The sequence below is a fragment of the Pseudomonas sp. FSL W5-0203 genome (genome assembly GCF_001896155.1).
Lineage (GTDB): Bacteria > Pseudomonadota > Gammaproteobacteria > Pseudomonadales > Pseudomonadaceae > Aquipseudomonas > Aquipseudomonas paracarnis.
In genome coordinates this window covers 1-115343 of record NZ_MPOR01000013.1, presented here as the reverse complement: position 1 = coordinate 115343, position 115343 = coordinate 1, and the positions used below count along the sequence as shown (strand labels likewise).

The window sequence follows — 115343 nt, the reverse complement described above, 5'->3', positions numbered from 1 at the left end:
CCACCGAATTTACGCGCCTTCTTGTTGCCCAGCAGCAAGCCCATGGCTCCCGCCGCCAGGGCCCCGCCGCCTGCACCGCCGAGCATGCTGCCGAGCCCGCCACCGCTGAGCAAGCCGCCGAGGGCGCCCTTGTCATTCGACTTAGGCTGCCCACCCGCCTTGTTTTGCAACATATCCTGGCCAGACTTAAGCAGTTGATCGAGCAATCCACGGGTATTCATTCGTAGCCTCCAGACACTTGGGTTCGTAGGACCAATAGGCCTTCAGCGTAAAACTAAGTGCCAAAAAGCCGCGATCTAGAGTGCTTCCAGATGTAACGTTCTACTGCGATGCTGGAAATGTCTTGTTGCATATGCAACGCCATCATCCCGCCATCAATCAATTTGCCTTGTTCATCGAACCGCTTAAGCTATCCGGCGTCTGTTTATTGTCCGTTGCGTTTGGCCGAAGGCATGTCCGAACCGTTATTTCTGATCCGCTACGTGCCAGGAACGGCGCGGGATTTGCTCACGACAGGTTGTCTCTATGCACCGCAGGAATTTGCTCAAAGCATCCATGGCCATTGCGGCTTACACCGGTTTGTCGGCCAGTGGCCTGCTGGCCGCGCAGGCCTGGGCCGGGAATCGGGCTGCCGATGGCAAGGCCGTGGCGTTCGATTTCGAATCGCTCAAGGCCCAGGCCAAGCAATTGGCCACCCGTGGCTACCAGGACACTAAGCAGGTGCTGCCGCCGACCCTGGCTACCATGACCCCGCAGAATTTCAACGCCATCGGCTATGACCGTAACCATTCGCTGTGGAAGGAGTTGAACGGCCAACTGGACGTGCAGTTCTTCCACGTCGGCATGGGCTTCAAGACGCCGGTGCGCATGCACAGCGTCGACCCCAAGACCCGTGAAGCCCGCGAAGTGCATTTTCGCCCGTCGTTGTTCAACTATGAAAAAACCACGGTGGACACCCAGCAATTGACCGGCGACCTGGGTTTCTCCGGGTTCAAGCTGTTCAAGGCGCCGGAGCTGGACCGCCATGACGTGCTGTCGTTTCTGGGCGCCAGCTACTTCCGCGCGGTGGACTCCACCGGCCAGTACGGCCTCTCGGCGCGTGGCCTGGCGATTGATACCTACGCGAAAAAACGCGAGGAGTTCCCCGATTTCACGCAGTTCTGGTTCGAAACTCCGGACAAGGACGCCACGCGCTTTGTGGTCTACGCCCTGCTCGACTCGCCAAGCGCCACCGGTGCCTACCGCTTCGACATCGACTGCCAGGCCAACCAAGTGGTGATGGCGATCGACGCGCACATCAATGCGCGCACCGCCATCGAGCAACTGGGCATCGCGCCCATGACCAGTATGTTCAGCTGCGGCACCCATGAGCGCCGCATGTGCGACACCATCCACCCGCAAATCCACGACTCGGACCGCCTGGCCATGTGGCGCGGCAACGGCGAGTGGATCTGCCGCCCCCTGAACAACCCGGCCAAGTTGCAATTCAACGCGTTCGCCGACACCAACCCCAAAGGCTTCGGCCTGGTGCAGACCGACCATGAGTTCGCCAGCTACCAGGACACCGTCGACTGGTACAGCAAACGCCCAAGCCTGTGGGTTGAACCGACCACGGCCTGGGGCGAAGGCTCCATCGACTTGCTGGAAATCCCCACCACTGGCGAAACCCTGGACAATATCGTGGCCTTCTGGACCCCGAAAAAGCCTGTGGCCGCCGGTGATTCGCTCAACTACGGCTACAAGCTGTACTGGAGCGCACTGCCGCCAGTGAGCACGCCGCTGGCACAGGTCGATGCGACCCGTTCCGGCATGGGCGGCTTTACCGAAGGCTGGGCACCCGGCGAGCATTATCCGAAGGTATGGGCGCGGCGTTTCGCCGTGGACTTCAAGGGCGGCGGCCTGGATCGCCTGCCAGCGGGCACCGGCATCGAGCCCGTGGTGACCTGTTCCCATGGTGAGGTGAAGGACTTCAGTGTGCTGGTGCTGGACAACATCAAGGGCTACCGCATCCTGTTCGACTGGTACCCCACCAGCGACAGCGTGGAACCCGTCGAATTGCGCCTGTTTATACGAACCCAGGACCGCACCCTCAGTGAAACCTGGCTGTATCAGTACTTCCCACCTGCCCCAGAGCAACGCAAATACACCTGATGCCACACTGCACGATCATTCCCACGCAATAACGTGGGAATGATCGGATTTGGCTCAGAATCGCGACACGCTTTTCATCGCGCCAATCAGATAGCGCATCGCCACCTGATCGCTCTCGGTCAGCGCCCGGTATTGCACCAGCAACTCCATCTCATCTGAACTCAACCTTCGACCCCGCAAGGACATCCGGCGACTCAGAAAAGACGCCACCGCACCCGCTACGCCATAGGACTTGGCCATGGACCGCTACTCCTGATATCAGTCAAACACTCCTGGTGCCCATTTCCCAACTCCCGGGAAGCGCAACGGCTTCGCGGACCAACCGCCTGTCTCCCTGGGCCAGGAGGCGGGCTTACCCTTAGCGTAGAAACTATCTCACCATTCGTGGGATTTTTTTAGAGTATTAACTTAAAAAAATAACGTCGGTAATAAAAGCCTACAGCCATTACTCACGCAGGGGTCGATACAGGTGGATGTCTAGCGGTTCTTGCGCATAAAGCTCAGCGTGGGGTTGCTGCAACAAATGGCAACCATGGCGCAGGTAAAAGTCCACGGTGTTACGCGACTCCGTCGCCGAGATATAGAGCGCTTGGACCTCCACTTGCCGGCCGTGCTCGCAAGCCAGCGCCAACAACCGACCGCCCAGGCCAGTACCGCGGGCACTATGGCTGACATGCAGGAATTTCAACTGCCGCATCAGCAAGCCCTGGTGATGGAAGGACCGATTGTCCACCACCACTGCGGCGACCAGCACCGGGCCGTCGAATACGCCCCACAACCACCCGCCGCGCTGGAGGCAGGCATGCAGCGCCACCGCATCCTGTTCAGCCTCGCCTTCAGGCCAGCCGCGCATATCATGATGTGTGGAATACAACACCAGTTCGCCGCAGTCCATGCGATAGCACGCCGGGATCAGCTCCGTACGATCGATGGTTGCCAGCAAAGGGATATCGTCTTCGGTTAACGCGCGTTCCACCAGCATAAGCTTCTCCTGCTTAACAACCGCCAAGGATCAGCCTTCCTATAAACGCGAGCAAGAAAAAACCCACCGTGTCAGGGTGGGTCAGGTAGGGCCGTGTGCAGGATCAATCGCGCAGATCCGACTCATGAATCGGCTGGTCGCGGTGGGTGGCGCGCTGGTATTGCGCGGGCCAGATGGCCTTGCGCCCACCCAGATCATCGTCGGCATGCAAAGGCCAGTACGGGTCGCGGAGCAGTTCCCGGGCCAGGAAAATGATGTCGGCCTGGCAAGTGCGCAGGATATGCTCGGCCTGGGCCGGTTCGGTAATCATGCCAACCGTGCCGGTGGCGATGTCCGACTCCTTGCGCACTCGCTCGGCGAAGCGCGTCTGATAGCCGGGGCCGGTGGGAATCTCGGCATTGGCAGCGGTGCCGCCAGAGGACACGTCGATCAAGTCAACGCCCAAGTCTTTCAGGCGGCGCGCCAACTCCACGGTTTCATCCGGGTTCCAACCATCTTCCACCCAGTCGGTGGCCGACACGCGCACAAACAGCGGCAGCTCCTCTGGCCACACGGCACGCACGGCCCTGGTCACTTCCAGCACCAGGCGAATGCGGTTTTCGAAGGAGCCGCCATAGTGGTCCTGACGCTGGTTGCTGATCGGCGAGAGGAACTGGTGCAGCAGATACCCGTGGGCGGCGTGGATTTCCACCACTTCAAAGCCTGCGGTCAAGGCGCGCTTGGCGGCGGCGACAAAGTCGGCGATCACTTGCTGGATCTGCCCTTCGTCCAGTGGCTTGGGCTGGGTGTGATTGGGGTCGAAGGCAATCGGCGAGGGCCCCACCGGCACCCAGCCGCCCTCCTCCGGCTTGACGCTACCGTGTTTGCCGATCCATGGCCGATGGGTGCTGGCCTTGCGCCCGGCGTGGGCCAGCTGGATCCCAGCCACCGCGCCCTGGGCCGCGATAAAACGGGTGATGCGCCGCAACGGTTCGATCTGGGCGTCGTTCCACAGGCCCAGGTCCTGGGCGGTGATACGGCCATCGGCGGTCACCGCCGTGGCCTCGGTAAAAATCAGCCCGGCGCCACCCACGGCCCGGCTGCCGAGATGCACCAGGTGCCAGTCATTGGCCAGGCCATCGTCGCTGGAGTATTGGCACATGGGTGAAACCGCGATGCGGTTGAGCAGGGTCAATTGGCGCAGGGTGTAAGGTTCGAGCAGCTGACTCATGGCGCACCTCTTCTGGGCTTCATAGGCATTTTTGTAGGAGCGAGCTCGCTCCTACCAGCCTAGTCGACAACCATCGTTTGCACAGGGTTCAGAAGGAAAGCGGGAGCCGATTGCCGGCTCCCGGTAGGCAGCGCCTTACATCTCGACCTGGGTACCCAGCTCGATCACACGGTTGACCGGCAGTTTGAAGAACCGCAGGTTGCCGTTGGCGTTTTTCAACATGAAGGCAAACAACACTTCGCGCCAACGGGCCATGCCTTTGATGCGCGAGGCAATCACCGTTTCACGGCTGAGGAAGTAAGTGGTGCGCATCGGGCTGAAGTCCAGGTCATCCAGATGGCACAGTTTCAGCGCTTCAGGCACATCCGGCTCATCGGTGAAACCGAAGTGCAGGATCACGCGGAAGAAGCCTTCGCCGTAGGCATCCACCTCGAAGCGTCGCGCCGCTGGCACCCGTGGAATGTCTTCGTAAACCACGGTCAACAGTACCACCTGCTCATGCAGCACCTGGTTATGCAACAGGTTATGCAATAGAGCATGGGGCACGGCGTCGGGCCGCGCGGTGAGGAACACTGCCGTACCCTGAACGCGATGGGGCGGCTGTACGCGGATGCTGCTGATGAAGATCGGCAACGGCAGGCCACCCTCGTCGAGACGGCCGACGAGCAATTGCTTGCCGCGCTTCCAGGTGGTCATCAGCACAAACAGCACGATCCCCGCCAGTACCGGGAAGGCGCCGCCCTGGAGGATCTTCGGCGCGTTGGCTGCGAAGAACAGGCCATCCACCAACAGGCAGCAGAGCAACAGCGGCACGGCCAGCACCGGTGGCCATTTCCACAGCAGCAGCATCACCGCCGACACCAGGATGGTGGTCATCAGCATGGTGCCCGTCACAGCTACGCCGTAGGCCGAAGCCAGGGCACCGGAGGATTCGAAGCCTAGGACCAGCAGGATCACACCGACCATCAACGACCAGTTCACCGCACCGATGTAGATCTGGCCCTGTTCGGCACTGGAGGTGTGCTGGATATGCATGCGCGGGATGTAACCCAACTGGATCGCCTGGCGGGTCAACGAAAACGCGCCGGAAATCACCGCCTGGGAAGCAATCACCGTGGCCATGGTGGACAAGCCCACCAACGGGACCAGGGCCCAGCTCGGCGCCAGCAGGTAGAACGGGTTGCGCGCCGCCTCCGGATCGCCCAGCAGCATCGCGCCCTGGCCAAAATAGTTGAGCACCAGCGCCGGCAGCACCAGCAGGAACCAGGCGCGGGCGATGGGTTTGCGGCCAAAGTGGCCCATGTCGGCGTACAACGCTTCAGCGCCGGTCAATGCCAGCACCACCGCGCCGAGGATCGCCACGCCAATACCGGGGTGAACCATGAAGAAGCGCACACCCCATGCCGGGTTCAGTGCATTGAGCACTTCGGGTTGCTGCAGGATGCCGTACACCCCCAGGCCGCCCAACACCAGGAACCAGGTCACCATCACCGGGCCAAACAGCTTGCCGATGCGGTCGGTGCCGTGTTTCTGGATCAGGAACAGCGCCACCAGCACCACCAGGGCAATGGGCACCACCCATTTTTCCAGGCCGTCGAACGCCAGTTCCAAGCCTTCGATGGCCGACAACACCGAAATTGCCGGGGTGATCATGCTGTCGCCGTAGAACAACGCCGCGCCACACAGGCCACACACCACCAGGAAACTGCGCAATTTCGTGTGCTTCCCGGCAGCTCGCCGGGCCAACGCGGTGAGGGCCATGATGCCGCCCTCGCCCTGGTTGTCGGCACGCAGCACGAACAGCACGTACTTGATCGACACCACCCAGATCAGCGACCAGAAGATCAGCGCAAGGATCCCCAAGACACCGTCATGGTTGACCTGCACCCCATAACCGCCGTTGAACACCTCTTTAAGGGTGTAGAGCGGGCTGGTCCCGATATCGCCATAAACCACCCCGACCGCCGCCACTAGCATGCCAATCGGCTTGGCTTTTGAATGCTCGGCACCTGCTGCCTGACTACTTGCCTGACCCATCAACCACTCCTGCCCTTTGACCTGAGGTCTTTTATAAACAGCGCTTCTAAGCTGACCCTAGCATGCGCTGTTTTACTTCTCGTAACAGACGTTTTATTGACCCAAGGGCTTTACCCGTGCGCAACGGCGCGAAGCATAGCGCAGCACTCGTCGCATTTCCCCGTTCAAGTGAACGGGATGTCGTTTTAGGCAATCAGTCATAGAGGCCACAGCAGCACTTTGGCGCCTTTTTGGCTGCATTGATCACATGCACCGCCAACCGTATATTCCTGGCCCGGCTCAGTCGTGATGCCTGGGTGGTGTGAGCAGGAGCGCCTTGGCCGGGTTACCTGATCAGTCAATCGTGCATTCGCATGGCACGCAGTCGATATAAAAACTCAATTATCGGGCTGTCTCTTTTAAGGTACATTCCTCATGTACGAAGTGAAACACGTACTGTCAATCAATGGCGTGGATATCTACCAGGCTTGGCTGGATACAGTGCTGGACACGCGTTCGAAAGCAAGAATCACCACCAGAGTGGATCGGGCGTCCCTTGGTCACTTTGGCGTTACCGAGCCAGTGGGTGATGGGGTCTTTGAGATGAAGCTCGATTTCGGCTCGGGGTTTCGCGTGTATTACGCCGTCCAGGATCGAAAAATCATTTTCCTATTGGGCGGTGGTTCGAAGGCCAGACAGCAGAACGATATCGATCAGGCCAAGGCTCTCTGGAAATCTTACAAGGTGCAGCAAAAATGACCATTCGTACCCGCCCGCACGAAGATAGCGTTCTGGAAATGCTTCGCAACGACGAAGCATTCGCCCTCGAATATTTATCTGTCGCGCTTGAGGAAATAGATGAAGCCGGTGGCGAGGACGCTTTCCTTGTCGCTATCCGTCGAGTGGCGGAAGCCCGTGGTGGGATGCTCAGCTTGTCGCAGAACACAGGACTCAATCGAGCAAACCTCTACAGGTCCATCGGCGTCGGCGGTGATCCTAAGCTCTCCACTTTGCTTAAAGTCCTCCAGGCGTTAGGTGTGGGTATGTCTAAAGTGGTATCGCACCGAACAGAACAAGACGTCCAGGCTTAAGCGCGCGCCAGTGGCTATGGGGATGACCCGGCGCAGCACTCGTCGTATTTCCCTGCATAAAGCTGGTCAAGTGCGTTGCCCACCGATAGAATTGCGCACTTTTTGATCAGAGGCGCACCAAGCGCCCATCCGTTGCCTTGTCGTGCACGACCGGCAGCGTCATTCAATACCGAGGTTAGACATGTCCACCACCATCGCAAAAGCCAACCCCAAGGTTGGCTTTGTTTCCCTGGGTTGCCCGAAGGCGCTTGTCGACTCCGAGCGCATCCTCACGCAATTGCGTATGGAAGGCTACGACGTCGTGTCCACTTACCAGGACGCCGATGTGGTGGTGGTCAACACCTGCGGCTTCATCGACTCGGCCAAGGCCGAATCCCTGGAAGTGATCGGCGAAGCCATCAAGGAAAACGGCAAGGTCATCGTGACCGGCTGCATGGGGGTGGAAGAAGGCAATATCCGCAACGTGCACCCGAGTGTGCTGGCGGTGACCGGTCCGCAGCAGTACGAGCAAGTGGTCAACGCTGTGCACGAGGTGGTGCCGCCACGCCAGGATCACAACCCGCTGATCGACCTGGTGCCGCCTCAAGGCATCAAGCTGACCCCACGCCACTACGCGTATCTGAAGATTTCCGAAGGCTGCAACCACAGCTGCAGCTTCTGCATCATCCCGTCGATGCGCGGCAAACTGGTAAGCCGCCCGGTGGGTGATGTGCTCGACGAGGCCCAGCGCCTGGTCAAGTCTGGCGTCAAGGAGCTGCTGGTGATCTCCCAGGACACCAGCGCCTACGGCGTCGATGTGAAATACCGCACCGGTTTCTGGAACGGCGCGCCGGTGAAAACCCGCATGACCGAGCTGTGCGAAGCCCTCAGCAGCCTGGGCGTGTGGGTGCGCCTGCACTATGTTTACCCTTACCCGCACGTGGACGAGTTGATCCCGTTGATGGCCGCCGGCAAGATCCTGCCGTACCTGGACATCCCGTTCCAGCACGCCAGCCCGAAAGTGCTCAAGGCGATGAAACGTCCGGCGTTTGAAGACAAGACCCTGGCACGCATCAAGAACTGGCGCGAGATCTGCCCGGAGCTGATCATCCGCTCCACCTTCATCGTCGGTTTCCCCGGCGAGACCGAGGAAGACTTCCAGTACCTGCTGGACTGGCTGACCGAAGCGCAGCTGGACCGCGTCGGTTGCTTCCAGTACTCGCCGGTGGAAGGTGCTCCGGCCAACCTGCTGGACCTGGCCGTGGTGCCGGACGACGTCAAGCAAGACCGTTGGGAGCGCTTCATGGCGCACCAGCAGGCGATCAGCTCGGCACGCCTGCAACTGCGCATCGGCAAGGAAATCGAAGTGCTGATCGATGAAGTCGACGAGCAAGGCGCGGTGGGTCGTTGCTTCTTCGACGCCCCTGAAATTGACGGTAACGTGTTTATCGACGATGCCAGCGGCCTGAAGCCGGGTGACAAAGTCTGGTGCACCGTGACCGACGCCGACGAGTACGACTTGTGGGCTGAAAAGCGCGACTGATTGCACGGTGATAAAAAAGCCTCGCCTCTGAGAAGATGCGGGGCTTTTTTAGGTCTATCGTATTGTCCATCAACCCCGAATACAGCAAGGGACAGCGGGTATGCGTCAGCATTCGGTGATTCACACACCTAAAACCAGCGACTACACGCGCCTGGTGCAGATCTGGGAGGACTCGGTACGCGCCACCCACGACTTCCTCCCGGACAGCTATATCGACATGTTGAAAAACCTGGTGCTGAGCCGCTATCTCGATGCGGTCATGCTGATCTGCACCAAGGACGTGCGCCAGCACATTACCGGCTTCGCCGGGGTGTCGGCGGGCAAGGTGGAAATGCTGTTTATCGACCCGCGCTACCGTGGCCAGGGGCTGGGCCGGCAATTGCTGGGCTACGCGATCGAACACATGAACGCCGATGAACTGGACGTCAACGAACAGAACCCCCAGGCCCTGGGTTTTTACCTCAAGCAAGGCTTCGAGGTGATCGGGCGAACGGACCATGATGGGCTTGGGCAGCCTTATCCGTTGCTGCACCTGCGTCTACAGCAGCAGCAACAGGCCCGTAATGCCTGAAAGCACACCGTACAACCTGTGGGAGCTGGCTTGCCTGCGAAGGCGTCGGGTCAGTCTACCCATCCGGTGCTGGTATACCGCCTTCGCAGGCAAGCCAACTCCCACATTTGGCCCGTGTTGCGTCAGTTAAGTAATTGTTATGGCACATGGGCTGAAATGGGGCCGGGATTAACCGGCGCCAGGCAGGTACAATAGTGGCCCCCTTTTGTTACGGCCCTTGTCATGACTGACCCCATACGCCTCTCCAAACGCCTTATCGAACTGGTCGGTTGCTCCCGTCGGGAGGCTGAGCTGTTTATCGAAGGCGGCTGGGTCTCGGTGGACGGCGAAGTGATCGACGAGCCGCAGTTCAAGGTCACTGACGAGAAGGTCGAGCTGGACCCGGAAGCTAAAGCCACCGCGCCAGAGCCGGTGACCATCCTGATGCACGCCCCCGCAGGCATGGATGCTGAAACCGCCATGGCCTCGATCAGCGCCGAAACCCTCTCTGAAGAACACCGCTTCGGCAAGCGTCCGCTCAAGGGGCATTTCCTGCGCCTGAGCGCCAGCGCCGACCTGCAAGCCAAGGCCAGTGGCCTGCTAGTGTTCACCCAAGACTGGAAGATTCTGCGCAAGTTGACCGCCGATGCCGCCAAGATCGAGCAGGAATACGTGGTGGAAGTCGAAGGCGACATGGTTGCCCACGGCCTTAACCGCCTGAACCACGGCCTGACCTACAAAGGCAAAGAGCTGCCTGCCGTCAAAGCCAGCTGGCAGAACGAGAACCGCCTGCGCTTTGCGCTGAAAAACCCGCAACCCGGCGTGATCGCGCTGTTCTGCGAAGCCGTTGGCCTGAAAGTCATCGCCATCCGCCGCATCCGCATCGGCGGCGTGTCCATTGGCAAGGTGCCAGTGGGCCAATGGCGTTACCTGTCCGGCAAAGAAAAGTTTTAAGCCGTTCCCTTTTCCCGACACCGCCTGATTCCGGCGGTGTCATCAGTTGAATACCAGGATTGCCCACCATGATTCACAACGACGTACTGCGCAGCGTGCGCTACATGCTCGACATCAGCGACAACAAGATGGTCGAGATCATCAAGCTCGGCGGCATGGACGTGACCAAGGAAGACCTGCTGACCTACCTCAAGAAAGATGAGGAAGAAGGCTTTGTGTTCTGCCCGGATGAAGTCATGGCCCACTTCCTCGATGGTCTGGTGATCTTCAAGCGCGGCAAGGACGAAAGCCGCCCGCCGCAACCAATCGAAACCCCGGTGACCAACAACATCATCCTGAAAAAGCTGCGCGTGGCCTTCGAACTGAAGGAAGACGACATGCATGCAATCCTCAAGGCGGCGGAGTTCCCGGTGTCCAAGCCAGAGCTGAGCGCGCTGTTCCGTAAGTTTGGTCATACCAACTACCGCACCTGTGGCGATCAGTTGCTGCGTAACTTCCTCAAGGGCCTGACCTTGCGGGTCCGTGCCTAAGCCCATGAGTTACCAGGTCTCGCCCGTCGGCTTCGTACGCTCCTGTTTCAAGGAGAAGTTCGCCATCCCGCGCCAACCGCAACTGGCACCGGCTGCCCGTGGCGTGCTGGAGCTGGTGGCGCCGTTCGACCAGGGTGAGGCGGTGCAGGGGCTGGAGCAGGTCAGCCATGTGTGGCTGCTGTTTCTGTTTCATCAGGCACTGGAAGACAAGCCACGCCTGAAAGTGCGCCCGCCACGCCTGGGCGGCAATACGTCCATGGGTGTGTTTGCCACCCGCGCAACCCATCGTCCCAATGGCATCGGCCAGTCGGTGGTGAAGCTGGACAAGGTGGAACCGGGGCGGTTGTGGATATCGGGCATAGATTTGCTCGATGGCACGCCGGTGCTGGATATCAAGCCGTATGTGCCGTATGCCGATATCGTGGATGCGGCCACCAACGACATCGCCAGCAATGCGCCCGCGCTGATCGGCGTGCAATGGCTCAAGGCTGCACTGCAACAGGCGCAAGGCCATGCACAGCGCCTTGGTGAACCGTTGGTGGAGTTGATTGAACAGTGTCTGGCACAGGATCCGCGGCCGGCGTATCAGGTTCCTACCTCAGAACGGGAATACGGTGTGCGGTTCTGGGATGTGGATGTGCGCTGGCACTACCCGGAGCCGGGGATGATTTGTGTGCTGGAAGTGGTTTCGGCTAAATAGGGCGAAAACCAAATGTGGGAGCTGGCTTGCCTGCGATGCAGACACCTCAGTGGTTCAGTTGAACCGAGGTGATGCTATCGCAGGCAAGCCAGCTCCCACATTTTTTGGGATCGCTGGTGTTACTGACTCTCGTATTACTTCTCGACGAACGCACGCTCGATCAGGTAGTCACCCGGCTCACGCATCCGTGGCGAAACCTTTAGGCCAAAGCTGTTCAACACTTCGCTGGTCTCGTCCAACATGCTTGGGCTGCCGCACAGCATGGCGCGGTCGTCCTCGGGATTGATTGGCGGCAGGCCGATGTCGCTGAACAGCTTGCCGCTGCGCATCAGGTCGGTCAGGCGGCCTTCGTTTTCGAACGGCTCGCGGGTCACGGTCGGGTAGTAGATCAACTTGTCACGCAGGGCCTCACCGAAGAACTCGTTCTGCGGCAGGTGCTCGGTGATGAATTCGCGGTAGGCAACTTCGTTGACGTAGCGCACGCCGTGGCACAGGATGACTTTTTCGAAACGCTCGTAGGTCTCCGGGTCCTGGATCACGCTCATGAATGGAGCGAGGCCAGTACCGGTGCTGAGCAGGTACAGATGCTTGCCCGGCTTCAAATCGTCAAGCACCAGGGTGCCTGTCGGTTTTTTGCTGATGATGATCTCGTCGCCTTCCTTCAGATGCTGCAACTGGGAAGTGAGTGGGCCATCGGGCACCTTGATGCTGAAGAACTCCAGATGCTCTTCCCAGTTCGGGCTGGCAATGGAGTAAGCGCGCATGAGCGGGCGGCCGTTGGGCTGTTGCAGGCCGATCATCACGAACTGACCGTTCTCGAAGCGCAGGCCCGGATCGCGGGTGCACTTGAAGCTGAACAGAGTGTCGTTCCAGTGATGAACACTGAGGACACGCTCGTGGTTCATGTTGCTCATGTACGGGGGACTCCTGGAAATGGGTCTGCGCCAAAGGTAAGGATGCGCAATTGCACAGCATTCTAATGGCGGCGACAATATCTGTTAACTGGATTATTAAGATAAGGGTTATCGGTTATATCGATATGCGATTTACTCTCCGTCAACTGCAAGTTTTCGTCGCCGTCGCCCAGCAGGAAAGCGTCTCGCGCGCTGCTGGCCTTCTGGCCTTATCTCAATCCGCCGCCAGCACCTCAATCACCGAGCTGGAGCGTCAATCCAGCTGTCAATTATTCGACCGCGCCGGTAAACGCCTGAGCCTCAACGCCCTCGGTCACCAGCTGTTGCCCCAGGCGGTGGCATTGCTGGACCAGGCCAAGGAGATCGAAGACCTGCTCAACGGCAAGTCAGGCTTCGGTTCCCTGGCGGTCGGCGCCACGCTGACCATAGGCAATTACCTGGCGACACTGCTGATTGGCAGCTTTATGCAGCAACACCCCGAGAGCCAGGTAAAGCTGCATGTGCAGAACACTGCCCATATCGTGCATCAGGTTGCCCACTACGAAATTGACCTGGGTCTAATTGAAGGCGACTGCAGCCACCCGGATATCGAGGTGCAGACGTGGGTAGAAGATGAGCTGGTGGTGTTCTGTGCGCCCCAGCATCATTTGGCCAAGCGTGGCGTGGCCACCATGGACGAGTTGACCCACGAAGCGTGGATCCTGCGGGAACAGGGCTCGGGCACGCGACTGACCTTTGATCAGGCAATGCGTCATCACCGCAGCGCGCTGAATATCCGCCTGGAGCTGGAACACACCGAGGCGATCAAACGGGCAGTGGAGTCGGGCTTGGGGATTGGCTGCATTTCGCGGCTGGCGCTGCGCGATGCCTTCCGCCGTGGCAGCCTGGTGCCGGTAGAAACCCCGGACCTGGACCTGGCCCGGCAGTTCTACTTCATCTGGCACAAGCAGAAGTACCAGACCTCGGCGATGCGCGAGTTTCTCGAACTGTGCCGCGCCTTCACCGCTGGGGTGCAGCGCAGCGACGAGATCGTGCTGCCGAGTATCGCGTGATCGTCAGATCAGGATCACCGCCCATACCAGTGTGATCATGGTCAGGGCCACGAATTGCGCGGCGCTGCCCATGTCCTTGGCGTTTTTCGACAGCGGGTGGCGGTCCAGGGAAATACGGTCAATGGCCGCTTCTACCGCTGAGTTGAGCAATTCGACGATCAGCGCCAACAAACACACTGCAATCAGCAGCGCCCGTTCAACCCGGCTGATCTGCAGGAAAAAGCTCACGGGAATCAGGATGACATTCAGCAATACCAGTTGGCGGAATGCCGCCTCGCCAGTGAAAGCCGCACGCAGGCCATCCAGAGAATAGCCCCCTGCATTGAAGATACGTTTGATACCGGTTTGACCCTTGAAAGGCGACATAGATGTAGGCAACTGAACCAAAGAAGTGGGGAAGCTAGATCACGCAAAGTCAAAAAAGCGTGAAGCGGCTGTAACTTAATGTTGCGAGATGGACTCGAGTTGCTGCAAAAGCAACGCCGCCTGAGTGCGCGTACGCACGCCCAACTTACGGAAAATCGCCGTAACGTGGGCCTTGATGGTCGCTTCCGACACACTCAATTCGTAAGCAATCTGCTTGTTCAACAACCCTTCGCAGACCATGGTCAATACTCGGAACTGCTGGGGCGTCAAGCTGGCCAGGCCATCGCGGGCGGCCTTGGCTTCATCGGACACATTGATTTCTTCAAACGCCTGGGGTGGCCAGGACACATCGCCGTCCAACACCGTGCGCACGGCTTTCTGGATATCTTCCATCGCGCTGGACTTGGGAATGAAGCCGCTGGCGCCAAACTCTTTGGAGCGCACCACCACGTCGGCTTCTTCCTGGGCCGACACCATCACCACGGGGATCTGCGGGTATTGGCCGCGCAGCAGCACCAGCCCGGAGAAACCGTACGCGCCCGGCATGTTCAGGTCGAGCAACACCAGATCCCAGTCGGATTTTTCAGTCAGGCGGGCTTCCAGTTCGGCAATGCTGGCCACTTCGACCAGACGTACATCGGGGCCAAGGCCCAGGGTTACGGCCTGATGCAGTGCGCTGCGAAACAGCGGGTGGTCATCGGCAATCAGGATTTCGTATGTGGCCATTGGTTAAATGATCCTGTTTTTTATGGGAGCCCTGATGGGTTCAGGGTTCACCAATACACGAGGCGACGGCCAGGCAGCGATCGCCACAGGGCCCGCTCAACGTCAAAAACACATGAAACGACGTCGATAATTCACGGTTGCGCCCAATCGGCGCACAGCATGCCCAGCGTAGCCTGGAGGGTCAAGCACTACGCCCGTGGGGATTTTAGCGGGTTGCGGGCTTACAGTGCCATCATGCAAACGTCGTCTGGTTATCCCGCCGGGATGTAGGGTGCAAGGCGGGTATGCACGGTGTCCTCCGCATCCAATGACAGTTGGAATTTGGCAGCCAGGTAATGGGTGCTGAACACATCAAGGTAGGCATCCAGCACTTCGCTGGCGGCCAGGTCATCGGCCAGCTCCAGGCACAGCGCCGCCACCTCGGCGGTGCAGAAATGGTCATCGCGCTTGGAGCGCCGTAGTTTGTAGCGTGACAACTGTTCGGGCGCCAGGCTCAGCACCGGTAAATGTTCCAGATAGGGACTTTTGCGAAACATCTTGCGCGCTTCGCTCCAGGTGCCGTCCAACAGGATGAACAGTGGGCGCTTGCCCTCCTCCACGCGCACTTCACTGACCACCCGTTGCGGCGCCACGAATTCACCGGGAAATACGATGTAGGGTTGCCACTGCGGGTCGGCCAGCAACCTGAGCAACTCGGGGTCGACTTCGGTACGCGACCAGGCAAACGCGGTGGTGTCGTGTATGACATCGGCGATCAGCCAGCCCGTGTTACTGGGCTTCATCGGTTCAACGTCATGCATCAACAGGCACATGGCGGACTTGGCTTCTACCTGAGGCCGCCAGGCACACAGGCAGTACTCAGGAATGACCCGACAGCCGGGACAGCGCTCAGCACGGGAACCCCGATTGAGAAACGGCCTGACGGCACGCGCCAGACGCTGGGTACGCAAACGGGAGACGGCGTGACTCATCGGGCACGCGGCGAAGTAGAAGAAATCGACACGGAACAAACTCGTGAAAAACAGAAGTCCCGCAGTTTACCAGCGATACGCCTGGCTGTAGTGGCAAGGGCTCACCTATAATTGCGCGCCACTGAACGCACAGCCCAGTGGCTGGTCTATGCACCAGTAACCGAATCAGGAGAGTTTCATGCTGCGTTCCATGCTGCGCCTTGTTGCCCCATCCGTCGCCCTTGCGCTGGTCTTGCCTATGGGCGCCCACGCGGCCTCGCTGCTGGAGGCTCAAATGAACAAGAAGCTGCAAAGCGTCGCGGCCGAAAGCAACAAGGACCTGCCCCGGGAAATCGACGAAAAAACCCTGGAAGTCGCCTACACCGTTGAAGGGATGCAACTGATCGATCACCTCAGCGTGTTGCCTGACCGTGCCGAACAGATGCGCGCCAACCCCAAGGCTGTGTATTTCCAGCTGGGCCGCAGTGTATGCACCAACCCGGGCTACCGCGAGCTGATGGCCAAGGGCGCAGTGATGCGCTATGAAATCACCGAGAACAAGACCAATCGCCCGGTGGCCTCGGTCAAGTTCGCAGAAGCCGATTGCCCGGCTCCGACGAAGAAGAAAAAGTAACCTTTGCTTGCCCCTCCCGCGCCGCTGCCCAGCGGCGCGCACGCCCCCGCTGCGTTTGCTGTCAACGACTAAACTGCCTAATGAGCCATCAATAAGCGGTTGCCAGCCAAGGGTTTTTCGGCCCATGATCAGCTCATCCCAGATGCCCGCCCACCACAGTTTTTAACGCTGTTCTGTCACATTTTCAGGGCAAAAAAGGCCTGCCCTCCTGCGGCATGCCGCGACACAAGCAGTGTCGTGGCCCAGGCGACGTTCTCGTCGACTACCCAGGCCCTGTAGAGAAGGAGAAATTGAATGCCTTATGAATCGAATGATTTGTTGCTTCGTCATTTTGAAGAAAACGGGACCGACCTCACCCAGCAGGTCGACGCACAAATTCAGTTGATCGCCCCCAACAGCCCGAATATCTCCCTTTATCGAGACATGATCCTCACCGTCCTGCGCATGGCCCAGGACGACCGTGATCGCTGGAACGCCAAGATCACCCTGCGGGCCATCCGTGAACTGGACCATGCTTTTCGGGTGCTCGAACAATTCAAGGGCCGGCGCAAAGTCACGGTATTCGGCTCGGCGCGTACGCCAGTGGAAAGCCCCCTGTATGCGCTAGCCCGAGAGGTAGGTGCGGCGTTGGCACGGTCCGACCTGATGGTCATCACCGGTGGCGGTGGCGGCATCATGGCCGCGGCCCACGAAGGTGCGGGCCTGGAGCACAGCCTAGGGTTCAATATCACCCTGCCCTTTGAACAGCATGCCAACCCAACCATTGATGGCACCGACAACCTGCTGTCATTCCACTTCTTCTTTACCCGCAAGCTGTTCTTCGTCAAGGAAGCCGACGCGCTGGTGTTGTGCCCTGGCGGTTTCGGCACCCTCGACGAGGCATTGGAAGTGCTGACCCTGATCCAGACCGGCAAGAGCCCACTGGTGCCGGTAGTGCTACTGGATGCGCCGGGCGGTGGGTTCTGGCAAGGCGCCCTGGATTTCATCCGCAGTCAGTTGGAAGCCAATCGCTATATCCTGCCCACCGACCTCAAACTGGTCCGCCTGGTCTACAGCGCCGAAGAGGCCGTAGACGAAATCAACCAGTTCTACGCCAACTTCCACTCGACCCGCTGGCTTAAGCGTGAGTTTGTGGTGCGCATGAATCATCCCCTGAGTGAGCGCGCCCTCGCCCATATGCAGCAAGCGTTTGCCAGCCTGCGGCTCAGTGGCGAATTCCAGCAACTCGCCTATACGGGCGAAGACCATGACGAACCGAGATTCAGCCATTTGACGCGCCTGGTGTTCAATTTCAACGGTCGCGATCAGGGGCGATTGCGGGAGTTGGTGGATTACATCAACCTGCCGGAGAACTGGGCACAGGCTCAGGGCAAGGCCCAGCAACGGATGACGCCAGAGACAGCGTGATTTTTTGCAGGCAAAAAAAAAGGCCCACTATTTTCATAGTGGGCCTTTTGTTTTTTGGCGTTCAGTCGTCCATATCCCGGCCGCTCAACAAGCGGCTGATCATGTCCATCGAAAACCCGCGATAACTCAAGAAGCGACCTTGCTTCGCACGTTCTTTGGCATCAATCGGAAGATGCCCCGCAAATTTGCGACGCCAGGTGTCTTCCAACTGCGACTGCCAATTGATACCGCACTCACGTAGCGCAAGGTCAATATCGGCACGTTGCAGTCCACGTTGGCTTAACTCCTCGCGAATCCGCGCAGGGCCGTAACCGGAACGTGCGCGGTAAGACACAAAGCTTTCAAGGTAACGGGCTTCCGACAACAGCCCTTCTTCCGTTAACCGGTCGAGGGCTGTTTCGATCATCTCTGGCTCTGCGCCGCGCTGACGCAACTTACGTGTCAGCTCGACTCGACCATGCTCGCGGCGAGCGAGCAGGTCCATCGCAGTGCGCCGAACGGCGACGAGTGTATCCAGTACAACAGTCATCGTTTGCTTCAGACGTCAGTATCGGCTTCTTCCATTTCATCTACCGGCTCGCGGTTGGCAGCCGCTTTCACGTCCGGCGCTGCGGTCAGCAGCTTGTCGCGGATCTGCTTCTCAAGCGTGGCAGCGATATCCGGATTGTCTGCCAGGAACTTGGCCGAGTTGGCCTTGCCCTGACCGATCTTGCTGCCGTTGTAGGCATACCAGGCACCGGACTTCTCGACAAAACCGTGCAGTACGCCCAGGTCGATCATCTCGCCGTTCAGGTAGATACCCTTGCCGTAGAGAATCTGGAACTCAGCCTGACGGAATGGCGGGGCCACTTTGTTCTTCACGACCTTGACGCGGGTTTCGCTACCGACAACCTCGTCACCTTCCTTCACCGCGCCAGTACGACGGATATCCAGACGGACCGAAGCGTAGAACTTCAGCGCGTTACCACCGGTGGTGGTTTCCGGGCTGCCGAACATCACGCCGATCTTCATACGGATCTGGTTGATGAAGATCACCAGGCAGTTGGCGTTCTTGATGTTACCGGTAATTTTACGCAGCGCCTGGGACATCAGGCGGGCTTGCAGGCCCACGTGCATGTCGCCCATTTCGCCTTCGATTTCAGCCTTGGGCACCAGGGCCGCCACGGAGTCGACCACGATCACGTCGATGGCGTTGGAGCGCACCAGCATGTCGGTGATTTCCAGGGCTTGCTCGCCGGTGTCCGGCTGGGAAACCAGCAGGTCATCGACGTTGACGCCCAGCTTGCCGGCGTATTCAGGATCCAGGGCGTGCTCGGCGTCGACGAACGCGCAGGTAGCGCCCATCTTTTGCGCCTGGGCAATCACCGACAGGGTCAGGGTGGTTTTACCGGAAGATTCAGGACCGTAGATTTCAACGATACGGCCTTTTGGCAGGCCACCAATGCCGAGTGCGATGTCCAGACCCAGAGAGCCAGTGGAAATAGCCGGGATCGCCTGACGGTCGTGATCGCCCATACGCATTACGGCACCCTTGCCGAATTGACGTTCGATCTGACCCAGGGCCGCAGCCAAGGCTTTCTTCTTGTTGTCGTCCATTAAAGTCCTCACGTAATCAATAAGGCCTGACGGCCAACACCTGTATAAGTAGACAGTATTGTTCCACAAAGATCCGAGATCGCCTACCCCTGATTGTCTATTTCTGCTGCAGCTCGTCGCAACAAGCCCTCCAACGCGGCTTTTACCGTTTGTCGGCGGACCTCGTCTCGGTTGCCGGGGAAGTGCGCAAGCTCGGCGGTCACCTCGTCGCCCACCGCAAAGGCCAGCCAAACGGTGCCCACCGGTTTGTCCGGCGAGCCGCCATCGGGGCCGGCCACACCGCTGACCGCCACGGCAAATCGCGCCAGGCTTTTTTCCTGCGCACCGCGGGCCATCGCCTCCACCACTTCCTGGCTGACAGCCCCGACCTTGACGAACAGTTTTTCCGGCACATTCAACTGTCGGGTCTTCTGCCGGTTGGAATAGGTGACATAGCCCGCCTCGAACCAGGCCGAGCTGCCCGGAATTCGCGTGATGGCTTCGGCAATGCCGCCGCCGGTACAGGACTCGGCAGTGGTCACGTGAGCACTGAGCACCTGCAAACGGCGACCCAGTTCGGCAGCCAGTTGAGTGATTTCCTTCACAGTCGTCTCCAGGAGTGGGCGGGGGTTCGCCTACCCTACAGGAGCCTATCGGCCATGCAAGGTACAGAGTGCATCAAGAGGCTAATGCGCGACGGCCTGCACCTGCCACACATGCGCCATGAGCAGGCGCGCACCGATCAGGCGAAACGCACCTAAGAAACGCAGAGCACCGCCTTCGCCCGCGCCCACAACTGCAAACGGTCGTCCAGGCCATTGAGGCCGCCGTTGATCCGACGGGTGATGGTGGTGAACTGATCGTTGTCGGCAAGTTCGTTAAGGCCGTTGCTTTGCCAGAACCAGGCGGCGGACTCGCAGGCCCATTGCGGTTGTTCCAGCAGTTGCGGCTGGAGCAGCAGGCGATCATCGCCGAACAGTGCTTGGCTGCACGCAAGGTAATTACGGCGGCCGGTTATCTGGATCAACCCTCTGCCGCGATACTTTTGTCCATCTCCGTCCGCTTCCGGGGTGTTGCCCAGGCGCGCGCCCAAGACGCCGGTGTCATATTTGCTCAAGTATTGATCACTGCCCAATTCGCGCACGTACTGCAACTGGGCAGACTCGTGGCCGATTTGGGCGAGGAAGGCGGCGACGCGACGGGCCGTATTGATCTGATGCCCCGCAAAGGCCGCATTTAGAAAGGTTAAAAAAATGCCCGCGCGAAGGCGGGCTCCAGGCATGACACCCAGAAGCTGAGCATGTGTGATTACCATGGGTTTTACTCTAAGGAAGGATCTACACCGACAAACCGCTGGCCTGGACCGTACTCCGATAGCCACCTTTTCGCTCGCCCCTGGATTTCACCGTTTTAATCGACCAGCGCCCTTGCATGAACCCCGGCCACGACTCATCCAGCAGCAACAGGCCTTCAGCAGCCAACGAAGGATTACCAGGGCAGACCACATCAATCTGCAACCCTTCGCGCCCCACCCGCCGCATCTCTCCCTGCGCCGCCGAGCGTGCTTCGTCCTCGCTCTGGTAGCGCTGTGTCACCACTTTGAAGGGTGCGATGCCCACCTTGACGACACGCTGTTTTCCGGCTGCCGCGTCCCACCATGACGTTTGCGCGCCGTTGTATTTGGCACGGCTGGTTTCGGTGAAACTGGCGCTGATGAACGCGCGGTCACCTGCGCGATTATCATGGGTGATCGACAACCGTACATCCGGCAATGCCTTGCCCGACAGCGTCTTGATCTGGCCTTTGCGCCCCAGTACATACAGCTCATCGACAGGCTTGGCCACCGCATCGAAGCGCTTGGCCAGGCGCGTCAGAAAAGCCATGTCGCTTTCATTGGTCTGATCGATGTGCGCGATCGGCTCACCGTCGAGTTCAGGCGCCACACGCGGTGAAAAACCGTATCGGGTGGTCAGTTGGCGAAACAGCGCACCCAGGGTTATCGGACCATGGCTGGCGGTGCGGCGCTGTTTGAATTCGTGCTCGTCGAACGGTGCCGCCGTGGCCACCAGCACCAGTCGCAATGGGAACATCGAGGGCGTGCGCTGGGTGATCTTGAACACGCCCTTATCCACCAGGCCCGATTCCAGGTACCCAATACGCAGGCCAATTTTGCCGCCCAGATCGGGCAGCCCTTCAAGCCCCTCGATATCGAGGGTCAGCTTCAGTTGATCAGATACAAACCCCGCTGCGTCGGTATGTTCCCACTCCAAGAGCCGCTCGTTGAATAACGCGGCATTGGCTCCGTATAGCTCCACTACAGGTGTAAATCCGAGTGCCATGATGGCTCCTTAATCCCAGGCGGAAACCGGCCGGCTCGCAACTGGTTGCGCGTCCAATTCGGGCACCAGCACGCTGACGCCCGCCGGCAGTACCGCGCCCTGTTCGGCCAACTCCGGGTTCAAGCGCCACAACGCTTCTTCTGCGGCGTCGTCACTGCGCCCCAGTTCGCGGTAGAGCAACAGGTTCACCGAGTCGCCGGCAATACTTCGAACCCTACGCATTGACGAACTCCTCCAGTAACAATGTCCAATTGATCACCATGGCCGTCCCGTCGTCGATCACGCTGGCTTGTTTTTCACTGATCGACTGGATGGTCCATAGCCCCCAGTTACGCCCTAACCCGTCCACCAAAGGCAACGGCGCACGCAGGGCCTGCAGGGTGCGCAACTCATCCAGGCGCGCCATGCCATTGGCACGCGCAGCCTTGCCGCCCAATGCCAGCGTTTCGAGCCCCTGGCCGACCTGGCTGGATTTAGGTTTGCCGGCAATGATGTCGAGACTGACCCAGCCCCCGCTGCTACCACGATCAAGCGTGTCGTAGGCGAACCCACGGGACAGCCCGAAAATAAAAGTACCCAAGACCATCTGTTGTCGCATCACACAGCTCCATCGGTGAGTGCTGCGCCGCGTCGGGTCGCCAGCAGGTTGTCCATCGACAGCGGGGTAAATTGCGCTTCGATCTGTTGCACCACGAGCGCCGCCAGTTGTTGATGGCTGGCTTGCTCAGGCGCGGTGATGGTGATTTGCGGGGCGAAGTTGATTTGGCGGTTGTCGGCTTGAGGGGCGTTGAGGTTTTTGCTGACCTCTGTGGGGGATGGCAGGCGATCGCCCGCCCCCATCACTTTTTCAGCCAGCCACGCACCGACGTCACTGCCCACGAAAGTGCCCACGGCACCACCGACTACCTTACCGATTGCGCCCCCGGCGACGCCGCCCATCACACCGCCCAACACTGTGCCGGCACCCGGAACGACCGAACCGATAACAGCTCCCGCCAGCGTGCCGACCGCTCGGCCTATCGCCATCCCAGCCACATCACCGACGACACCGCCGGCAACACCGCCGCCGATAGAGCCCACGCTAGTGCCAACCGCTTGACCCAGGTTTCCGGTCATAGCGCCTTGCGTCATCTCGACACCGGCCTGGGCCACCACCAAACCCAGGGGGACCCCTTTGGCCAGCTTGCTCACCTTCGCCGCTTTGCCAGAGATGCCAGGGCCGGAAGCAGGCGGGCGATTACCGCTGTGCTCGTCATTGCTCGGGGCTTTGCGCTGGCTGTCCGGCGGTGTGGTTTTATTCCCTGCTGCCGGCCCCTCTCCGAGCACTTTCCCTGCGACCTTTTCGAAAATCTTGTCCTTCACGGCACCGAAAACACCAGAAACCACCGGGATCAGCACTGCCCCCGCCAGGGCGACGGCAGCGGCAGCCTTGGGCAGGCCTTCCGCGAGCCAAGCCACGCCACTGACCAGGCCGTTCATTGCGGTCAGCGAGGCATCTACAACGGGGGCAAGCGCTGCATCAGAGGCGGTGCTCAAGCGTGTGGTACTGGCCTCGTAGGCTTGCCGACGCGCGTAAGTAGAGTCCGCACGAACCGCGGCCGAACGCAGCACCGAACCTTGGTCGCCCAGCGTCGAAGTGGCGTAGGTGGATTTTTCTGCGACCAGCGAAAAGGCCTGTTTCACGCTGTCGATCACCGGTACCAGGCTCAGAATCGTCTGGTTGCCGTCGAACAACTGCGTCGCCAGCACCGCCTGCCTTTCGGCAGGTTGCGACTTGAGCGCCTCCAGCACCGTAAGCACGGCCTGTGGGGCGTCCTGTTTCATGCCCGCCGCGAGTACTTTTGGATCAAGCTTGAGCTCTGCCCAGGCACTGCGTTGCCCTGCAGAGGCGTTGTCGCCTTTAGCCAGGACGGTGCTGATTTTTTCCAGCCCGGCACCAGCAACAGCCTTGCTGTTACCTGCGCTCAACAACGCCGCCGAAAGCGCTGCAGCCTGTTCGGGACTCATGCCCGCAGCCTTCGCGGCAGCGCCCTGGAGTTGCACAACAGCGCCGATATCCGCCGATTCGGCCTTGAGCGATACCTGGGTGCCCAGCACATTTGTTGCGTCGGCAAGGTCCAAGGCTTGTGCGCGATCAAGGTGCATTGACTCGCGCCAGCCGCCCATGATTTCGCCGGCATTTTTGACGTCGATCTTGAACGCCGTCGCCATGATCGCAGCGTCGCGAGCGAACTGCTGCAGGTCTGCCCGGCGCCCAACGGGGTCGATATTGCCCGAAGCGTCCTTACGATCACTGCCGATACCGGAACGGGCGGCGGCATACTCGACCTTCGCGAGGTCGACGGCACTGGCACCACTGGCAGCCACCACCGGCTCGGACGCCATGGCAAGGTTGGCTTCACGCAATGCCTTGCGCTCATGCCGGGCAAACATCAACAGTTGATCAATATCGGTCATCGCGGCGTCCAGCGCCTGCGAGGGTGTGCGCTTGTCTGTAGCCGCGACGGTCTTCGTGCCCTCTGCGTTCCCGGCAGTTTGAGCTTGCCGGGCGTCCATCACCTTGAGCAACGAGACGTTGAACAGCTCCAGCGTATCGACCAACCGTACCTGCCCGTCCGCCAGATGCTTGATCTGCAAGCTGGCATCGGCCAATGCCAGGGCCAAACTCGCCGCACTCCCCGGGGCCACCTCAAGCGGGCTCGGCAGCGCTTGGGTGATAGGTTTGAGACTGGCCTGCATTCCTGTCATCTGAAGGGCGCCCTGAGTCATCACGCCGTCCTTGGCAATGGCTGACCCTGCTCCATGATTACTATCTGCCATTGCGCTCTACTCCTGTTTGACGCCAAGACGACTGATTGCGATGTCGTAGCGGCGCAATGCTTTGCCGGCTTCCCAATCGAGGATTTCCGCTTCGTTCACCGAGTAAACCAGCGGCACTACATCGAGAATCACTTCGATGTCGCGCTCCGAAAGAAGTCCGCCGGTTTGTTTAAAAAATCGTCGATGCGCTCCTGCAGCTCGGTCCAGTCGGGCACGGTCAGGCCGGCAAGATCGGGAATCATCAGGCCCGTGCAATGGGCGGTGATGAACTCGGCGCGCTCTTTGTTAGTGGCGAGTTTTTTCATCACCTTGGTAGCGCGCAGGGCGGGCATTTCCAGGGGCAGTTCCGACAGGTTTCGGCCGGCGGCTTCCAGGGGTAATAGCAGGTGGACAGGCTGGTCGTGGGTCGTCACGTCCTGTTCTTTCAGGAAGAACGAGGCCGGGCGTGTCGACATTTCGTGTACGTACTGCGCAATGCTCACGTAGTCCGGGCGCTTGAGTTGGTCGAGCTCTTTTTCCGACAGGCCGGTGGCGAGTTTCGCCAGTTCGAAGAACTGGTCGTCCTCGTCATCACCGGCCCGGGCCAGCGCGTCTTTTTGCGCGGCGTAGAACAACGGTTTGAGTTGAACTTGCTCGATCATTGCACCGGTGTCGGCGGTGATCGGGGACAGCAGGATGTGCAACGGTGGCATCCAGGCCATGGGGAATTCCTTGTTGAGCGGTGTTGAAAAGTGCGAAAAATCTAAACCTGAGCATGGCCCCTGTGGGAGCTGGCTTGCCTGCGATGGCATCCACTCGATACACCAGGGATACCGAGTCGCCTGCATCGCAGGCAAGCCAGCTCCCACCTTGACCGTGCTCGCTTCAGATTGCGCCGGCCCTTAAGGCATCAGCACGGCGCGGCGGGCATCGCCAAGGATGTCGACGCCGTTGAGCACGAACTTCTGGGTGCGCACATCGATATCGATCACCGAAATGCCATTTTCCAGACGGTTGTAGGTACGGCAGGACAGCTCCAGCGTGGTGGTGGCCTTGTCGCCCATTTTCAGCTTCGCCTCCTCCAGGGATTTGAGCTTGCCGCCCACGGTGTGGTAGGTGAAATAGGTCTTGCCGTCTTGATCCTGGCCGGCTTCACGCACGTTCAGCAAAATGTCGTCGCCCATGCGCACGCCCAGGGCCAGCATGATTTGCGGGCCGGCACCTTGCAGCACCAGCTTGGCATTGAGCACCTTGCCGCTCTTGGCCATTTCCTCGGCGATAAAGCGCCCGCCGGACATGGCCTCCATGTCGAACTCGATCTTCGGCGGGGTGAATTCTTCCACGGTTGCGGACAACGGCAGGCCTTGAAGGGTGGCCGCAATGGCCTGTCTGACTCGGTTGGTAAACATTAGAGAACGTCCTCCAGGAACTGCTCGATGATTTCATCGCGGGCGTTGAGTTGATAAACCATGTGTTCGTTCGGCGCGTAGCGGCCGTAGTCGATGACGATGAACCAGGTGCCGTTCTTGTACTTCTCGACGCTGTTCAGTTCCGGGTGCAGGTACACGCTGCCGCCGGGGATGGTTTCGTCGGCCACCAGGGTTTGCAGCCAGTCGTTGATGCGCTTGACCTCCTGGTCCATGAAGGACTTGGTGAGGTTCTTGGCCATGGCTTTCTGGCCGGCCTTGACCAGCTTGCGGCTGATGGCATCTTCCAGGCCGACGTAGCTGATGAACTTGCCGGTGATGGAGCGGTTGCCCAACAGCGAGAAGCCGCCGAGGATGGTGCGGGCGTAGTAGCTCACGCCATAGCGGTTGAGCAGGTCGCCTTCGGTGGAGGTGTCGAGGATGTTGTACTCGACCACGCGGGAAACGTCCTCGGCGAAGGTCACCTGGTTACCTGGACTCTCCCACTGCTTGACCTTGGCCAATGCGGCGATGGCCAGCGAGGATGGCGACAGGAACACGTTCTTCTTCGCGGCTTTGGAGTACACCGACGGCATGTTGTGCACCAGCAGGCAACGGTCGAAGCCGAGGTCGGCCCCGCCCAGTTCGCCGCTGTAGGTCACTTGGTCGGCAACGGACGCGTCCTTGCCATCCAGCACCACACGGGCCTTGATGCGCTTGCCGAAGGAGGCGAACTCACCGGCCACGGCCTTGGTGCTGGTAAAGCCTGGAGCGCCGATGATGGTCAGGTCTTCAGGGACGCTGCTCAAGGCAGCCAGGCCCAGTTTGCGACCGGTGACCGGGTCGTTGCCGCCGATCACATTGTTGATCGTATCGGCCGGGGTGGCGCCCTCTTCGACGATCACGACATAGACCGGCACCTTGACCACTTTGAGGATCTGGTACACCGCCTGGAACAAGGTGCCCGACTCAGTGCCGGTAGGGTCCAGGAGCGCCTGGGCGGTGAAGCTGTTGATGCGAAACGGCGCGTTTTTCGGGATCGACGCATGGGCATTCGGCGCAGTGCCGACTAGGCCAATGACGTTATCGCCAAGGCCACCCATGGCCTCGGGGGATTCAGTGGCATTCACAGTGATGCCGTTGTGCTCGAAGTTCAGGACTTCTGCCATGGTTATTCAGCCTTCTGGGGGGTGGAGTTGAGGACGCTGGTCAGTTCCAGGCGGCCGGCGGTGCGCAGGGCGGATGCTTCGACGTCGAGCAGTTCCAGCTCCTCGCCGGCGGTGGACCAATGGCCGTTGCCGATGGGGAATGGGATGAGGACGGTGTAGGTTTGGCGGGTGGGCATGGGTGGAAATCTCCGAGTGGGAAATGCAAAAGCCCCTGCGGGGAGGGGCTTTGGGGAGGCGAAAAAAAACCGCTTTCGCGGTGGTTTATTACTTATCTTCAGGTAATGGGAAACGCGCCTTGATTTCGGCTACTTTGGCTCGCCATTCTTTTTCCTTTTCAGCCGTACCGTCGAATTGCCATTCGAGGTACATCGGGTCAGCTTCGCTGACGTAGGCAGAGCGGCGGGCAGCAATAGTGCTAGCGAGCGCGGCTGCGGCAGCGGCGTTCTCGATCAGCTCCTGCGCGGCCTTATCACTAAAACCCAGGCCCTTGAGGGTCTGCGCGCTAGCAGGTACGTTGATCAACGAGTCACCAGCAGGCGTTACCAACTTTTCGATAAACAAAGTCATTTGATCAGTCCTTAAACCTTGGCGGTATAGCGAGCGTCGTTATCGTGGGAATAGGCCAGGCGTTTCTCTTCAAAGGCTTTGCCGAGCACAGCATCAGCCTGCGTCAAGCTATAAGGTTTCACCGCCCAACGAACTTCCCAATCGGCGTTAACGTCATCTTTCATAATCACTTCAGTATCTAACTTGCTGTAATTAACAGGATAATCAAACGATTTAGTGATGGTATAGCTCAGCCCACCCCTCAGGTACATCCCGGAAAACTGTGGAGCGTTCGTTTGTTGTCCAGCGACCAAACCTAAGTACATGGGTTTGAGCCCAGTAATGGCACGTGCTGTACAAATCATTCCAAACGAAACACCTCTCACCGTTTCACGGTAAGTTTGGGATATCCGCTTAATCGCTAGAAAGTTAGCATCACCATTCCATATATATCCGACACCCTCAAGTTGCAAGTTCAAGCCAGCAATGTGATAAATCCCTTGACCAAAGGGAGCTTTCTCCTGGTCTCGATAATATACCCGCGAAACGGTAATTTCTGTTTCGCCCGCCTCGTTACCAGGCATGGTCCACCAAACAGGATAGAAGACCTCCGTAGACAAGCCAGTGAGGTCAATGTCCTGTTTGTAAAGCGCACGACCATTAATATCTTTAGCCTGCACACTATTACGCCAAGCAGTAAACTGACTTGAAGCGGCCTCTACCCGCGCATCAATCTTCCCAATTTGGTTGGTAACCGTCTCCGTAAGTTTATTACATGCATCCACAACTTTCGTGATAGTCGTTTCAAGTCCCATCATCAACTCCCTGTCAGTTAATCTTTCCAGCACTTTTGTCAGTGCTACTACTTCGCTTCGAGCTGCATAACCCGAAACATCAAATCAACGTGGCGGGACATATTGCCAACCGAAGCCGCGGCCATAATCGCGATCTCCTCCGCCAACAACAGATTCAAGTTCTCACTCCCCACCACAATCGTCACGCTATCCGCCGGCAACGGCGAAACATCCAGCGTAAACTTCTGCAGCACCCGCGCCGCCGCCGCTTTATACGTCAGCAACTTCCCCGCCACGGAATACACCGCCAGCAAGGTGCCGCTGGCGAGGTAAAACCCGAACTCGCCAATCTCATACTCACCGTCGCCATCAAACAGCGCGGCCATCCTGAGTTGGCGCTCGCCCAGGTCTTCGTAATCGACGATGGCCACCCGTTGGCGCTCGTCACGCAAGGCCACTTCCGTGCCGTCGGGGTTGTAGCGGCCGGTGCCGGCGCCGATGTGGGTGATTTCGCCTTTGAGGCCCTGGTTCTTTGCCTGCAGCACTTCATCCAAACCTTTGGAGGTGAAGCGCACCAGGCGCGTGATTTCATCTGTCATGGCTGCGCCCTGAGGTCGTAATCGTTAATGGTGTAGTGCTGGGCAACCCCGGCACTGTTTAGGCGAGCCACCAGCGCCAGGTCCGGCAATGCGCCGTTCAGGTAGAACTCGCCGTCGCTTAAAGGCGCGTCGAGCACTTGCGTGAGCGCGAGCTGGCCTTCGGTTTCATGCACGATGGTAATCGTCGCCTGATCGCGCTCGCTTTTCGCCGCGTTGATGCGACGGATCAGCCGGTTGTGGTCGCCGCTGGACCAACTGCGCCCGATGATCGCCTGCACGTCGAAGGTGTAAGGCACGCCGAGCGGACGTTGCTGGTACCAGGCGCTGATATTGGGCGTGAAGCCAAGTGACTCCACCGCATAACTGAGTGCCTTGGGCGTGCCGGCCTGGCGTTGAATCTGCCAGGACAAGGCCACGGTCAGGCGTTTTTCCGCTTCGCTGGCCTCGGCATCCCATTCGCTGACGCCACGGTCGGCGGCCAGGTAAGGCAGGAACTCGCTAGGGGTATACAGCGGGTTCATCAGCGCCGGAAACGGCGGGGCGACACGCTCAAGCAATGTGCCGAAGCCCAGGTCCAACGCCTTTTCCAGCGGTGAGCTGTTGGCGGGCAGCAAACTCGCTTTGGGTTCACTCATAGTGTGCGCACCTCCACCTCGACGCCCGTGCAATACGGGGCCTGGAACGCCGTGCTGACAATCGGCGCCAGCGGTTCGAGGATGTGCAGTTGCGCGGCCCCGGCACTGTGGATGGCGTAGTCGATCCAGCTGGGGTCCACCCGCCCTTCCAGACGGTGGCAGGACTCGGCGTAGTCTTGCAGCAGTTTCTGCGCGGCCACTTGGGTCAGCCCCGAGTCCGGGCCGGCGTTGATCTTGGCCACCACGCGAATTTTATAGGGTTGAATCTGCGCGCCTTGGACGCTGACAAGATCGGTTTCTGGCCGTACATCCGGCCGTGCGAAATGTCGACGTACACCGTCAAGCAAGTCGACAGATGGCGTGCCGTCGCCCTCCCTGGAAAGCACGGTGACCATGACTTCCCCCGGTGCGGTGCGGCGAGCGTTGCCGTCCTTGACCTGGGCCGCGTAGCCGTCGGGGTCGAAGGTGTAGGTGACCGTGACCACACCGGGCGTCGCGCTTTGTACTTTCACTGCTGGGCGCTCGCCCAAAGTGAACACTTCGCGGCGATACTGCATGCGCGAGCCCGCCGCTGGGGCGTGGGGTGCCAGGTAGTAGCGCAGGCGGGCGTCGTCGTCGCTTTCCAAGGTGGGCGGCACCGGCGGGAAAGCGGCCGGGTCGCCTGGGTCGAGCACTTGGCGTTCCAGGCCCATATCGGCCAGGCGCGCATCCAGGTTGCTACCGGTGGCCCACCACGCCAGCATCTGCTTGATGCGGGCGTTGTATTTGCGCTCATGGGTTTGCAGGCGCACGCAAAAAGCTTCCAGGGCCAGGGTCAGCAGTTCGCTTTCGTTGTCGAGGCTGACCTGGAGTTTGGCTGCGCTTTGCGGCGCGCGAGTGGCGACGTAGTCGATGACAAACGCTTTGAATTCGGCCAGCAACGGCTCGAACTCATCGACCTTAATGATGGCCGGTTCCGCCAGTTGGTTCTGGCCGGGGATCAGCATACTCATGTCACGACCTCGAAGGATTGTTGGCGGTTTTTCCAGGTGCCGGCAAACCGCAGCAGCAGGCCGGCGCCCTGGCGGGTAGCGACAATGACCTGAGGGTCAAAATCGCCAATGCCGTTATGAATGTTGTAGAACGCTTGGGCGGCGTGGCTTTGGGCGAGGATCAGCAAGTCATCGCCCAGGTTCTGGCCGAGCAATTGCGGGATCAGTGAGCCGTACAGCGGGCGCTTTTGCCGCGTTCCGATGGGGGTGGTCAGCGCTCGGGTGGCGCGCTGCACAAATTGCAGCCAGTCGTCGACGGCCGCCCCGGTGTTCCTATCGATTCCGAGCATGGGGTGTCCTTATCGGGGGCTGATGACGCGTCCTTGATGGTCCACCACCGGGCCGCTGAAGTGCGCGCCGCCGGCATCCAGCAACAGGCTGGTACCGCCGATTTGCAGGGTGATGCTCTGGGCATTCATGGTCAGGCTGGCAGCGCCGACTTTAATATCGACCTGTTCACGGGAGCCGCTGACGGTGGTTGGGCCGTTGACCCAGTTGAAGGTATGGCTGGCATCGTCGTAGTCGCTTTGGGTGCCGTCTTGATGGCGCCGCCGGGTCAGCGTCGCCACGCTGGAGACCGGCGGGAAGCGATCACTGTTGAGACCAAACAGCGCCACAGACTGCACCCCGCCCTCCCCCCCGCCGTAGTTGAGCAGCAGGCATTGTTCACCCACCGTGGGGATACGGGTTTCGGTTTGCGCACCGGCGCTGGGGTTGAAAAAGCGGATCGCCGGGGTGAGCAGGTCACCGTGGCTGACCTTGCAGGTGTTGCTGGCCGCGTCGACCTGCTGGCAAATGCCAATCCGGCAGAAGCTTTCGGCGCGGCGGTAGAGGTCTTCGAGCTGGGTTTCCATCTCTGCCAGGCGTTCGACGATCGGTCCCAATTGCATGCGTAACAGCGCGTCGAACATGGGCTACTCCGCCAGTGGCTGGTATTGGGTTGGGTCGTCGATGTTGGAGACGTCCCAAGTGCAGGCAAATAGCGGTTGGCCTGTGGGATCGTCGAGTAACACCGGCCCCAGATAGAGGGTTTGTGTGAAGGAAACCGTCCAGGTGTCGTAGTCCGTTTCCACGGAAGTGCGCGCAGCGGGAGCGGCGACGATATTCGCCGGCAAATCGCACTGCGTCTGGGGCAGGTTCCAACGGTTATCCAACACCAGGTCCATGAGTTGGCTGGCCAGGTCGCAGGCATCGAACGGCAATGCACCGGGGGCGACCATGGCCCTCAGTGAAATGCTCAGCACGTGAGCCTTGCGCCCTTCGCGAGAGCGAATGCCCGGGCCATTGCCTTCGACCGTGACCTGCACACCGGTTTTTTCGGCGTCGCCCTTAAAGTCCTGGTGGCTACCGACCTTGATGTCCGGGAAGGCCGCGTGCAGCACCGCGCCGATGGCCTGGGGCAGTTGGGATGGCTTTTCGATAAGCGTCATTTTAAGTAGCGTCCTTGCAACAATTACTGCGGGTCCTGGCGGGAGCCTTGGTTGATCCCGATGCGCTTGGCTGCCCACCGTTCATAAAGACCGATGGCCACGTCGGCACCGGCCATGGCGGTCAGGCAACCAATGGCGCCGGCGGTCCAGATCGACATTCCGGCGGCGTAGCACAGCATCAGGGCGGAAACCCCGCAAACCATGCACGCCCCGGAACGCAGGGCCAGACGGCGGATCAGTGACCAACCGCGGGCGCCCTCCTTGTCGGCCCGCCACATCTCGCCGGATACGCCGCCGATCACTGCCAATACGATCACCAGCCAGATAGGCATTTCCGCTAACGCTTGCTGTTCATTTGTCATGTCACGCCTCCTGGCTGAGCAATAGATAGTCCGTATTTCATTTACAAATGCTTGAGTAGGTAGGCATTCCAAAAAGCCCGGTCGCCCGGGCTTTTCAGTAATGATGTCCTCGGACTTTCGGCGCTACTGGCGCGGTACGGTCCTTTCCTCGATGTTTTTCCGACCACGATCCCTGTCTGCCGGATAACTGCTTCTGGTGCTTTACGCTGCACACCCGGGTCAGTTGCCAACCCTCTGAACCGTTAAGGCCGGTTCATCGCTGCCTGTTGTTGAAGCGGTGAAACTAAAGAGCGTCGGCATCCTTGCCGGTGTTGCCTGGCATCCCTGCCATCGCTTCGATGGCGTCCTTGCCGATGTTGCGTGCCTTCCTTGTCTTCCTTGGCAGCATCCTTGCCGCCTCCACCAGGCCTTGTTGGCTGGCTTGAGATGAAGAATATGCATGTATGCATATACAGTCAATGCACAAATGCATTTATTTTTGCTGCGGAAATGCGCATATGCATTAGAAGGCCTACTGGCTTGGGGTTTGCCGGTTTTCTGCGGGTGAAAAAAAACCCGCACATGGGCGGGTTTCTTCTTACGAGTGGGAGTTAGCGGGCGTACATACCCCACCAGAAAACATGACCGAGGATGCTGATCTGCTCGTCCTGGATATCCTGGAAGCTGTAGTCCTCATCGGGGTGTTCATCACGATTGAAGCTGCGCAGGCGGATACCGGACGGCAGGCGGTAGAGCTGTTTAACCCGCAACTGGCCGTTGTGATTGATGGCATACAGGTCACCATCGACGATATCGCCAATGCCGCTCTTGCCGGCATTGACCCCCACCGTGGCGCCGTCGCGCAACACCGGCAACATACTGTTGCCGCGCACCGTCACGCACTTGGCCTGGTCGAACTGCACACCGTTATGCCGCAGGCTGCGCTTGCCGAACCGCAGGCTGGCCTTTTCGCTTTCCTCGATGACGAATCTTCCTGATCCAGCAGCCAATTCAACCTCGCGCAGAAAGGGGATCGACACCTCGTCATCATTGACGGGGGTGTCGTCGTCCCACAGGCTTATGTCCTTGAGTTCCGAATGCATCGGGTCGCGCCCGTCATCGCGCAAAGCGCCCACTGCTGCGCGCCCGCGCAGGTAATCAGTGCTCACGCGAAAATACTCGGCGATACGGGAGATGTGTTTATCCGACGGATCAACGATCTTGCCGCTGAGGATCCGGGACAGTGTGGATTGAGGCACGCCAGTGCGTCGGTGAAGCTCCGTGGGGGAGATCCGGTCGCGGTCCAGCAGCTCTCTTAAGACGATAGAAACGTTGCGTTTTTGCATAGCGCGGATAGTGACGGGAGTTTGGGGGGTTGGCAAATGCTAATTTGCATATTTATGCATTAAACATCCGGACCTTACTTAATTCGAATCAGAATACTGTATATGCAACCAGTTATCGACACTCTATTATTCCGACAGCTTGGTATTGCTGCCGATCAACACCTTGCATGTCGACAACTCAAGGCCTATGTATAAAACTCTTTGACAACGTAGCCAGCAACGACGGAGGTGCTCATGGCTTATTCAGCGCTAGCTGTCGCTAACGCCTTCATTGAACGTGCGAAGGAAGGCAAGCTTTCGGGCCTGACGCCCATGAAGCTGCAAAAACTGCTGTTTTATACGCAGTCCTGGCATTTGCGCGAACGGGATCAGCCCCTCATGGATGATCACTTCGCCCGCTGGCAATATGGCCCGGTCATTCCGTCGCTTTACCATGAGTTAAAATCCTACGGTAATCGCCCGGTGACCGCGTTGCTCAGCAACCTGAAGCCCGACGCCGAAGACATTGTCTTCGTGACACCGAGAGTGCCTGAGAGCGATACCTACACCCATCGTTTGATTGACCGGATCATCAACAAATACGGCAAGTGGTCTGGCACCCAACTGTCCAACCTCTCCCACGAGGACGGCACAGCCTGGGCCCTCAAGGGCGCCGACGGTTCGGCCATCGACTGGGAAGACATGGCCACACTCATTCACCCAAAGAGCCGCATCCGTGAGTGAAGAACTCGACAACCTGGAACTCACCTTGCCCCCCGTGGCAGGGCCTGACCAGGACACCCAAGCCGGTGGCGAGCAAGCCATAGGCACCGACGATGAAAGAAGCCAGAACCTCAAAGACCAGAAGGCTGAAAGGCAACTGCGCAAGAAATATGCGGGGCGTGCGTTTTGGTTCGCTGCGTGCGGGGTGATCTTCTGGGGGGTCCTGCTGGTGTGGAATGGCTGGTCGACGTATTACTCGGGTAAAGCGCCGTTCTCGGACAATGTGTTGATAGCCATCACTACGGCGACTTCAATCAACTTGTTTGCGGCGTTTCTTGGGGTGATCAGAGGGTTGTTTCCGGCTAGTGGGCGTAAATCCAAATAGTCTGGTCGTACTCATACCCTGACTTCTCTCTATTCGGCATTGAGGTGTGAGCACGCAAAAGTCAGTTAATCATCTTCAAGGCACTGATCGGTTTTTTAGTTTTTGCCGAGCTTATCCAGCAGCGACCGGCTGCAAAAATCGCACCGAGGTGGAGTTTCATCTTGCGGCCAACACCTCGGATTTCCGCCACGTCTGTATTGCGCAAGACCCGGTCCCGCTTAACCGGGTCGGTGCTATTGACCACCCCGACCAGCATCAACTGAAGCCGCAGCCGCGGCGGCTTCTGTCGTCGGCCAGTCAGCGGCGCGGAGTCTGCAAGGCGTGGTAGCCGTAATCGGCGCGAGCTTTGCGTAAAGGAACGCCCGCCTCGATAGCCGCACGAATATGTTCTTCGGCCTGGTGGATTTCTTCGGCCACCTCCAGCACTTCGCTCAGTGAGCCGGCCGGAATCACCACCAGGCCGTCACCGTCGCCGCGCAACCAATCATCGGGTTGTACCCGCACGCCACCCAGCGTAACGGGCGCCTGGATCGCTTCGACACGCACGCGATCCTTGCCGGTGCGCATCCAGTTCCCCCGGGAAAAGATCGGGTAGTTAAGCTCCAACGCACGGTCGACATCGCGGCAGATACCGTCAATCACCGTCCCGGCCAACTGCTTACGGGCGGCGGTAGAGGTCAGTAAATCGCCCCACACGGTGGTGTCGAGCCGCGCCTGGTTGTCGATCACTACCACCTGGCCAGCCTCAAGGTCGTCGATGTAGTCACCCACCGAGCCGCCGTCCAGGCCAGTAGGGCCGTAGCGCAGGGTCCAGGCTTTGCCTGTGAGGTTGAACGACCGGTCCAGAGGCATGATGTCGGTGCACTGGCAAACGATTTTCAGGCGGTCCATCGCATCGCTGAGGTCGGTGCAACTCAGGGCGTCGAGGCGGGTAACAATAGAGGTTTGCATGATGTGGCCTTCCTTGTGTCCTGTGGGTTAACGCGCGGTGGCGTCGGCACTGAATGCGTGGATCTTGTCGACGATCTGGCGTGACGCCGTCCGGATTGCCGTGGTGGTATTGCCAGCGATGTGCGGCGTCAATTGCGCATTGGCAATAGTGGTCAATGGCGAGTCGAAGCGGTCTTTTTCAAGGGCAAAGGTATCGATGGCGACGGCTTTGATATGCCTGGGAAACTGGCGCATGAAAGCGGCCAACCGGTGTTCGTCGACGATCCCGCCGCGCGCGGTATTGATGAGGATTGATCCCTGGCGCATCTGCTGGAACTCGGCGGTGCCGAACAAGCCTCGGGTCTGCGGGGTGAGCGGTACGTGGATCGAGACGATGTTCGCCTCGGCCAGTAACTGTCCAAGACCTGCCCGCCGTTCAAGCCCAAGGCTGTGCGCCACCGGTTCGGTAAAACGTTCGGACCCGGTGGCGATCACCCTGATGCCCAGCGCCGCAGCCTTGCGCGCCACCTGCCGGGCAATGCTGCCGGTGCCCACCAGCCCAAGCGTCAGTTCGGCGTATTCGCAGGCAGGTGCCAAGGAGCCTTTTGCCCAATGGCCGTTGTGCGTTTCAGCGTTGTAGTCATCCAGGTCGCGCGACAGAAACAGCGCCTGGGCCACGACGTATTCGGCAACAGCGGTCGCGTTGGAGCCCGGTGTGTTGAGGATCGCCACGCCACACTGCTCGCACGCCAGCCGATCAATATGATTGATCCCTGTGCCAGCCTGGGCAATGGCGCGCAGTGGCGTGGCCAACGCCGGCGAGGTGGCAGCGCGGATCAGGCCAGCGCCCAACGGGATGTTCAGGCGCGTCTTGAACACGCTGTAACCCCCGGCCTGACTCACGGCGGCAATAAAGCCAGGCTCGTCATGGCAGTTGATCTCGGCATAGTGAATGCGCGTGCCGTAGTGCTGCCGGATGCGCTCTTTGTCCGCGAAATAATGCAGGTTGAGGGTGACGCCCAGGCCCAGTTCAAGAAAGCGATCGACTTCCTCAAACAGTAACGGCGGCCCGGGGGCATCCAGTATCAAGGTGGTAAATGCCATACAGTTGATCCTCTTGGAGGGTAGCGCCTGCCGATACCCAGGTTGCCCTGGGCATCGGGGTTAATCACCAGGTGAAATGGTGGGCGCTTGCGGGATCGACCAAACCTGCATCGGTACTCACGGCCGCGAGGAACCCGCTGTAGAAATCATTCAGCGATGACGACTGGATGAACGCGGGATTGCTTTTGGCGTAGAGCAGAAACAAGCGATAGATTCGCAAGTTCTTTTCCTTGAGATAGACCTCGGCCCTGAGGCTGGGCCATAGGTTGAGCAAGCTGCCTTCCTTGATTTTCCATGGATCCGCCGGCTCGGTGCCGTTGGTGGCTTTGTACACGAAGCGCTTACCTTCAATCACTTCCAGGTGCAGGCTGGCCAGCAGCTGTTCGGCGGTACCGACGGCTTCGGCCTTCAAGGCTTGCGCCAGCCTCTGGATGTGGGCCTTTTCCGGGATGCTGCCGGTCAGGGTCAGCCAGGCGCATTTGAGGTCGGTTCGCGCAATGGCGTAGGCCATGCCTTTGACGTAGGTGTGAAAGCTCTCATCCTCGTTGAAGGCCTTGGACAAGCAAGTTGCCGGCTCTTGCGCAAACTGCCCGACGCCGATCAGTTCGCTGTGCAATCCACCGGCCAGCAAGGCGCGGGTCCAGGGAATCGCACGAATGGCATCGGGACGCGACTCGAACACCTTGATGTTGAAGATACGAGAAGGCGGCCGGGTGCCTTTGGCGGTGGCCCTGACCACATCGAATCGTGCCAGGTCCCGCAGCAGGGAAGGCAGCGCCGGATGCTCGAAGAACGTCGCCTGGTAGCGGCGCACCACGCCCCCCCAACGTTGAACCCTGCCGGCAATGACCTCCTCGGACGGCTGCGGCTTGGGCTCGGCGTGCATACGGTACAACTGGCTGAGAAAGTTGACGGACTGGTTGCGGGTCAGCAGATGAGCGCGCATCTCCGCGCAGCCGGCCAGCATGAAGCGGGTTTCCGGGCCCTCCAGCGCGCCGAACTCCTGCAAGGTCTCGGCGATCACCCCATTACACCGTGCGTGTTCCCCGCCCATGATGACGTGGACGACCACCTCGATGCCATAACGGGCCGCGATCAACTTGTGCTGGTTGGCAATCGCCATGTTCAGCTTGTGCATGGCCTTGCCGCCTTGCTTGCCCGTGTCGCTGGGGCCAAACGTGATGTATTGGCGGTTGCCGCGCGTTGCCAGGTGCTGGCGGTACACCGGGTTTTCGTACACCTCATGCACCGTGGCCACCGTGCGCTCGGCACCTGCCAGGTCTTCAGGTTGCAGAGCGATGTCAATCCCGTCCCGTACCTGGGCCGCTTTCATCAGGAACAGCACCTCCAGCGCGCTGAGGGCCGAGGTGTACTCGGCGATCCCGTGGATTTTCATCCGGTCGCGATAACGGTCAATCATTTCAAACCGTTCCACCGCGTTGCGCGCATCGTGCATGCGGATATAGCTCGGATCCTGCTCCATCAGCGCAATGTAATCCTGGCCGGCATATTGCTCGACTTTCCGCGTGTAAATCGGCGTGGTGCGTTGCAAATACTCCTGCCACAGGGCAGCGGGCGTCCGGGCCGCCCCGCCCTCCAGCGCGACCTCAAGGGCGGCCTGACGCGCACGCTCATCCAGCTCGTGATAGTGCCGGCCCTGGCCCAGGCCGATGGTTTCCAGCCACTGACTGGAAAGGATCTCATCGACCACGCAGCTGAACATCTCGGCGTTTTCACGAAACTCGATATCCAGATAGTGAAAGCCAAACGCATGCACCCGCAGCAGCAGACGGTCGATGGCGGCGGGCTGGGTAAAACGGATGCTGCTCAGTGCGTCGATCAGTTCGGCGGGACGCTTGAAATGCTCGGGATGATCCTTGCCCACGCGAGCACGAATCTCTTCAAGGCGATGCCGTGCGCCGCCGTCCTTGATCAGACTGTCGATATCAGCGATGTAGCGATTGCGCAGCGCCGTTTCCAGCGCCACCACCAGGGTTTCGGTGTGCTGGTTGGTGTCATAGGGGCGGCCATCCTTGTCGCCGTATAACCAGGTGAACAAAGTCAGCCATTTTTCCTGCGGCGCCAGGCCCAGGGCGTGATGCACGTCGGGCAACGCGTCATACACACTGTCGGCGTAAAAAATCTGTGACTCGATATCGGTGCCATTACTGCCCGACCACACGGCGTTGTACAACTCCAGCAGAAGCTGCGCAGTGACTTGAGGCTTTTTCAGGCCACGATCCTCGACGTGCTGTGCCAGTTTCTGCAAGACCAGCACAACGGAATGCTTGAGCTGATCGGTTTCTTTGCACAGCACTCCCAGGCTGATATTCACGCCCGCAGGCGCTGCAATCAACTGCGGATCGAGCGTGAGCAACTGACGAGGCAGACTGGCTTGCGAAGCAATCTGGGTCGCCACACCCCTGACCGACAATTCGAACAGCAGTTGCTTGATCAGTAACAACTTCCAGAATGCCTCGACGTCTTTGCTGGAGCGCGATTCGAAGAACGCCTTGCCCAGAGCTGCGGCCAATTTCGAATCACCCTTGTCCAGATACGACAGCGTATCGATTTCAGCATAGATCCTGAGACAGGCACGGGCATGCGGGGTATGGGAAGCATCATCCGTGTTGGCCTTGAGTGCGTGCTCCAGGGCTCGCCATAGGACGTCATGCAGTAGCGCGGGGTTGGTATGGCCGATTGAGGGGCGAGTTGATGCATTTTCCAGTATGGAGTTGATCACATGATTCATGGGTTCAAGCCTCGATAATTGTCAAATCCCTTGTTTGCAGTGCGCCGAACAGACACACGCAAAATCATCAATGTCCCAGGCTTAACCCACTGCGTCGCAACGAACGGAACTCACCTGTTCGCCGACAGAAAGCCCCCTTGTCGATACCGAAAAACGGCAAAAAATGAAACAATTTGTTACATCTGTGAGCAATAAAACATGCTCCGAATTTTTCGACAAAAGACCTTTTTGGAATAGACAGCCAGGAAAAAATGATAGGAAGCTAATAAAAATCACATCAACGATTCTTTTTAGTGCGGATGTTTTTTCTAAAACCCTGATTATTCGAAATTATATTCACCCGCTCAAAAACGCTTGCCCCAGGAAGGATCTCGCGAAGGCACGACCTGCGAGCGCAACTTAAACAATTCTTCATAAACACGGCTTTATGAAAAACCAGAGCAGGTTCACGCATTAACAGCGGTGTCTCCTTGCAAAACGCCTTGCACCCCACCTCCAATCTTCTCCACGTCGCCAAGCTGCTCGTAGAAGATGCGGCGATGACCAAGGAGACGGACCGTTACGCCTGGGCTTCGCATGACTTGCAGGAAATGGTCAAGGCGGTGGTTGATGATGGGGTGAAGGTGTTGGATTCGCCGGTTAATACCCAGTAAGCCGCGAAAATAGAAAAGGCGGGCAACCGCTAACCTGTGGCGGCGCCGCTCCTTTAGTGGTGGATATCGGGGCGGCACCGCTTTTGCTTTTTACCTATCCGTTTGCGACCTGCGAACCCCCGACCTCGCGTGTTAACCTTGCCGCCATCGCAAAAAATGCTGGGCCAAGCGCCCCCTTTGCCCCATCACTTTCAACGAATTTGCCTACTACCCAATGAGTAAAAACACTTCAGACCTGTCCTCCCACACCCCAATGATGCAGCAGTACTGGCGCCTGAAAAACCAGCACCCTGATCAGTTGATGTTCTATCGCATGGGCGACTTCTACGAGATCTTCTACGAAGACGCGAAGAAGGCCGCCAAGCTGCTGGACATTACCCTGACCGCGCGCGGGCAGTCGGCGGGGCAGTCGATTCCGATGTGTGGGATTCCTTATCACTCGTTGGAAGGCTACTTGGTCAAGCTGGTCAAGCTGGGCGAGTCGGTGGTGATCTGTGAGCAGATCGGTGACCCGGCCACCAGCAAAGGGCCGGTGGAGCGCCAGGTGGTGCGCATCATCACCCCAGGCACGGTGAGTGATGAGGCGTTGCTGGATGAGCGTCGCGATAACCTGATTGCGGCGGTGTTGGGCGATGAGCGTCTGTTCGGCCTGTCGGTGCTGGATATCACCAGCGGCAACTTCAGCGTGCTGGAGATCAAGGGTTGGGAAAACCTGCTGGCGGAGCTGGAGCGTATCAATCCGGTGGAGTTGTTGATCCCGGATGATTGGCCCAAGGACTTGCCCGCCGAGAAGCGTCGGGGAACCAAACGTCGTGCACCGTGGGATTTTGAACGTGATTCGGCACTGAAAAGTCTGTGCCAGCAGTTCTCGGTGCAGGACCTTAAAGGCTTTGGTTGCGAAACCCTGACCCTGGCTATCGGCGCTGCCGGCTGCCTGCTCAGCTACGCCAAGGAAACCCAGCGCACGGCCCTGCCGCACTTGCGCAGCCTGCGCCATGAGCGTCTGGACGATACCGTGGTGCTTGATGGCGCCAGCCGTCGCAACCTGGAACTGGACACCAACCTGGCCGGTGGCCGCGATAACACCCTGCAATCGGTGGTAGACCGTTGCCAGACCGCCATGGGCAGCCGTTTGCTGACCCGTTGGCTGAACCGTCCGCTGCGGGACTTGACCGTGCTGCAAGCGCGTCAGACGTCTATTACCTGCCTGCTGGACGGCTACCGCTTTGAAAAATTGCAGCCGCAACTGAAAGAAATCGGCGATATCGAACGTATCCTGGCACGGATCGGTTTGCGCAATGCACGGCCCCGTGACCTGGCGCGCCTGCGTGATGCCTTGAGTGCCCTGCCTCAGTTGCAAGTGGCGATGACCGAACTGGACACGCCGCACCTGCAACAGCTGGCCGTGACGGCCGGCACGTACCCGGACCTCGCCGCGTTGCTGGAAAAGGCCATCATCGACAACCCGCCGGCGATCATTCGTGACGGCGGTGTGTTGAAAACCGGCTACGACAGTGAGCTGGATGAGCTGCAATCCCTGAGCGAAAACGCCGGGCAGTTCCTGATCGACCTGGAAGCCCGCGAAAAAGCCCGTACCGGCCTGGCTAACCTGAAAGTCGGCTACAACCGCGTGCATGGCTACTTTATCGAGTTGCCGAGCAAGCAGGCGGAGTCTGCGCCTATCGACTATCAACGTCGCCAGACCCTCAAAGGCGCCGAGCGTTTTATCACCCCAGAGCTCAAAGAGTTCGAAGACAAGGCGCTATCGGCCAAAAGCCGCGCCCTGGCGCGGGAAAAGATGCTGTACGAAGCCTTGCTCGAGGACCTGATCAGCCGCCTGGCGCCGTTGCAAGACACCGCCGCCGCCCTGGCGGAGCTGGATGTGTTGAGCAACCTCGCCGAACGGGCGCTGAACCTGGACCTCAACTGCCCACGGTTTGTCAGCGAACCGTGCATGCGCATCGTGCAAGGCCGTCACCCGGTGGTAGAGCAGGTGCTGACCACGCCGTTCGTCGCCAATGACCTGTCGCTGGACGACGATACCCGCATGTTGGTGATCACCGGTCCGAACATGGGTGGTAAATCCACCTACATGCGCCAGACCGCGTTGATCGTGCTGTTGGCGCATATCGGCAGCTTTGTACCCGCAGCCAGTTGCGAGTTGTCGCTGGTGGACCGCATTTTCACGCGGATCGGCTCCAGCGATGACCTGGCCGGTGGCCGTTCGACCTTTATGGTGGAAATGAGCGAAACCGCCAACATTCTGCACAACGCCACCGAACGCAGCCTGGTGCTGATGGACGAAGTAGGTCGTGGTACCAGCACCTTCGACGGCCTGTCCCTGGCTTGGGCCGCGGCCGAACGCTTGGCGCATTTGCGTGCGTACACGCTGTTCGCCACGCACTACTTCGAGCTGACGGTGTTGCCGGAAAGCGAGCCGCTGGTGGCCAACGTGCATCTCAATGCCACCGAGCACAACGAGCGCATCGTGTTCCTGCACCATGTGCTGCCAGGGCCTGCGAGCCAGAGCTACGGCCTGGCCGTGGCGCAGTTGGCCGGTGTGCCGAACGAGGTGATCACCCGTGCCCGCGAACATCTCAGCCGCCTGGAAACCACGGCCCTGCCCCATGAAACCGTGGTCGCCAGCCCGGCCAAGGCCAGCAAGAAACCTGCCGCGCCGCATCAGAGCGATATGTTCGCCAGCCTGCCCCATCCGGTGCTGGATGAGTTGGCAAAGCTTGACCTGGATGACTTGACGCCGCGTAAAGCGCTCGAAATGTTATATGCACTGAAGACTCGGATATAACGCAGACGCTTGCAAGCTGATAGAATCTCGCGCGGTTTGGGATGCTGCGGGCTTTTAGCCTGGTCCGCAGACTATCGCTCTCAAACCTCGCGAACCCCACCACAAGGGGTTTCGCTGCCGCCGCCTGAGGAGAAAATTAGAAATGACCTTCGTCGTCACCGACAACTGCATCAAGTGCAAGTACACCGACTGCGTAGAAGTCTGTCCGGTGGACTGCTTCTACGAAGGCCCGAATTTCCTGGTTATCCACCCGGACGAGTGCATCGACTGCGCCCTGTGTGAACCAGAATGCCCGGCCGTCGCGATTTTCTCCGAGGACGAAGTGCCTGCGGGCATGGAGCAATTCATTCAGTTGAACGTCGAGTTGGCAGACATCTGGCCAAACATCACTGAGCGCAAAGATCCGATGCCGGACGCCGCCGAATGGGATGGCAAGCCCAACAAGATTGAGCAACTAGAGCGCTAAAGCGCCACTGCCCAACAAAAAAAGGCCCTTGAGGGCCTTTTTTGCGTTCGGGTGCCTGGGTTCACTTTTCTACAGGCAAAAAAAGGGGCGGTATGACCCGCCCACATTTTTTCCCTAGTCCCTGTATTCCTTTTCATCATCCTGATGAATCGCATCCTGCGACGTTCCTTCAAACCATCGTTCCTTGATGGCTGTGCCAATCCGTGGACACAGGGCTGATGTTAGAGCGTTCCAAGGGAAGTTCAACGCGATCCCCACGGCGGGCTGACAAAAGTTGCCGCTCGCCAGCATGAAAATAATCGTTATTTTTCAAATAGATAGATAATAGCTTCGTCGATTCAAGACGTACGCAACCGCTAAAAAAACCAAACACTTACGAAAAAGTAAGCGAATGCTTACACGTGCATTGCGCAAAGTAGCAACAAGCCCTTTTGGCGCCCCACCTGTAGGAGCGAGCTCGCTCGCGAAAAACCTGAGAGCACCACGGATCGTCAGGCTTTTCGCGTAACCGTTAAAGCCTAATCAATCGTCGCTCACGGTAATGGTCGGCATTGCCGGCGCCGTCGCTTCCTGCAAAACAATCCGCGCACCGACGTGACGGGCCAATTCCTGATAGATCATCGCGATCTGCCCATCGGCCTCTGCCGCGACGGTAGGTTTGCCACCATCGGCCTGCTCGCGAATCTCCATCGCCAATGGCAGCGATGCCAGCAGTTCAACGCCATACTGGGTAGCGAGCTTCGCCCCCCCGCCCTCACCGAACAGATGCTCGGCATGCCCGCAGTTGGAACAGATGTGCACCGCCATGTTTTCCACGACGCCCAGCACCGGGATGTTGACCTTGCGGAACATCTCCACACCTTTCCTGGCGTCCAGCAGCGCCAGGTCCTGAGGCGTGGTGACAATCACCGCACCGGCCACCGGCACTTTCTGCGCCAGGGTCAGTTGAATGTCGCCGGTGCCTGGCGGCATGTCGATCACCAGGTAGTCGAGGTCGCCCCAAGCTGTTTGTGTGACCAATTGCAGCAACGCACCGGAGACCATTGGCCCGCGCCAGACCATCGGCGTGTTGTCATCGGTGAGAAACGCCATGGACATCACTTCCACACCCAGCGACTCGATCGGTACAAACCATTTCTGATCCTTGACCTTCGGCCGTGTGCCTTCGGCGATGCCGAACATCACGCCCTGGCTCGGCCCGTAGATATCGGCATCGAGAATGCCCACGCGCGCCCCTTCCCGGGCCAAGGCCAGGGCCAGGTTGGCCGCGGTGGTGGATTTACCCACGCCACCCTTGCCGGAAGCCACCGCCACCACATTCTTGACGTTGGCCAGACCCGGGATCTGCGCCTGGGCCTTGTGCGGCGTGATCACGCATTGGATGTCGACCTTGGCCGAACCCACACCGTCGAGGCCCTCGATAGCCATTTGCAGCATCTGCGCCCAACCGCTTTTGAACAGGCCCGCGGCATAACCCAGTTGCAACTGCACCGACACCTGGTCGCCCTGGACCTCGATGGCACGTACACAGCCGGCACTGACCGGGTCCTGGTTCAAATAGGGGTCGGTGTACTGGCGAAGAACGGCTTCCACCGCTGCGCGATTGACGGCGCTCATGGGCTACTCCCGAAAAAAAGACTGACTGAAACAGGCGGCTATCCTAACCGTTCCAGCCGCCGAACGGCATGCTTTCGAAAGTACGGAAGATTCTGAAACAGCGTCACGGGGTGAAATAAATTTCCCGGCGCTTTATAGTGGCCGACCTCCGTTTCATCAAGTAGCCGAGCCCCATGTCCGAGCCACGCAAGATCCTCGTCACCAGCGCCCTGCCCTATGCCAATGGTTCGATCCATCTTGGCCATATGCTTGAGTACATCCAGACCGATATGTGGGTGCGCTTCCAGAAGCATCGCGGCAATCAATGCATTTATGTCTGCGCGGACGACGCCCACGGTTCGGCCATCATGTTGCGCGCCGAAAAGGAAGGCATCACCCCGGAACAGCTGATCGCCAATGTGCAGGCTGAACACAGCGCCGACTTTGCCGAGTTCCTGGTGGACTTCGACAATTTTCACTCGACCCACTCCGACGAAAACCGCGAGCTGTCGAGCCAGATCTACCTGCGGTTGAAGGAAGCCGGGCACATCGACCAACGTTCGGTGACCCAGTATTTCGACCCGGAAAAGAAAATGTTCCTGGCCGACCGTTTCATCAAGGGCACCTGCCCGAAATGCGGCACCGAAGACCAGTACGGCGACAACTGCGAAAAATGTGGTGCGACCTACGCACCGACCGACTTGAAGGATCCCAAGTCAGCGATCTCCGGCGCCACGCCGGTGCTCAAGGACTCGCAGCACTTCTTCTTCAAGCTCCCGGATTTCCAGCAAATGCTGCAAACCTGGACGCGCAGCGGCACCTTGCAGGACGCCGTGGCCAACAAACTCTCCGAATGGCTCGACAGTGGCCTGCAGCAGTGGGACATCTCCCGCGACGCGCCGTACTTCGGCTTCGAGATTCCGGGCGAGCCAGGCAAGTATTTCTATGTATGGCTGGACGCGCCGATCGGCTACATGGCCAGCTTCAAGAATCTGTGCGACCGCACCCCGCAGTTGGACTTCGACGCGTTCTGGGGCAAGGACTCCACCGCCGAGCTGTACCACTTCATCGGCAAGGACATCGTCAACTTCCACGCGCTGTTCTGGCCGGCAATGCTTGAAGGCTCGGGCTACCGCAAGCCGACCGGCATCGCCGTGCACGGCTACCTGACGGTCAACGGCCAGAAAATGTCCAAGTCCCGTGGCACCTTTATCAAGGCGCGCACCTACCTGGACCATCTGTCGCCGGAATACCTGCGCTATTACTACGCATCCAAGCTGGGCCGTGGTGTGGACGACTTGGACCTGAACCTGGAAGACTTCGTACAGAAGGTCAACTCGGACCTTGTAGGTAAAGTCGTCAACATCGCCAGCCGTTGCGCCGGGTTCATCCACAAGGGCAACGCCGGTGTACTGGTAGCCGAGAACGCCGCACCGGAACTGACCGACGCCTTCCTGGCCGCCGCGCCGAGCATCGCCGACGCTTATGAAGCCCGCGACTTTGCCCGCGCCATGCGCGAGATCATGGGCCTGGCCGACCGCGCCAACGCCTGGATCGCCGACAAGGCGCCATGGTCGCTGAACAAGCAGGAAGGCAAGGAAGCTGAGGTTCAGGCGATCTGCGCCACCGGGGTCAACCTGTTCCGTCAGTTGGTGATCTTCCTCAAGCCGGTGCTGCCATTGCTGGCCGCTGATGCCGAGGCGTTCCTCAACGTGGCGCCGTTGAGCTGGAACGATCACACCACATTGCTCGGTAATCATCAGTTGAACGCGTTCAAGCCCTTGATGACCCGGATTGACCCGGTGAAAGTCCAGGCAATGACCGACGCTTCGAAAGAAGACCTGGTGGCCAGCCAGACCGATACCGGCCAATCCGCGCCGGCGGGCAATGGCGAGCTGGCCAAGGACCCGATTTCCCCGGAAATCGATTTCGACGCCTTTGCCGCCGTGGACCTGCGCGTGGCGCTGATCATCAAGGCCGAAGCCGTGGAAGGCGCCGACAAGCTGCTGCGCCTGACCTTGGATATCGGTGACGAACAGCGCAACGTGTTCTCCGGCATCAAGAGCGCGTACCCGGACCCGTCCAAGCTCGATGGTCGCCTGACCATGATGATCGCCAACCTCAAGCCACGGAAAATGAAGTTTGGCATTTCCGAAGGCATGGTGATGGCGGCTGGCCCTGGCGGCGAAGAAATCTACCTGCTGAGCCCGGACAGCGGTGCCAAGCCGGGTCAACGCATCAAGTAACCTCTGCAAAATGCCCCGCTGTTGCTACAGCGGGGCTTCTCAGCTTGCCCTCCTCCCTGGACCGGGCATCAACGCTATGATCACAGCATGAACCTCATTCAACGTATCGACGCGCTGCTGCCGCAGACTCAATGCGGCAAGTGCGGGCACCCGGGCTGCAAGCCCTACGCAGAAGGCATCGCTAAAGGCGAAGCCATCAACAAGTGCCCGCCCGGTGGGCAGGAAACCATTGCCGGGCTCGCGCAACTGCTGCGCCTGCCGGTACTGGAGCTGGACACCAGCCGTGGAGATGCGCCTGCGCAAGTCGCCTATATCCGCGAGGCCGAATGCATCGGCTGTACCAAATGCATCCAGGCCTGCCCGGTGGACGCCATTGTGGGTGCCGCCAAGTTGATGCACACCGTGATTGTCGACGAGTGCACCGGTTGCGACCTGTGCGTTGCGCCTTGCCCTGTCGACTGTATCGAGATGCGCCCACTTGCTGACGTTCTGCCTATCGTCGGTGACTTGGCCAGCAACGATGATGAACGGCGTGTACGCGACCGCAAACGCAACCGGGCGCGGCGGCGCTTCGAGCAACGTAACGCCCGCCTGCAACGTGAAGAAGCCTACAAGCTCGCCGAACGCCTGGCACGAGCCAAGCGCACAGCGCCGATGGAGGTGGCACCGGTTGATAACACTCAGGCCGCTCAGGACGCTGCGATCAAGCAGGCCAAAAGCAGCGTCGCCATGAGTCGCGCTCAGTTGCACAAATCCTTGAAAGCGTTTGGGCATCCGCCGACCTTTGAGCAACAGTCGCAATTGATTATGCTGCAGCGGCAGTTCGAGGCATCCGAGCAGGCGCTTGCCGCACTGGAGGCCAACAGCTCACCGCAGCCACCAAAGACGACCACTAAAAGCGCCGAGTTCAAGCGCGCAAAAATCCAGCTGGCCATGCGCCGTGCAGCGTTGAAAAAGGCTCAGGATCACCATGCCGACGAGCATCAATTGGCAACCTTGAAAGCCGCATTGAATGCCGCCGAGCAAACGCTGCAAGATGCCGAGGCCAACGGCTGACCCAGTGCGCTGTGTATTGCTAACATCACGCCGACCGCCTGCAAGGAAACGCCTGTCCCTATGAATGCCGCAAAACGCCTGGAAATCTTCCGCAGGTTTCACGAAGACAATCCGGAACCGAAAACCGAACTGGCCTACTCCTCACCGTTCGAATTACTGATTGCGGTGATCCTATCGGCTCAATCCACAGACGTAGGCGTTAACAAGGCCACGGCGAAGTTGTACCCCGTGGCCAATACACCCGCCGCGATTTGCGCCCTGGGTGTGGAAGGCTTGTCCGAATACATCAAAACCATCGGCCTGTATAACAGCAAGGCCAAGAATGTGATCGAAACGTGCCGCCTGTTGTTGGAGCTGCATGGGGGTGAGGTGCCACAAACCCGCGAAGCCCTCGAAGCCTTGCCAGGCGTGGGCCGCAAAACGGCGAACGTGGTGCTCAATACGGCGTTTCGGCAGTTGACCATGGCGGTGGACACGCACATTTTCCGCGTCAGCAACCGAACCGGCATTGCACGGGGCAAGAATGTGGTTGAGGTGGAAAAGCAATTGATGAAGTTCGTGCCCAAGCCCTATTTGCTCGACTCCCACCATTGGCTGATCCTGCACGGACGCTACGTTTGCCAGGCCCGCAAGCCGCGCTGCGGCAGCTGCCGTATCGAAGACTTGTGCGAATACAAGGACAAGACCTCCGACGATTGAGCGATCATTGCTTTTTGTGATCAGGCGATTGAAAAAATCTTTTTTACCCGTTCGCGGATTATCGCTATAAGGAGCCCCAACGGCAGTCTTAGCCTGGAGTTGACCTTATGAGCGCTGGCAACGAACAACTGGAAGTGGAAGACGACCTCGTTGAGTCGGATGACGATGTGGTAGAGGCACCTGTGGCAGAGGTGGCCAAGACCAATTTAAGCAAACGCCGCACTATCGACAATCTTCTGGAAGAGCGACGCTTGCAAAAACAGCTGGCCGATTACGACTTCGATCTCTGATCGAGCCGTTGGCGGCCGGAAGCCTCCCTGACGGAGGCTTTTTTCTGCCGGTTACACGGGTATTCAAGAGATGCAATATCCTCCTAGACCAGGCCGTTGCGCTGGGCCAGTTCGATCAAGTCCACGAGGGACCTGGCATTGAGCTTGAGCAGCAAGCGCGTCTTGTAGGTACTGACGGTTTTGTTGCTGAGGAACATGCCATCGGCAATCTCCTTGTTGGTTTTGCCACGGGCCAGTTGCTGCAGCACCATCATCTCCCGCCCCGATAAGCGTTCGACCATGTCGGCTTCACTGGCATTGCCCATGGTTGACCGCACTGAGTTGAGCGCCTGGTTCGGGAAATAGCTATAGCCGGAAAGCACCGCCTTGATGGCACTGAGCAACTCTGTCAGATCCTGCTGCTTGCACACATAGCCGGCGGCACCCGCCTGCATGCAGCGCATGGAAAAATGGCCAGGCGCCTGGGACGTCAGCACCAGCACCTTGAACGAGACGGCTTGCTTGGTCGAAGCCAGCCGACAAATAACTTCCAAGCCGTCGAGCTTGGGGATTCCGATATCCAGTATCACAATATCCGGCATATGTTCCCGTGCAAGTTGCAACGCATCGACACCGTTATCAGTCTCGGCAACGACCTCATAACCATGACGCTCCATTAGCATGCGCACAGCAAGACGAATGACGGGATGATCATCCACGATCAGCACTTTATTCATGAGAAAGTCCAATTTCGCTGTTCGAATTATTTAGAGCAAACACAATAGCCTAGTCGATTACTAGTTGGCATAGCATTCCACCCCGAGCAAGAGCAGGCAGAGACCCAACCCACAAGAAGATAGGAATTAACCTACAAAAATTCGCCAACTTAGATGCATGTAGCTTTATGGTTGCTTTCAGACCTTTCCCGGCGCGCACATATTTTGAGTGAAATGTCTGGGGCATGAGCCCCTGAAGGTAAACGTGCCGCACAAGACTTTCAGGAAATGCCCCTTGCTTGTCGCAATGACGCCCGCAAACCGACCCGGAAAAACCGTCCGCATTAGTTCCATTTAACATATTTCAACACTTCCGCAATTCCTACAGAAAATTCAACAACTCACATCTCCATTGCAACTACATGAGTGAATTTTCTGTCAGACATAGTTCCTCCCCAGATGTAAAAAATGATTCAGCCTTAAAAAAAGATAAACCGGTAAATAATTGCGCAAGTTACGAAAAAACCTTAAACACACGCTAAACGCTAATAAACAGTGCGACATCTAAAATCCAGGCAAAAAAAATGGCCCCTTGCATAAGGGGCCATTTTTCACGACAGGCGCACGGTTCAGAACAACGAGCGGCCCTTGTTGGCAGCAATGCGCATGCGCAGTGCGTTCAACTTGATGAAGCCTGCCGCGTCCGCCTGATTGTAGGCCCCGCCGTCTTCTTCGAAGGTGGCGATGTTGGAGTCGAACAGCGACTCATCGGACTTGCGGCCGGTGACGATCACGTTGCCCTTGTACAGCTTCAGGCGCACAACACCGTTCACATGAGCCTGGGAGGCGTCGATCATCTGTTGCAGCATCAGACGCTCAGGGCTCCACCAGTAACCGGTGTAGATCAGGCTGGCGTACTTGGGCATCAGCTCGTCTTTGAGGTGAGCGACTTCGCGGTCCAGGGTGATGGATTCGATGGCGCGGTGGGCGCGCAGCATGATGGTGCCACCTGGGGTTTCGTAGCAGCCACGGGACTTCATGCCCACGTAACGGTTCTCGACGATGTCGAGACGGCCGATACCATGCTGGCCACCGATCCGGTTCAGGGTCGCCAGTACGGTGGCCGGGGTCATTTCAACGCCGTCCAGCGCAACGATATCGCCGTTACGGTAAGTCAGTTCCAGGTACTGCGCCTTGTCTGGAGCGTTCTCCGGGGAGACGGTCCATTTCCACATGTCTTCTTCGTGCTCGGTCCAGGTGTCTTCCAGCACGCCGCCTTCATAGGAGATGTGCAACAGGTTGGCGTCCATTGAGTACGGCGACTTCTTCTTGCCGTGGCGCTCGATCGGGATGGCGTGCTTTTCAGCGTAATCCATCAGCTTTTCACGGGACAGCAGGTCCCATTCCCGCCACGGCGCAATGACTTTAACGCCTGGCTTGAGTGCGTAGGCACCCAGTTCGAAACGGACCTGGTCGTTGCCCTTGCCGGTGGCGCCGTGAGAAATGGCGTCGGCGCCCGTTTCGTTGGCGATCTCGATCAGGCGCTTGGCGATCAGTGGACGTGCGATGGAGGTACCCAGCAGGTACTCACCTTCGTAGACAGTGTTGGCGCGAAACATCGGGAAGACGAAATCGCGGACGAACTCTTCGCGCAGGTCGTCAATGTAGATCTCTTTCACGCCCATGGCTTGCGCCTTGGCACGTGCAGGCTCGACCTCTTCACCCTGACCCAGGTCAGCGGTGAAGGTCACCACTTCACAGTTATAAGTATCCTGCAGCCACTTGAGGATCACCGAAGTGTCCAGGCCGCCGGAATACGCGAGAACGACCTTGTTTACGTCGGCCATGCCATCACTCCACGGGGTTGTACGGAAAGGCGACGATTCTACCGATCAAAACCGTGAAATTACAGGGGCGCGACAGCAAATGAAGATAAAGCGACAGATTATGTCGAGTGGGCGACCGATGGTCGCCCTTATGAGGTAGCCGCCGGGTTGCTTGGCGCAATGGTCTGGGGCGCCGGTTTCTCGGGGGCAGCCACGCGCTCCAGCTGAATATTCACACGGCGGTTACGCGCGCGGTTGGCGGCATTGGTGTTGGGCGCCAAGGGGTAGCTTTCGCCATGAAAGCGCATCGTGATCTGCGATTCCTGGATGCCGTTGGCCTTGAAGTAGTCCATCACCGCCAGGGCGCGGCGACGTGAAACGTCACGGTTGGTCAGGCGGTTGCCACTGTTGTCCGAATGGCCGTTCAACTCGACATGGTTGACCGTAGGATCGGCCTTCATGAAGGCAAGGATCACGGACAACTTCTTCTTGGCCGCCGCGTCCAGCTCAATGCCGCCGCCGGGAAAGCCCACTTCGGTCTGTCTGACCTGGTCGTAATTCATGGGCAGCAGCTTGGTGGTGCACAGCTGATAATCGCTGTAAGCCTTGTTGAACTTCACAGGCAGCAGGCGAATTTCCGAGTAGCCGCCTTGACGCCCGTAATGCCGCACGGTCGGGCTGCGCCCTTCAAGCAAACCCGTGAACAGGCGGCCGGCCTGGGCCTGGGAGCTATTGAACAGGACGTCGCCGCTGCCGACACGCACGGCTCCAAGGTTGATATCACCTCGGCCCGGCTGCCACGGCGCGGCCGCGGCCAATAAGGTTGCCGAGCCGGCGCCAAGGGTGCCGCCATAGGTTTTCAGACGAAACGTCGCCTGTTCGCCGGCCCGGCGTACGAATTCACCGGAACCGAAATCGCTGATCGGCTGGGTCAGGCGGCACTCGAACTGATCGCCCTCTACCTTCCACTCAATATTCTCCAGACGTGTCTGGAACGTGAGGGCCGCCGCAGGCAGGCTGGCGAACACACTGAGCAGGGCTAGATAATACTGGCGCACGGGAGGCTCCACTGGTTTCTACAACACTTCAAAGCGTCATACATCGTTAAGGCATACCCGGAGATATCGGTAGCATCCGGCAAAACTTGATAGCGAGTGCCTGCAAGAGTCTTTTCCGGTAGCATTCCCACCAGATTGACCCGCCTGGAATCCCCAATGTCCGACCGCCTGACCCTGCTGCGTCCCGACGACTGGCATATTCATCTTCGCGATGGTGCTGCGTTACCTCAAACCGTGGCCGATGTCGCGCGCACGTTTGGCCGCGCCATCATCATGCCTAACCTCGTACCTCCGGTGCGCAATGCCGCAGAAGCCGACGCCTATCGCCAGCGCATCCTCGCTGCGCGACCGGCCGGCAGCCGCTTCGAACCGTTGATGGTGCTCTACCTCACCGACCGCACCCAGCCTGAAGAAATCCGTGAAGCCAAGGCCAGCGGTTACGTGCACGCCGCCAAGCTGTACCCGGCAGGCGCGACCACCAACTCCGATTCCGGCGTGACCAGCATCGATAAGATCCTGCCGGCAATCGAAGCCATGGCGGAGGTCGGCATGCCATTGCTGATCCACGGGGAAGTCACCCGTGGCGATGTGGACGTGTTCGATCGCGAAAAAATCTTCATCGATGAACACATGCGTCGTGTGGTCGAGCTGTTCCCCACGCTCAAGGTGGTGTTTGAACACATCACCACCGCCGATGCGGTGCAGTTCGTCAGCGAGGCGTCGGCCAACGTTGGCGCGACCATCACGGCCCATCACCTGCTCTACAACCGCAACCACATGCTGGTGGGCGGGATTCGGCCGCACTTCTACTGCCTGCCGATCCTCAAACGCAACACCCATCAGGTAGCCCTGCTGGATGCCGCCACCAGCGGCAACCCGAAGTTCTTCCTCGGCACCGACTCGGCGCCCCACGCCCAGCACGCCAAGGAAGCCGCATGCGGCTGCGCCGGCTGCTACACCGCGTTTGCCGCCATCGAGTTGTACGCCGAAGCGTTTGAACAACGTAATGCTCTGGACAAGCTCGAAGGTTTCGCCAGCCTCAACGGCCCGCGTTTCTACGGCCTGCCGGCGAATACCGACCGCATTACCCTGGTTCGTGAAGACTGGACCGCCCCTGCCAGCCTGCCGTTTGGCGAGCTGACCGTTATCCCGCTGCGCGCCGGTGAAACACTGCGCTGGCGCCTGCTGGAGGAAAGCAAGTGAGTGAAGACCATTACGACGACGAACAAGAGCACGGCGGTGGTGGCTCGCGCCATCCGATGGCCGAGCGTTTTCGCGGCTATCTGCCGGTCGTCATCGACGTAGAAACCGGTGGTTTCAACTGCGCCACCGATGCCTTGCTGGAAATTGCCGCAACCACCATCGGCATGGACGAACAGGGCTTTGTGTACCCGGAGCACACCCATTTCTTTCGCGTCGAGCCGTTTGAAGGCGCCAATATCGAAGCCGCTGCCCTGGAATTCACCGGGATCAAGCTCGACCACCCACTGCGCATGGCGGTAAGTGAAGAAGCGGCGCTGACCGACATCTTCCGTGGCGTGCGCAAGGCATTGAAGGCCAATGGCTGCAAACGTGCGATCCTCGTCGGTCACAACAGCAGTTTCGACCTGGGCTTCCTGAACGCCGCCGTGGCGCGGTTGGACATGAAGCGCAACCCGTTTCATCCGTTCTCCAGTTTCGACACCGCAACGCTTGCAGGCCTGGCCTACGGTCAGACCGTTCTGGCCAAAGCCTGCCAGGCGGCCGGTATCGACTTTGACGGGCGTGAAGCCCACTCGGCCCGCTACGACACCGAGAAGACCGCCGAGCTGTTCTGCGGCATCGTCAACCGCTGGAAGCAGATGGGCGGCTGGGAAGACTTCAACGACTGAAGTCAAATCCCGCGCATAAAAAAACCGGCCTTTTCAGGCCGGTTTTTTTTACCGTGACGTTGGCTTACAGCTTGCCAGCGTTCTCGGTCAGGTAAGCCGCAACGCCTTCTGGCGAAGCGTTCATGCCTTTGTCGCCTTTTTTCCAGTTGGCAGGGCAGACTTCGCCGTGCTCTTCGTGGAATTGCAGCGCGTCGACCAGGCGGATCAGCTCTTCCATGTTACGGCCCAGCGGCAGGTCGTTGATGATCTGCGAGCGCACAACGCCCTTGTCGTCGATCAGGAACGCGCCACGGAACGCCACGCCGCCTTCGGACTCAACGTCGTAGGCCTTGGCGATGTCGTGCTTCATGTCGGCAGCCATGGTGTATTTGACTTTGCCAATGCCGCCGTCGTTGATGGCGGTGTTGCGCCAGGCGTTGTGGGTGAAATGGGAGTCGATGGAAACCGCGACCACTTCAACGTTGCGCGCCTTGAAATCGTCCATGCGGTGGTCCAGGGCGATCAGCTCCGAAGGGCAGACGAAGGTGAAGTCCAGCGGGTAGAAGAACACCAGGCCGTATTTGCCTTTGATGGCTTCAGACAGCTTGAAGCTGTCTACGATTTCGCCATTGCCGAGGACGGCTGGTACGTCGAAATCCGGGGCTTGTTTACCGACGAGTACGCTCATTGGATATCTCCTGATATAGGGGTGACGATTGAAGTAAAAGGACCGGTCGAATCTGCCTGTGGAAACAGACAAAAATATGACGCAATCACGCTTCGTGAAGACCGACCATCATACACCGAAAAAACCGTTCGTCAGCGCACGGGCAATTCCCCCCGGATTGCTACTGAAACTATTTTGACAATCATTCTCGTTAACATTAAGATCCATCGCACTTAAGCCATAAACCCGCGACGGTTCTCACTTATGTATGTCTGCCTCTGCACTGGCGTCACCGACGGACAAATCCGCGAAGCAATCTACGAAGGTTGCTGCAGCTATAAGGAAGTACGTGAAACCACCGGCGTTGCCAGCCAGTGTGGCAAATGTGCTTGCCTGGCCAAGCAAGTGGTACGGGAAACCCTGACGCAGCTGCAAACAGCCCAGGCCGCGCTCCCCTACCCAGCAGAATTTAAACACGCCTGAATAGGCATGTTTTGAAGAACCGGACCTAGTGTCCGGTTTTTTTATGCCATCAATTCAAATAGTTAGCGCCAAGACGCGGAACACAAACATTCTTATTCCGATTAATTTTCATTTATTATTCAATAACTTAGGTTTGACACTAGGATTTTCACCGCTCAGACTCCGCCCTATACACAGCTATTACAGGGCAGGACCCCAGTCATGAAAGGCGACATCTCAGTCATCCAGCAACTCAACAAAATCCTTGCCAATGAACTGGTCGCGATCAATCAGTACTTTCTGCATGCGCGCATGTACGACGATTGGGGCCTGGAAAAGCTCGGCAAGCGTGAATACAAAGAGTCGATCAAGGCCATGAAGGACGCCGACGCGCTGATCAAGCGCATCCTGTTCCTGGAAGGCCTGCCGAACGTACAGGACTTGGGCAAGCTGAACATCGGCGAGCACACCCAGGAAATGATCAGCAGCGACCTGGGCTTTGAGCGCAAGAGCCACAGCGATCTGAAAGCCGCTATCGCTCACTGCGAAACCAAGGGCGATTTCGGCAGCCGTGAACTGCTGGAAGATATCCTGGAAGATCAGGAAGAGCATATCGACTGGCTTGAAACCCAGTTGGGCCTGATCGACAAGGTCAGCCTGGAGAATTACCTGCAATCGCAGATGGGTGAATAACCCGTAGCGTTCAGGCACAAAAAAGCCCCGCTCTCACCAGAGAAGCGGGGCTTTTTATTGCTCGCCAATTAGGCGTCAGTCTTGACTGCTGCTTTTTGCGCTGCGTCTTTGATCAGCGCTTGCAGCGAACCATCAGCTGCCATTTCAGTGATGATGTCGCTACCGCCAACCAGCTCACCGGCTACCCACAACTGCGGGAAAGTCGGCCAGTTGGCGTACTTTGGCAGGTTGGCGCGGATCTCGGGGTTTTGCAGGATATCCACGTAAGCGAACTTCTCGCCACATGCCATGACTGCCTGGGACGCTTTCGCGGAGAAACCGCACTGAGGCGCGTTTGGAGCGCCTTTCATGTAAAGCAGAATGGTGTTGTTGGCAATCTGCTCTTTGATCGTTTCGATGATATCCATGGAACACCTCTGCAGGAACTTTGCGACTCACGGGTCGGCACGGTGGCGCATTGTAACGCAAAAATCCAGCAGGATGCTCAGGCCGCCGCCACCTTCACCGGTACGCCATTGAGCGCCGCATTACCCGACAACTCATCCAATTGCCGCTCGTCGGTCAAGTCATTGGCACTCGCCCCCGGCTGGCTGCTCGCGATGCTCATCTGCACGCCAGGACGACCGTGGCCCCAGCCGTGAGGCAGGCTGACCACACCCGGCATCATGTCCGTGCTGGCCGCTACTTCCACCTCGACCATACCGATACGCGAACTCACCCGCACCCGCTGGCCATCGCTCAACTGACGGCTAGCCAGATCATCGGGGTGCATCAGCAGTTGATGGCGTGGCTTACCCTTCACCAGCCGGTGATAGTTATGCATCCAGGAATTATTGCTGCGCACATGCCGCCTGCCAATCAATAGCAGTTCGTCGGCCACCGGCACCGGCTGCGCGGTGAAACGCGCCAGGTCTGCCAGGATCACGGCCGGTGCCGCTTGCACCTTGCCATCCGCGGTTTTCAAACGTGCCCCGAGGTTGGGCTTGAGCGGCCCCAGGTCCACGCCATGGGGATGATCCGCCAGCATGGCCACCGACAGTTTATGACTGGATGCGTCACCATAGGCACCCGCACGCAGGCCGAAGTCGATCATCTGTGCCGGTGGCAGGGTGGGCTTGAGCACCGCGCCAGTGTGCGCCGCAAACGCCTTGGCCAAGCCGACAAAAATCTCCCAGTCATGCAACGCCCCCTCAGGCTTGGGCAGGATGGCACGATTGAAACGCGTGACATTGCGCACCGCAAACAGATTGAAGGTGGTGTCGTAGTGATCGTTTTCCAGCGCCGAGGTGGAGGGCAAGATCAGGTCGGCATAACGCGTGGTCTCGTTGATATACAGGTCGATGCTGACCATGAATTCCAACCCGTCCAGTGCTTGCTCCAATTGGCGACCGTTAGGTGTGGACAGCACCGGGTTGCCGGCCACCGTCACGAGGGCGCGGATCTGCCCTTCACCCTCGGTCAGCATTTCTTCGGCCAGCGCCGACACCGGCAGTTCTCCACCGTACTCCGGGCGTCCGGACACGCGGCTCTGCCAGCGGTTGAAATGGCCGCCGCTGGTGGAGGCCACCAGGTCCACCGCGGGGCTGGTGCAGAGCGCGCCGCCGACGCGGTCCAGATTGCCGGTCACCAGGTTGATCAGTTGCACCAGCCAATGGCACAGCGTGCCAAACGCCTGGGTCGAGACCCCCATGCGGCCATAACAAACGGCCTTGTCAGCGCCGGCGAAGTCCCTGGCCAACTGGCGGATCTGCTCGGCAGGCACCGCACACTGGCGGCTCATGGCCTCGGCATCGAAGCCGGCAATCGCCTTGCGTACATCATCCAGGCCTTCCACCGGCAAATGGCTGTCGCGTGTCAGCCCTTCTGTGAACAACGTGTTGAGCACCCCAAACAACAACGCCGCATCGCCGCCGGGGCGTACGAACACGTGCTGGTCGGCGATGGCTGCCGTCTCGCTGCGCCGCGGGTCGACCACCACCACTTTTCCACCCCGCGCCTGGATGGCCTTGAGGCGTTTTTCCACATCGGGCACGGTCATGATGCTGCCATTGGAGGCCAGCGGGTTGCCGCCGAGGATCAACATGAAGTCGGTCTGGTCGATGTCGGGGATGGGCAACAACAGGCCGTGGCCGTACATCAGGTGGCTGGTGAGGTGATGAGGCAACTGGTCTACCGAGGTCGCGGAAAAGCGATTGCGCGTCTTCAACAGCCCTAGAAAGTAGTTGCTGTGGGTCATCAACCCATAGTTATGCACGCTTGGGTTGCCCTGATACACCGCCACCGCGTTCTGCCCATGCCGCGCCTGGATACCCGCAAGCCGCTCGGCCACCAGGGCAAAGGCTTCATCCCAGCCAATCGGCTGCCATTCGCTGCCCACCCGCCGCATGGGTTGGTGCAGGCGGTCCGGGTCATTCTGGATGTCCTGCAGGGCCACGGCTTTGGGGCAGATGTGGCCGCGACTGAAACTGTCCAGAGGGTCGCCCTTGATCGAGGTGATCGCCAGGCGACCGTCTTCGCCTTGGGTGGTTTCCAGGGTGAGGCCGCAGATGGCTTCGCACAGGTGGCAGGCACGGTGGTGGAGAGTCTTGGTCATGGCCAGTCTCTTTTATAGGGGCTTTGGCTCAACTATGGGCCGCGACCACTTGGGGCGCCAGCAACCTTCGCGTTGTGAATCGACAGGCATAGGCCAGGGCATGGCTAAGCATGAGCAAATGTTTCAGAAACCTTGCCAGCAGGCGCTGAAACCGACGCGGCCTGGCCCAAGCCCGCCCCCGCGCATTGCAAAAGGCCTGGACGCCAGTGTACAAATGGCTCGCTGCTGTCAGGAAATCGTCTTCAAACGCGCGCCAGCGCCCTGCTTGAACATCCCTAAAGCCGTAGCCCTATTGGTAAAACGCGACATTTAATGTCAATATCGCGTCTTCCCCTATTTCGTCGCCCCGTGCGGCTTTCGCCGCAGGTCTCGCCCGTTGTCGCAATAAACAAGGCTTTGAGTATCTGCGGTCTGTTGCAAAAGGTAGTTAATGATGAGCGCAAGGCACTTTCTCTCCCTGATGGATTGCACGCCCGAAGAGCTGGTCAGCGTGATCCGTCGCGGCATTGAGCTTAAAGACCTGCGTAACCGCGGTGTACTGTTTGAGCCGTTGAAAAACCGGGTGCTCGGGATGATTTTCGAAAAGTCCTCGACGCGCACACGCCTGTCGTTCGAAGCCGGCATGATCCAGCTGGGTGGCCAGGCCATCTTCCTGTCACCGCGCGACACCCAGTTGGGCCGTGGTGAGCCGATCAGCGATTGCGCCATCGTGATGTCGCGCATGCTCGATGCCGTGATGATCCGTACCTTCGCCCACAGCACCTTGACCGAATTTGCCGCCAACTCCCGTGTGCCCGTGATCAACGGCCTGTCCGATGACCTGCATCCCTGCCAGTTGCTGGCCGACATGCAAACCTTCCTCGAACACCGTGGCTCGATCCAAGGCAAGACCGTGGCCTGGATCGGCGACGGCAACAATATGTGCAACAGCTATATAGAAGCGGCGATCCAGTTCGACTTCCACCTGCGTATCGCCTGCCCTGAAGGCTACGAGCCCAGCGCCGAGTTCATGGCCAAGGCCGATGGCCGTGTGCAACTGCTGCGCGATCCAAAAGACGCAGTGGTCGGCGCGCACCTGGTCAGCACAGACGTCTGGACCTCCATGGGCCAGGAAGACGAAACCGCCAAGCGCCTGGCCCGGTTCGCGCCGTTCCAGGTGACTCGCGCGTTGCTCGACCTGGCCGCGCCGGACGTGCTGTTCATGCACTGCCTACCCGCCCACCGGGGCGAAGAAATCAGCCAGGACCTGCTCGACGATCCGCGCTCAGTCGCGTGGGATCAGGCCGAGAACCGCCTGCATGCGCAAAAAGCCTTGCTCGAATTCCTCGTCCCGCCGTCGTACCACCACGCATGAGCCAGCCATTACTGCTGAACCTGCGCAATCTGGCATGCGGCTATCAAGACCAGCGGGTGGTGCAGAACCTCAACCTGCACCTCAACGCCGGTGATATCGGTTGCCTGCTCGGCTCTTCGGGCTGCGGCAAGACCACTACCCTGCGCGCGATCGCAGGCTTTGAGCCGGTGCATGAAGGCGAAATCAGCCTGGCGGGCGACGTCATCTCCCGCGCCGGTTTCACCCTCGCGCCGGAGAAGCGTCGCATCGGCATGGTGTTCCAGGACTACGCATTGTTCCCGCACCTGAGCGTGGCTGACAACATCGCCTTTGGCATTCGCAAACACCCGCAAAAAGAGCGCGTGGTCGCCGAGTTGCTGGAACTGGTCAACTTGAAGAACCTGGGCAAGCGCTTCCCCCATGAGCTTTCCGGTGGCCAGCAACAACGCGTCGCCCTCGCCCGCGCCCTGGCGCCGGAGCCGCAACTGCTGTTGCTGGATGAACCCTTTTCCAACCTCGATGGGGAACTGCGCCGCAAGCTCAGCCATGAAGTGCGCGACATCCTCAAGGCTCGCGGCACCAGCGCGATCCTGGTAACCCATGATCAGGAAGAGGCCTTCGCCGTCAGCGACCACGTCGGAGTCTTCAAGGAAGGCCGCCTAGAGCAGTGGGACACGCCCTACAACCTCTATCACGAACCGCAGACGCCTTACGTCGCCAGTTTCATCGGCCAGGGGTATTTCATCCGTGGTCGGCTGAACTCGCCCGAATCGGTCAGCACTGAACTGGGCGACCTGCGCGGCAACCGTGCCTACACTTTGCCGACCGGCGCTGCGGTGGACGTGCTGCTGCGCCCGGACGACATCGTGTATGCGCCGGACAGCGCGTTGAAAGCCCGGATCGTCGGCAAGACCTTCCTCGGTGCCTCAACGCTGTACCGGTTACAGCTGCCGACCGGCGCGCAATTAGAGTCGATTTTCCCCAGCCATGCCGATCACCAAGTGGGCGCAGAGGTGGGGATCCGTGTGGCGGCTGAACATTTGGTGGTGTTCCAGGCATCCGGCAGCACAGCGGCGCAGATTCCCGCTGTTGAGTCAGGCGTGCGTCGCCACAGCGTCGCTCACTGACGAAACCGGATCAAACTGTGGGAGCTGGCTTGCCTGCGATACAGACAACTCGGGTTATCTGTTACACCGCGTTGATGCTATCGCAGGCAAGCCAGCTTCCACATTTGATCCTCATAGACTTCAAAGATGATTATCAGGCCCGCCCGATCGGTGCGAATTTGGCCTGGGTGTGTTCTGCCAGCACCGCCGCTGGCAATTCAACTTCCAGGCCTCTTCTGCCCGCGCTGACAAAAATCGTTGCAAAGGGTTGCGCCGTTTCATCGATAAACGTGCGCAGGCGCTTTTTCTGCCCCAACGGACTGATGCCGCCCAACAGATAACCCGTGGAGCGCTGCGCCGCTGCCGGGTCAGCCATTTCGACTTTCTTCACACCCGCAGCGTGAGCCAGGGCTTTCAAGTCCAGACTTCCGACGACCGGCACCACCGCCACCAACAATTCACCCTTCTCACTGCTCGCCAGCAGCGTCTTGAACACCTGGGCCGGGTCCAGGCTCAATTTCTCCGCGGCCTCCAGCCCATACGAGGCTGCCTTGGGATCATGTTCATAACTATGCACACGATGTTCGGCGCGAACTTTTTTCAACAGGTCCAATGCAGGGGTCATAGCGGCTCCGGGCGGGCAAACTGATGGCCAATTCTAGGCCAAGCCTACCTAAAACGCTCTAGCACAGACCTATTACCGCTTAAGCAACGCGCCTTGGCCATGATCATTCATCACACCAATAGTTCGGAAATGACCAATGGTTCACTTTCGACCTTTGACAGCGGTCATTCTTGTCTATATTTTTTCGTTTCCGAATACCGTAGGAATAATCCTCTGGTACTCCGCAGTAAGCCGCGATCCAGGATGGGGATCCTTCTCGTGGTGAATATCGCGCAACTGCCCGTTGAGGCCGTGCGCAAGACAAGAACAACAATTGAGGTTTTCCATGACAACTGCTCTTCAACAGCCTTCACTTTCGAGCCAATGCATGGCCGAATTCCTGGGCACCGCGCTGCTGATCTTCTTCGGTACAGGATGCGTCGCCGCGCTCAAGGTCGCGGGTGCGAGCTTTGGCTTGTGGGAAATCAGTATCATCTGGGGGGTCGGTGTGAGCATGGCGATCTACCTGAGTGCCGGTATTTCCGGGGCTCACCTCAACCCAGCGGTCAGTATCGCCCTGTGCATCTTTGCCGATTTTGAAAAGCGCAAGCTGCCCTTCTATATTCTTGCCCAGGTGGCCGGCGCCTTTTGCTCCGCCGCCCTGGTGTACACGCTCTACAGCAATCTGTTTTTCGATTACGAACAAACCCACCACATGGTCCGCGGCTCCCAAGCCAGCCTGGAATTGGCCTCGGTGTTCTCCACCTATCCTCATGCGCTGCTGAGCACGGCCCAGGCATTCCTGGTGGAAATGGTCATCACCGCCATCCTGATGGGCGTGATCATGGCCCTCACCGACGATAACAACGGCCTGCCACGCGGCCCCCTGGCCCCCCTGCTGATCGGTTTGCTGATCGCGGTGATTGGTAGCGCCATGGGCCCCCTGACCGGCTTTGCGATGAACCCGGCACGGGATTTCGGCCCCAAGCTGATGACCTTTTTCGCCGGTTGGGGTGAAATGGCCTTTACTGGCGGTCGAGATATTCCTTACTTCCTGGTGCCGATTTTCGCCCCGATTGTCGGCGCATGCCTGGGTGCTGCGGCCTATCGCGGGCTGATTGCCCGCCATCTGCCGAGCGCAGCACCGGCTATCGCTGAAGAAACACCTGACACGGCTGTCAACGGCAAGACTCGTATTTCCTGAAAGCGCCAGCCTGGTCCCCTGCCCTTCGCGGCCCAGGCTGATTTCTGACTTCCTTATTTCGTCCAAGGCAATTGACATGACCGACCTTCAGAATAAGAACTACATCATTGCCCTTGATCAGGGCACCACCAGTTCCCGGGCGATCATCTTCGATCGTGACGCCAACGTGGTGTGTACCGCCCAGCGTGAATTCGTCCAGCACTACCCGCAGGCGGGCTGGGTTGAACATGACCCGATGGAAATCTTCGCCACCCAGAGCGCGGTGATGGTTGAGGCGCTGGCCCAGGCCGGCCTGCACCATGACCAGGTGGCCGCCATCGGTATCACCAACCAGCGTGAAACCACGGTGGTCTGGGACAAGATCACCGGCCGCCCGATCTACAACGCTATTGTCTGGCAGTGCCGCCGCAGTACCGAGATCTGCCAGCAGCTCAAGCGCGACGGCCATGAGCAATACATCAGCGACACCACGGGCCTTGTGACCGACCCGTACTTCTCCGGCACCAAGCTCAAATGGATCCTCGACAACGTCGAAGGCAGCCGCGAACGTGCGCGCAATGGCGAACTGCTGTTCGGCACTGTCGACAGCTGGCTGATCTGGAAATTTACCGGCGGCAAGACCCACGTCACCGACTACACCAATGCGTCGCGCACCATGCTCTTCAACATCCACACACTGGAGTGGGATGCGAAGATGCTGGAGATTCTCGACATCCCGCGAGAAATGCTCCCTGAAGTGAAGTCATCGTCGCAAATCTATGGCCGTACCAAGAGCGGCATCGCTATCGGTGGCATTGCCGGCGACCAGCAAGCGGCCCTGTTTGGCCAGATGTGCGTGGAAGCGGGCCAGGCCAAGAACACCTACGGCACCGGCTGCTTCCTGCTGATGAACACCGGCGACAAGGCGGTGAAATCCAAACACGGCATGCTCACCACCATTGCCTGCGGCCCGCGCGGTGAGGTTGCCTATGCCCTGGAAGGCGCGGTCTTCAACGGCGGCTCCACCGTGCAATGGCTGCGTGACGAGCTGAAGATCATCAACGATGCCCACGACACCGAATACTTTGCCGGCAAGGTCAAAGACAGCAACGGCGTGTACCTGGTACCCGCCTTCACCGGCCTCGGCGCGCCCTACTGGGACCCGTATGCCCGTGGCGCACTGTTCGGCCTGACCCGTGGCGTACGCGTAGACCACATTATTCGCGCAGCCCTGGAGTCGATTGCCTATCAGACCCGCGACGTCCTCGACGCCATGCAACAGGACTCGGGCGAACGCCTCAAGGCCCTGCGCGTGGACGGCGGCGCGGTTGCCAACAACTTCCTGATGCAATTCCAGGCCGACATCCTCGGCACCCAGGTAGAACGCCCGCAAATGCGTGAGACCACTGCCTTGGGCGCAGCCTACCTGGCCGGCCTGGCGTGTGGCTTCTGGGGCAGCCTGGACGAGTTGCGCGGCAAAGCAGTGATCGAGCGCGAGTTCGAACCACAGCTGGATGAAGCGGCCAAAGAAAAGCTCTATGCCGGCTGGCAAAAAGCCGTGAGCCGCACCCGTGACTGGGAACCGCACGAAGGCGCCGAATAAGCCAAGCGCTGGCTTACGGTAGGTTGTAACTGGCAGGGAGCGGATTCCTGCGTCATCATGGGCCACTTTTGTATGGCAGCCCAAAGGACGCCCCATGAATCTGCCTCCCCGCCAACAACAAATCCTCGAACTGGTCCGCGAACGCGGCTACGTCAGTATCGAGGAAATGGCGCAGCTATTCGTTGTCACCCCGCAAACCATCCGCCGCGATATCAACCAGCTGGCGGACGCCAACCTGTTGCGCCGCTACCACGGCGGCGCAGCCTATGACTCCAGTGTCGAGAATACCGCGTACGCCATGCGTGCCGACCAGATGCGCGACGAGAAGCAACGCATCGGTGAAGCCATCGCCGCGCAGATTCCCGATCATGCCTCGCTGTTCATCAACATTGGCACCACCACCGAATCCATCGCCCGTGCGCTGCTCAATCACAACCACCTGAAAATCATCACCAACAACCTCAACGTTGCCACCATGCTCAGCGCCAAGGACGACTTCGATGTGTTGCTCACCGGCGGCAATGTACGCCGTGACGGTGGCGTGGTGGGCCAGGCCAGTGTCGACTTCATCAACCAGTTCAAGGTCGACTTTGCCCTGGTGGGCATCAGCGGGATCGACGAGGACGGCAGCCTGCTGGACTTCGATTACCAAGAAGTGCGGGTTTCCCAGGCCATCATCGCCAATGCGCGGCAAGTGATTCTGGCGGCAGACTCCAGCAAATTCGGGCGCAATGCCATGATTCGCCTGGGGCCGATCAGCCTGGTGGACTGCCTGGTGACTGACCAGCAGCCGGTGCCGGCCTTGGTGCAAGTGCTGAATGAGCACAAGGTGCGGCTGGAAGTCGTTTAGCGCCTGTTCAGGCGTCATCGCGGGCAAGCCCGACTCCCACAGTTTGAAATGCGATTAAATGTGGGAGCCGGGCTTGCCCGCGATGACGGCCTCACTCACACCCATACATTCACCTTTGTTCATAATTCTTCCTTTCTCCGCCCTTCGATGAGTTTTTTCAATCGAAGTCGGGTGGCTGTGCCCGCAATTATCAGCTACCATTTTCGCAAATGAACATTAATGTTCGAATTCCAAGACGAAAAGATCGCGAGGCCAGCCGATGAACCCTTCCACCTTGCCTGCTCCACCGCTTGCCGAAGTCTATGACGTTGCCGTAATTGGTGGCGGGATCAATGGCGTCGGGATTGCAGCAGACGCAGCCGGTCGCGGTTTGTCGGTATTCCTTTGCGAAAAGGATGACTTGGCCAGCCACACCTCATCGGCCAGCAGTAAGCTGATCCACGGCGGCCTGCGTTACCTGGAACACTACGAATTCCGCTTGGTGCGCGAAGCCCTGGCCGAACGTGAGGTGCTGCTAGGCAAAGCTCCACACATCGTCAAGCAAATGCGCTTCGTGCTGCCGCACCGCCCGCACCTGCGCCCGGCGTGGATGATTCGCGCTGGCTTGTTCCTGTATGACCACTTGGGCAAGCGCGAAAAACTGGCAGGCTCCAAAAGCCTCAAATTCGGTGCCGACAGCCCGCTGAAAAGTGAAATTACCCGAGGCTTCGAATACTCCGACTGCTGGGTCGATGACGCTCGCCTGGTCGTGCTCAACGCCATGGCGGCCCGCGAGAAAGGCGCGCACATCCACACGCAGACCCGTTGCGTCAGCGCCCATCGCAGTAACGGCCTGTGGGAAATGAACATGGAGCGTGCCGACGGCAGCCTGTTCTCGATCCGCGCCCGCGCCCTGGTGAATGCTGCCGGCCCTTGGGTGGCCAAATTCATCAAGGACGACCTGAAGCTGGATTCGCCCTACGGCATCCGCCTGATTCAAGGCAGCCACCTGATCGTGCCGCGCCTGTACGAAGGCGCCCACGCGCACATCCTGCAGAACGAAGACCAGCGCATCGTCTTCACCATTCCGTACCTGAACCACTTGACGATCATCGGCACCACCGACCGCGAATACACCGGCGACCCGGCTGCAGTGGCGATCACCGAAGGCGAAACCGACTACATGCTCAAAGTGGTCAACGCGCACTTCAAGAAACAACTGAGCCGTGACGATATCGTCCACACTTACTCCGGCGTGCGCCCGCTGTGCAACGACGAGTCCGACAACCCATCGGCCATCACGCGCGATTACACCCTGGCCTTGTCCGGCGGCACCGGCGAAGCGCCGATCCTGTCGGTATTCGGCGGCAAGCTGACCACCTATCGCAAACTGGCCGAGTCGGCCATGGCCCAACTGGCGCCGTACTTCACCCAGATGCGCCCTAGCTGGACCGCCACGGCCAGCCTGCCCGGCGGTGAAGACATGACCACCCCTGAAGCCCTGGCCGACGCCATCCGCGCCAAGTTCGACTGGGTACCGAGCGAGATCGCCCGCCGCTGGTCCACCACTTACGGCAGCCGCACCTGGCGCTTGCTGGAGGGCGTGCAAACGCTCGCCGATCTGGGTGACCACCTGGGTGGCGGTCTGTATAGCCGCGAAGTCGACTATCTGTGCGCCGAAGAGTGGGTGACGCAACCGCAGGACGTGCTGTGGCGCCGTACCAAGCTTGGCCTGTTCACCACCGAGCAGGAGCAGGAAAACCTGCAACGCTATTTGTCCAAGGTCGAGCAGAACCGCAGCAAGATCGAAGCGGCCTGACCGCCTGACTGTAGGAGCGAGCTTGCTCGCGAAAAACTAGAGAGCGCCGCGTTTATTCAGCATAAACGCGGCGTTTTTGCGTTTTTCGCGAGCAAGCTCGCTCCTACAGACTATTCGGTTTTCCGAACGTGCCCCTCAACTCTATTCGGTTTGCCGGATCAAAGACCGAAAATATCACCGAAACAAAAAGTTAATTTCCATATAAATCATGCAGTTATCCTTTTATTTTCGGTATGGCACGACTCATGCTCTACACTCTTCAACGATTGCCTGAGGCGCCTTAGGAGCCGTCACGGGCAGTTGCTGTACAAGAGAGCCGTTCAGCTGGCTTCATAAAAAAAACAAATGTCGAGGAAGTATTGATGCGCATCGTTCCCCATATCCTGGGCGCAGCTATCGCTGCTGCTCTGATCAGCACTCCAGTTTTTGCCGCCGAACTCACCGGCACACTGAAGAAAATCAACGACTCCGGCACCATCACTCTCGCTCACCGCGACAGCTCCATTCCGTTTTCCTACATCGCGGATGGTTCGGGCAAACCCGTGGGCTACTCCCACGACATCCAGTTGGCCGTTGTCGAGCAACTGAAAAAAGACCTGAACAAACCCGACCTCAAAGCCAAGTACAACCTGGTGACCTCGCAAACCCGTATCCCGTTGATCCAGAACGGCACCGCGGATCTGGAGTGCGGCTCCACCACCAATAACGCCGAACGCGCCCAGCAAGTTGACTTCACCGTCAACATCTTCGAAATCGGCACCCGCCTGCTGGTCAAGAAAGACAAGGAAGGCAAGCCGTCCTACGCTGACTTTGCCGACCTGAAAGGCAAAAACGTCGTGACCACCGCCGGCACCACGTCCGAGCGCATCATCAAGGCGATGAACGCCGACAAGCAAATGGGCATGAACGTTATCTCCGCCAAAGACCACGGCGAATCCTTCCAGATGCTCGAAAGCGGCCGTGCCGTTGCATTCATGATGGACGACGCCCTGCTGGCCGGTGAAGAAGCCAAGGCCAAGAAGCCCGATGACTGGGTTATCACCGGCACTCCGCAGTCATTCGAAGCCTATGCATGCATGGTTCGCAAAGGCGACCCGGACTTCAAGAAAGCCGTGGATGACGCCATTGTCGCCCTGTACAAGTCCGGCGAGATCAACAAGATCTACGCCAAATGGTTCGAAAGCCCGATCCCACCGAAAGGCCTGAACCTGAACTTCCCGATGAGCGACAAGGTCAAGGAGCTGATCGCTAACCCTAGCGACAAACCAGCGCCAGAAGTAAAAATCTGATACCTGACTAAGCTTATGTCCTGAGGGAGCCAACCCTCCCTCAGGCGTCTGTAATTACCTGCTGGTTTTAACTTGGAACACTCGACCTGGCGGTTTTCGAGCCGATCGTGTGTGCCTGGCGTTCAACGTCAGGCGGGAACGGATCTTCCCCAAGCGGGTGCTTGTACATCGATCGATCTCGAGGGGAGACCCTAATGAATTACAACTGGGACTGGGGCGTGTTCTTCAAGTCCACCGGCGTGGGCAGCGAGACTTATCTCGACTGGTACCTCTCCGGGCTGGGCTGGACCATCGCCATCGCTGTCGTGGCATGGATTATCGCCTTGCTGCTGGGCTCCATTCTGGGGGTCATGCGCACGGTGCCAAACCGCCTCGTATCGGGCATCGCGACCTGCTACGTAGAACTGTTTCGTAACGTGCCGCTGCTGGTTCAGCTGTTCATCTGGTACTTCCTGGTACCGGACATGCTGCCGCAGAACCTGCAGGACTGGTACAAACAAGACCTGAACCCGACCACCTCGGCCTACCTGAGTGTCGTAGTGTGCCTGGGCCTGTTCACCGCCGCCCGTGTGTGCGAGCAAGTGCGTACCGGTATCCAGGCGCTGCCACGCGGCCAGGAATCCGCGGCGCGCGCCATGGGCTTCAAGCTGCCGCAGATCTACTGGAACGTGCTGCTGCCCCAGGCTTACCGCATCATCATTCCGCCGCTTACCTCGGAATTCCTCAACGTGTTCAAGAACTCCTCCGTGGCGTCCTTGATCGGCTTGATGGAACTGCTGGCGCAAACCAAACAGACCGCCGAGTTCTCGGCCAACCTGTTTGAAGCCTTCACCCTGGCCACGCTTATCTACTTCACCCTGAACATGAGCCTGATGCTGCTGATGCGCGTGGTCGAGAAGAAAGTCGCAGTGCCCGGCCTGATCTCCGTGGGGGGCAAATAATGGACTTCGATTTCAGCGGCATCATCCCCGCCATCCCGGGCCTGTGGAACGGCATGGTCATGACCTTGAAGCTGATGGTCATGGGTGTGGTCGGCGGCATCATCATCGGGACCATTCTGGCCCTGATGCGCTTGTCGTCCAATAAACTGCTGTCCCGCGTGGCCGGCGCCTATGTGAACTACTTCCGCTCGATCCCGCTGCTGCTGGTGATCACCTGGTTTTACCTGGCGGTGCCGTTCGTGCTGCGCTGGATCACCGGCGAAGACACCCCGATCGGCGCGTTCACCTCCTGCGTCGTGGCGTTCATGATGTTCGAGGCTGCGTACTTCTGCGAAATCGTACGAGCCGGCGTGCAGTCGATTCCCAAGGGCCAGATGGCGGCGGCACAAGCCATGGGCATGACCTACGGCCAGACCATGCGCCTGATCATCCTGCCCCAGGCGTTCCGCAAGATGACGCCGTTGCTGCTGCAACAGTCGATCATCCTGTTCCAGGACACCTCCCTGGTCTACACCGTGGGCCTGGTGGACTTCCTCAACTCCGCCCGCTCCAACGGCGACATCATCGGCCGCTCCAACGAGTTCCTGATTTTTGCCGGTGTCGTCTACTTCATCATCAGCTTTTCCGCCTCGCTGCTGGTCAAGCGTCTGCAAAAAAGGTTTGCCGTATGATCTCTATCAAGAACATCAACAAGTGGTATGGCGACTTCCAGGTGCTGACCGATTGCAGCACTGAGGTTAAAAAAGGCGAAGTGATCGTGGTGTGCGGGCCGTCCGGCTCGGGCAAATCCACCCTGATCAAATGCGTGAACGCGCTGGAACCGTTCCAGAAAGGCGACATTGTCGTCGACGGCACCTCCATCGCCGACCCGAAGACCAACCTGCCAAAACTGCGTTCGCGCGTGGGCATGGTGTTTCAGCACTTCGAGCTGTTCCCGCACCTGACCATCACCGAAAACCTGACCATCGCGCAGATCAAGGTTTTGGGCCGCAGCAAGGAAGAAGCCACCAAGAAGGGCCTGCAACTGCTCGACCGCGTGGGCTTGTCGGCTCACGCCCACAAGCATCCTGGCCAGCTCTCCGGCGGCCAGCAACAACGTGTGGCGATTGCCCGCGCCCTGGCCATGGACCCGATCGTCATGCTGTTCGACGAACCGACCTCGGCGCTGGACCCGGAAATGGTCAACGAAGTGCTCGACGTGATGGTGCAACTGGCCCACGAAGGCATGACCATGATGTGTGTGACCCACGAAATGGGCTTTGCGCGCAAAGTGGCCGACCGCGTGATCTTCATGGACGCCGGCAAGATCATCGAAGACTGCCCGAAGGAAGAGTTCTTCGGCGACATCAGCGCACGCTCCGAGCGTGCGCAGCACTTCCTCGAGAAAATCCTGCAGCACTAAAAGCAACACCGTTCGTCCTGTAGGAGCCGGGCTTGTGTGGGAGCTGGCTTGCCTGCGATGGCATCGCCTCGGTGCAACTGTTACACCGAGGCGCCTGCATCGCGGGCAAGCCGACTCCCACACAAGCCCGCTCTTACACTGGCGAGAAGTAGCTGACCCAAGGCATCTGTGATGAAATGCGACCCCAATCAATATCGCGCCGCGCCGCCATCACTTGCCGTGAAGCCTCGTCTGATACGCCAACTGTTCCTGCCGCCGTTGATCATCGCCCTGATGGTCGGCCTGGGTTATATCGGCTTCTGGGTCAGTGACTACTACGGCATCCGCACCCTCAGCGACAACGGCGAACGCCAGTTGGAGCTGCACGCCCGCACCGTCGAAAGCGAACTGAGCAAGTACACCTACCTGCCCAGCCTGCTGGAACTGGAGTCCAGTGTTTCCCAACTGCTCGCCGACCCGAACCAGGAAACCCGCAAGACGGTCAACGACTACCTCGAAGGCCTGAACCGCCGCAGTCGCAGCCGCGCCATCTACGTGATGGACACCACCGGCCGCGTGCTGGCCACCAGTAACTGGCGCGATGCCGACAGTTACCAAGGTGAGGACCTGTCCTTTCGCGCCTATTTCCAGAACGCCGTACGCGGCCAGCCCGGTCGTTTCTACGGCATCGGCAGCACCAACGGCGAACCCGGCTATTACCTGGCCCATGGCCTGGAAGAGCACGGCAAGATCATCGGCGTCGCTGTGGTCAAGGTACGCCTCGAAGCGCTAGAAGAGCGCTGGCAACGTGCGCGCCTCGAAGCTTTCGTGAGCGATGAGAACGGCATCATTATTCTTTCCAGCGACCCGGCGCGTCGCCTCAAGGCCGTACGCCCGCTGAGCGATGACACCAAGGACCGCCTGGCCCACAGCCTGCAATATTACTGGGCGACGCTCAATGAACTGCAACCCCTGGCCCGTGAGCGCCTGAACGAAGGCACCGAGAAACTGACCTTCCCGGCCAACACCGAAGTGGTCAACGACCAGCACGCGGTCAGCTACCTGGCGCAGACCCGCCCGCTGAACGACACGCCGTGGAACTTCACCCTGCTCACCCCGCTCAACGACCTGCGCCGCGCCGCGATCAACCAGGGCATCCTGGTGGCCGTCGCCTTCGGCCTGGTCGCCTTCCTGCTGATTGCCTGGAACGAGCGACGCAAGGTCATCGCTACCCGCCTCGCCGCACGGGAAGCCTTGCAGGAAGCCAACAGCCAGCTTGAGCGTCGGATTGCCGAACGCACCGCCGACCTGCGCGCCAGCAACGAACGGCTCAAGGGCCAGATTCGCGAACGACGCCAGGCCGAAGAAACCTTGCGCCGCGCCCAAGACGAACTGGTACAGGCCGGCAAACTCGCGGCCATCGGCCAGATGTCCACCAGCATCGCCCACGAACTGAACCAGCCGCTGGCGGCCTTGCGCACGCTGTCGGGCAACACCGTACGCTTCCTTGAGCGCGGCGCCCTGGACACCGCCAGCACCAACCTCAAGACCATCAACGAACTGATCGACCGCATGGGCCGGATCACCGCCAGTCTGCGCTCCTTTGCTCGGCGCGGCGACGACCAGGGCGAAGCCAGCCTCGGCAAGGCCGTGGACGCCGCGTTCCAGGTGCTCGGCGCGCGCCTGGACAGCCTGCCGTTGACCGTGCACCGTGACTTTGCCAACGCCCAATTGCAGATCGACCAGACCCGCCTGGAGCAGATCCTGGTCAACCTGATCGGTAACGCGCTCGATGCCATGCAAGCCCAAGCGGTGCCGCAACTGTGGCTGGAAGGCCAGAGCGGCGATGGCAAATACCGCCTGTTGGTGCGTGATAATGGCCACGGCATCGACCCCGAGGCGCGCAAGCATTTGTTCGAACCCTTTTTTACCACCAAGCCCGGCGAACAAGGCCTGGGCCTGGGCCTGACCCTTTCCGCAAGCCTCGCGGCCGCTACCGGCGGTAGCCTTGCCGTGGAACATCCGGCCAATGGTGGTACCGCCTTTGTCCTTAACCTGCCATTGGTGGGCGCTCAACGAGCTGAGTCGACATGAATACACAAGCCCAAGACCTTACCGTCCTGATCGTCGAAGACGACCCCCACGTACTGCTCGGTTGCCAGCAAGCACTGGCGCTCGAAGACATCACCAGCGTCGGCGTGGGCAGCGCCGAAGAAGCGCTCAAGCGCATCGGCGAGAACTTCGCTGGCATCGTCATCAGCGATATCCGCCTGCCGGGCATCGATGGCCTGGAACTGCTGACCCGCCTCAAGGCCATGGATAAAAGCCTGCCGGTGGTGTTGATCACTGGGCATGGCGATATCTCCATGGCGGTGGGCGCCATGCGTAACGGCGCCTACGACTTCATGGAGAAACCCTTCTCGCCCGAACGCCTGGTGGACGTGGCACGCCGCGCCCTGGAACAGCGCGGCCTGGCGCGGGAAGTCTGGTCGTTACGCCGGCAACTGGCCGAGCGCGACTCGCTGGAAGGCCGCATCATCGGCCGCTCGCCGGCGATGCAAAACCTGCGTGAACTGATCGCCAACGTCGCCGACACCTCGGCCAACGTGTTGATCGAAGGCGAAACCGGCACCGGCAAGGAACTGGTCGCGCGCTGCCTGCATGATTTCAGCCGACGCCATACCCACCAGTTCGTTGCGCTCAACTGCGGTGGCCTGCCGGAGAACCTCTTCGAAAGCGAGATTTTCGGCCACGAGGCCAACGCCTTCACCGGCGCCGGTAAACGTCGCATCGGCAAGATCGAGCATGCCCATCAAGGCACGCTGTTCCTCGATGAAGTAGAGAGCATGCCGATCAACCTGCAGATCAAATTGCTGCGGGTGCTGCAAGAACGTACGTTGGAACGCCTGGGTTCGAACCAGAGCGTGGCAGTGGATTGTCGGGTAATCGCTGCCACCAAGTCCGACCTCGACGAGTTGAGCCGCGCCAGCCAGTTCCGCAGCGACCTGTACTACCGCCTCAATGTCGTCACCCTGGAACTGCCGCCTTTGCGCGAGCGGCGCGAAGACATCCTGCAACTGTTCGAACACTTCCTGCAGCAATCGTCGCTACGCTTCGACCGCGCCGTTCCGGAGCTGGACAACCAGACCCTGTCCAGCCTGATGAGCCACGACTGGCCGGGCAATGTGCGTGAGTTGCGCAACGTCGCCGAACGCTTCGCCCTGGGCTTGCCCGCCTTCAAGAAAAGCGGCGCCGGCAGCGGCAACCAAGGGGTTGCCTTTACCGAGGCGGTGGAAGCCTTTGAGCGCAACCTGCTCAACGATGCCCTGCAACGCAGCGGCGGGAACCTGACCCAGGCCAGCCAGGAACTGGGGATGGCCAAGACCACCCTGTTCGACAAGGTCAAGAAATACGGGTTGAGTCACTGATGGATCTGTTCTTGAAGGCTGCACTTGGCGCCGCAGTGGTGCTGATCCTGGCGGCGCTGGCCAAGACCAGAAACTATTACATCGCAGGCTTGGTGCCGCTGTTTCCCACTTTTGCGCTGATCGCCCATTACATCGTCGGCAAAGGCCGAACAGTTGCGGATTTGAAGACCACCATCTTGTTCGGGATGTGGTCGATCATTCCGTACTTTGTGTATTTGGCGACGCTGTATGTAATGGTCGATCGGCTGCGGTTGGAGGCATCGCTGGCAGTCGCCGCCGTGGCCTGGTTGATGGCCGCGACGGTGTTGGTCAGCGTGTGGGTACGCCTGCACACCTGACACAACGCGGCAGATCGTTCCCACGCTCCCGCGTGGGAATGCAGCCAACGACGCTCCGCGTCCACGCGCGTGACGCAGAGCGTCACCAGAGGCACTCCCACGCGAAGCGTGGGAGCGATCATCGCAGGCAAGCCAGCTCCCACACTCAGATCAGCGCACGATCTTGTCTACCTGAATCCCCAGCTTCTTCAGGCGATACCAGAAGCTGCGCTCGGAAATGCCGATCCGCTGCGCCGCCGCGGCCTGCACCCCATTGCTCTCCTGCAACGCCGCAAGAATGTAGGCTTTCTCCACTTCGGCCAGCGCCGCATCCAGGTCCCGCGGCACGCCTGGGCCGTCGCTGAGGAGCGCGGTTACATCGCCCTCGCTCGGTTTGGAAGCAAACAGATACCCCGGCAAATCAATATCCTCAATCACCGATGAAGCCGCGACGATGGTTGCGCGCTCCACGCAGTTTTGCAGCTCGCGGATATTGCCCGGCCAGTGATACGCCGCCATGGCCTGCAACGCCTCGGGGCTGAAACCGGTGATGCGTTTGCCGGTTGTCGCGCTCAGGGTGTGGGCGAAGTGGCGCGCCAGGGGCGCGATGTCTTCCACGCGTTCACGCAAGGACGGCAACGGAATCGGGAAGACATTCAGGCGGTAATACAGGTCTTCGCGAAACTCCTTGGCCGCCACCGCATCCAGCAGGTTCTTGTTGGTAGCGGCAATTACCCGTACATCCACCTTGCGCTCGCGGGGGTCGCCCACCGGTTCGATAACCCGCTCCTGCAAGGCGCGCAGAATCTTGGCCTGCAACGCCAAGGGCATATCACCCACCTCATCCAGAAACAGCGTGCCCTTGTCGGCCTGCATGAAGCGCCCTACCCGGTCAGCCACGGCGCCGGTGAACGCGCCTTTGCGATGGCCAAACATCTCGCTTTCCAGCAAGCCTTCAGGGATGGCCGCGCAATTGACCGCCACGAAGGGTTGGTCGGCACGGCTGCCATGCTTGTGGATGGCGCGGGCGACCATTTCCTTGCCAGTGCCGCTTTCGCCGGTCAGCAGGATAGTAGCGTTGCTGTCGCGCACCGAATCGACCGCCTGGAGCACTTGGCGAAACGCCGGGCTATCGCCCACCAGGCTGTCGAACTGCGCATGCTCGTCCAGCTCGGCGCGCATGCGCGCGTTGTCGCGCATGATGTCGCGAAACTGCAGGGCCTTGGCCACGGTGATGTCCAGCTCGTCGATGTCGAACGGCTTGGCAATGTAGTCATAGGCACCGTTACGCATCGACTGCACGGCGTTTTTCACCGTGCTGTAGGCCGTCATCACGATCACCGGCAAGGTCGGATAACGCACCTTGATTTCGGCCAGCAACGCCGGCCCGTCCATGCCCGGCATGCGCCAGTCGCTGATGACCAGGTCGATGTCCTCCTCCCCCAGCACCTTGAGCGCATGCAGGCCATTGCCCGCGCTGAACACCTGGATGCCGTTCTGGCTCAAGGCCTGGGTCAGCAGATCACAGAGCTTGGGCTCGTCGTCGACCACCAATACGTTATGCGTCATGCCCTTCCTCATCTTCACCGTCGTCTTCACCGTCAGCCGGAATGTACAGGCTGAAGGTCGCGCCGGCATCTTTCTCACTGACGCATTCGATGCTGCCGTCGTGACTTTCCATGATCGAATAAACTTTGGCCAGGCCCAGGCCTGTGCCCGAGGCCTTGGTGGTGACGAATGGCGTGAAGATGCGCTCCACCATGTCCGCAGGGATGCCTTCGCCGGTATCGGCGATGCTGATCACGGTGTTGTCGCCCACGCTGCGAATGCCCAGGGTCAGGCGCCCGCCGCCGGGCATCGCGTCGATGGCGTTGAGAATCAGGTTGAGACAGGCCTGCTTGAGCTGCTTGGCATCGGCGTAGATCGTCGCGCCAGGCGCCTGGTCGTCGATCTGCGCGTCAATGCGATGGCTACTCAGCTCCGGGCCGCAGAAACCGAGGATTTCTTCCACCAGGGCGCGTGCCGGTTGCTGCACGCGTATCGGCGGGTTGGGCTTGGCGAAATCGAGGAACTCGGTAATCAGCTCGTTGATGCGGCTGACTTCGCTGATGACATATTCCAGGTGACGCTTGTCGGTTTCCGCCAGGTCAGCGCGCCGATGCAACAGTTGGGTGGCGGTCTTGATGATGCCCAGTGGGTTGCGAATTTCGTGAGCCAGGCCCATGGCGACTTCACCTAGGGCATGCAAGCGGTCACGCCGGCGCAGTTGGGCTTCCAGATGATGCAACTCGCCCAGGCGTTCGGTCATGTGGTTGAAGGTGCTGCTCAATTGCGCCAGTTCGTCACCGCCACTGACCACCACACGGTGCGCATAACTGCCCGAGATCACCGCATCCACGCCTTGGGACAAATCGCGCAGAGGCTTGGTCAGGCGCCGCGACACCAACAACCCGGCCGCCAGTGACAGCGCCGAGCTGACCAGGAAGATCAGCACGAACAGGTTGCTCTGGTTCACCAGCCCCACCAGGCTGGTATGGCGTAGCAGGCCGCTGAAGATCACGCCTTGCAACTCGCCGGCATCATTGAAAATCGGCCAATACAAACCGCTGTACTGGTTAGTGAACTGCTCGCTGGGCTGCTTGGTGCTGCGCAGGTAGGCCTCGACATTCTTGGGGATGCGCGAGGGATGATTGGCGAAGCGCTGGGTGGAAAATATTTCGGAAAACCCGGCAGGGTTGGCCAAATACAGACGCAGGTCGAGGGAATGCACATCGGCCACGCTGGTGAGGAAACTGCTGTCCAGGTAAGTGGCGACCAGCAACAGGTAATCAACGCCGTCACGGCTGGTTTCGAAGGTGGACACCACCAGGCCCGTGCTCACGCCGGCGACTTGCACGGTTTGCAGCACCGCGTTGCTGGTGAGGTTGATCTGCCTGACGATGTCATCGGCGGCCGTGCTGAACATCACTTTGCGGTCGCTGGTGCGAATCAGTGCGACCACGTCGATATCGGTGGCATCGGCAATGTCGGCGGTGAGCCGGTCATGCTTTTCGGCATTTTTGGACGACGGCGGGCTGGTATAGCGCAGGAACAGCTTGGCCATGCGCGCGTTGTCGTGAAGGATGTCGCCGATTTCGTCCTTGACGATCTTGGTCGACTCTTGCAGCCAGATACGCACGTTGCTGTCGAAAATCTGCGACAGCGTGGTGGCAGCCAGCTCAGCCGCGATCATCGTAGGAATCACGCTGACCAGCCAGAACGCCAGCACCAGCTTGCGCTGGACGCTCCAACGCGAAATGGCAAAGGGGCGGGCTTTCTGGCGGGTCTTGGTAATCATCAGGTTTCGCTTATCGCAGCAGCCATGGCAGGGTCGGAACGATCCGGTCGAATAAACAGTTTTACAAGCTTGAGCAGGCCGTTGACCAGCCAGTTACGGTGGCGGAAGAACAGGCTGTTGCCCTCGAACTCGCACCCCAGGCGCAGTTTACTGGCATACCCGGCCTGGCCGCACTCGTACAGCGCAATACGGTGTTCAATACAGTAGTCGACATTGGTCAACCAGCTACGGAAGTACAGGTTGTACTCGCGGCTGAACGCAAGGTCATGGCCAAAGAACTTGTCCACCAGCCGATGCTCATCCAGCAGGATCAGGTTGAACGCCACCAGGCGCTCGTCCACCCAGTACAGAACACAGACCGCCCGCTCGTGCAGGTGTTCGAGCACCCCCGTGAAGTAACCAGCGGGCAGGCGCTCGAACTGCAAGTCTGCGCGCGAGAGCGTGGCCTCGTACAGGCGCATGACCTCGGGCAGCACGTCATCGATATTGCGCCGCCACTCGACCCGTGGCCCTGGTGCGCGCAGTTTGCGGCGCAGGTCCTTGCGCGTGGATTTGCCCAGCGACCCCAGGTAGGCATCCACCGAGCCATAAGGCAGCGGCAACACCCCCGTGGGCAAGCTGGGCATGCTTTGAAAACCTGCGGCAATGCAGCTCTGGGCCCAATGCGGGTCATTGGTGGGCGCATCCTTGACCGCCAGCAAGCCGATACCGAGCGCGTCGGCATCGCTGCGCGCAGCCGCCAGTAATTGCTGCAACAGCAACGGGCGCTGGGATTCGGGCACATGGCTGGCGACACCGGCATCACAGCGTTCAGCCACCGGCGAACCGATGGCGTACAACGCCAGTTGCAAAACCCCCGGCCACAGCCGCTCCAGGCGCTCGGTCAAGCGCTTGCCGGCCCCCGACACGGTGGTGTCGAGGCGATAATGGGTGACGAACGCGGCCGCCACCGCCACCAGCGTTTGATCCTCAAAGACCGCCAGGTAACGCCACTGGAAGTCATCGATCGCGGCGTTTTCCACGGCCAGGTAATAGTCCCAATCCTCCAGGGCACCGGAAAAACAATCGTTCCAGGCATCGCGCTGGATAGCCCGGATGGTCGGGTAGGCTTGGGTGGTTATCACAGATTGCCCTTATTTCTCGATCCAATGTGGGAGCTGGCTTGCCTGCGATGCAGGCGCCTCGGTACGTCAGGCAGACCTCAGTGATGCCATCGCAGGCAAGCCAGCTCCCACAGGGGCCTGCGTTGATTTTAGAACTGCGTGCTGCTCGACAAACCTGGCACTCAACTCGATCACCCGGCGGTACTGCAAATCGACCGTGATCATGTGGTAGCAGTTGTCCAGCAGGATCTTGGTCACCGGCCCGCCGAGGTGGCGCTCCACGTAATCGGCGTTCCAGCGGCTGGTGATGTCGTCCTCGATGGAATGCAGCACCAGCGCAGGCACCTTGATCTGGGGCATGCGTTTCTTGACCACCGCGTTCATGCGGTGCAGCTCGCGCACGGTGATGCCTTCCATGGTCAGCAACCCCGCCTCACTGCTCTCGCCTTCCTTCATCTGCCGCTCGACGATGGCCCGCAGGCGCTCGTTCTTAATGCCATAGGGCGGCTTCTCTTCGAAGCTGCAAATGTGCACGCCGAACGGAATCTTCATCAGCAAGGGCGTGAGAAACGCCAGTTTGTTGATGCTCCAGCCGTCGTACTTCAAGGTGGTGGAATACATCAGCAACCCGGCGACTTGCCCTGGGTGTTCGGACGCCACATACATCGACATCACCGCGCCCATGGACAAGCCACCGACAAACACCTGCCCGTGGCGTTGCTTGACCTGTACGAAGGTCTTGCGCACGCCTTCGTACCAGTCCTGCCAGCCGGTGGCCTGCAAGTCGCTGTTGTCGCCGCAGTGCCCGGCCAGCGTGGGCACATACACCGTGCAGTTGCCCGCCTTGGCCAGGCCCTTGGCGACCTGGCGCAACTCGGTCGGTGTGCCGGTCAGGCCGTGGATCAACAGGATCCCGACCGGACCATCACCGAGAACGAAACCGGCAGTGCCTTCACCGAGGTCGATCCCTTGAGCATTCACCGCGTGGTTGCTCGCACCAGCAGTTGCTCGAGCAACTTCAGGCCCAGGTCGATTTCCGGGTAGCTGATTTCCAGGGACGGCGCCAGGGTGATCACGTTCTTGTAGTAACCGCCCACATCGAGGATCAACCCGAGCTTCTGGCCGTCTACCAGCATGTCGCCTTTCATGCCTTCTTCGACCATGTAGTCCAGGGTCGCCTTGTCCGGGGTGAAGCCATCCGGGCCGCAGATTTCGCAGCGCAGCGCCAGGCCCAGGCCGTCCACATCGCCGATGATGGGGAAGCGTTTTTGCAAGTCTTGCAGGCCTTCCAGGAAGTATTTGCCCTTGGCCATGACCATGGCGCCGTAGTCGACTTCGCTGGTCATCTTGAACATTTCCAGGCCCACCGCGGTGCCCAACGGGTTGGAGGCGAAGGTGGAGTGAGTCGAACCTGGCGGGAACACCTTCGGGTTGATCAACTCTTCACGGGCCCAGATACCGCCCAATGGGTTGAGACCATTGGTCAACGCCTTGCCGAACACGATCACGTCCGGCTGTACATCGAAGTGCTCGATCGACCAGAGTTTGCCGGTGCGATAGAAGCCCATCTGGATTTCGTCGGACACCATCAGGATGCCGTGCTGGTCCAGGACGTGCTTGAGCTCGCGGTAGAAATTCATCGGCGGGATCACGTAGCCGCCGGTGCCCTGGATCGGCTCGACATAGAAAGCTGCGTATTCGCACTGGTTGGTCTTAGGGTCCCACACGCCGTTGTATTCGGTCTCGAACAAGCGGGCGAACTGCTGCACGCAATGGCTGCCGTACTCTTCCTTGGTCATGCCCTTCGGGCCACGGAAGTGGTAAGGGAATGGGATGAAATTGGCGCGTTCGCCAAAGTGGCCGTAGCGACGACGATAGCGGAAGCTAGAGGTGATCGACGAGGCGCCGAGGGTGCGCCCGTGGTAGCCGCCTTCGAAGGCGAACATCAAGCTTTTGCCGTTGCTGGCGTTGCGCACCACCTTCAGGGAATCTTCGATGGACTGCGAACCGCCGACGTTGAAGTGCACACGGCCGTCGAGGCCGAACTTGTTCTTGGCATCGACCGCGATCATTTCCGACAGCTCGATCTTGCCTTTGTGCAGGTACTGGCTGGCGATTTGCGGCAGGGTGTCGATCTGCTTTTTCAGCGCGTTGTTCAGGCGCGGGTTGGCATAGCCGAAGTTGACGGCCGAGTACCACATCTGCAGATCGAGGTAGGCCTGGTCTTCGGTGTCCCACACATAGGAGCCTTCGCAGCGGCTGAAAATACGCGGCGGCTCGATGTAGTGAACGGTGTCGCCGTAGGAGCAATACTTGGCTTCTTTATCCAGAAGCACCTGGTCTTCAGCGGTAGCGATACGGATATCAGACATGATGGAAGAGTTCCTGATTGTCAGAAGAGGTGTTGAAGGTGGTGGCGTTGGCGGCGAGGCCTTGTGGCAGCTTGGCCAGCAACGCCGGCACTTGCGCAAAGCTGTCGAAGCGCGCATGAGGAATCTGGTGGGCGACGCAGTAGTCGGCGAGGCTGCCCTTGGCGAACACGAAGTCGGCGGTGGAGGCCACGCACATGTCGGACTTGCCGTCGCCGATCACCAGCACGCGCTTGTTGCGCGGCGTGGATTTGCACTTGCAGTTGCCGGCAGCGGCGCGACAGGCATCGCTGGAATACGGGAAGTCGATGCGCCAGCTGTCCTGGTCGACCTGGCGCAGGCGGTTGGCGAGGATCGGCAACAAGGTCACGTAGTTGCGCGAAAGGATGCGGGCAATGCCCTGCTCGATGCCATCGCTGACCACCTCGATGGAAGCACCCAGGCCCATGACGTGATCGACAAAATCCGGGAAGTCCGGGTCGATCTGGACGCTGTCAAAGTACGCCAGCAGTTCAGCCGGGGTGGCCTTGATCAGCGCCAGTTGGCGGCTCAGGCATTCGCGTGAACCGATATGCCCATCCAGCCATTCCTGCTCAATGGTTTCCCACTCGGGGCCGGCGAAGCGTTGGAGGACGTTGTCGATGACATCGGTGGGGGTAATGGTCCCGTCGAAGTCACACACGATATGCCAGTTGATCATCTGCCTTTCCTTTAGGTAAAGGGCCTTGGAGGAGCGCGCTGTCTGCGCTTGCCAAGGGATAGAGCAGGGACTGTGCCAACTGGCCAAAACCCCGCAGGGCTGGGGGTGAGCGCGAAATGCGCAGCGATATATGTCGCAGGAGCTACAATTTTTGTAGCTTGCTACAAACAACATGAGTGCTTGCGCAGGCGCGTCGGTTTGCGCGTTCATGCGCGCCTGCCCACCTTCAGGAAACGTCTCCATGTCCAAGCTCGCTGCTGCTGTATTCACCGGTTTACTTGGAGGGTGGGGCCTTTGCAGTGCCGCGTGGGCAGAAGGCATCACGGGCGACGTGGGCGCGGGCCTCAGCTATCAGCCCCACGACCCCAGCGCCAGCCGCTACGAAACCCGGCCTGTGCCTTACCTGGACCTGGATTGGGGCGACGTCAGCCTGAGTACCGATGACGGCCTCACCTGGAGCGCCCTGGATACCCACGGCCTGACCGCTGGCCCCTATATCAACTACCTTCCGGGGCGTACTTCCAACGGCGAATTGCAGGGCCTGCGCAACGTGTCGGACATGGCCGAGGTGGGCGGCTTCGTCCAATACGCCCCGGCCAATTTCTGGCGGGTCTATGCGCAATTGGGCCAGGCCGTGGGCGGCGGGCATTCCCAGAGCGGCGCCCTGGGCAAAATCGGCGGCGAGCTGGGTTACCCCGTGGGTGGCGGGATTATCGGCAGCAATAGCCTGGTTGCGCATTTTGCCGATGCGCGCCAGACCAATACCTTCTTCGGCGTGGACAACAACGAAGCCGTCGCTTCAGGCTTGCGGCCCTATAACGCGAGCGGGGGCTTCCAGAATGTGACGCTGAGCCAAAGCTTCGCCTTCCCCATGGCGCCCCATTGGTCGCTGCTGACCAGCGCCAGCTGGGTACACCTGGTGGGGTCGGCGGCCAAGAGCAGCATCGTCAAGGAGGCTGGCCATGTGAATCAGGGCCAGGTGCAGACGGCGATCAGCTACACCTTCGACTGAATTACACGGGAGCAAAATTGTGGGAGCGGGCTTGCTCGTGAAAGCAGTGTGTCCGTCACCCGATACTTAACTGACCCACCGCATTCGCGAGCAAGCCCGCTCCCACATTGAGCCTGTGTTTCATAGCACTAACTTCAGTGTTCTTCGCCTTCAGCCAACAGCGCGATACCACCGATAATCACCACCACGCCCACCCAATGCAGCACGCTGATGTGCTCGCCCAGCCCCAGCCAAGACCCCAGCAATACGGCCACAAACACCAGCGAACTCAGCGGAAACGCCAGGGACAAACTGCTACGCCGCAGGATCAGCATCCACACAAAAAACGCACCCAGATAGCTGGCAATCGCCGCCAGAATCCCCGGGTTACGCGCCACGTCCGCCAGCCATTGCCAACTGAAGTCCATCGGCCCCAATTGATCGCCGGCCACCTTGGTGAACAACTGCCCGGCGCTTTCGGTGGCGATCAGCAGTGCCCACAGCACCAGGGTGCCAAGCCGCCCATGCAGCCAGCCGGTATTGATTGTTTGCGTTGTCATGCCTGGTTCCCCGCGATTGCTACCAACATCACACCCAAAGTGATCACCAATGTGCCCAGCCAGCGACGTCCGCTGACGGTTTCCTTGAGCACCACCCTGCCCGCCAACACCACCAGGCAATAGGCCAACGCCGCCAGCGGAAACAGCAGACTCAAGGGCGCACGGGACAGCGCTTCGAGCCACACAAAAAACTCAATCACATAGGCGCCGACGCCGGCCCACAGCAGCGGCGCATTGAACACCTGGCCCCAGAACGCACGCAGGCGAAAACCGCCATCGAGTTGGGGCAAACGGTCCACGCCCAATTTGAAACACAGCTGGCCAATCACATCGAGGACGATGGAAAACGCCAGTAACAACACCACGGTCAGGGTCACGGGAACAGCTCCTCAAACAGGTCGATCAAGGCTTCATTGGCTGCAGCATTGCGCTGCAAGTCTTGCGGGCTCCAGCGCTCCGGTGGCGGCTGGTCGGACTTGGCTTCCCAGCGCTTGAACGCGTTGCTGAACGCCGGTGTGGCGAACTCACCGCAGATGTCGATGCCAATGATGCGTTTACCCGCCGCCAACGCCCGCAGGGCCTGGAGCAAATGGGTCAGGCGCATGCCGCCCTGGTCCCAGTTGGTGGCGGCGTCTTCACTGGCCAGCACATCTTTGTCGATGGTGATCCAGATCGCCTCGGTGGGCAGGCTGGCAATCATCTGGTCGAGGAAGGCTGCCCAATCCAGGTCCGCCAGGTTGCGCCAATGCAGGTGGTTTTCCTGTTGCTGGTGGCCGGCGCCGTCCCCCACCCGGCCCCAGACCTTGGACGGCGGATGCTGCCAGGGAAACAACTGCAAACGCCCGCGCTTGAGGGCGCCAAGGTTGCCGCCGCGCAGTTGCGGGTTATGCAGGTCATCGCTGCACGGGCCGAGGGTGACGATGCGTTGGATCGCCGGCATCTTCAGCGCCCGGTTGACCCACGAACCGCAGTGCCGCTTGGGCGCAAAGCGCACCCAGTCGGGGTGGTTGTCAAAGTGAATCAGGCTGACGGGCTCTTTGAGATCGGCCAAAAACGCCGGCGTAAGGTGGTGATAATCGCCGGAACCGACAAACAGGATTTCCGGGCGCGCGTCACGGGGCCGTGGCCGTTGGGCCAGGCGCTCGACGAAACGCTTCCAGGTTTTTTCGGTGGACCACAAACGCAATTTCGGGCCCAGGTCCAGCAGGTCCAGGCGCGTGGCCCGACCGCTGGCCAACCGCCGGGCAATCGGTGCCTGGCCGGTGAGGCTGTGGTCAAGGTCTAGAATGTTCAAGGTAAGTTTCACCCCTAATGGCAGCGCCCAACCGCAGGCCGGTTGGGCTTTAGGGGTGTAATGCAAGGGATGGGCCAGCGCTCGGATGAGCGCCATGTTTGCAAACAATGAGTATCACGTGTGGGAGCTGGCTTGCCGGCGATAACGGTGTGTCAGCCAGCCCATTTGCAACTGACAGTCCGCTATCGCAGGCAAGCCAGCTCCCACATTTTGCTCCGTGCTCGGCCTCAGGATTTCGATTCGTTGATAATCTGGCGAATCGCGCCGACGAAGGCTTCCGCCGGTTGCCCACCGCTCACCGCATATTGGTCATTGAAGACAATGGTCGGCACCGAACTCACCCCACGAGAAACCCACAGCTGTTCCTGCTCGCGGACTTCGGCGGCGTATTCATCGCTGGCAAGAATCTCGGCGGCGCGCGCAATGTCCAGCCCTACGCTCTCGGCGATGATCGCCAGGGTCGCGTGGTCGGAAGGGTCCTGGCCATCGCTGAAATACGCCTTGAACAGCGCTTCCTTGAGGTTGTATTGCAAACCTTCCAACCCGGCCCAATGCAACAGGCGGTGCGCGTCGAAGGTGTTGTAGATACGGCTCTGGCCGTCGGTGCGGAACGCAAAGCCCAATGCGGCGCCCATGTCGCGGATACGCGCACGATTAGCCTGGGACTCTTGCGCCGTGGAGCCGTACTTTTCGGTGATGTGCTCGACGATGTTCTGCCCGATGGCGGGCATGTTCGGGTTCAGTTCGAACGGCTGGAAATGAATCTCGGCCTGCACTTCGCTGCCGAGCTGGTCGAGGGCTTCGGTCAGGCCGCGCAGGCCGATGATGCACCAGGGGCAGGATACGTCGCTGACGAAATCGATTTTCAGGGGGGTACTCATGGTGGGCAACCTCGCGGGCAGTCATGCGCATACATAAAGGTTGCACGATACACCACCTTCACAGCACCTTCGAAGGCTCGCTCAAATCGATCTGCGCCCAGTGCGCGGCATCCTGGCGATGGGCTTGCAGGTAGGGCAACACCGCCGCCAGCAAGGGCGCCTTGAACGCTTCCTGAAAACGGTGGGCCAGGCCGGGAATCAATTTCAACTGGCTGCCCTGGATATGCGCGGCCAGATGCACGCCGTGCATTACCGGCAACAACGGGTCGGCGGTGCCGTGTACGACCAGGGTCGGCACCCGCAGTTGGTTGAGCAAGGGCACACGGCTCGGCTCGGCCAGGATCGCCATGATCTGGCGCTTCACGCCTTCGGGGTTGAAGGCGCGGTCATAGGACAGCGCCGCCTGGTGCAGCAACGCCTGGCGATCGTCCTTGATATCCGGGCTGCCCAACGCCGCGAGCAAGTCTGCCTGTTGCTCCAGCGCCACCTCACGATTGGGCGCGCTGCGCCGCGACAGCAATTGCACCAGGGCTGCGTTCGGTGCGGGCAGGCCCTCGGCGCCGGAGCTGGTCATGATCAGGGTCAGGCTTTCCACACGCTGTGGCGCCATGGCCGCCAGGTGTTGAGCGATCATGCCGCCCATGCTTGCGCCAAGGACATGAAATTGCTGCACCTGCAATGCATCCATCAAGCCCAGCGCGTCGTCGGCCATGTCGGTCAACGTATAGGGTGCCGCCACCGGCAAACCGAGCTTGTAGCGCAGCACTTCGAAGGTCAGGTTGGCGCTCGCCGGCGCCTGCCGCCAGGTGGACAGGCCGACGTCGCGGTTGTCGTAGCGAATCACCCGAAAGCCTTGTTCGCACAGGGCCACCACCACTTCATCCGGCCAGTGAATCAACTGCCCGCCCAGCCCCATCACCAGCAGCAACGCAGGGTCGGACGCACGGCCGATACTTTGATAGGCGATGCTCACCTGAGCCAGGTCGACCGTTTGGGTCGGGACATTGACATCACACCGAGAAGCCGCAAAAGACGGCAGGCCGAACAGGAGAGCGGCCACTAAAAACAACGCACGCATGAAAAACACCAAAACGCAGAACCCCAGTAGAGCGCGAGTCTGATGAAGTTTGTTCAAGCGCGCTGCCACAGTTCGATGACAGTTTGATGAAGAGTGCCCAGCGGTCATGTCGATAGCTATGTGCCGCAGCCCACTTGGCATGTCGATCTCTAATAGGGCTTTGGCCTTTTAGATAGAGCGAATCCGCCCCATGCCTTCTTCCATTGCCCTACCTCCTGCGACACACCCACTGATGCAACCGGCCATCGACGAACACCTGCTCGCCGATGCCACGCCACGCTTGCAGAACTGCCGCGCCGAGCTGCTCGTGCTAATGGAGGGTATCCCGACGGTGCGCGACACCATCAATCGGATGCTCCAAGCGCAGCTTCAATTGGACGGCGAGCGCGTGGCACTGGAGTTTCCCGCCACCGAGCGACGTGGGCGCAGCCGCATTGTCCTGACAGATGCCTGCCTCTATATGCAACAGCATCCGGCCCTTGATACAGCGCAGGTGCCAGACGCACGTGTGCTCAACCTGCCGCAGGCCCACGCGTTGTCGCGCTACACCGCGGCGATGCTGCTCGACGAGCTCAAGGGCCTGGACCTGGAACAAAGCCTGGATGACCACTGGCTGCGCTACTGGCGTACAGAGCGAGCGCCCCGCTCGCCGGTAACTTGCTACAAGCGGGTGCTGGAGCTGTACCGGATTCACATTGAAGCCAGCGCTGAGCGGTCACTCGCCTCGGGGAAGGTGCATGCCGAAGTCCTCGATCCCGTGTTTTCACTGCTCCATTCGCAGTCGGCTACAGCGCAGACACCTCGCCGCTACACCGAACACCTATTTCTCAAGCCCCACGACGCCCCAGCCATCGCCCTGCCTGGTGCCTGGGTATTGAGCCTCGATACGGAAACGCCGGCCAGTCAACTGCTGTACCTGCCCACTCAGGTTCCGACATGGAAGGTATTGAGCAGACGCGAAGACCTGGAACGCTGGCTGCTCGACCGACAGCAAACGCTGTTCGGCATCACCGAGGTCGATCCTTTGGCAAGGATCGACTACAAGGCCAGCCACAACCCGCTGGAAACGGGCATCACCCTTTGGCTGAAACAATTGACCGAGGCGCAATATCAGGACGCTCTGAGCCCGCTTGCGAACGTACAGATCCACGACGCTTACTTGGCCCTCCAGCACGTCGACCGGCTTGATGACATGCGTAAAACCCGCTGTCTGTTTGCCTCGGAGCCTGAACACCCGGAATCGGCCGTCGGCACCACTAGCACCCCACCCGTTCCCCAATTCGGCCGGCTGCATAACGGTGTCGATACCCGCCAACGCAAAGCTTTGATCGAGCACCAACGGCGCGCCCTGGAAAACCTGTTGGGCAACGACACACCAACGAGTGAGCGCTGGCAGTCATTCAAGCAACAACTGGACGCACTCAAGGCGCTACAACACGCTGCCGAAGCGGCGGCGCGGGCCATGCTCAACCGAGTGCCCCTGGATTTCGCCACGCTCAACACCCACTACACCGCGCTGTACCAGGCACGTTTGCAGGGGGTCAAGACCGAAGCGCGTATCCAGAGAACCCTCGATCAACTAAGTGAGGACGAACTGCAACTGATCGAAAACGCCCTGGCCGCACCCTCGCCGGATGTCGTCGCGTTGACCTTGTCGGTCACTCAAGCCGGGAATCCAACGCCTACCCGCACCGAACTCAACGGGCCACTGGTTTTCCTTCCACCCCAGGACGAATCCACGGCCGGGACACGTGAAGGCGTGCATATCATTTACTGGCCCGGCAGGGACGGTGGTTTGCAGCGTTTCTCGTCGCGCCAGGCACTGGAGGATGGGATATTTGGCATTCAGCCCGAGGATCAACAACTGGCGCTGCAATTCACGACACTGACCCAGGACCCATTCGACTACAGCTTGAGCAGTCAACAGGCCGCCTTTGAAGAACAGGCCGCCCGCGTGCGCCAGACGTGGTCAGCCGATGAACACGCGTCACAGCGCGTCGGTGAACTGGAGCAACGGGTGGAGCAAACGCTGCCTGGCTTGTTGGTGCCCGAAAACTCGGCGCGTGAGGCGGCGTTTCTGCTACTTGTCGAACAACATAATGCGCGGCTGCTGGCCGAACGACTGCCGTCATGGCTGATCACTCAACCCGTTGAAAAACGCGAGGCATTCAAGGCCCTGCTACGCGCCTATATACCGGCGCTGAACAATGCCCAGACGCTGCTGGAGCGCTCCCTGCCACCGCGTGACGCGTTCGTCAGGCACAAGCTCGATGCGCGTATACGCAAGGATTTTTCCATCCGCAAAGGCTTTACTCTTCAACTGGAACTGCCTGACTCGGTGGAGCAAAAACGCGACATCATTGCCGGCGCCGCACCGGGTACTCCGGTCAAAATCATTGATATACCCAGTGCCAGGCGCAGCCAGATGACGTTGGACGACCTGGCGCTACGCAACATCGACGCCGAACTGAGCCAGCGCCTGGGGTTCGTGACTGTCCAGGTGACAGCCGACGATGTCGAAGAGCGTGACACCCTCAAGGCTGGCATCACAAAAAGCTACCTGAAGGATCTAGTTACCGGCCTTGACCTGGCTAAACAGTACGAAGTCCGCATCCTCGACGCGTTCAAGGGCGCCCAGGGCGAATCCATCCATCAAAAACTCTACCGCCGCGAATGCCTGGTGGAGCCTTTGCGCCTGATGCTCAAAACGCAGGGCATATTGGCGCACATGCAGAACCACATCAGCGCCGACGAAGTACGGGTGTTGAACACCGCCATCGACGCCGATACCCAGGCCGCCTGGCACGCCAGCGCGAAGCGCATCCGTCTGCTGCCGGCTCATCTGAGTGTTGGTGGTGCGGACACCCGGCAGGAGAGCCAGATTACCCTGTCGGGCATCACATTCATCGAGGAACAAAACTCGGGCAGCACCTTGCTTTACCTTCCGGACGCGCCTGACGAACGCTACCTGCGCCGTTATGCCAATCTTGAGCAGGCGCGCATTGCCCTGTTCGAACTCTGCCGTCTCGACAGCATGGCGCTATACGTGGCGGGTCGCGCAATCAAGGGTGATGTGCGAGCACACCTGGGTCGTATCGACCATGCCACCGGTAAAGGCTACGACGCGATGATACAGGCCGGACTCCCCTGGCCAGTCACCACTTCATTGGCCGCCCATCAGTTGAATGCTCAGATGGGCCGTTTGCTGGAAGCGCATCGTAATGATGCGCGATCCAATGATGACCTGGCCCACGAAAAATATTCTCTCAAAAGCGGCAAGGTGTTCAACGGCATCAAAATCGCTCTGTCGTTCGTACCCTTTATCGGCACTGCAGTGTCCCTGGCAGACGCCACCACCAGCCTGTACCAAGCCGTAGCTGCCTTCAGGCGCGGTGACAGCGGGCATGGCATCGAACAATTAGCCTCGGTGTTCGAGTGCCTGGTATACGCGGCGATGGATACCCTGGCGCTGGCGGCCGTGCCCGGCTCACGCGGCAGTTCGGCCCGGCGATTGAGCGCCGCCCACCAGCTCAAGCATCCGCGACGCCCAAACTTTTGGCGCTCTGTCAAAACACACCAGCGCACAACCGCACGCCAGCGTTTTGCCGGTTACGAACACCCGCATATCTTCAGTATCGACAGCCTGCAACCGGTACATACCGGGCCTTATCGCCATACCCTGCGCCACACCTCTGGCGAGCATTTCATCCTCAGTGAGGGGCGCTATTACAACGTCAAGTTTGACCCAACGGCTCACGAGATGCGTCTGGTCGCCAAGGGCAAGTATTACTCACCGGCCGTTGCCCTGGACCACGCGTTGCAGTGGGACACTTACTCGGCACTGCATGGCGGCCACCTCACGGGTTATGGCGGCGGCAGCAGGCGCACAGGACGTGACGCATCGCGGGCGCGGGCCAACGTGCCAGCAACCGTCGCTCGGCAACTGCCTGCAGACGCGCTTGAGGTCAATATGCAGCGCCTCGAACTCGGCCAATCCCTGCAAAACCAGGCCCGTGCCTGTTACGGTCAGGTCAGCGAGACCACCAGCAAGCTAAAGAAATTTGCCAGTGACTATCCGGCCCCGTCAGACGTATCACCACAAAAATTAACGGACAGCAAAATCCTGGATATCGCGCTGACCAAAGACGTCGACGATGCCAAGCACCTGTATGCATCGTTCGAAACGGCTAAACAGCGTCAAGTGCATATTCGCGACCTCGACTATTCCGAGGAACTGAACCGGACAGCCCACATCGTAGCGGACCGCCTGAACCACCTGATCCAGAATGCAAAAGACCGGGCCGGTGTGCTTATCGATCGAATCATCGAGATCAACCACCAACTGAACCGCTCATCTCACACACCAGGGGCTCTTCAAGCACTGACCCAGGAAATCAGACAGTGTCGCCTTGACTTGCTCGATGAGCTGAACCGGATAGAGGCCTCGATGAAAGACATGAGCACGTGGGTCAAACGCATCACCGTCAGGCACACGCGCACGGAGGTCTCCACCTACTTGGATGCCTGGAAAAACAGGTTTACCGACCTGCGCATGGCGAGCACGAGAAGCAGCAATCTCATGCAAGCGCTCAGCCTGCGGCCAGACACCTTGAGCATTGACTGGCTGTTTCTGGAGGCCGCAGTGCATCGAGCCAGAAGCAAGTTCGATCGTGCCGTCACCAGCCACATGACGTTGCCCGATGCCAACATCAGCCGTGTCGAACGCAACCGGGTCCTGCAAAACTGCATCAAGGTCTATGAAGACTTGTCGCTTGACTTGATAACCTGGAACGAAAAATCGCCCAGCCATTTCGACCAAAGCTTTCTGGCGCTGCTGCAGAAGGATCTTGCCCGCCTGATACGAAAAGCCCAGCGCACGATAAAAAAGCCCGCTTCCCAGTCAACATCGAACACCACCCAAACGGTGTTTGAAACTGACGAGGGTCAGTTATTGATTGGTATCGAGAAGCCGGCCGGCCAGCAGTCGCCGAGGCAATTGATCATCAACGATGCGGATGGGGCGACTGTTGAAGTGTGGGACAAGATTGGCGACAGCAACACCTTTCGCTTGAACACCAACCAAAGCCGAACGGTTGCCGCCCCACCGAAGCTCCCCACCGACGTAAACGCCTTGCTCGCGAACGCCCGTGCACGCTTGGCGGCGGCGGATGCCTTTGAAAATAAGGTGCGAAGCTACAAAACCATGGAACCGATCAATCTTGAACATATGCTGGTGACCGAGGCCAACGATCTGCGTGCCCGCGCCAGCAAAGTGCAGAGCCTGGATGCAAACAACCCGATCATCGAACAACTGAACACTCGAGCCAGTGCGCTTGAAAAGTCCGGTGAAGCGTTGCGTATCACGCGCAGCCTGCAAAGCAGTACGCCTACCGAGGGCTACCTGGATTACCTGATGGGCAAAGGTCGCGTGGTAATCCGCAAGAAAGGCACACGGCAAAAAATGCGCGAAAAGCGTCCCGATGGACAAGACGACTACCTGCAAGAATATGAAATATACGAGGCGAGCAAGCAGGCGAAAACCGACAAACCGATCTGGTACGCCCATTTTCATTACGATGCGCCGAACTCGGCATTCGACAGTTTTCGCAAAGCACATTTAAAGCTGCAACATCAGCAATATCTCGGGATGAAATGGCAAGCCGCCAAAGAGGGTGCTGGCGCTGCCTTTGCCGACACCAGGATCTGGCGCGGCAACATCGACAAGTCGATCGCCGAAACCCACTTCCTGCCATTGGGTTGACGCCGTTACGCTGCGGCCAACATGAACAAAGCTCAATGCATTATCATTGAACGCAAATTGCACTCATGAAGGCCGCCATGCTCGAAATTCGCCACCTCAAGACGCTTCACGCCTTGCGCGAAGCTGACAGCCTGGTCGAGGCCGCCGAACGCCTGCACCTGACCCAGTCCGCCCTGTCCCATCAGTTCAAGGAGCTGGAAGAGCGCCTGGGCATGCAGTTGTTCGCGCGCAAGACCAAGCCTGTGCGCTTCACCAGTGCCGGCCTGCGCCTGCTGCAATTGGCCGACGCCACCCTGCCCTTGCTGCGCGGCGCCGAGCGCGATATTGCGCGGCTGGCCGGGGGCACCGCCGGGCGTTTGCACATGGCGATCGAATGCCACAGTTGTTTCCAGTGGCTGATGCCGACCATCGACCAGTTCCGCGATGCCTGGCCGGAAGTCGAGCTGGACCTGGCCTCGGGCTTTGCCTTCGCGCCGCTGCCGGCCCTGGCCCGTGGCGACCTGGACCTGGTGGTGACCTCCGACCCGCTGGAACTGCCGGGCATCACCTACGTGCCGCTGTTCACTTACGAAGCCATGCTGGCGGTGGCCAACCAGCACGCGTTGGCGAACAAGTCCTACATCGTGCCGGAAGACCTGCTGACAGAAACCCTGATCACCTACCCGGTGGAACGTGACCGCCTGGACATCTTCACCCGCTTCCTGGAACCGGCCGACGTTGAACCGGCCCAGGTACGGACTTCGGAGCTGACGGTGATGATGATGCAACTGGTGGCCAGCGGCCGTGGGGTGTGCGGCATGCCCCACTGGGCGCTGCATGAATACAGCTCGCGCGGGTATGTGAAGGCCAAGCGTTTGGGTGAGAAGGGTTTGTTCGCCACCTTGTATGCGGGCATTCGTGCCGACATGCTCGATGCGCCTTACATGCGCGACTTTTTGCTGACGGCCAAGGACACCTCATTTTCCACCTTGGATGGCGTCAGCGCGGCGCGTTGAACGGGCTTCAAGTGTGTGGCCTTGTGTGAGTAATGCCGGTCAGTTAAACGCAGCCCCCCCCTGTGGGAGCGGGCTTGCTCGCGAATGCGGTGGGTCAGTCAACGTATCCAGTGACTGGTGTCGCGCTTTCGCGAGCAAGCTCGCTCCCACATTTTGATCTTCGTTGCTTTGAGTATTGCGTTCGCTTAACTGACCGGGATCAGGGCTTGCCAGCGATGCAGGCAAGCCAGCTCCCACAGTGAATTTCAGTCAACGTGCAATTCACGCCACATGTGGATCTTGTCGAAGTATTCGACGCCTACCCGCACCGCCAGTGGCTCCAGGCCGTACTGAATGAAACCGCAGCGCTGGTAGAGCGCAAAGGCGGCGTCATTGCCGGCGGTGACCGTCAGTTGGATCAGCTTCAGGCGCGGGTGGCGGCGGGCCTCTTCCAGTGCCGCTTGCACCAGTTGCCGCCCCAGCCCCTGCTGTTGATAAGCCTCGGTCACGTACATGCCGAACAAGGTCACTTTGTGCCGGGCCTTTTCCCGTGGCTCGAACGCAAGGCCGACAATACCCGCCAACTGATCGCCGTCGAAGGCGCCAAACAGACGGTCCAGCGGGCTGTCGAGGCGTTTTTCCCACCAGCTCAGGGGCATCAGAGCACGCTCGGCCACGCTGGAGGTGAACGCGTGGGGATAAGCGCCATACGCCTGTAGCATCAACGCCCGGTAAGCAGGCGCGTCTTTAGCCTCCAGCGCGCGAATGATCATGCGTCGATCAGCGACGCGCGGTAGAGCGGCAGGATCGTATCGCGGGTCAGCGGCGCCAATTGCAGGCCGCCATCGCCCGAGGGGTCGATCCAGCGGATTTCTTCAATTTCCGCCGCTGGCATCACCGCAACGTCGATCTGCACCTGGAACAGCTCGGCCTGCACGGTGAAGCCCGGTTCGTTGGCGGCAGGCGCCGAGAATTGGCCCAGGTACGTGGCGTTCTCTACCTTGATGTGCAGGTTCAACTCTTCATAAAGCTCACGGGCCAGCGCCTGGACGGGTTGTTCGCCCGCGTCGATCTTGCCGCCAGGTTGCATGAACGCCTGGGTGCCGCGCTTGCGCACCAGCAGGGTCTGGCCGGCTTGATCAATGAGGATGGCGGCGGCGATGCGGATGGTTGAATCATTCATGAAAGAATCGAGGTCTCTTCGGGCTGTTTGATAAATACGCTGTACTTGGCGCCTTCCATCGCTTCGAACGCGATCAATTTGTCCACCAGCGGCAAGTTCAGCACTTTGCCGGCATTGAGCAACAGCATGCCGTTATCGGCGTTGAGGTTACGGGCCAACACCATACCGGCCTCAAGCTCACGGGTGGTGAGGACTTTGACCGTAGGGTCGCCCAGGGTCACGTCGCTGAGGAAGGTGGCGCAGGCTTGCACAAAATCTTCCACCAACGCCGGGTCATACAGGCGCCCGGCGTACTTGCGGATATACAACAGCGCTTCGTCGCTGTTGAGGTGTCGCTCCAGGATCAGGCCTTTCTGCAATTCGATAAAGTCCACCGCCAGCTTCAGCAGCCGTGAACCGGGCGGGATGGTATCGCCCTTGAGGTGGTCGGGAAACCCCGTGCCGTCCCAACGTTCCTGGTGATGACGAATGATCCGCGCCGCGTCCTTCATCGGCTCCAGGGTCATCAGCAACGACTCGCTCTGCCCCGGATACTCACGGTACAAACCGCGGTCGGTGCTATGCAGTTTGTCCGACGGTGCAACCATCATGCTGTCGGTCCAGCTCAACTTGCCGATGTTGTACAACGCGGCGGCCATGGTCAGGTCACGGGTGCTGGATTCGTCCATGGACTGGGCGGCGCAATACACGCGGATCAACTCGATCAACGCACGGTTGGTCTGTTTGTCCTTGGGCAAGCGCAGGTTGGCCAGCAGCGAGAAGACTTCGGTGCCGGTCACGTAGCTGCGCTTGAGCTCGTCGTAGGCCAGGTCGAGCATGTCGGCGGTTTGTTGCAACTCGGCGGTACGCGCCGCCACACGTTTTTCCAGGGTGGCGTTGAGCAGCTTGAGCTGTTCGGTCTGGTCTCGGGCCAGGCGTTCAAGCCGTTGGTGCTCGAGGGTTTGCTGCAACACCAGTTGCAACTCCTCGTCGTTCCAGGGTTTGCTGATGTAGCGGTGGATCTGCCCGTCGTTGATCGCCTTGATGATGGTGGTCAGGTCGGCGTAGCCGGTGAGCAGGATGCGGCTGGTGGCGGGATACAGGCGGTGGACCTCGGCCAGCAGCGTGGCGCCGTCCATGCCGGGCATGCGCGCATCGCTCATCACCAGATCGATAGGCCGGGTCGCCATGATCTCCAGCGCCTGGGCGCCGCTGGTGGCCAATACCACGTCATAGGGCTGGCCGCGCAGCAGGCGGCGCAGGCTGTTAAGGATCGACTCTTCATCGTCGACCAGCAAAACAACGGACTTCGTAGCGAGTTGTTCATCCATGGCGACTCTGCCTTCAAATTAAACGAAGTTAGGCTAAATTGAATCCGCGCAATACAAAGCGCGATTGATTTGACGCCAACTGGCCGTCGATATCAAGGGAACTCAACTATGCTGCACTGCATGCTCGCGCCCCGTTCAGTTGTAGAACCAGGGAAGGAATTGTCATGCCATCAAGCCTTTTGCACGTGCCGAGTGCGCCATGAGGACGGAATCGGGCCGGGCCAACCGGCGCATCCTGATCGTGGATGACACGGCTTCGATCCACCAGGATTTCCGCAAGATCCTTTGTGCCGACGAGTACGGCGAGCCCTCCCTCGACACTCTGGAGTCCGCCCTGTTCGGCACCACGGTGCCGGTGCGCCAGGCGTTTGACCTGGACTCGGCCTATCAGGGCCAGGAAGCCTTGGCGCTGGTCAAGAAAGCCCTGGACGCCCACTCGCCCTACGCCATGGTGTTTATCGACATGCGCATGCCCCCTGGCTGGGACGGCCTGCACACCATCGAACAGTTGTGGGAGGTGGACCCCAACCTGCAAATCGCGCTCTGCACGGCCTATTCCGACTATTCCTTCGAGGCCATCGAAGCGCGCCTGAAGTACAACGACCAACTGCTGATCCTGAAAAAGCCCTTCGACCACCTGGAAATCCGCCAGATGGCCAGCGCCCTGACCTGGAAATGGCAACTGGCCCAGGACGCGGCCCTCAAGGTGATCAGCCTGGAGCGCACCATCGAGGAACGCGTGCAGGAGCTGCTCAAGGTCTCGCACTTATTGCAATACGACGCCCTGACGGAGTTGCCCAACAGCACGTTGCTGGGCGACCGCCTGACCCAGGCGATCGCCTTGGCCCGCAGGCACGACACGCAACTGGCGGTGATGTTTCTGGGGCTCGACCGCTTCAAGCGCATCAACAACGCCCTGGGCTATCCGGCAGGCGACGAGGTGCTGGCGCAGGTGAGCCTGAGCCTGGTGGCGGCGGTGCGGGCGTCGGATTCGGTGTTTCGTTATGGCTCCGATGAGTTCGTGGTGCTGCTTAACGATATCCAGCACCCCCAGCAAACCCAGCACATTGCGCAAAAGGTACTCAATGCCGTCAGCGCGACTCGCCATGTCGCGGGGCATGACCTGAGTGTGAGCGCCAGCCTGGGCATCAGTATTTACCCCGATGACAGCGACAATGCCGTGGGTTTGCTCAAGCACGCTGAAACCGCGATGCGCACCAGCAAAGAACGCGGCCCGGGGGATCTCAGCTTTTACACCGAAGACATGAACCTGCGCGCCCAGCACCAGCAAAACCTGGAAAGCGCGATCCGCCAGGCGCTGGACCGCGATGAGTTTGTGCTGCATTACCAGCCCAAGCTGGCGCTGGAGACCGGGCGCATCGTCGGTGCGGAAGCGCTGACACGCTGGTTTCGACCGCAGTCGGGTTGGGTCAGCCCGGCGGAGTTCATTCCGGTCGCCGAAGACAGCGGCCTGATCGTACGCCTGACTCAGTGGGTACTGCGCCAAGCCTGTACACAGGCCCAAGCCTGGCGCGAGATGGGCCTGGCGCCCCTGCGCATGTCGGTGAACATCTCGGCGATCGACTTTCGCCAACGGGACTTCGTCGACAACCTGGCCGCCATCCTCAAGGACACCGGCCTGCCGCCCACCCAACTGGAACTGGAAATCACCGAAAGCGTGCTGATGCAGAACGTCGACGAAACCGTGGAAACCCTGCAAAAGATCAAGGCCATGGGCATCCGCCTGGCCCTGGACGATTTCGGCACTGGCTACTCCAGCCTCAGCTACCTGCGGCGCTTTCCCATCGACGTGCTGAAGATCGATCAATCCTTCGTGCGCGGCCTGCGCATCAATAGCCAGGACGAACAACTGATCAGCGCTATCATCGGCATGGGCAAGAGCCTGGAACTGAACATCATTGCCGAAGGCGTGGAAACCGTCGGCCAACTGAATTTCCTCAAAGCCCAGCAGTGTGAGGAGGGCCAGGGTTTTCTGTTCAGCAAGGCGCTGCCTTCGAAAGATTTCGTGCAGTTGCTGCAAACGGATAGCGCGACACTGATGCCGGATCAATAAAATCAATAGCCCTGGGCCTGCAAGGAGTGCTCGCTTGAGCAATGTCGTAAACCACCGTTCCGGCCTGATGTTCGCGTTATGCCTGGGCACCGCATCGCTGTCAGCCGCGCCGCTGGACGAAGCACTCAAGCCCTTGCCGGCGGTTCCAGTACTGGACCCTGCCAAGGTTGAATTGGGTCGCCAACTGTTCAACGAGCCGCGTTTGTCGGTCAACAACACCTTGTCCTGCGCGAGCTGTCACCAACTGACCAGCGGCGGCGCCGACAACAAGCCATTCTCCATTGGCTTTGACGGCAAACCGGTGCAGATCAACACCCCGTCCGTGTTCAACGCCAGCCTGAACTTCAAACAGTTCTGGAACGGTCGGGTGGACACGCTGGAGGCCCAGGTCGAGCAGGTGGTGATCAGCCCGGTGGAAATGGGCAGCGACTGGAAAACCGTGGTGCGCAACCTGTCTGCCCTGCCCGCCTACCAGAACGCGTTCGAACAGGCCTATCCCGATGGCGTCACCGCTTCCAATGTGCAAAATGCCCTGGCCACCTACGAGCGCACGCTGCTGACACCCAACTCGCGGTTTGACCAATACGTGCTGGGCAACACCGATATCCTGACCCGCCAGGAAAAATACGGCTACCAACGCTTCAAGGATTACGGCTGCATCGCCTGTCACCAGGGCGTGAACATTGGCGGCAATATGTTCCAGAAGTTCGGCGTGATGGGCGACTACTTCAAGGCCCGCGGCAACCCGCTGGAATCAGACCTGGGGCGCTACCTGCTGACCCAGGATGAAGAGGACCGCCATGTGTTCAAGGTGCCCAGCCTGCGCAATGTGGCCGTCACGGCGCCGTACTTCCACGACGCCTCGGCCAAGACCCTTGAAGAGGCGGTTGACGTAATGTTCAAGTACCAGTTGGGGCGCAACCCGTCCCAGGAAGACAAGGACCTGATTATCCAGTTTCTCAAGACCCTGACCGGTGAATGGGCGGGCAAACCGTTATGAGACCCTTGTCACGCCGACGCACCAGTCAGATCCTGCTAGGCCTCATCACCCTGCTCCTGGCCTCCACCCTGGTGTTTTTGTACTTCAAGTCTTCACGCGACCAGACAGCCACTTATACCCAGTCGCGCGACTTGATCCGCCAACTCCAGCAGCTCAATGCCCAGTGGGACAGCGAAGTACTCAAGGCCCGCATCGCGATCACCCACAACTACGACCCACTGGTCACACCGCTGACCGAAATGACCCGCATCGGCGCTGAACTGGAGAGCCGCGACACCTACCACAGCGCTGCCGACCTGCCCGGTTGGCAAGCCAGCCATGCGGCGTACCTGACGGCCATCGAGGAAAAAGCCCGGCTCGTCGACCAGTTCAAATCCCACAACGCAGTGCTGCGTAACTCATTGGCTTTTTTGCCGACGGCCGAAGACGACATCCAGGCCCAATTCAACAGCATGACCGACGAAGGCCGCCTGCAACTGCAAAGCGTGGCCACCGACACTTACGACCTGCTGCTCAGCAGCCTGGAGTTCGCCCAGGTCACCAGCGACGAACGTGCCGCCGATATCCTGGTGGGCCTGGGCAAGCTGGCCATCAACCAACAGAGCCTGCCCAGCGAGTTCCAGGCACCGGTGGAGATTCTCAGCAATCATATTTCGCTGATCCTGCGCGAACAGCCACTGGTCAACAGCCTGCTCGAGCGGATTGCCGCCGTACCGGTGGCCGAACACCTCGATGACCTGACCACTCACCTCAATCAGGACCAGCAGGCCACTGACCTCATCGATCATCAGTACCATCGCTACCTGCTGATCTTCTCGACCTTGCTGGTGGTGTTACTGCTTTATCTGGCGGTGCGCCTGCTGCGCAGCTTCGCCGAGATCAACCGCGTCAACCGCGCGTTGCAGGCCGCCAACGAAACCCTGGAGCAACGGGTGGAGCGGCGCACGCAACAGCTCAAGGATGCCCAGAGCGAGCTGATGGACAGCGCCCGCCAGGCCGGCATGGCGGAGATCGCCACCAACGTGCTGCACAACGTCGGTAACGTGCTCAACAGTGTGAACATCTCCGCCGACCTGGTCAGCCGCAAGTTGCGCAGCAGCAAGGCGCTCGGCCTGGGCAAGGCCATGCAACTGATCAACGCTCACCAAGGCGACCTGGGTACCTTCCTTACCGAGGATGAAAAGGGCAAGTTGCTGCCGGGCTATCTGAACCAGTTGGTCGAAGCGATTGCCACCGAACAGCAAGGCATGAGCGATGAGCTGGCGCAGTTGAGCAAAAGCGTGGACCACATCAAGGACATCGTCTCGACCCAGCAATCCTATGCGGGTGCGTCTACCTTGCTGGAGCCGGTCAATATCAGCGCCTTGATGGATGACGCCCTGCGCATGAACGCCGGCGCGCTGAGCCGTCACCATGTCACTGTTGTGAAGGCGTACGCCCCGGTGCCGGAGATATTGGCGGACAAGCACCGGTTACTGCTGATCATGGTCAACCTGATCAGCAATGCCAAATACGCCATGGACAAACTGTCTGAGCGGCCACGGCAAATCACCCTGGCGGTGGAATCGGTAGGCGATGAGACCCTGAAGATCAGTGTGAAGGACGATGGCGAAGGCATACCGCCCGAGAACATGGCACGCATCTTCACCCACGGTTTTACCACCCGCAAGGAAGGCCACGGCTTCGGCCTGCACAGCTGCGCCCTGGCCGCCGTGGAAATGAACGGCCAGCTCAGCGCCCACAGCGACGGGCCGGGCCTTGGCGCCGTCTTCACCTTGACCATCCCCCTGACCCTTGCCGGAAGCAGCTCATGAACCAACCTCCCAACCGGCGCATCCTGCTGATCGATGACACACCGTCCATCCATGAGGATTTTCGCAAGATCCTGATGCCCGACGAAGCCTCAACCGAAGCGCTGGATGAGATGGAGTCGGCACTGTTTGGCGACGCGGCCAAACCTCAAGCCCAGGCATTCGAACTGCACGGCGCTTATGGCGGCGAAGAAGGCCTGGGCTTGCTGACCAGCGCCATGGCGCAAGAGCGCCCCTATGCGTTGGCCTTCGTTGACATGCGGATGCCCCAGGGTTGGGACGGCGCCAAGACCATTGAAGAACTGTGGAAAGTCGCCCCTGACCTGCAAGTGGTGGTGTGCACCGCCTACTCGGACTATTCCTGGGATGACCTGTTGTTTCGCCTGCACGCCCACGACCGCCTGCTGATCCTGAAAAAGCCGTTCGACAACATTGAAGTCCAGCAAATGGCCAACACCCTGGCCAACAAATGGGACATGGCGCGCCGCGCCTCCCTGCAAACCTCGCAGCTGGAGCGGTTGGTGGAAGAACGCACCCAAGCGCTGCAACTGGAAATTGAAGAGCGCAAGCTCCTGGAAAGCCAACTGGTGCAGTCGGAAAAACTCGCCTCACTGGGGCAACTCGCGGCCGGTGTCGCCCATGAGATCAACAACCCGGTGGGCTTTATTTCCTCCAACCTCAGCACCCTCGACAGCTACTTCAAGCAGCTGCAACAGATGCTCGATGCCTACCAGCGCAGCGAAGCGCACATCGGGGCGCCAGAACATCGCGAACCGCTCACGGCATTGCGCAACGAGCTGGACCTGGATTTTCTCAAGGACGACATTCCGATCCTGATCCGCGAATCCAAGGACGGCATCGGCCGTGTGGTGCAGATCGTCAAGGACCTGAAGAACTTCTCACGGGTGGATAACGACCAGACCTGGCAATTCGCCAACCTGCAGCAAGGCATCGATTCGACGCTGAACATCGTCGCCAGCGAACTCAAGTACAAGGCCGATGTGGTCAAGCACTACACGCCGCTGCCGGAAATCGAATGCCTGGCCTCCCAACTCAACCAGGTGGTGATGAACCTGGTGATCAACGCCGCACAAGCCATGGGCCCTGAGCGCGGCACCATTACCATCAGCAACGGAGTGGAAGGCGAAAACGTGTGGCTGGAAGTCGCAGACAACGGCTGTGGGATTGCCCCCGACACCGTGCAGAAGATTTTCGACCCTTTCTTCACCACCAAGCCGGTGGGCGAAGGGACGGGGTTGGGGTTGTCGTTGTCCTACGGGATCGTCAAGAAACACCGTGGCGATATCAGCGTCAGCAGTGAGGTAGGCAAGGGTACGAAGTTTCGGGTAGTACTGCCGATTCGGCAGACGGCGGCGTAGGGCACGCCGCCGAATCATGCTCATGCGTCAGCTTTTTTCGGGCTCGACCCAAACGATGCAAAACGCTTGTTGAACCCGGCAATCCGGCCTTCGGCCTGGGTCTTGCGCTGCTGGCCGGTGTAGACCGGGTGCGAGGCGCTGGAGACGTCCAGCGGGATGTAGGGATAGGTGTTGCCGTCGCTGTGCTTATGGGTGCGATCACTGTCGGCGGTAGAACCGATGAGGAAGAACACGTCGGCGGCAGTGTCGTGGAACAGCACGGTGCGGTAGTCGGGGTGGATACCAGCTTTCATGAGGCCTCCGGGGCGTCTGGGTGCGGTTGATTTGTTATACAGTAACACAACATCAAGCACCCAAACGAGAACCTTTTGCAATAAGGTTAGGCTTGTTGCGTCTAGTAAGACGATGCTGAGAGCGGCCCGAAACTATCAATGCTGACAAGGGTAGAACCGAATCAAGCGCCGACAGGTGTCTATCCCACGCCAGTCTGTCCCACCCGCGTTGCCAAACTGAATATTCCCACAGGTTGTCTATGGTTTCCTGACAGGCGCAGAATGGCGGATCGACCTGAAGAGTCCGAACCCAAGGAAACCGTATGAGCCTGTCCTTGTTAAGCCGCTACGCCTTCTTTGCTGTGTGCGTCATTTTCACCCTCGCCAGCCTCCCCTTTATCGAACATGAATGGCTGTGGCCGATCACGCTGGTCACCGGCGTACTCAGCCTGATCGGCATTGTCGACCTGCTGCAAAGCCCCCATGCGGTGCGCCGTAACTATCCGATCCTGGGCAATATCCGTTACCTGGTAGAAACCATCCGCCCGGAAATCCGCCAGTACCTGCTGGAGTCCGACAGCGACGCCCTGCCCTTCTCCCGCGCCCAGCGCTCGCTGGTGTATTCGCGCGCCAAGAACGAAACGGCGGACAAACCCTTCGGCACCCTGATTGACGTGTACCAGTCAGGCTTTGAATTTATCGGCCACTCCATGCGCCCTGCGCCACTGAGCGACCCCAGCAGCTTTCGCGTGATGGTCGGCGGCCCGCAGTGTGCACAGCCATACTCGGCGTCGGTGTTCAATATCTCGGCCATGAGTTTCGGCTCATTGAGCGCCAACGCGATCCGGGCACTCAACCACGGCGCCAAGCTCGGCAACTTTGCCCATGACACCGGCGAAGGCAGCATCAGCCCCTATCACCGAGAAAACGGCGGCGACCTGACCTGGGAACTGGGCAGCGGTTACTTCGGTTGCCGCACCAGCGACGGCCGTTTCGACCCCGAACGCTTCGCCGTGCAGGCCCAGAACCCGCAAGTGCGCATGATCGAAATCAAGATGAGCCAAGGTGCCAAGCCCGGCCATGGCGGGATCCTGCCCAAGCACAAGGTCACCCAGGAAATCGCCGATACGCGCGGCATCATGATGGGCGAAGACTGCATATCACCGTCACGCCACAGTGCGTTCTCCACGCCCATCGAGCTGATGCAATTCATCGCCCAATTGCGCGAACGGTCCGGCGGCAAACCGGTGGGCTTCAAGTTCTGCCTGGGCCACCCGTGGGAATTCATGGGCATCGCCAAGGCCATGCTCGAAACCGGCATCCTTCCGGATTTTATCGTGGTGGACGGCAAGGAAGGGGGCACCGGCGCCGCCCCCGTGGAGTTCACCGACCATATTGGCGTGCCACTGCGTGAAGGCTTGCTGTTCGTGCACAACACCCTGGTGGGCCTGAACCTGCGCGACAAGATCAAGCTGGGTGCCAGCGGCAAGATTGTCAGTGCGTTCGACATCGCCAGCGTCCTGGCCATCGGCGCCGACTGGGCCAACTCGGCGCGTGGTTTCATGTTCGCCATTGGCTGCATTCAGTCGCAGTCATGCCACACCAACAAATGCCCGACTGGCGTCGCCACCCAAGACCCGCTGCGCCAACGCGCGCTGGTGGTGCCGGACAAGGCCCAGCGCGTGTTCAACTTCCACCGCAACACGCTGCACGCCCTGGCAGAAATGCTCGCCGCCGCCGGGCTGGAGCATCCGTCGCAGTTGTCGGCCAAGCATTTGGTACGTCGGATGTCGGCGACGGAGATCAAGCTGTTCTCTCAGTTGCATGTGTTCCTCAAGCCTGGGGAGTTGCTCACCGGTGAAGTGAATGGCGAGTTCTATTCGCGCATGTGGCAGATGGCGCGGGCGGACAGTTTCGAGCCTCATGAAACCGCAGCAGCCTGAAGGACGCCTGCCATGCTGAAAGTCATCGCTGAGGACTTTATCAAGCCCGAACATGTGGAAACCGTGCGCCCCTGGTACGCCGAACTGGTGGAAAAAACCCGCCAGGAACCGCTGTGCATTGCCTACGACTTGTTTGTCGATCAAAAAGACCCCGGGCACTTCATTTTTATCGAGCAATGGCCCGATCAGGCGGCGCTGGATGCGCACTGCCAGACCGAGCACTTCACCCGGTTGGTGCCCCAGATCAATGAGCATCAAGCCAAGCCATGCCGGGTCTTGTTGATGGACGCTTTCTGACAAGACCCGCCGCCTGCTGAACCGGACCACCGACGGCATCGTTGAAACAAGGAGATTCACATGCCGTTATTGGACTTCGTCGCTATCGCCGCGCAACTGCCCGACAGTTGGACATCCACACGTCTGGGCCAGGTTGGCCCGGCGCGGATCAAAGTACTGCGCATGGATGAACAGGCGTACGAGGAAGAGACCCACGACTACAACGAAGGGTTGTTGGTGATCAGCGGGTACTTGCACCTGCGCATCGGTGATCAAGCCATCAGGGTGGACGCCGGCCAGATGTACCTGGTGGAAGCCGGCACTGCCCACGGTGTGCTCATAGGCAGCCAGGGCACCCTGGTGATCATTGATCTCTAGAGACATTCAGTAATACCCAGCCTTTGCAATTGCTTACAAATACCGCCAACCTGCGCCCGCCCTACGTGCGGCGACGCCCACGCTCACCTATCGTCAATCAACTACTTGTTCAAGAGCCCGCTGCCATGCTGAACGGACGCGACCCGCGCATCGATTTTTTTCGGGGCCTGGCGTTGATCTTCATTTTCTGGGATCACGTGCCTCACAACCCCCTGGCCAATGTCACCGTGCAGAATTTCGGCTTCAGTGACGCCGCCGAAATCTTCGTGTTCCTGGCCGGCTACGCGGCGGTGCTGGCCTACGGCAAGATCCTGCTGCGCGACGGCTACGTGTTTGCCTGCGTGAAGGTCCTGCGCCGGGTATGGACGCTTTACGTGGTGCATATTTTCCTGTTGGCGTTGTTGATGGGCATCGTGATTTTTGCCAACAGCCATATCGAAACCCGCGATCTGGTGCAGGAGATGGGCCTCGAGTATTTCCTCACTCACACCCAGCAGGCCCTGCTCGATGAGCTGTTGCTGCGCTTCAAACCCAACCTGACCGACCCATTGCCGCTGTATATCGTGCTGATGATGAGCCTGCCCATTACCCTGCCGCTGCTGGTGCGAGCGCCCACGCTGATGGTGGCGATATCGTTAGCGGTGTATCTGCTGGCGCCTTGGCAAGGCTGGAACCTGCCGGCCAGCAACGGCGGCGTGTGGTACTTCAACCCTGTCACCTGGCAATGCCTGTTTATCCTCGGCGGTGCGTCGGCCTTGCGTTCGCCAGGCCCGGTCGATGCACGCCCGCTGCTGCGCCAACCGCTATTCGTTGCCGCTGCGGTCTACGTGTTGGTGACCTGCGTGATCACCTTGTCGTGGCGCTGGCCCGAGGTGCACGACGCCTGGATGCCGAGGGCGATTGGCGAATGGCTGTACCCGATCAGCAAGACTGACCTGTCCCCCGTGCGCCTGCTGCACTTCCTGGCCTTGGCCTACGTCACCGCCAAACTCCTTCCCGATGTCGGCTGGACGCAACAGTGGCTGGCCCGACAACTGGCGCGGATGGGGCGTTATTCACTGGAAGTGTTTTGCCTGGGGGTGGTGTTGGCACCGTTGGCCGATATGCTCAATGCCATGGCCGGCGACTCCCTGGCGATCAAGCTGACCACGGCCCTGGCAGGGGCGGCGCTGATGGCGGCACTCGCGGGGTGGCTGGACGTGAACAAGCAACTGAACCAACGCGCCGCCGCCCGCGCCGCATCGCTACATAGTTAGCCACGGCGCCCATCAGCGGGATGGTTCCATTGCCCTTCCACCTCACCGTGAAAGGAAATGGCGCCATGCCCACCCAGTTACTGCTCAACGGTTTATCCGGGACCTTGCAAGACAGCGAGTCCTGGAACCGGCAACAAGCCCTGGCAATGATCCGCGACACCGTCGCCCAAACCCTGGCCAGCCTCACGCCCACCCAACAACGTGAGTATGTGAAGCTGCAGCGCGAGGCACATCGCGCACTCATGACGGTGGAAGCCGCCAACAACACCCTGATCAGCACCTTCAAGGCGCAGGGCCTGGCACGCCTGAGGGCGAAGGTCGGCGGCCAGGATCCAGAAAAAATCTACCTGCACACACGCTATCTGGAACCGGTCTCGCCGCCCCTCCCGTGGGAGCCCCGTGCCAGCACGGTCAACGGCCTGAACCCCAAGCGCTTTCGCAGGGCGTATGACGAATGGAAATACCGGCCGCACCTGTCGACGATGTCATTGTGGGAAGCCGCATGCCTGAACTTCAGTTTCGCCACCCAGACGCGCCAGGCTTCCGGCCACACATTCGTCGACGCTTCCTACCTGTCCGGCAGCCACGACAAGTCGCTGACGGTGGAGTCGTTTATCGCGATCACCCGCGAGCTGGACCTGGGCGGCGCGCTGCAAGCAACCCTCAATGCGCAGTTGCGCCCGGACGGCAACCTGCATGCCCTGTTGCGCACCAGTGCACGCGCCTGCCTGCGCTTCGAGGCCCTAGAAGCCTATCGCAATCGCCGCAGCTCTGGCCTGACCCTTGGGCTTTACAACACGTTGATCGAGGCCATCGACAAGGATGAAACGGTCCAGCACATTGAGCAATTGGCGCTGAGCAAACCGTCAGGTGCGTTTCCGCAGGTCACCCTCACGCCGCCCGCCAGCGCTGTTCCATTGCCGCTGCTGCTGATTCCGGTCGCCAGCCTTGGAGTAGTCTCCTACTTCCCTTTCCGCCCCGGTGGCGCGCTGCGTTTCCATCCCGATGCACGCAGCGCCCATGCCCAATTTCTGGCGCAACTCAAAGAAAGCCATCGCAAACACGACCTGGGCTGGTTTTCTCGCCAGTTGCCGATCACCGAACTCAACGAGTTCAAACGCCTGTTGTACGCGCAAGAGCGCCCCGAGGGTTTGTCTGCCGCTGCCGCTTTTCTGTACGACAGCCTGCACTACCTGTTCCCCGAGCACACGCTGGCTGACCTGCGCTTCACACCCGTGCCCAAGAGCCCGCGTCCCGTTTCAGTGGTCGACACCTTGACCGCCTCGATGGTGCAACAATTGCAGTCCAACCTGGCCACATTGGCCAATACCCGTACGGACCGCGACGTGCAAGCCGTCATCGATGGCGCCGCCGCGATTGCCGCCGAAGTCCTGGAATTGTTGCTGACGCCTGTACCGGGCGGCGTCACCGGCTTGAACCGGGTCATGCAAGTGGCGGTATTCGGCAGCCTGGCCCACAGCGTCACGCAGGGCGTCAACGAAGCGCTCAAGGGCGAGGCCAGTACCTTTGCCGCCGCGATAGGTGACGTCGCCGACCTGGCAATCAGCGGCCTGCTGATCTCTACCGCCGGCCGAGTACATCGTCGCCGCATGAACCAGTTGCTCCAGCAACTGGGCAACCCGCGCAAAGTCACGCGCAACGATGGCAGCCCTGCGCTGTGGAAACCCGACATCAGCCCCTACGCGATCCTCGACCAGCACCTGCTCAACGGCCAGATAGCCAATGCCCAGGGGATCTATTCGCTCAGGGGCAAACAGTACGTGTGGCTTCAAGCGGCCGAGCAAAAACACGTGGTGGAGGTGGGCTACGACAACCGCCTGATGCGCTTTGTGCTCAAGAACGACCACCAGGGCGGCTTTGCCCCACCGATTGTGTTCGCCCCGCACCTGGACGCCTGGACGCTGGACCTGCAAAACGCACACACCCTGTCCAACGTGCAATTGGCCGAACGCATGCTGCCCAATGGCGCTGCCGCCGTGCCCATTGAGTCCATGGAAAACCTGCTGCGCAGCACGGCCACCAGCCGCAGTACCCTGGATGCTATCTGGGCAGGCCAGCCGACGCCGGTCAACCTTACCGAAGGGGTGCGTCGACTGCAGGCCGACCGTGTGATCGAACAACTCATCCACACCTTTCATCGACGCGACCACATGCCGCCCCACGCCGACGGTGCCGTGCTGTGCCTGCTGACTCAATTACCGGAGTGGCCGGCGGGCGCGGCAATCAATGTGTATGACGGCCAAGGCAATCTGAGCGAAACCTACAGCGCCAGTGAGCAGACGACCACGGCCATTAATATCAAGCGGCGCGACGATGGCCGCTACGCGGGGCTTGATGATCCTGCTGACAGCGAAACGACGAGGCAGGCACTGTTTGAGCTGATCCTGCGCCAGCAACCCGCCGGTTCCGTATTGGGCAAGGCCGGTAGCCCGCTGCTCAACAATACCCAGCGTATCGCCCGCTTGCGCCTGCAAATCAGCGCCCTGGCCCAGGCCCGACGTGCCGACCTGTTCAACGCCATGACTCGTTTCGCCGGTTACGCCCGCCACGAAATGCCTGCGGACCATCCGGCCCGTTCGCTTGTACCCACCAGGGTGGCTCAACCGCTGGTAGCGATCACGCCATTGCTGCGAAAACTGCACGAACGCTATCCCCCGCTCACGCCAGCCAACCTGGCACAATTGCTTGAGCAACACCCACTGACCTCAGAGCAGCAAGCACGCTTTTTACAGGACGCCACCCTGCCACCCACAGTCCATCAAGGGCTGGAACAACACCGCATCGCGTTGCGTCTCGATGCCGCCATCGACGGCCTGTACCATTCGCGCCCGTTCAATCCAGACAACGACCAGTGGGCCCGGGAGTTTGCATCCAGCCTGCTACGCACGCGGCTCAACCGCGCTTTCGTGGTGACCGAGGTCGTCGATGGCGTTATCACCCGGCCCTATGTCTCGACGGGGCCCGATGACACCACGGTTGAACTGCGCCATTACGGCGAAGGCCGCTACGAAGCGTATGACATGCGCAACGGCGGCACCATTCCTGTATCGCCCACCACCGACAGTTTTTACCTGGCCATTGCCTCGGTGCTGCAACCTCACGAACGCACCCAATTGGGCATGACCGCCGACACCGATGCCAAGGGCCTGCGCAAAACCCTGGGCGACCTGATGAGCGAACGGCGCGGCCCCGAAGGTGTCAGCCTGCTCAACGGTTCTCTGGGGCAGTACGAACAGAATGTGCTGCTGCCGGCGCACGTGCAGGCCAACGCCGAGGGCATCTATCAATGGCGAGACCAGCAGTTGATTGCCCTCTACGGCTCGCTGTATCCGATCACATTCGATCAACAAGTGCTCAAGTGGCGGCTCAAGCATCCGCAGAAAGTCGGCGTCGATACACCACGGCTCGAACACAATGGCCACGGTGCCTGGCGCTTGGCCAGCGAAGACCCGCTTAGCTGGGATGACCATGCATTGCTCTATCGCCTGGGCCCGCAAGAGCTCCACATCGACCGGCCAACCTCGGCACGCATCCTCGCCATCACCGATACCCCGGCTCGGGCCCTGCGTGAAGTGCACAGCGCCGGCCTGCCGCCACCGCCGCTGCTTGCCGATACCCGTAAGCGGGTGGCTATCGAGCGGCAAATCCTGCACTTCATCGAGGCCATGCGCACGGCGTCAGCCCGCCACAACGCCCGCCCGACCCTGCAATTGATGTTGCTGAGCCTGCTGCCGGGCTGGCCTGAGACCCATGTGTTGCAAGTGGTGGGCAGACAACGCCAAGTACTGGCGCAATACCCGGCCAGGGTCAAAAACCCCATAGAGAAGATCTTGATTTCAGAAGCCGACGCCCGAGGGCCGACGCCGCTGCACGATGCGGCACTCAATGACACCCTGGTCCAGGCACTGCTGGGGGAACTGCCAGGCACCGTGCAAGAACGCCAGTTCAAGTTGGCAAAGAAAATCGCCGAGTACGCCTACCAGGAACGGGCCCAGTTGTTCGAGCAGTTTTACACGCAAAGCGAACAGCCCGGCACACTTCTGGAGACGCGCCTGAAAGCTCAACATCCCCATCTGCCCGTCAGTGCCGTCAGGGCCATCCTCGGCCAGGCCACGCTCAAAGAACAGCGCCAGCTCCAGGACAAGGATCAGGTCGGCCTGCGCCTGGCCGAACAAGCCCGGCTGACCGCCAACGACCTGCGCCTCAACCGTGCGTATGAAGGCCTGTACCTGACCACCCTGATGAACCCCGACAGCGACTCCATCATCCTGCACTTGCTCAAAACCCTTCCGGGCTGGCCTGCACAATTGCGCCTGGATGTTCACTCTGAACGCGACCCGGGGCGCCTGCTCGAGAGCGGCGGTAATCTGAACGGCACCGATCGCCGCTCACTTATTCGGGAGGGTGGGCGTTACCGTGCGCTCGACGCACAAGGCCGTTCACTCAACGATCCGGCAGACAGTACCTGTGACCTGTTGAGCGCGATTATCCTGCTGCTGTCGACATGCGAATGCGAGGCCTTGGGCGTGGCTGACCGGCTGGACCCAACGGCGCTGCAGGCGCGTATCGTCGACCTGGCGCTCAACCAGCGTGTGTCGATCAAACGGTTGCTCGACCTGCCCCATATTCCGCCATGGCTGCAGCCGCCCATGCAGGTAAACAGCTCGTTCGTGGTGTACCCGCTTTCACTGCAAAACCTGTGGCCCGCCCGCCCCCTTCGGTCGCCAGACCTGATCAGCAAAGTCCAGGCGCTCTACCCCAGCCTCAATGCGATGCACGCCGGTGATCTGATCGACTCACTGGGCCTGTCACAACCCGCCCTGCTGCTGGAACTGGAACGGCGCAGAGTCGAATACGCCAGCCTGGATTACGGTTTGACTCGGTGGGCAGAAACCCCGCAGCCCATTGACGACTCTGCCACCGACCCCTTGGGGCTGAACATGGGCCGGCGGCGCCACCTGGCCCAGCACATTCGTCGGGCCTGGCGCCGGGAAACCTGGCGCGGCCATATCCACGGCCAGTTCGATACCCACTGTATGATCCTGCGTCTGGATGACAACAACCTGCCCGACGCCGACTTCATCCTGGGAACACGGGGCTTTGAACACATTGAATACCTGAACATCTCGGGCAATGCTTTCCCGCCCACCGGCAACGCCTTTCTGAGTCGCTTTTCCAATCTGCGTACGCTGAATATCGATTGCCTGCTCAACGAGCTGCCCGTCGAAATCACCCAGATGCGCCAGCTGCAAATTCTGAATCTGGGTGGCAACAACATCACCTTGACCGAGGAGGCTCGCCAACGCTTGGGGCAAATGACGGCGTTGCAGGAGTTGAACCTGAACGACAACCCGTTGCGCCTGGCTCCGGACGTCAGCGCCATGGAGCGTTTACGAATCCTCAACCTGCGTAACACCCAGCTCGATCAATGGCCCGCCGGGGCTGAAAGCAGGCCTCTGCTGACCCAACTGCTGCTCCAGGAGAATCAACTGACGACGTTGCCGCCGACCCTGTTCCAATCCGATCGAAGGGTCCGCTCCAGCCGCAATATCAATTTGCATGACAACCCGCTGAATGCCGAGTCCCTGGCATTGATAGGTGAATACCGCCTGCGCACCGGGAACACCGCCGGTGGGCCACTACCCGGAATTGTCCATCAACTGCTCCCGGCAGGTTGTTCCGATTGGTTGAGCGGCATACCGCAGGCTGAACACGCACAACGCCGCACCCTCTGGGACCAACTGCTGCAGATCGAAGAGCCCAGGCCCGATGACGCCTTTCGGGTATTCCGGGATTTGACCAGCGCTTATGCCTACCGCAATACGCATTTGCGCCCAGCACTGACCGAACGCGTCTGGAAACTGATGGAGGCCATGGGCAACTCCACTGAATTGCGCAATGAAATCTTCCTCAACACCTACCTGGCAGGCACCTGCGGCGACGGTGCGCTGTTGACCTTCATTGATATGGAAATCGCGCACCGGCGTCACCAGGCCAAGGTGCAACCCGCCACTCTGCAAGCCAGCCGCGAACTGATGGAACTGAGCATCAGCGTATTTTTCCTGCGTGAACTGGACCAATTCGCCGAGGAACATATTCTGGCGCTGCGTGCCGCTGACAAAAACCCGGACGACGTTGAAATCAAGCTTTACTTGCGCATAGCGCTGGCTCAGGAGTTCAGCCTGCCGGTAGGTCGCGAGGAAATGCTGTACTCGGTCGACAGCTGGGTCAGCGCCGCAGACGTCACCCGCGCTCGCCAGCGGCTGCAAGCGCTCAAGAACACCGACGCCGCGTACGAAGCGCTGATGACCGAACCCTTCTGGATCGAGTTCATGACGCGCCACCTGCCAGAGCCATTCACGGCCATTCGGGACACCACGCGCCACAAAATCGAAAGGCTTAATCGGGAGGAATTGGACAGACGCTCGGACGCCTACCTGGACCGGCGCCAGGCAATCATCGACGATGAAAAGGAGGAGTTGGCCTCGCTGCTGCGACAACTGACGCAAGCCATACGGGCGTCAATCACCCGGCCCTGAAAGAAAACGGCCCGCCTGCTGCGGCAGGCCGTTGCAACAGGTTAAACCGAGCGCGTTGCAGTGCTAGGGGTAGCCGTTGGCTGCAATTTGAACACATGGTAAAGCACAGTCAGCAATACCAGGAACGCAGGCCCCACATACAAGGCCACGCGGGTGTCCGGGAAGTACGCCATCAGGCCCACCACCAGTACCAGGAACGCCAGCGCCAGGTAGGAGCTGACCGGGTACAGCCACATGCGGTACTTCAGGCCTGCCTGCTCGGCAGGGCTCAAACCTTTGCGGAACTTGAGCTGCGCCAGCAGGATCATCAGCCAGGTCCAGATCGCGCCGAAGGTGGCGATGGAGGTCACCCAGACGAACACCTGGTCCGGTACCAGATAGTTGAGCAATACGCCGAGCAGCAAGGCAAAGATTGACAACAGCAGCGCCTTGCGCGGCACGCCATTGCTGGAGGTCTGGCCAAAGGTAGCTGGCGCCTGGCCGTTCTGCGCCAGGCTATAGAGCATGCGCCCGGTGCTGAAGATACCGCCGTTGCAGGAGGACAGCGCGGCGGTGATCACCACGAAGTTGATGATGCCGGCAGCGGTCTTGATGCCAAGGCGCTCGAAGGTCATCACGAACGGACTGCCCTGGGTGCCGATTTCATTCCACGGGTAGATCGACAGGATCACGAACAACGCGCCGACGTAGAACAACAGGATGCGCCAGAACACCGAGCCAATGGCGCTGGGGATGGTCTTCTGCGGGTTGCGCGCCTCACCGGCGGTGAGGCCGATCATCTCGACGCCCAGGTAGGCGAACATCACCATCTGCAATGACATCAGCACGCCCTGCACGCCATTGGGCATGAAGCCGCCATGGGCCCACAGGTTGGAAATGCCCAGTGCAACGCCGTCATTGCCGAAGCCGAAGGCAATGATGCCGACGCCGCCGATTACCATGGCAATGATGGTGACGATCTTGATCAGTGCAAACCAGAATTCGAACTCACCGAAAGCCTTTACCGCGATCAGGTTGATGGTGCCCATGCTGATCAGTGCCGCCAGGGCCCAGATCCAACGCGGCGTGTCGGGGAACCAGACGCCCATGTACACCGCTACGGCGGTGATTTCCGCGACGCAGGTCACCAGCCACAGGAACCAGTAGTTCCAGCCGGTGAGAAAACCCGCCAACGGCCCGAGGTAATCCTGGGCATAGCGGCTGAACGAACCGGCCACGGGGTTGTGTACCGCCATTTCACCGAGGGCGCGCATGATCACCAGAATGGCCAGGCCACCGATGATGTACGAGAGCATGATCGCCGGGCCGGCCATTTCAATCGCCTTGGCCGAACCCAGGAACAGGCCCACACCGATGCAGGCGCCAAGCGCCATCAGGCGAATATGCCGTTCACCGAGTTCGCGTTTGAGCGGTCCGCCTTGAGCGGTCTCGCCAGGGGGCAGTGGTTTGCCGACAGGCATAGGGATACAACCTCATTTTGTTATTGGATTAAGCCACCGAGCCTGTGGTGCAGCAGCGTGTAGGCCGATACACCGGCTTGACCGGGTCTGCCTCGTGGGCAAACCCGCCTGGCGGGCGTAGGCGGCCAGGTCAGCGGGGCGTCAGTATAAAAAGCAAGCGGTAGGATATTTCACTCGGCGGTTGCAGGAGCTGAGTGCAACACGGTTATTGAATTGAAGCCGGAGCATCATGCCGCATTGCCATGGAATTTTGCATGACCTCTCCC

107 protein-coding genes and 1 pseudogene (1 of these 108 running past the window's edge) are annotated in these 115343 nt (G+C 59.7%); 49 read left to right on the top strand and 59 right to left on the bottom strand.

Going from position 1 to position 115343, the window contains the following annotated elements:
* A protein-coding gene (locus BOP96_RS14405) for a tellurite resistance TerB family protein (RefSeq protein WP_020301150.1) crosses the window boundary here: on the bottom strand, positions 1-221 show its start. The gene continues 487 nt to the left of window position 1, outside the view; 221 of the gene's 708 nt are visible here — the first part of the coding sequence; the start codon lies at positions 219-221; its stop codon lies off the left edge, out of view.
* A gap of 304 nt (positions 222-525) precedes the next feature.
* On the opposite strand from BOP96_RS14405, the gene BOP96_RS14400 reads away from it, so the two are divergent.
* Positions 526-2151, top strand: a complete 1626-nt coding sequence (locus BOP96_RS14400; RefSeq protein ID WP_054917809.1) for a glucan biosynthesis protein D — start codon at positions 526-528, stop codon at positions 2149-2151.
* A 54-nt stretch (positions 2152-2205) separates the two neighbouring features.
* On the opposite strand, the gene BOP96_RS14395 is transcribed toward BOP96_RS14400, so the two are convergent.
* From BOP96_RS14395 to BOP96_RS14380, 4 genes are all read right to left on the bottom strand, one after another.
* The gene (locus tag BOP96_RS14395) at positions 2206-2391 is read right to left on the bottom strand and encodes a hypothetical protein (RefSeq protein ID WP_014717190.1); all 186 of its coding nucleotides are present in this window, start codon (positions 2389-2391) and stop codon (positions 2206-2208) included.
* 205 nt (positions 2392-2596) lie between these two features.
* Complete coding sequence (locus BOP96_RS14390) at positions 2597-3133, bottom strand: GNAT family N-acetyltransferase (RefSeq protein ID WP_073453129.1); 537 nt, start codon at positions 3131-3133, stop codon at positions 2597-2599.
* Between the two features lie 103 nt (positions 3134-3236).
* Positions 3237-4343 (bottom strand): NADH:flavin oxidoreductase/NADH oxidase, encoded by a 1107-nt coding sequence (locus BOP96_RS14385; RefSeq protein ID WP_072434290.1) that lies wholly within the window; start codon positions 4341-4343, stop codon positions 3237-3239.
* Positions 4344-4478: 135 nt separating this feature from the next.
* On the bottom strand, positions 4479-6380 hold the full coding sequence (locus tag BOP96_RS14380) for a potassium transporter Kup (protein ID WP_014717187.1): 1902 nt from the start codon (positions 6378-6380) through the stop codon (positions 4479-4481).
* A 414-nt stretch (positions 6381-6794) separates the two neighbouring features.
* On the opposite strand from BOP96_RS14380, the gene BOP96_RS14375 reads away from it, so the two are divergent.
* From BOP96_RS14375 to tsaA, 7 genes are all read left to right on the top strand, one after another.
* Positions 6795-7118 (top strand): type II toxin-antitoxin system RelE/ParE family toxin, encoded by a 324-nt coding sequence (locus BOP96_RS14375; protein WP_014717186.1) that lies wholly within the window; start codon positions 6795-6797, stop codon positions 7116-7118.
* Entirely contained in the window at positions 7115-7450 is a 336-nt protein-coding gene (locus BOP96_RS14370; protein WP_034126496.1) for an addiction module antidote protein, read from the top strand. The genes BOP96_RS14375 and BOP96_RS14370 overlap by 4 nt, the downstream gene beginning before the upstream one ends.
* Before the next feature lie 181 nt (positions 7451-7631).
* Positions 7632-8972 (top strand): 30S ribosomal protein S12 methylthiotransferase RimO, encoded by a 1341-nt coding sequence (gene rimO, locus BOP96_RS14365; protein WP_003231334.1) that lies wholly within the window; start codon positions 7632-7634, stop codon positions 8970-8972.
* Positions 8973-9072: 100 nt separating this feature from the next.
* The gene (locus tag BOP96_RS14360) at positions 9073-9543 is read left to right on the top strand and encodes a GNAT family N-acetyltransferase (protein ID WP_073453127.1); all 471 of its coding nucleotides are present in this window, start codon (positions 9073-9075) and stop codon (positions 9541-9543) included.
* Between the two features lie 222 nt (positions 9544-9765).
* The gene (locus BOP96_RS14355; RefSeq protein WP_032903270.1) at positions 9766-10476 is read left to right on the top strand and encodes an rRNA pseudouridine synthase; all 711 of its coding nucleotides are present in this window, start codon (positions 9766-9768) and stop codon (positions 10474-10476) included.
* 68 nt (positions 10477-10544) lie between these two features.
* Positions 10545-11006 carry a DUF1456 family protein gene (locus BOP96_RS14350; protein ID WP_005785469.1) on the top strand — a complete coding sequence of 154 codons (462 nt, stop codon included), beginning with the start codon at positions 10545-10547 and terminating at the stop codon, positions 11004-11006.
* Positions 11007-11010: 4 nt separating this feature from the next.
* The gene (gene tsaA, locus BOP96_RS14345; protein ID WP_014717182.1) at positions 11011-11706 is read left to right on the top strand and encodes a tRNA (N6-threonylcarbamoyladenosine(37)-N6)-methyltransferase TrmO; all 696 of its coding nucleotides are present in this window, start codon (positions 11011-11013) and stop codon (positions 11704-11706) included.
* Between the two features lie 134 nt (positions 11707-11840).
* Here the strand turns inward: tsaA and fpr are convergent, their stop codons facing one another.
* Positions 11841-12620 carry a ferredoxin-NADP reductase gene (fpr, locus tag BOP96_RS14340; protein WP_003189055.1) on the bottom strand — a complete coding sequence of 260 codons (780 nt, stop codon included), beginning with the start codon at positions 12618-12620 and terminating at the stop codon, positions 11841-11843.
* Positions 12621-12745: 125 nt separating this feature from the next.
* On the opposite strand from fpr, the gene BOP96_RS14335 reads away from it, so the two are divergent.
* Positions 12746-13672 (top strand): LysR family transcriptional regulator, encoded by a 927-nt coding sequence (locus BOP96_RS14335; RefSeq protein ID WP_003189054.1) that lies wholly within the window; start codon positions 12746-12748, stop codon positions 13670-13672.
* Between the two features lie 3 nt (positions 13673-13675).
* On the opposite strand, the gene BOP96_RS14330 is transcribed toward BOP96_RS14335, so the two are convergent.
* The 3 genes from BOP96_RS14330 to BOP96_RS14320 all read right to left on the bottom strand — a co-directional run bounded on the left by BOP96_RS14330 (position 13676) and on the right by BOP96_RS14320 (position 15735).
* The gene (locus tag BOP96_RS14330; protein ID WP_014717181.1) at positions 13676-14038 is read right to left on the bottom strand and encodes a diacylglycerol kinase; all 363 of its coding nucleotides are present in this window, start codon (positions 14036-14038) and stop codon (positions 13676-13678) included.
* Between the two features lie 75 nt (positions 14039-14113).
* Positions 14114-14764: a response regulator transcription factor ErdR gene (erdR, locus tag BOP96_RS14325; protein WP_003189050.1), complete on the bottom strand. Its 651-nt coding sequence runs from the start codon at positions 14762-14764 to the stop codon at positions 14114-14116.
* Positions 14765-15015: 251 nt separating this feature from the next.
* Positions 15016-15735, bottom strand: coding sequence for a tRNA-uridine aminocarboxypropyltransferase (locus tag BOP96_RS14320; protein ID WP_014717180.1), 720 nt, complete (start codon positions 15733-15735; stop codon positions 15016-15018).
* 178 nt (positions 15736-15913) lie between these two features.
* Between BOP96_RS14320 and BOP96_RS14315 the strand changes: the two genes are divergently transcribed.
* Positions 15914-16348 carry a PA3611 family quorum-sensing-regulated virulence factor gene (locus BOP96_RS14315; RefSeq protein WP_014717179.1) on the top strand — a complete coding sequence of 145 codons (435 nt, stop codon included), beginning with the start codon at positions 15914-15916 and terminating at the stop codon, positions 16346-16348.
* A 294-nt stretch (positions 16349-16642) separates the two neighbouring features.
* Positions 16643-17755, top strand: coding sequence for a TIGR00730 family Rossman fold protein (locus tag BOP96_RS14310; RefSeq protein WP_020301155.1), 1113 nt, complete (start codon positions 16643-16645; stop codon positions 17753-17755).
* A gap of 61 nt (positions 17756-17816) precedes the next feature.
* On the opposite strand, the gene recX is transcribed toward BOP96_RS14310, so the two are convergent.
* The 23 genes from recX to BOP96_RS14200 all read right to left on the bottom strand — a co-directional run bounded on the left by recX (position 17817) and on the right by BOP96_RS14200 (position 33774).
* On the bottom strand, positions 17817-18284 hold the full coding sequence (gene recX / locus BOP96_RS14305; RefSeq protein ID WP_014717177.1) for a recombination regulator RecX: 468 nt from the start codon (positions 18282-18284) through the stop codon (positions 17817-17819).
* 8 nt (positions 18285-18292) lie between these two features.
* Positions 18293-19351, bottom strand: coding sequence for a recombinase RecA (recA, locus tag BOP96_RS14300; RefSeq protein WP_014717176.1), 1059 nt, complete (start codon positions 19349-19351; stop codon positions 18293-18295).
* An 83-nt stretch (positions 19352-19434) separates the two neighbouring features.
* Positions 19435-19935 (bottom strand): CinA family protein, encoded by a 501-nt coding sequence (locus BOP96_RS14295; RefSeq protein WP_014717175.1) that lies wholly within the window; start codon positions 19933-19935, stop codon positions 19435-19437.
* Positions 19936-20087: 152 nt separating this feature from the next.
* Positions 20088-20645: a glycoside hydrolase family 19 protein gene (locus BOP96_RS14285; RefSeq protein ID WP_014717174.1), complete on the bottom strand. Its 558-nt coding sequence runs from the start codon at positions 20643-20645 to the stop codon at positions 20088-20090.
* Between the two features lie 22 nt (positions 20646-20667).
* On the bottom strand, positions 20668-21669 hold the full coding sequence (locus BOP96_RS14280; protein WP_073453125.1) for a contractile injection system protein, VgrG/Pvc8 family: 1002 nt from the start codon (positions 21667-21669) through the stop codon (positions 20668-20670).
* 9 nt (positions 21670-21678) lie between these two features.
* The gene (locus BOP96_RS14275; protein WP_014717172.1) at positions 21679-21891 is read right to left on the bottom strand and encodes a tail protein X; all 213 of its coding nucleotides are present in this window, start codon (positions 21889-21891) and stop codon (positions 21679-21681) included.
* Positions 21884-22267, bottom strand: coding sequence for a phage tail protein (locus BOP96_RS14270; protein WP_014717171.1), 384 nt, complete (start codon positions 22265-22267; stop codon positions 21884-21886). The genes BOP96_RS14275 and BOP96_RS14270 overlap by 8 nt, the downstream gene beginning before the upstream one ends.
* A complete protein-coding gene (locus tag BOP96_RS14265; RefSeq protein ID WP_073453123.1) occupies positions 22267-24489 on the bottom strand; it encodes a phage tail tape measure protein in 2223 nt (740 codons plus the stop codon). The genes BOP96_RS14270 and BOP96_RS14265 overlap by 1 nt, the downstream gene beginning before the upstream one ends.
* A gap of 6 nt (positions 24490-24495) precedes the next feature.
* On the bottom strand, positions 24496-24621 hold the full coding sequence (locus BOP96_RS30525; protein WP_014717169.1) for a hypothetical protein: 126 nt from the start codon (positions 24619-24621) through the stop codon (positions 24496-24498).
* Positions 24618-25190, bottom strand: coding sequence for a phage tail assembly protein (locus tag BOP96_RS14260; protein ID WP_014717168.1), 573 nt, complete (start codon positions 25188-25190; stop codon positions 24618-24620). Before BOP96_RS14260 ends, BOP96_RS30525 begins: the two co-directional genes overlap by 4 nt.
* Before the next feature lie 180 nt (positions 25191-25370).
* Positions 25371-25877 (bottom strand): phage major tail tube protein, encoded by a 507-nt coding sequence (locus BOP96_RS14255; RefSeq protein WP_014717167.1) that lies wholly within the window; start codon positions 25875-25877, stop codon positions 25371-25373.
* Positions 25877-27043, bottom strand: coding sequence for a phage tail protein (locus tag BOP96_RS14250; RefSeq protein ID WP_073453121.1), 1167 nt, complete (start codon positions 27041-27043; stop codon positions 25877-25879). The genes BOP96_RS14255 and BOP96_RS14250 overlap by 1 nt, the downstream gene beginning before the upstream one ends.
* 2 nt (positions 27044-27045) lie before the next feature.
* On the bottom strand, positions 27046-27219 hold the full coding sequence (locus tag BOP96_RS30075; RefSeq protein WP_175562987.1) for a hypothetical protein: 174 nt from the start codon (positions 27217-27219) through the stop codon (positions 27046-27048).
* Between the two features lie 88 nt (positions 27220-27307).
* Positions 27308-27610 carry a hypothetical protein gene (locus BOP96_RS14245; RefSeq protein WP_060767083.1) on the bottom strand — a complete coding sequence of 101 codons (303 nt, stop codon included), beginning with the start codon at positions 27608-27610 and terminating at the stop codon, positions 27308-27310.
* Between the two features lie 11 nt (positions 27611-27621).
* Positions 27622-28404: a phage tail protein gene (locus BOP96_RS14240; RefSeq protein ID WP_073453120.1), complete on the bottom strand. Its 783-nt coding sequence runs from the start codon at positions 28402-28404 to the stop codon at positions 27622-27624.
* Positions 28405-28451: 47 nt separating this feature from the next.
* Positions 28452-28982: a phage tail protein gene (locus BOP96_RS14235; RefSeq protein ID WP_073453118.1), complete on the bottom strand. Its 531-nt coding sequence runs from the start codon at positions 28980-28982 to the stop codon at positions 28452-28454.
* Entirely contained in the window at positions 28979-29617 is a 639-nt protein-coding gene (locus BOP96_RS14230) for a phage tail protein I (protein ID WP_073453116.1), read from the bottom strand. The genes BOP96_RS14235 and BOP96_RS14230 overlap by 4 nt, the downstream gene beginning before the upstream one ends.
* Complete coding sequence (locus tag BOP96_RS14225; RefSeq protein ID WP_014717161.1) at positions 29614-30609, bottom strand: baseplate J/gp47 family protein; 996 nt, start codon at positions 30607-30609, stop codon at positions 29614-29616. The genes BOP96_RS14230 and BOP96_RS14225 overlap by 4 nt, the downstream gene beginning before the upstream one ends.
* Positions 30606-30938: a phage baseplate protein gene (locus BOP96_RS14220; protein ID WP_014717160.1), complete on the bottom strand. Its 333-nt coding sequence runs from the start codon at positions 30936-30938 to the stop codon at positions 30606-30608. Before BOP96_RS14220 ends, BOP96_RS14225 begins: the two co-directional genes overlap by 4 nt.
* Positions 30939-30947: 9 nt before the next feature.
* Positions 30948-31559: a phage baseplate assembly protein V gene (locus BOP96_RS14215; protein WP_073453114.1), complete on the bottom strand. Its 612-nt coding sequence runs from the start codon at positions 31557-31559 to the stop codon at positions 30948-30950.
* A gap of 3 nt (positions 31560-31562) precedes the next feature.
* On the bottom strand, positions 31563-32078 hold the full coding sequence (locus tag BOP96_RS14210) for a hypothetical protein (RefSeq protein ID WP_014717158.1): 516 nt from the start codon (positions 32076-32078) through the stop codon (positions 31563-31565).
* Between the two features lie 23 nt (positions 32079-32101).
* Positions 32102-32440: a phage holin family protein gene (locus BOP96_RS14205; protein WP_005785384.1), complete on the bottom strand. Its 339-nt coding sequence runs from the start codon at positions 32438-32440 to the stop codon at positions 32102-32104.
* Between the two features lie 590 nt (positions 32441-33030).
* The gene (locus BOP96_RS14200; protein ID WP_172832690.1) at positions 33031-33774 is read right to left on the bottom strand and encodes a LexA family transcriptional regulator; all 744 of its coding nucleotides are present in this window, start codon (positions 33772-33774) and stop codon (positions 33031-33033) included.
* 225 nt (positions 33775-33999) lie between these two features.
* Between BOP96_RS14200 and BOP96_RS14195 the strand changes: the two genes are divergently transcribed.
* A complete protein-coding gene (locus tag BOP96_RS14195) occupies positions 34000-34488 on the top strand; it encodes a Panacea domain-containing protein (RefSeq protein ID WP_014717156.1) in 489 nt (162 codons plus the stop codon).
* The gene (locus BOP96_RS14190) at positions 34481-34852 is read left to right on the top strand and encodes a hypothetical protein (RefSeq protein ID WP_014717155.1); all 372 of its coding nucleotides are present in this window, start codon (positions 34481-34483) and stop codon (positions 34850-34852) included. Before BOP96_RS14195 ends, BOP96_RS14190 begins: the two co-directional genes overlap by 8 nt.
* 297 nt (positions 34853-35149) lie before the next feature.
* On the opposite strand, the gene BOP96_RS14180 is transcribed toward BOP96_RS14190, so the two are convergent.
* From BOP96_RS14180 to BOP96_RS14170, 3 genes are all read right to left on the bottom strand, one after another.
* Positions 35150-35803: an RraA family protein gene (locus tag BOP96_RS14180; RefSeq protein WP_073453112.1), complete on the bottom strand. Its 654-nt coding sequence runs from the start codon at positions 35801-35803 to the stop codon at positions 35150-35152.
* Between the two features lie 27 nt (positions 35804-35830).
* On the bottom strand, positions 35831-36886 hold the full coding sequence (locus BOP96_RS14175) for an NAD(P)-dependent oxidoreductase (RefSeq protein WP_019817702.1): 1056 nt from the start codon (positions 36884-36886) through the stop codon (positions 35831-35833).
* 64 nt (positions 36887-36950) lie between these two features.
* Positions 36951-39638: a phosphoenolpyruvate carboxylase gene (locus BOP96_RS14170; protein ID WP_073453110.1), complete on the bottom strand. Its 2688-nt coding sequence runs from the start codon at positions 39636-39638 to the stop codon at positions 36951-36953.
* 449 nt (positions 39639-40087) lie between these two features.
* On the opposite strand from BOP96_RS14170, the pseudogene BOP96_RS14165 reads away from it, so the two are divergent.
* The 3 genes and pseudogenes from BOP96_RS14165 to fdxA form a co-directional block, all read left to right on the top strand.
* Positions 40088-40291, top strand: a pseudogene (locus tag BOP96_RS14165) (DUF3077 domain-containing protein); the annotation flags it as partial.
* 214 nt (positions 40292-40505) lie between these two features.
* On the top strand, positions 40506-43097 hold the full coding sequence (gene mutS / locus BOP96_RS14160; protein WP_020301168.1) for a DNA mismatch repair protein MutS: 2592 nt from the start codon (positions 40506-40508) through the stop codon (positions 43095-43097).
* A 142-nt stretch (positions 43098-43239) separates the two neighbouring features.
* Entirely contained in the window at positions 43240-43563 is a 324-nt protein-coding gene (gene fdxA / locus BOP96_RS14155) for a ferredoxin FdxA (RefSeq protein ID WP_014717148.1), read from the top strand.
* Between the two features lie 522 nt (positions 43564-44085).
* Here the strand turns inward: fdxA and apbC are convergent.
* Positions 44086-45180 (bottom strand): iron-sulfur cluster carrier protein ApbC, encoded by a 1095-nt coding sequence (gene apbC, locus BOP96_RS14150; protein WP_020301170.1) that lies wholly within the window; start codon positions 45178-45180, stop codon positions 44086-44088.
* A gap of 173 nt (positions 45181-45353) precedes the next feature.
* Between apbC and metG the strand changes: the two genes are divergently transcribed.
* From metG to BOP96_RS14130, 4 genes are all read left to right on the top strand, one after another.
* Positions 45354-47405: a methionine--tRNA ligase gene (gene metG, locus BOP96_RS14145; protein ID WP_014717146.1), complete on the top strand. Its 2052-nt coding sequence runs from the start codon at positions 45354-45356 to the stop codon at positions 47403-47405.
* Positions 47406-47492: 87 nt separating this feature from the next.
* Positions 47493-48461, top strand: coding sequence for an electron transport complex subunit RsxB (gene rsxB / locus BOP96_RS14140; protein ID WP_069868302.1), 969 nt, complete (start codon positions 47493-47495; stop codon positions 48459-48461).
* 60 nt (positions 48462-48521) lie between these two features.
* On the top strand, positions 48522-49160 hold the full coding sequence (gene nth, locus BOP96_RS14135) for an endonuclease III (RefSeq protein ID WP_073453108.1): 639 nt from the start codon (positions 48522-48524) through the stop codon (positions 49158-49160).
* 107 nt (positions 49161-49267) lie between these two features.
* Positions 49268-49450, top strand: a complete 183-nt coding sequence (locus BOP96_RS14130) for a PA3496 family putative envelope integrity protein (RefSeq protein WP_014717144.1) — start codon at positions 49268-49270, stop codon at positions 49448-49450.
* Positions 49451-49533: 83 nt separating this feature from the next.
* Here the strand turns inward: BOP96_RS14130 and BOP96_RS14125 are convergent, their stop codons facing one another.
* The 3 genes from BOP96_RS14125 to BOP96_RS14115 form a co-directional block, all read right to left on the bottom strand.
* Complete coding sequence (locus tag BOP96_RS14125; protein ID WP_003188986.1) at positions 49534-50166, bottom strand: response regulator transcription factor; 633 nt, start codon at positions 50164-50166, stop codon at positions 49534-49536.
* Between the two features lie 608 nt (positions 50167-50774).
* Positions 50775-51992 (bottom strand): argininosuccinate synthase, encoded by a 1218-nt coding sequence (locus BOP96_RS14120; protein ID WP_003188984.1) that lies wholly within the window; start codon positions 51990-51992, stop codon positions 50775-50777.
* Positions 51993-52120: 128 nt separating this feature from the next.
* Positions 52121-53029 (bottom strand): flagellar protein MotY, encoded by a 909-nt coding sequence (locus BOP96_RS14115; RefSeq protein ID WP_060767093.1) that lies wholly within the window; start codon positions 53027-53029, stop codon positions 52121-52123.
* A gap of 156 nt (positions 53030-53185) precedes the next feature.
* On the opposite strand from BOP96_RS14115, the gene pyrC reads away from it, so the two are divergent.
* On the top strand, positions 53186-54232 hold the full coding sequence (pyrC, locus tag BOP96_RS14110; RefSeq protein WP_014717142.1) for a dihydroorotase: 1047 nt from the start codon (positions 53186-53188) through the stop codon (positions 54230-54232).
* Complete coding sequence (gene rnt, locus BOP96_RS14105) at positions 54229-54900, top strand: ribonuclease T (protein ID WP_003188980.1); 672 nt, start codon at positions 54229-54231, stop codon at positions 54898-54900. The genes pyrC and rnt overlap by 4 nt, the downstream gene beginning before the upstream one ends.
* A 64-nt stretch (positions 54901-54964) precedes the next feature.
* Here the strand turns inward: rnt and BOP96_RS14100 are convergent, their stop codons facing one another.
* Complete coding sequence (locus BOP96_RS14100; protein ID WP_003172097.1) at positions 54965-55567, bottom strand: peroxiredoxin; 603 nt, start codon at positions 55565-55567, stop codon at positions 54965-54967.
* A 243-nt stretch (positions 55568-55810) separates the two neighbouring features.
* Here BOP96_RS14100 and BOP96_RS14095 point away from each other — a divergent pair, with 243 nt between their 5' ends.
* Positions 55811-56029, top strand: coding sequence for a bacterioferritin-associated ferredoxin (locus tag BOP96_RS14095; RefSeq protein WP_003188977.1), 219 nt, complete (start codon positions 55811-55813; stop codon positions 56027-56029).
* 201 nt (positions 56030-56230) lie between these two features.
* On the top strand, positions 56231-56701 hold the full coding sequence (bfr, locus tag BOP96_RS14090; protein ID WP_012722487.1) for a bacterioferritin: 471 nt from the start codon (positions 56231-56233) through the stop codon (positions 56699-56701).
* Between the two features lie 68 nt (positions 56702-56769).
* On the opposite strand, the gene grxD is transcribed toward bfr, so the two are convergent.
* Together grxD and BOP96_RS14080 are read right to left on the bottom strand one after the other, a co-directional pair.
* Complete coding sequence (gene grxD / locus BOP96_RS14085) at positions 56770-57108, bottom strand: Grx4 family monothiol glutaredoxin (protein WP_054898038.1); 339 nt, start codon at positions 57106-57108, stop codon at positions 56770-56772.
* A gap of 77 nt (positions 57109-57185) precedes the next feature.
* On the bottom strand, positions 57186-59294 hold the full coding sequence (locus BOP96_RS14080) for a molybdopterin oxidoreductase family protein (RefSeq protein WP_073453105.1): 2109 nt from the start codon (positions 59292-59294) through the stop codon (positions 57186-57188).
* Between the two features lie 433 nt (positions 59295-59727).
* Between BOP96_RS14080 and argF the strand changes: the two genes are divergently transcribed.
* Both argF and BOP96_RS14065 read left to right on the top strand, forming a co-directional pair.
* A complete protein-coding gene (gene argF / locus BOP96_RS14070) occupies positions 59728-60648 on the top strand; it encodes an ornithine carbamoyltransferase (RefSeq protein ID WP_014717139.1) in 921 nt (306 codons plus the stop codon).
* Positions 60645-61754: an ABC transporter ATP-binding protein gene (locus tag BOP96_RS14065; protein WP_014717138.1), complete on the top strand. Its 1110-nt coding sequence runs from the start codon at positions 60645-60647 to the stop codon at positions 61752-61754. Before argF ends, BOP96_RS14065 begins: the two co-directional genes overlap by 4 nt.
* A gap of 133 nt (positions 61755-61887) precedes the next feature.
* Here the strand turns inward: BOP96_RS14065 and ybaK are convergent, their stop codons facing one another.
* A complete protein-coding gene (gene ybaK / locus BOP96_RS14060; protein WP_014717137.1) occupies positions 61888-62358 on the bottom strand; it encodes a Cys-tRNA(Pro) deacylase in 471 nt (156 codons plus the stop codon).
* Between the two features lie 325 nt (positions 62359-62683).
* Between ybaK and BOP96_RS14055 the strand changes: the two genes are divergently transcribed.
* From BOP96_RS14055 to BOP96_RS14005, 11 genes are all read left to right on the top strand, one after another.
* Positions 62684-63541: an MIP/aquaporin family protein gene (locus BOP96_RS14055; RefSeq protein WP_014717136.1), complete on the top strand. Its 858-nt coding sequence runs from the start codon at positions 62684-62686 to the stop codon at positions 63539-63541.
* Positions 63542-63617: 76 nt separating this feature from the next.
* Positions 63618-65123: a glycerol kinase GlpK gene (gene glpK, locus BOP96_RS14050; protein WP_014717135.1), complete on the top strand. Its 1506-nt coding sequence runs from the start codon at positions 63618-63620 to the stop codon at positions 65121-65123.
* A gap of 94 nt (positions 65124-65217) precedes the next feature.
* Positions 65218-65973 carry a DeoR/GlpR family transcriptional regulator gene (locus BOP96_RS14045; protein ID WP_014717134.1) on the top strand — a complete coding sequence of 252 codons (756 nt, stop codon included), beginning with the start codon at positions 65218-65220 and terminating at the stop codon, positions 65971-65973.
* Positions 65974-66232: 259 nt separating this feature from the next.
* A complete protein-coding gene (glpD, locus tag BOP96_RS14040) occupies positions 66233-67771 on the top strand; it encodes a glycerol-3-phosphate dehydrogenase (protein ID WP_020301173.1) in 1539 nt (512 codons plus the stop codon).
* Positions 67772-68133: 362 nt separating this feature from the next.
* On the top strand, positions 68134-69060 hold the full coding sequence (locus tag BOP96_RS14035; RefSeq protein WP_005785249.1) for a glutamate/aspartate ABC transporter substrate-binding protein: 927 nt from the start codon (positions 68134-68136) through the stop codon (positions 69058-69060).
* A 194-nt stretch (positions 69061-69254) separates the two neighbouring features.
* Positions 69255-70001 (top strand): amino acid ABC transporter permease, encoded by a 747-nt coding sequence (locus BOP96_RS14030; protein ID WP_014717132.1) that lies wholly within the window; start codon positions 69255-69257, stop codon positions 69999-70001.
* Entirely contained in the window at positions 70001-70672 is a 672-nt protein-coding gene (locus BOP96_RS14025) for an amino acid ABC transporter permease (protein ID WP_003188954.1), read from the top strand. The genes BOP96_RS14030 and BOP96_RS14025 overlap by 1 nt, the downstream gene beginning before the upstream one ends.
* Positions 70669-71403 (top strand): amino acid ABC transporter ATP-binding protein, encoded by a 735-nt coding sequence (locus BOP96_RS14020; RefSeq protein ID WP_003188952.1) that lies wholly within the window; start codon positions 70669-70671, stop codon positions 71401-71403. The genes BOP96_RS14025 and BOP96_RS14020 overlap by 4 nt, the downstream gene beginning before the upstream one ends.
* Positions 71404-71574: 171 nt before the next feature.
* Positions 71575-73476 carry a sensor histidine kinase gene (locus BOP96_RS14015; protein ID WP_014717131.1) on the top strand — a complete coding sequence of 634 codons (1902 nt, stop codon included), beginning with the start codon at positions 71575-71577 and terminating at the stop codon, positions 73474-73476.
* Positions 73473-74810, top strand: coding sequence for a sigma-54-dependent transcriptional regulator (locus BOP96_RS14010; protein WP_014717130.1), 1338 nt, complete (start codon positions 73473-73475; stop codon positions 74808-74810). The genes BOP96_RS14015 and BOP96_RS14010 overlap by 4 nt, the downstream gene beginning before the upstream one ends.
* The gene (locus BOP96_RS14005; RefSeq protein WP_014717129.1) at positions 74810-75148 is read left to right on the top strand and encodes a GlpM family protein; all 339 of its coding nucleotides are present in this window, start codon (positions 74810-74812) and stop codon (positions 75146-75148) included. Before BOP96_RS14010 ends, BOP96_RS14005 begins: the two co-directional genes overlap by 1 nt.
* 150 nt (positions 75149-75298) lie before the next feature.
* Here the strand turns inward: BOP96_RS14005 and BOP96_RS14000 are convergent, their stop codons facing one another.
* The 6 genes from BOP96_RS14000 to BOP96_RS13975 form a co-directional block, all read right to left on the bottom strand.
* A complete protein-coding gene (locus tag BOP96_RS14000; RefSeq protein WP_019817693.1) occupies positions 75299-76696 on the bottom strand; it encodes a sigma-54-dependent transcriptional regulator in 1398 nt (465 codons plus the stop codon).
* Positions 76686-78464: a sensor histidine kinase gene (locus BOP96_RS13995; RefSeq protein ID WP_073453103.1), complete on the bottom strand. Its 1779-nt coding sequence runs from the start codon at positions 78462-78464 to the stop codon at positions 76686-76688. Before BOP96_RS13995 ends, BOP96_RS14000 begins: the two co-directional genes overlap by 11 nt.
* Positions 78464-79588, bottom strand: a complete 1125-nt coding sequence (locus BOP96_RS13990; RefSeq protein WP_019817691.1) for a GNAT family N-acetyltransferase — start codon at positions 79586-79588, stop codon at positions 78464-78466. The genes BOP96_RS13995 and BOP96_RS13990 overlap by 1 nt, the downstream gene beginning before the upstream one ends.
* 66 nt (positions 79589-79654) lie before the next feature.
* Complete coding sequence (locus BOP96_RS13985; protein WP_014717125.1) at positions 79655-80548, bottom strand: alpha/beta hydrolase; 894 nt, start codon at positions 80546-80548, stop codon at positions 79655-79657.
* On the bottom strand, positions 80545-81939 hold the full coding sequence (locus BOP96_RS13980; protein ID WP_003188936.1) for an aspartate aminotransferase family protein: 1395 nt from the start codon (positions 81937-81939) through the stop codon (positions 80545-80547). The genes BOP96_RS13985 and BOP96_RS13980 overlap by 4 nt, the downstream gene beginning before the upstream one ends.
* The gene (locus tag BOP96_RS13975) at positions 81932-82636 is read right to left on the bottom strand and encodes an MtnX-like HAD-IB family phosphatase (protein WP_014717124.1); all 705 of its coding nucleotides are present in this window, start codon (positions 82634-82636) and stop codon (positions 81932-81934) included. The genes BOP96_RS13980 and BOP96_RS13975 overlap by 8 nt, the downstream gene beginning before the upstream one ends.
* Positions 82637-82877: 241 nt before the next feature.
* Here BOP96_RS13975 and BOP96_RS13970 point away from each other — a divergent pair, with 241 nt between their 5' ends.
* On the top strand, positions 82878-83648 hold the full coding sequence (locus BOP96_RS13970) for a MipA/OmpV family protein (protein ID WP_014717123.1): 771 nt from the start codon (positions 82878-82880) through the stop codon (positions 83646-83648).
* Positions 83649-83782: 134 nt separating this feature from the next.
* Here BOP96_RS13970 and BOP96_RS13965 read toward each other — a convergent pair whose 3' ends face one another.
* The 5 genes from BOP96_RS13965 to BOP96_RS13945 all read right to left on the bottom strand — a co-directional run bounded on the left by BOP96_RS13965 (position 83783) and on the right by BOP96_RS13945 (position 87440).
* Entirely contained in the window at positions 83783-84187 is a 405-nt protein-coding gene (locus BOP96_RS13965) for an EamA family transporter (protein WP_014717122.1), read from the bottom strand.
* Positions 84184-84564: an EamA family transporter gene (locus BOP96_RS13960; protein WP_014717121.1), complete on the bottom strand. Its 381-nt coding sequence runs from the start codon at positions 84562-84564 to the stop codon at positions 84184-84186. The genes BOP96_RS13965 and BOP96_RS13960 overlap by 4 nt, the downstream gene beginning before the upstream one ends.
* Positions 84561-85481 (bottom strand): arginase, encoded by a 921-nt coding sequence (locus BOP96_RS13955; RefSeq protein WP_073453138.1) that lies wholly within the window; start codon positions 85479-85481, stop codon positions 84561-84563. The genes BOP96_RS13960 and BOP96_RS13955 overlap by 4 nt, the downstream gene beginning before the upstream one ends.
* A 227-nt stretch (positions 85482-85708) precedes the next feature.
* The gene (locus tag BOP96_RS13950) at positions 85709-86362 is read right to left on the bottom strand and encodes a DsbA family oxidoreductase (protein WP_014717119.1); all 654 of its coding nucleotides are present in this window, start codon (positions 86360-86362) and stop codon (positions 85709-85711) included.
* 58 nt (positions 86363-86420) lie between these two features.
* Complete coding sequence (locus tag BOP96_RS13945) at positions 86421-87440, bottom strand: alpha/beta fold hydrolase (RefSeq protein ID WP_019817689.1); 1020 nt, start codon at positions 87438-87440, stop codon at positions 86421-86423.
* Between the two features lie 190 nt (positions 87441-87630).
* Here BOP96_RS13945 and BOP96_RS13940 point away from each other — a divergent pair, with 190 nt between their 5' ends.
* The gene (locus BOP96_RS13940; RefSeq protein WP_238346842.1) at positions 87631-93201 is read left to right on the top strand and encodes a dermonecrotic toxin domain-containing protein; all 5571 of its coding nucleotides are present in this window, start codon (positions 87631-87633) and stop codon (positions 93199-93201) included.
* Between the two features lie 77 nt (positions 93202-93278).
* Entirely contained in the window at positions 93279-94196 is a 918-nt protein-coding gene (metR, locus tag BOP96_RS13935; RefSeq protein ID WP_014717116.1) for a transcriptional regulator MetR, read from the top strand.
* A gap of 245 nt (positions 94197-94441) precedes the next feature.
* On the opposite strand, the gene BOP96_RS13930 is transcribed toward metR, so the two are convergent.
* The 3 genes from BOP96_RS13930 to BOP96_RS13920 are packed head-to-tail and all read right to left on the bottom strand — an operon-like array spanning position 94442 to position 96668.
* Positions 94442-94948, bottom strand: coding sequence for a GNAT family N-acetyltransferase (locus BOP96_RS13930; protein WP_073453099.1), 507 nt, complete (start codon positions 94946-94948; stop codon positions 94442-94444).
* Positions 94945-95358, bottom strand: a complete 414-nt coding sequence (locus tag BOP96_RS13925) for an NUDIX hydrolase (RefSeq protein WP_073453097.1) — start codon at positions 95356-95358, stop codon at positions 94945-94947. Before BOP96_RS13925 ends, BOP96_RS13930 begins: the two co-directional genes overlap by 4 nt.
* The gene (locus tag BOP96_RS13920; RefSeq protein ID WP_014717113.1) at positions 95355-96668 is read right to left on the bottom strand and encodes an HD domain-containing phosphohydrolase; all 1314 of its coding nucleotides are present in this window, start codon (positions 96666-96668) and stop codon (positions 95355-95357) included. Before BOP96_RS13920 ends, BOP96_RS13925 begins: the two co-directional genes overlap by 4 nt.
* 199 nt (positions 96669-96867) lie before the next feature.
* Between BOP96_RS13920 and BOP96_RS13915 the strand changes: the two genes are divergently transcribed.
* From BOP96_RS13915 to BOP96_RS13900, 4 genes are read left to right on the top strand one after another with little or no spacing between them, the layout of a single operon-like run.
* Positions 96868-98742: a putative bifunctional diguanylate cyclase/phosphodiesterase gene (locus BOP96_RS13915; protein ID WP_073453095.1), complete on the top strand. Its 1875-nt coding sequence runs from the start codon at positions 96868-96870 to the stop codon at positions 98740-98742.
* Positions 98743-98776: 34 nt separating this feature from the next.
* Entirely contained in the window at positions 98777-99742 is a 966-nt protein-coding gene (locus tag BOP96_RS13910) for a cytochrome-c peroxidase (protein WP_014717111.1), read from the top strand.
* Entirely contained in the window at positions 99739-101556 is a 1818-nt protein-coding gene (locus tag BOP96_RS13905; RefSeq protein WP_014717110.1) for a DAHL domain-containing protein, read from the top strand. The genes BOP96_RS13910 and BOP96_RS13905 overlap by 4 nt, the downstream gene beginning before the upstream one ends.
* Positions 101553-102932, top strand: a complete 1380-nt coding sequence (locus BOP96_RS13900) for an ATP-binding protein (RefSeq protein ID WP_014717109.1) — start codon at positions 101553-101555, stop codon at positions 102930-102932. Before BOP96_RS13905 ends, BOP96_RS13900 begins: the two co-directional genes overlap by 4 nt.
* A gap of 20 nt (positions 102933-102952) precedes the next feature.
* Here BOP96_RS13900 and BOP96_RS13895 read toward each other — a convergent pair whose 3' ends face one another.
* Positions 102953-103225: a type B 50S ribosomal protein L31 gene (locus tag BOP96_RS13895; protein ID WP_014717108.1), complete on the bottom strand. Its 273-nt coding sequence runs from the start codon at positions 103223-103225 to the stop codon at positions 102953-102955.
* 302 nt (positions 103226-103527) lie between these two features.
* Here BOP96_RS13895 and BOP96_RS13890 point away from each other — a divergent pair, with 302 nt between their 5' ends.
* The 5 genes from BOP96_RS13890 to BOP96_RS13870 all read left to right on the top strand — a co-directional run bounded on the left by BOP96_RS13890 (position 103528) and on the right by BOP96_RS13870 (position 113617).
* Positions 103528-105147 carry an FMN-binding glutamate synthase family protein gene (locus BOP96_RS13890; protein ID WP_073453092.1) on the top strand — a complete coding sequence of 540 codons (1620 nt, stop codon included), beginning with the start codon at positions 103528-103530 and terminating at the stop codon, positions 105145-105147.
* A 12-nt stretch (positions 105148-105159) separates the two neighbouring features.
* Positions 105160-105444: a putative quinol monooxygenase gene (locus tag BOP96_RS13885; RefSeq protein ID WP_014717106.1), complete on the top strand. Its 285-nt coding sequence runs from the start codon at positions 105160-105162 to the stop codon at positions 105442-105444.
* A gap of 60 nt (positions 105445-105504) precedes the next feature.
* The gene (locus tag BOP96_RS13880) at positions 105505-105801 is read left to right on the top strand and encodes a cupin domain-containing protein (protein ID WP_014717105.1); all 297 of its coding nucleotides are present in this window, start codon (positions 105505-105507) and stop codon (positions 105799-105801) included.
* A 125-nt stretch (positions 105802-105926) separates the two neighbouring features.
* Positions 105927-107057 (top strand): OpgC family protein, encoded by a 1131-nt coding sequence (locus BOP96_RS13875; protein ID WP_014717104.1) that lies wholly within the window; start codon positions 105927-105929, stop codon positions 107055-107057.
* 65 nt (positions 107058-107122) lie between these two features.
* On the top strand, positions 107123-113617 hold the full coding sequence (locus tag BOP96_RS13870) for an NEL-type E3 ubiquitin ligase domain-containing protein (RefSeq protein WP_073453090.1): 6495 nt from the start codon (positions 107123-107125) through the stop codon (positions 113615-113617).
* Positions 113618-113658: 41 nt separating this feature from the next.
* On the opposite strand, the gene BOP96_RS13865 is transcribed toward BOP96_RS13870, so the two are convergent.
* Positions 113659-115077: an amino acid permease gene (locus tag BOP96_RS13865; RefSeq protein ID WP_020301190.1), complete on the bottom strand. Its 1419-nt coding sequence runs from the start codon at positions 115075-115077 to the stop codon at positions 113659-113661.
* Between the last annotated feature and the right edge of the window lie 266 nt (positions 115078-115343).

Excerpts from the sequence above, each read along its gene's own strand:
- BOP96_RS14400 (WP_054917809.1), top strand. The coding sequence starts at position 526 with ATGCACCGCAGGAATTTGCTCAAAGCATCCATGGCCATTGCGGCTTAC.
- BOP96_RS14395 (WP_014717190.1), bottom strand. The coding sequence starts at position 2,391 with ATGGCCAAGTCCTATGGCGTAGCGGGTGCGGTGGCGTCTTTTCTGAGT.
- BOP96_RS14390 (WP_073453129.1), bottom strand. The coding sequence starts at position 3,133 with ATGCTGGTGGAACGCGCGTTAACCGAAGACGATATCCCTTTGCTGGCA.
- BOP96_RS14385 (WP_072434290.1), bottom strand. The coding sequence starts at position 4,343 with ATGAGTCAGCTGCTCGAACCTTACACCCTGCGCCAATTGACCCTGCTC.
- BOP96_RS14380 (WP_014717187.1), bottom strand. The coding sequence starts at position 6,380 with ATGGGTCAGGCAAGTAGTCAGGCAGCAGGTGCCGAGCATTCAAAAGCC.
- BOP96_RS14375 (WP_014717186.1), top strand. The coding sequence starts at position 6,795 with ATGTACGAAGTGAAACACGTACTGTCAATCAATGGCGTGGATATCTAC.
- BOP96_RS14370 (WP_034126496.1), top strand. The coding sequence starts at position 7,115 with ATGACCATTCGTACCCGCCCGCACGAAGATAGCGTTCTGGAAATGCTT.
- rimO (WP_003231334.1), top strand. The coding sequence starts at position 7,632 with ATGTCCACCACCATCGCAAAAGCCAACCCCAAGGTTGGCTTTGTTTCC.
- BOP96_RS14360 (WP_073453127.1), top strand. The coding sequence starts at position 9,073 with ATGCGTCAGCATTCGGTGATTCACACACCTAAAACCAGCGACTACACG.
- BOP96_RS14355 (WP_032903270.1), top strand. The coding sequence starts at position 9,766 with ATGACTGACCCCATACGCCTCTCCAAACGCCTTATCGAACTGGTCGGT.
- BOP96_RS14350 (WP_005785469.1), top strand. The coding sequence starts at position 10,545 with ATGATTCACAACGACGTACTGCGCAGCGTGCGCTACATGCTCGACATC.
- tsaA (WP_014717182.1), top strand. The coding sequence starts at position 11,011 with ATGAGTTACCAGGTCTCGCCCGTCGGCTTCGTACGCTCCTGTTTCAAG.
- fpr (WP_003189055.1), bottom strand. The coding sequence starts at position 12,620 with ATGAGCAACATGAACCACGAGCGTGTCCTCAGTGTTCATCACTGGAAC.
- BOP96_RS14335 (WP_003189054.1), top strand. The coding sequence starts at position 12,746 with ATGCGATTTACTCTCCGTCAACTGCAAGTTTTCGTCGCCGTCGCCCAG.
- BOP96_RS14330 (WP_014717181.1), bottom strand. The coding sequence starts at position 14,038 with ATGTCGCCTTTCAAGGGTCAAACCGGTATCAAACGTATCTTCAATGCA.
- erdR (WP_003189050.1), bottom strand. The coding sequence starts at position 14,764 with ATGGCCACATACGAAATCCTGATTGCCGATGACCACCCGCTGTTTCGC.
- BOP96_RS14320 (WP_014717180.1), bottom strand. The coding sequence starts at position 15,735 with ATGAGTCACGCCGTCTCCCGTTTGCGTACCCAGCGTCTGGCGCGTGCC.
- BOP96_RS14315 (WP_014717179.1), top strand. The coding sequence starts at position 15,914 with ATGCTGCGTTCCATGCTGCGCCTTGTTGCCCCATCCGTCGCCCTTGCG.
- BOP96_RS14310 (WP_020301155.1), top strand. The coding sequence starts at position 16,643 with ATGCCTTATGAATCGAATGATTTGTTGCTTCGTCATTTTGAAGAAAAC.
- recX (WP_014717177.1), bottom strand. The coding sequence starts at position 18,284 with ATGACTGTTGTACTGGATACACTCGTCGCCGTTCGGCGCACTGCGATG.
- recA (WP_014717176.1), bottom strand. The coding sequence starts at position 19,351 with ATGGACGACAACAAGAAGAAAGCCTTGGCTGCGGCCCTGGGTCAGATC.
- BOP96_RS14285 (WP_014717174.1), bottom strand. The coding sequence starts at position 20,645 with ATGGTAATCACACATGCTCAGCTTCTGGGTGTCATGCCTGGAGCCCGC.
- BOP96_RS14280 (WP_073453125.1), bottom strand. The coding sequence starts at position 21,669 with ATGGCACTCGGATTTACACCTGTAGTGGAGCTATACGGAGCCAATGCC.
- BOP96_RS14275 (WP_014717172.1), bottom strand. The coding sequence starts at position 21,891 with ATGCGTAGGGTTCGAAGTATTGCCGGCGACTCGGTGAACCTGTTGCTC.
- BOP96_RS14270 (WP_014717171.1), bottom strand. The coding sequence starts at position 22,267 with ATGCGACAACAGATGGTCTTGGGTACTTTTATTTTCGGGCTGTCCCGT.
- BOP96_RS14265 (WP_073453123.1), bottom strand. The coding sequence starts at position 24,489 with ATGGCAGATAGTAATCATGGAGCAGGGTCAGCCATTGCCAAGGACGGC.
- BOP96_RS14260 (WP_014717168.1), bottom strand. The coding sequence starts at position 25,190 with ATGGCCTGGATGCCACCGTTGCACATCCTGCTGTCCCCGATCACCGCC.
- BOP96_RS14255 (WP_014717167.1), bottom strand. The coding sequence starts at position 25,877 with ATGTTTACCAACCGAGTCAGACAGGCCATTGCGGCCACCCTTCAAGGC.
- BOP96_RS14250 (WP_073453121.1), bottom strand. The coding sequence starts at position 27,043 with ATGGCAGAAGTCCTGAACTTCGAGCACAACGGCATCACTGTGAATGCC.
- BOP96_RS30075 (WP_175562987.1), bottom strand. The coding sequence starts at position 27,219 with ATGCCCACCCGCCAAACCTACACCGTCCTCATCCCATTCCCCATCGGC.
- BOP96_RS14245 (WP_060767083.1), bottom strand. The coding sequence starts at position 27,610 with ATGACTTTGTTTATCGAAAAGTTGGTAACGCCTGCTGGTGACTCGTTG.
- BOP96_RS14240 (WP_073453120.1), bottom strand. The coding sequence starts at position 28,404 with ATGGGACTTGAAACGACTATCACGAAAGTTGTGGATGCATGTAATAAA.
- BOP96_RS14235 (WP_073453118.1), bottom strand. The coding sequence starts at position 28,982 with ATGACAGATGAAATCACGCGCCTGGTGCGCTTCACCTCCAAAGGTTTG.
- BOP96_RS14230 (WP_073453116.1), bottom strand. The coding sequence starts at position 29,617 with ATGAGTGAACCCAAAGCGAGTTTGCTGCCCGCCAACAGCTCACCGCTG.
- BOP96_RS14225 (WP_014717161.1), bottom strand. The coding sequence starts at position 30,609 with ATGAGTATGCTGATCCCCGGCCAGAACCAACTGGCGGAACCGGCCATC.
- BOP96_RS14220 (WP_014717160.1), bottom strand. The coding sequence starts at position 30,938 with ATGCTCGGAATCGATAGGAACACCGGGGCGGCCGTCGACGACTGGCTG.
- BOP96_RS14215 (WP_073453114.1), bottom strand. The coding sequence starts at position 31,559 with ATGTTCGACGCGCTGTTACGCATGCAATTGGGACCGATCGTCGAACGC.
- BOP96_RS14210 (WP_014717158.1), bottom strand. The coding sequence starts at position 32,078 with ATGACGCTTATCGAAAAGCCATCCCAACTGCCCCAGGCCATCGGCGCG.
- BOP96_RS14205 (WP_005785384.1), bottom strand. The coding sequence starts at position 32,440 with ATGACAAATGAACAGCAAGCGTTAGCGGAAATGCCTATCTGGCTGGTG.
- BOP96_RS14195 (WP_014717156.1), top strand. The coding sequence starts at position 34,000 with ATGGCTTATTCAGCGCTAGCTGTCGCTAACGCCTTCATTGAACGTGCG.
- BOP96_RS14180 (WP_073453112.1), bottom strand. The coding sequence starts at position 35,803 with ATGCAAACCTCTATTGTTACCCGCCTCGACGCCCTGAGTTGCACCGAC.
- BOP96_RS14175 (WP_019817702.1), bottom strand. The coding sequence starts at position 36,886 with ATGGCATTTACCACCTTGATACTGGATGCCCCCGGGCCGCCGTTACTG.
- BOP96_RS14170 (WP_073453110.1), bottom strand. The coding sequence starts at position 39,638 with ATGAATCATGTGATCAACTCCATACTGGAAAATGCATCAACTCGCCCC.
- mutS (WP_020301168.1), top strand. The coding sequence starts at position 40,506 with ATGAGTAAAAACACTTCAGACCTGTCCTCCCACACCCCAATGATGCAG.
- fdxA (WP_014717148.1), top strand. The coding sequence starts at position 43,240 with ATGACCTTCGTCGTCACCGACAACTGCATCAAGTGCAAGTACACCGAC.
- apbC (WP_020301170.1), bottom strand. The coding sequence starts at position 45,180 with ATGAGCGCCGTCAATCGCGCAGCGGTGGAAGCCGTTCTTCGCCAGTAC.
- metG (WP_014717146.1), top strand. The coding sequence starts at position 45,354 with ATGTCCGAGCCACGCAAGATCCTCGTCACCAGCGCCCTGCCCTATGCC.
- rsxB (WP_069868302.1), top strand. The coding sequence starts at position 47,493 with ATGAACCTCATTCAACGTATCGACGCGCTGCTGCCGCAGACTCAATGC.
- nth (WP_073453108.1), top strand. The coding sequence starts at position 48,522 with ATGAATGCCGCAAAACGCCTGGAAATCTTCCGCAGGTTTCACGAAGAC.
- BOP96_RS14130 (WP_014717144.1), top strand. The coding sequence starts at position 49,268 with ATGAGCGCTGGCAACGAACAACTGGAAGTGGAAGACGACCTCGTTGAG.
- BOP96_RS14125 (WP_003188986.1), bottom strand. The coding sequence starts at position 50,166 with ATGAATAAAGTGCTGATCGTGGATGATCATCCCGTCATTCGTCTTGCT.
- BOP96_RS14120 (WP_003188984.1), bottom strand. The coding sequence starts at position 51,992 with ATGGCCGACGTAAACAAGGTCGTTCTCGCGTATTCCGGCGGCCTGGAC.
- pyrC (WP_014717142.1), top strand. The coding sequence starts at position 53,186 with ATGTCCGACCGCCTGACCCTGCTGCGTCCCGACGACTGGCATATTCAT.
- BOP96_RS14100 (WP_003172097.1), bottom strand. The coding sequence starts at position 55,567 with ATGAGCGTACTCGTCGGTAAACAAGCCCCGGATTTCGACGTACCAGCC.
- BOP96_RS14095 (WP_003188977.1), top strand. The coding sequence starts at position 55,811 with ATGTATGTCTGCCTCTGCACTGGCGTCACCGACGGACAAATCCGCGAA.
- bfr (WP_012722487.1), top strand. The coding sequence starts at position 56,231 with ATGAAAGGCGACATCTCAGTCATCCAGCAACTCAACAAAATCCTTGCC.
- grxD (WP_054898038.1), bottom strand. The coding sequence starts at position 57,108 with ATGGATATCATCGAAACGATCAAAGAGCAGATTGCCAACAACACCATT.
- BOP96_RS14080 (WP_073453105.1), bottom strand. The coding sequence starts at position 59,294 with ATGACCAAGACTCTCCACCACCGTGCCTGCCACCTGTGCGAAGCCATC.
- argF (WP_014717139.1), top strand. The coding sequence starts at position 59,728 with ATGAGCGCAAGGCACTTTCTCTCCCTGATGGATTGCACGCCCGAAGAG.
- BOP96_RS14065 (WP_014717138.1), top strand. The coding sequence starts at position 60,645 with ATGAGCCAGCCATTACTGCTGAACCTGCGCAATCTGGCATGCGGCTAT.
- ybaK (WP_014717137.1), bottom strand. The coding sequence starts at position 62,358 with ATGACCCCTGCATTGGACCTGTTGAAAAAAGTTCGCGCCGAACATCGT.
- BOP96_RS14055 (WP_014717136.1), top strand. The coding sequence starts at position 62,684 with ATGACAACTGCTCTTCAACAGCCTTCACTTTCGAGCCAATGCATGGCC.
- glpK (WP_014717135.1), top strand. The coding sequence starts at position 63,618 with ATGACCGACCTTCAGAATAAGAACTACATCATTGCCCTTGATCAGGGC.
- BOP96_RS14045 (WP_014717134.1), top strand. The coding sequence starts at position 65,218 with ATGAATCTGCCTCCCCGCCAACAACAAATCCTCGAACTGGTCCGCGAA.
- glpD (WP_020301173.1), top strand. The coding sequence starts at position 66,233 with ATGAACCCTTCCACCTTGCCTGCTCCACCGCTTGCCGAAGTCTATGAC.
- BOP96_RS14035 (WP_005785249.1), top strand. The coding sequence starts at position 68,134 with ATGCGCATCGTTCCCCATATCCTGGGCGCAGCTATCGCTGCTGCTCTG.
- BOP96_RS14030 (WP_014717132.1), top strand. The coding sequence starts at position 69,255 with ATGAATTACAACTGGGACTGGGGCGTGTTCTTCAAGTCCACCGGCGTG.
- BOP96_RS14025 (WP_003188954.1), top strand. The coding sequence starts at position 70,001 with ATGGACTTCGATTTCAGCGGCATCATCCCCGCCATCCCGGGCCTGTGG.
- BOP96_RS14020 (WP_003188952.1), top strand. The coding sequence starts at position 70,669 with ATGATCTCTATCAAGAACATCAACAAGTGGTATGGCGACTTCCAGGTG.
- BOP96_RS14015 (WP_014717131.1), top strand. The coding sequence starts at position 71,575 with ATGAAATGCGACCCCAATCAATATCGCGCCGCGCCGCCATCACTTGCC.
- BOP96_RS14010 (WP_014717130.1), top strand. The coding sequence starts at position 73,473 with ATGAATACACAAGCCCAAGACCTTACCGTCCTGATCGTCGAAGACGAC.
- BOP96_RS14005 (WP_014717129.1), top strand. The coding sequence starts at position 74,810 with ATGGATCTGTTCTTGAAGGCTGCACTTGGCGCCGCAGTGGTGCTGATC.
- BOP96_RS14000 (WP_019817693.1), bottom strand. The coding sequence starts at position 76,696 with ATGACGCATAACGTATTGGTGGTCGACGACGAGCCCAAGCTCTGTGAT.
- BOP96_RS13995 (WP_073453103.1), bottom strand. The coding sequence starts at position 78,464 with ATGATTACCAAGACCCGCCAGAAAGCCCGCCCCTTTGCCATTTCGCGT.
- BOP96_RS13980 (WP_003188936.1), bottom strand. The coding sequence starts at position 81,939 with ATGTCTGATATCCGTATCGCTACCGCTGAAGACCAGGTGCTTCTGGAT.
- BOP96_RS13975 (WP_014717124.1), bottom strand. The coding sequence starts at position 82,636 with ATGATCAACTGGCATATCGTGTGTGACTTCGACGGGACCATTACCCCC.
- BOP96_RS13970 (WP_014717123.1), top strand. The coding sequence starts at position 82,878 with ATGTCCAAGCTCGCTGCTGCTGTATTCACCGGTTTACTTGGAGGGTGG.
- BOP96_RS13965 (WP_014717122.1), bottom strand. The coding sequence starts at position 84,187 with ATGACAACGCAAACAATCAATACCGGCTGGCTGCATGGGCGGCTTGGC.
- BOP96_RS13950 (WP_014717119.1), bottom strand. The coding sequence starts at position 86,362 with ATGAGTACCCCCCTGAAAATCGATTTCGTCAGCGACGTATCCTGCCCC.
- BOP96_RS13945 (WP_019817689.1), bottom strand. The coding sequence starts at position 87,440 with ATGCGTGCGTTGTTTTTAGTGGCCGCTCTCCTGTTCGGCCTGCCGTCT.
- BOP96_RS13940 (WP_238346842.1), top strand. The coding sequence starts at position 87,631 with ATGCCTTCTTCCATTGCCCTACCTCCTGCGACACACCCACTGATGCAA.
- metR (WP_014717116.1), top strand. The coding sequence starts at position 93,279 with ATGCTCGAAATTCGCCACCTCAAGACGCTTCACGCCTTGCGCGAAGCT.
- BOP96_RS13930 (WP_073453099.1), bottom strand. The coding sequence starts at position 94,948 with ATGATCATTCGCGCGCTGGAGGCTAAAGACGCGCCTGCTTACCGGGCG.
- BOP96_RS13925 (WP_073453097.1), bottom strand. The coding sequence starts at position 95,358 with ATGAATGATTCAACCATCCGCATCGCCGCCGCCATCCTCATTGATCAA.
- BOP96_RS13920 (WP_014717113.1), bottom strand. The coding sequence starts at position 96,668 with ATGGATGAACAACTCGCTACGAAGTCCGTTGTTTTGCTGGTCGACGAT.
- BOP96_RS13915 (WP_073453095.1), top strand. The coding sequence starts at position 96,868 with ATGAGGACGGAATCGGGCCGGGCCAACCGGCGCATCCTGATCGTGGAT.
- BOP96_RS13905 (WP_014717110.1), top strand. The coding sequence starts at position 99,739 with ATGAGACCCTTGTCACGCCGACGCACCAGTCAGATCCTGCTAGGCCTC.
- BOP96_RS13900 (WP_014717109.1), top strand. The coding sequence starts at position 101,553 with ATGAACCAACCTCCCAACCGGCGCATCCTGCTGATCGATGACACACCG.
- BOP96_RS13895 (WP_014717108.1), bottom strand. The coding sequence starts at position 103,225 with ATGAAAGCTGGTATCCACCCCGACTACCGCACCGTGCTGTTCCACGAC.
- BOP96_RS13890 (WP_073453092.1), top strand. The coding sequence starts at position 103,528 with ATGAGCCTGTCCTTGTTAAGCCGCTACGCCTTCTTTGCTGTGTGCGTC.
- BOP96_RS13885 (WP_014717106.1), top strand. The coding sequence starts at position 105,160 with ATGCTGAAAGTCATCGCTGAGGACTTTATCAAGCCCGAACATGTGGAA.
- BOP96_RS13880 (WP_014717105.1), top strand. The coding sequence starts at position 105,505 with ATGCCGTTATTGGACTTCGTCGCTATCGCCGCGCAACTGCCCGACAGT.
- BOP96_RS13875 (WP_014717104.1), top strand. The coding sequence starts at position 105,927 with ATGCTGAACGGACGCGACCCGCGCATCGATTTTTTTCGGGGCCTGGCG.
- BOP96_RS13870 (WP_073453090.1), top strand. The coding sequence starts at position 107,123 with ATGCCCACCCAGTTACTGCTCAACGGTTTATCCGGGACCTTGCAAGAC.
- BOP96_RS13865 (WP_020301190.1), bottom strand. The coding sequence starts at position 115,077 with ATGCCTGTCGGCAAACCACTGCCCCCTGGCGAGACCGCTCAAGGCGGA.